This window comes from Salinimicrobium oceani (assembly GCF_012037645.1).
The window spans coordinates 230687-346029 of the sequence record NZ_JAAVJR010000004.1 but is presented as its reverse complement, the minus strand read 5'-3'; the positions used below and the strand labels follow the sequence as shown (position 1 = coordinate 346029).

Below are 115343 nucleotides of genomic sequence, written 5' to 3'. Positions count from 1 at the left end.
GCGCTCTAATTTGAGGATGCATGGAACAGGTCCAGGTGGTTTCTTCCGCAGTTTCCGTAGTGTGGTCGTGAACTTCAGCTTCTTCGCTGCCCCCAAAGAAGATCCACCCCAGTAATATTCCGAGCACCAGGGTCGCGGTGATGATCATGATATTTTTAGTCTTTGTTGTCATAGTCAATAGATTTTCCAGATAAGTAATCGATCCTGGCAAGTGCAGTAAGATAATTTGCCTCTGCCTGTGCCACTTCCAGCTGATATTTTAAGAGTTCCTGCCGCACACGTAAGACCTCTTCGAAATTTGAGGAGGCATTGCGGTAGGAGGATAATAGTAAATTGAGCACCTGTTCTGAACTTTCCACCTGTCTTTTGTACAGCTCTAGCATTGCCTGTGCCTCCCGCACCTCAAAAATTGCTTCTTCCATTTCGGCAGCAAGCTGGTTGGCAAGGCCTTCCTTTCGATGTTCATAGCTCTTTGCCATAAAAGCGGCCTGTTTCCTCGCAGCTTTATATTTGCCACGAAATACAGGCAGGCTAATTGAAAGCATGGGCATTATTGCATCACGCCCGCTGTCCTCGACCGCCATATCCATACGTTCTCCGACGACCACATAATCAATTCCTAAACCTATGTCTGGAAAACCTTCTTTTTGCACCAGTATTTCCTGAGCCTTTGCCGAGGCAGCCATCCTGTCAAGCTCTGTCAACATTGGGTTACCAGAAACAGGAGTGTCAAAAATGACATTTTCGGCACCCGTTAAAATTTCCTTCGGAAGGTGTACAATTTCAGTTGCGGTTCGATTTAAAAGTGCATTGAACTTCACTACCCCAGCTTGCTTTTTTAGCCGAAGAACATCCAGACCCGTCACGGATTCATTCCGAAGTAGATCGGCTTGTAGCACATCTGTAAGTGCTCCACTCCCCGCACTAACACGTGAGAGGGTTAGATCCTTATAACTCTGAAGGATCTCCAGGTTTTCCTGTTGGAACTGCAATTGCTGCTCTAACGCATAGAGGATAAAATACTGCCTGCTCACTTCAAGAAGGATCTCATTCCGCGTATTGAGAAAAGCCTGAAATTTTGCTTCGGCCATAAGGCCGGCCACATTTTCTCTGGCCTTAAGGGTTCCAAACCACGGGAACATCTGCATAAGAGAGAAACGTGCTTCCTGAGGCCCAAGTCTTGTTTCGACCATACTCCCAAAAGCAGTCATGGTCAGCGTAGGATCGGGCAGACTTTTCACCTGTGGTGCTTCCTGCATTGCCGCCTCAAATTCGGCATAAGCGGCTTTAACATCAGGATTATTTTCAGCAGCGATCTGCAGGTAATCCTCCAGCGTTTGCGCCTGTAAGCTTCCGAAGAAGAAAAGAAGCACACCCGTCAAAAATGATATTTTTACAATGTTTTTCATGCTTCACTTATTTTATTGGCATTCCTTTTTACCACGGTTTCCCGCCAAATCGCCTGTAATACCGGCACCACGAAAATGGTCATGATCTGTATTACCATTCCGCCCACAATGGGTATAGCCATAGGTACCATAATATCTGCCCCTTTTCCGGTAGATGTAAGGACGGGAAAAAGTGCAATAATGGTCACCGCCGTGGTCATCATTGCAGGTCTTACCCGCTTTTTACCCGCTTCTAGAACTGCAGCTCTCACTGCCGGCACTGTTTGTGGGTTCCGTTTCTCAAAGACCTGGTGAATGTATGTTCCCATGAGCACACCATCATCTGTCGCTATTCCGAAAAGGGCAATAAACCCAACCCAGACTGCCACACTTAAATTGATCGTGCCCATTTGGAAAAGATCACGCATGTTCATTCCTGAAATGCTGAAATCCATGAACCAGGGCTGCCCGTACAGCCAGATCATTATAAAACCGCCGGCAAAAGCCACAAATACGCCCGAAAAATGAATGGTCGAAGCGATCACAGTTTTAAACTGAAAATAGAGCAACAGGAAGATGATGATAAGTGAAATAGGGATTACTATTGCAAGTCTTTTCACGGCCCGCACCTGATTCTCATAATTCCCAGAAAACTCAAAACTCACTCCCGGCGGCACCTGCAGTTGCCCCGTCGATATTTTTTGCGCGATCATTGCCTGAGCATCGTTAACAACGTTGACCTCGGCGAAATCTTGTTTTTTATCAAACAGCACGTAACCTACAAGAAAAGTATCTTCACTCTTGATCATTTGAGGTCCCTGTACATAATTGACCTCCACTAGTTGACCTAATGGGATTTGTGCACCTGTTGGCGTTGGCACCAGGATCTTTTCAATATCTGCCGGAGAATTGCGCAGTTCTCGAGGATACCTTACCCGAACCGGGTATCGCTCCCTCCCTTCAACCGTGGTGGTGATCTCCATTCCTCCAATGGCAGTCTCAATGGTTTGCTGCACCTGTTCAATACTTAGTCCATAGCGAGAAATACTTTCCCGGTTGATATCCAGTTCCAGGTAAGGTTTTCCCACGATCCTGTCGGCAAAGACGGCTTCATGTTTAACCGAAGGCACTTGTTTAAGGATCTCTTCCAGCTTAAAGCCAAAAGCCTGAATGGTTTCCAGATCGGGGCCGTAGACTTTTATTCCCATTGGAGCCCGCATTCCTGTTTGGAGCATTACAAGCCTGGTTTCAATGGGCTGAAGTTTTGGAGCGGATGTGATGCCCGGCAGGTTGGTTGCATTTACGATCTCATTCCAAATATCATCTGGGCTGTTGATATGCGCTCTCCAATTCCTGAAGTACGCTCCATCCTCATCGGCCACCAGATCTTTAGCAGTAAGATTGGCCGTCAGGGCTGCTTCATGGGAGATCGTATCTCCAGACTTGAGAATAAAATTTCCCTCTTTGTCAACCTTAAAGCGCTGCAGATCGCCCTCGGCATTCAGAATGTATTCGGATTTATAGTTGATCACATTCTCGTACATGGAAATTGGAGCCGGATCTATTGCGGTCTCGGCACGCCCTAGTTTTCCAACTGCTACTTCAACTTCGGGAATATTCGTCACAGCCATGTCCAGCTTTTGCAATACTTCCCGGCTGCCCTCTATGCCCATGTGTGGCATTGCAGTAGGCATTAAAAGGAAACTTCCTTCATTAAGAGTGGGCATAAATTCCTTTCCAACGCCGGGGAAGACTTCGGAAGCATTTTTCCAGGCTGCAGATTCCCGAATTTCCCAGCCAATAGCTTCGGCGCCATTTCCAATAAATCCGAAGATCCTTGGAAATCCTTGCCATATGAGCAATCCGAAGAAAATCGTGATCAGGGGAAGCGATAAAAAGGTGCGTTTATTATTAAGACACCAGTGCAGAATGTTCTCGTAATATCTCACAATTGCTAAAAGTGCAGCCAGCGTAATGAGCAGTAAGATGATAACGAACAGGTAGTTTTCGAAGATCGAATTTCTAACTCCTAAAGGCATCCAGTGCATAGTAAGAAAGAAGATGGTTACTGCCAGAATGATAAAAAGGGAGATCTCCCGGGAATATTTACCTAGAACACCACGACTTCTGGGCTCCAGCAGTCTGAGGATCCCTATAATTGTCAAAGCCAGTGGAAGCCACATTTGAAAAACTATGGCAAGTAAGATCCCTCCCGCTATGAGGCTGTAGTTCCACATTCGATTTACTTTCTCCTTTTTCAACCTGAAGGAAAAGAAATAGTATGAAAGCATGGGCAGCACAACTACGCCCAGCAAAAATGCAGCTACCAGGGCAAAGGTTTTAGTGAAAGCCAGTGGCCGAAAGAGTTTTCCTTCGGCATGTTCCATAAAGAATACGGGCAAAAAGCTCACCACCGTCGTGGCCAGTGCCGTGGTTACTGCCGGGCCAACTTCAATGGTTGCATTTCGAATTACCCGCAACAGCTTTTCGCCTTTTGCATCTTTATTCTCATCAAACTCAAGATGGCGCAGCGTATTTTCAACAAAAACAATTCCCACATCGACCATCACGCCAATGGCAATGGCGATACCAGATAGTGCCACCACGTTTGCATCCACACCAAAATACCGCATGGCAATAAAGGTCAACAGCACTGCAATAGGGAGCAGGCTTGATATCAAGATCGAAGCTCTTAAGTTCAGAACGAGAATGATGACGACAATAATGCTGATAAGGATCTCATCAGAAAGGGCGTTTTCGAGGGTTCCCAAAGTTTCCTGAATGAGCTGCGTACGATCATAAAACGGAACTATGGTCAATTTTGAGACAGTTCCATCCTGCAAAACCTTTGAAGGCATTCCGGGTGCGATCTCCTCAATTTTTTCTTTGACATTATTGATCACTGCCAGCGGATTTGACCCATATCTTGCTACAACCACTCCCCCGGCAACCTCAGCTCCTGCTTTATCCAGAATTCCCCTTCTTTCGGCAGGTCCTAAGGTAACAACTCCAATGTCTGATATGAGGACTGGAGTGTTATCATTTACCGTAACTACGGTATTTTCAATATCTTCCAGTGACTCGATATAGCCTAACCCTCGAACGAGATATTCTGCTTTGTTGATCTCAATGGTTTTTGCACCAATATCGCGATTGGAGTTCTTCACCGCCATCATGACTTGATCAATCCCCACATTATAAGCACGTAGTGCGTCTGGATCAACGTCTACTTGATATTCGCGTACAAAACCTCCAACTGAAGCAACTTCAGATACTCCCTCCACTCCGCTCAAGCCAAGCTTCACATAATAATCCTGCACAGATCTAATTTCATGCAGGTCCCAGCCACCGGTGACATTCCCTGCAGAATCCCTTCCTTCGAGGGTATACCAGAAAACCTGGCCAAGAGCAGTAGCATCTGGCCCCAGAGTAGGCTGGGCATCTTCTGGCAGAAGATTGGCCGGTAAGGAATTGATCTTTTCCAGGATGCGGGTACGAGACCAGTAGAATTCGACATCTTCGTTAAAGATGATATTAATGCTGGAAAAGCCGAACATCGAGGTACTTCTGATTGATTCTACCCCGGGAATTCCAAGTAAAGCAGTGGTTAGTGGGTAAGTGATCTGGTCCTCAATATCCTGAGGAGAACGACCGGGCCATTCGGTAAAGACGATCTGCTGATTTTCCCCGAGATCGGGAATGGCGTCAACCGGAACAGGATCGCGAGGCAACAGATCAAAATTCCAGTCGAAAGGAGAAGTAACCACACCCCAACCTATCATAAAGATAAGCAGCAGCATAGTTACCAGCCGGTTATATAAAAAATATTGAATTATTCTTGTAAGCATTCCTTGAATTTAAATTGATTAAATGTGGATAAACACAATAACCCCGACATGCAGGGTTTAAAAATCAATTCAAAAATCAAATAAGGAAAGTCTCGTCGAGCAAATGTATGTCGTAGACGAGCAAGGGAGGTGTATAATGAAAGAAGGGAACTTCGGCCTGTGCTGCTCCTTCAAAAACTGCAGCATAAGACAGGGTGAATGAAGCGATAAAAACCTGATGCTCCAGATCAAGATCGTCAAAAGAAATCTTTAGTTCCTTCTGCCCTTCCACAAAAACCTTTTCCTCATCACAGCAGTCATCTTCAGCAGTAGTAGCCGCATCGGAATGCATTCCGCAGGTCTTCGCTTCAGAAAAAACAGCCTGATCCACCAGGACCTCTCCGCAGAAGTGTTTATCTACAGTAAAGGACATAGTGGAAAACAGCACCAAAAGCGCCATTAACAGAGATCCCGAGTTTTGAAAAAAAGTTTTCACAGAAGACAAAGGTATATATTTTTTAAATATCTGCTACTTAGCATTAAAAAACTGGTATTGAGCAGTAGCAGACTTCACTTTTACCATTATCTCACAAAGTTAAAATTTGGCAAACATTTCACATTTACAAACGCTAACTTTATGATTCATAACAAGTTATAAGCCGTAATAATGAAAGAACAGAAGATTATCGCCGTAGTGGGCGCAACCGGAGCGCAGGGCGGTGGCCTTGCAGATGCCATTCTAAATGACCCGAATAGTTCCTTTAAAGTGAGAGCCATCACAAGAAATTCGAATTCTGAAAAATCCCAACAGTTAAAACAAAAGGGAGCTGAAGTCGTTGAGGCAGATGTTGATGACAAAGCCAGCCTTGTAAAGGCATTTAAAGGAGCATACGGTGCATTTTGTGTCACGTTCTTCTGGGAACATTTCTCTCCTGAAAAAGAGAAGCAACAGGCAAAAAATCTGGCAGAGGCTGCAAAAGAAGCAGGAGTTGAACATGTGATCTGGTCTACTCTTGAGGATACCAGAAAATGGATTCCACTCGAAGATAACAGGATGCCCACCCTCATGGAGGCATATAAGGTACCTCATCTTGACGCCAAGGGGGAATCAAATAAGTATTTTGAAAATAGCGGGGTTCCTTATACGCTACTGCACACTTCATTCTTCTGGGACAATTTCATCACTTTCGGAATGGGACCTCAAAAAGGGGAAGATGGAGAACTCTATATCACCTTTCCAATGGCCGACAAAAAATTACCCGGCATTGCAGCCGAAGATATTGGAAAAAGTGCGCTGGGAATTTTTAAGGCAGGTGAAAAATACCAGAATAAAAAGGTTGGAATTGCCGGAGAACATCTCACCGGAGAACAAATGGCCGAAACTTTCTCGAATGTATACGGCAAAAAGGTGCATTACAATGCCGTAAAACCAGAAGTCTACCGAAGTTTTGATTTCCCCGGTGCCGATGACCTGGGAAATATGTTTCAGTTTAAAGCCGATTTTGAAGAAGACTATTGTAAGGCAAGGGATGTTGAGAACACCAGGCAACTTGATCCAGATCTTCTGCAATTCAAACCCTGGCTACAGAAAAACAAGGAAAGGATCCAGGTATAAGGATTAGTCCTTAATATCCCCTTTTTGAAGCCTATAGTAATAGAAGGCAGGCAGCAGGAGCAGGATCAAAACCGGATGTGCTAAAAATCTTCTCACATAGAATGCAGCCAGATAATCATTTGGTTGCACATGATGCATCAGGTAAATAAAGAGAGGGAAAAGAACAATGAAGAAGCCGGAATAAATGAGGGCTGAGAATTTGAGAATACCGGTATTTCTGAAAGCAACATATAAGATGAGTAAGGAGATCAAAGTATTGAGCAGGAATCTCAACAAAACATTGACAAACATATAGGCTGGGAAATCTATTCCTTCTCCTGCTTCATATCGCACTTCAAAAAAGTACATAAATGGATCGTAAAAGAACCTGTACTCGTAAAGCCTTACGAGCGCCAGCAGGCCAACAAGAACTCCTATCGTGATGAGCTTAATGCCTGCTTTCATATCCTATCTGTTTTGAGTAAATACTAATCCACAGCACCCACAAGAGGAAAACCGCCCCGTAGATCACCAGAGGAAAGGCTATGGTATGCAAGAAATGTGCATGCCAGGGATATTCATAGATCCCAATTGACATTAAGGCTATCCTCAAGATATTTGTGACGTAGATCACCACTGCCCCGGCAACAGTGAATATAAGCGTGGTTTTTAATCCTCCGGCAAACGCGATCATAAAAGAAACAAAGAGGATGATGATGCTCATCGCATTACAACCTTCAATTATTCGAGCCACAAATTTGCCATTTACAATAAGATGCATTGTCAATTCGGGATAACCGGAATTAAGCTGCGCTTCATACCCAAGAGAAGAAACCACGGCCTCACTTTGTAAGGCTACGAGATGGGTGAGATAATCTGGATAATAGGTGGAGGAATGAAAGTTTTGCAAATAGATATTATACAGAAATGCCAGCAGAAGATAGGTGCCTAAAAAGGTAAAAATGAATCGGATTACCGGGGAATATTTCTGAAGAAGACGGCGCAAATCTTGCTAATGGTTTCATCAAAAGTATTTATTTAAAACGATTCGGAAAGCTGAATTTTTAAATACTTTTGCTCAAAAAATAAACAATGTCATTTGAAAATTTGAGAAACGAGGTAGCATTGATCCTCGCTAATGATAAAGCTTCCGTAGAAGATCGCCTCACCAGTCTTTGTGAACTTCTAAAAGCTGAAGTTGACTATTACACCTGGGTAGGCTTCTATTTCAAGAACGGAGACAAGAATGAACTTAAACTGGGACCCTTTGCCGGAGAACCTACAGATCATACCATAATTCCCTTCGGAAAAGGTATTTGCGGACAGGTAGCTGTTTCCAACAAGAATTTTGTGGTTCCCGATGTAAGCGCTCAGGATAATTACATTGCATGCAGCATTCATGTGAAAGCTGAAATCGTAGTACCACTCTTCAAGAATGGAGAAAATATTGGGCAGATCGATATAGATTCAAATGTTCCAGATCCATTTACCGAAGAAGACGAACGTTTTCTGGAATTTGTAAATGAAAAAGTAGCTGAGATCCTTTAGATCCTAAAAAGAGTTCAAAATAAAGAGGATAAAAAAAGAAGGGTGCCAAAAATGACATTTTTGGCACCCTTCTTTTTTTACTGCTGAACACTATTTTCGGCTGAGCTGATATGTATTGCCGCCCTGCAACAAGATCATTTTGTCTTCTTCCGGAGAAAATTCCAGTTGGAGTCCGGCGCGGATGAATTGGAATTTGTCTTCGTCATATGCTTCCAGGGGAAACGCTGGCTGGCCGGTAGCCTGCCCCATAAGCGTTCCATCTTCCACGAAGATCTTCACCTTTAAAGGAAAGGTCTCACTTCCATAGGTGCCTTCATATTTCTTCAGTTCTTCTGTTGATAAATCCAACGAATCAAAGGAAGGGATCGCATAGTCCAAACCCCAGTAAATACTAAGGGCGCCAATAGCAATATCATTAGGAGAAAGATCGGTTCCGTTAGAGATATAGGTCATAGCCAGATCTTCTTCTGGGTAATAGGTGCTCATTGCACTAAACCCGTCAATACCTCCAGTATGTCCATAAAAGGACTTATCGTTGAAAGGATAGCTAAAAAGTCCCATGCCGTAGCCATTCTTGAGGGTTTTCATTTTCTCCAGATTTTCCGGCTTCACAATATTTCCCTTGAAAAGTGCTGTAAAAAACAGGTTAAGATCTGAAGGTGTGGAGATCAAAGCCCCGGCTCCAATCGGGATACTCATATCTGTCTCGCTGGCCGGTTCCCAGTCCTTTTTCTTTATATAGGAATAAGCTTCAGATCTTTCGGAATCGATCTTTCCTCCGTATCCGGTATGTTTTAGACCGAGAGGCTTCAAAATTCGCTTTTTTAGCACCTCAGCGTACGATTGTTTTTCCACATCCTCAAGAACAAAGGAAAGCAGGACGTAGTTTGTATTGGAATATTCGTTTTTCTCACCTGGGGCAAAGACAGGATCCTGTTTCTTAAAGATTTGCAGCAGTTCCTTCTTTGTTCTTGGTTGCTCCATATATTCTTTGTAAGCCTCATCATCAGTAAAATTGAAGAGACCACTTTGATGCCTTAACAGATCTTCAATACTTATATTTTGAGCATTCTGGATTTGTGGATAAAACTCCGATAATCGCGTGTCTAAACTTAGTTTCCCTTCTTCCACCAGTTGAAGGATCATAGCTGCTGTAAAGGTTTTGGAAATTGAGCCAATGCGGTATTTGGTGTGAGGATGAGCTTGAATGTTGCTGGAAATATCAGCAAAGCCGATATTATTTTGATAGACAGGCATTCCATTTCGGTGAATAGCTATTCCTCCCATGCCTTTGCTGTTGAATTCAACAACTTTAAAAAGGCTGTCCATTTTCTGCTTATCAAAGCTTTGGGCTCCTAAAGAGAAAACCAGGAATAAAGTAAGGAAGGTGGAAAATATTTTCATTTTGTTCTCGCTTTAAAAGTCAAACAATATAAACCGCCAAAAGAAAATTACATCCCCGTGCGTATTGCCTCCACAGGATCTAGTTTAGATGCGGAAATTGCAGGCACGATCCCCGAGATCAATCCAATGACCGCTGAAACGGCCGTACCAATAAACATGTTCCATGGGGATAAAATAAATTCAAAATTCCCTGTGAACTGAGACGCGATCAAGGAGACTACCCAAACAAGAAATAAGCCTATTAATCCGCCAATGACCGATAGGATTACTGCCTCAAACAGGAACTGAAAAAGTATGAACTTGTTCTTCGCTCCGAGCGACTTCTGGATCCCAATAAGACTGGTTCTCTCCTTTACACTAACGAACATAATATTAGCAATTCCGAAGCCTCCAACGAGCAGAGAAAAACCGCTAATGATCAATCCGAAGAAATTCATCTGGCTGGTCATATTATCAATAAAATCTGCAAAGCCCTGTAGTTGATTCACAAAAAAGTTATTGACATCCTGCCTTTTAAGCCCTCTGAAGTTGCGAAGTTGCTGTGAAAGGTAGGCGATGTATTCGGCATTATCAACACCTTCTTCGGGCTTGATGATCACCTGTGGAAAGGTACCTCTGTTACTACCTCCATAGATACGTCGCACAATATTAACCGGAAGAAACACATTGGTGTCATGGCTTCCTCCAAAAAGGCCGGCCCCTTTTTTCTTTAAGACCCCGATCACCGTAAATTTTCGGCCATACAGGCGTACCTGTTCTCCCATAGGATCTGCGTTTCCGAACAGGTTTTCATAGACGTCGTGGCCCAGCACAATTACCGGACTTCCGCTTACAGATTCGGCCATGTTGAAAAACCGGCCTTCTTCTATTTCCAGGGCTTCAATATCATAATATTCCGCCGAAACTGCACCAACCCCTACATTTGAAGCAGTTTTGTCATTGAATTTAATTGACTCTGGCGGAACATTAAGAGCATAAGACATAGCCTCGGTATTTGGTACCGTACGATTTAGATACTCATACTCTTCATAGGTCACATCGGGAAACTGCTGCCTTTTCCATTGCGGAATATCGGTAGGCCCGAAGGAAAACCTGGTGAGAATAATTGTACTGTTATCGAGGGCACTAAGGCTGCCTTTTATTTCCTTTTCAAGTGAATCTACCGCCGCAAGAACGGCGATGATGGAGAAAATTCCAATGGTGACTCCCAGAAGTGAGAGCATGGTTCGCAACTTATTGTTCTTTAGTGCATTGATAGCAAAAAAGAAGCTTTCTTTCAGAACCCGAAGATAAATTAACATAGACCTTTTTCTTGGATATTATAGACCCGTACTCCATAAGACGTCAGCTTTAATTTTTCGTTACAAAATAATTGTAGAAATAAAAGGTACAGGATTTATATTTTGTGCTGAAATGGTTACTTTTGGAACCTCAACAAAACCAACATAATGAGCGACTTAAAATCGGCTGGATCTGCACTTATTTCAGTTTTTAATAAAGAAGGCCTGGAGCCTGTAGTACAGAAACTTAATGAGCTGGGAATCACCATCTATTCTACAGGAGGAACCGAGAAATTTATCAAAGATCTCGGAATTGATGTGGTGCCGGTTGAAGATCTCACCTCCTATCCATCGATTTTAGGTGGAAGGGTAAAAACCCTGCATCCTAAAGTGTTTGGAGGAATATTGAACCGCAGTGAGAATAAAGATGATGTAGCCGAGCTTGAAAAATATGAGATCCCGCAAATTGACATTGTGATCGTGGATCTTTACCCGTTTGAAAAAACAGTTGCTTCAGGCGCTTCGGAAGCAGACATTATTGAGAAGATCGATATAGGAGGAATTTCACTTATTAGAGCAGCAGCCAAAAATTTCCAGGATGTGATCTGCGTTTCTTCAGTAGCAGATTATTCAGAATTTCTTGGAATAATTTCCGAAGGCAATGGGAAAACAAGTTTAAAAGATCGAAAGAGATTTGCTGCGAAAGCATTCAATATTTCTTCCCACTACGATACTGCAATTTTTAATTACCTCAATGAAGAAGAGCTTTCCTATAAAGAAAGCTACAACGGCGGACTAGAATTAAGATACGGTGAGAATCCTCATCAAAAAGGCCATTTTTACGGCGACTTTACCGCAATGTTCGATAAACTTCACGGCAAGGAGCTTTCCTATAACAATCTCCTTGATGTAGATGCCGCTGTAAACCTGATGCAGGAATTTCAGAACGAAGCCCCGACCTTTGCCATTTTAAAGCATAATAATGCCTGTGGATTAGCGCAAAGAGAAACACTTGTTGAGGCTTATAAAGCTGCACTAGCGGGTGATCCGGTTTCAGCTTTTGGTGGAATATTGATAAGCAACACCGAAATTGACGAGGCTACTGCAGGAGAGATCCATGAACTCTTTTGCGAAGTAGTCATTGCTCCTTCTTTTTCGGAAGCAGCACTTGAGATCCTGAAAGGAAAGAAAAACAGGGTGCTTTTAATTCAAAAACAAGCTGTTCTTCCCGAAAAACTGGTTCGTACCTGCCTTAATGGAGTTCTGGTTCAGGACAAGGATTCTAAAACAGATGCTACAGAAGATTTAACGTTTGCCACAAACAATAAACCTACAGACAAAGAGTTATCTGACCTGTTGTTTGCTTCTCGAATTTGCAAGCATACCAAATCAAATACCATTGTACTGGTAAAAAACAATCAGTTACTGGCAAGTGGCACAGGCCAAACGTCCCGCGTGGATGCTTTGAGACAGAGTATTGACAAGGCAAAAGCCTTTGACTTTGATCTTAAAGGAGCCGTAATGGCCAGTGACGCCTTTTTCCCTTTTCCCGATTGTGTGGAGATTGCCGGAAATGCAGGAATTACCGCTGTAATACAACCAGGAGGATCTATTAAGGATCAACTGAGTATAGACTATTGCAATGAAAATAATCTTGCTATGGTAATGACCGGCACAAGACATTTTAAACATTAATTTTATTACATTTACCAAACCTCAATTAATTGACTTAACATGGGATTTTTCGACTTTCTCACCGAAGAAATAGCTATAGATTTAGGAACTGCCAACACGCTTATTATCCACAATGACAAGGTTGTAGTGGACAGTCCGTCTATTGTGGCCCGTCATCGCACTACCGGCAAAATAATTGCTGTTGGAAAGGAAGCTGCGATGATGCAAGGGAAAACCCATGAAAACATCAAAACGATTCGCCCTCTTAAAGATGGAGTAATCGCCGATTTTGATGCATCTGAAAAGATGCTAACCATGTTTATCAAGGAAATTCCTGCACTTAAAAAGAAAATGTTCACGCCTGCCCTCAGGATGGTGATTTGTATACCTTCGGGAATTACCGAAGTAGAGATGCGTGCAGTAAAGGAAAGTGCCGAAAGGGTGAATGGAAAAGAGGTTTACCTTATTCACGAACCAATGGCAGCAGCAATTGGAATTGGTGTGGATATCATGCAGCCAAAAGGAAACATGATCGTAGATATTGGAGGTGGTACTACCGAAATTGCAGTGATTGCACTTGGAGGAATTGTGTGTGATAAATCTGTAAAGATCGCGGGAGACGTATTCACAAATGACATTGTTTACTACATGCGTACGCAACATAACCTCTATGTAGGGGAGCGTACTGCTGAAAAAATAAAAATTCAGATTGGTGCCGCTACCGAAGATCTTGAGGTACCACCAGATGAAATGAATGTTCAGGGGCGTGACCTGCTTACAGGAAAACCAAAACAGGTGAACATCTCTTACAGGGAGATCGCCAAGGCTCTGGACAAATCGATCCTCAGGATCGAAGATGCGGTGATGGAAACACTTTCTCAAACTCCTCCAGAGCTTGCAGCCGATATCTACAATACCGGAATTTATTTAGCCGGGGGAGGATCTATGCTTCGAGGCCTGGACAAAAGATTATCACAGAAGACAGATCTTCCGGTATACATTGCCGAAGATCCATTACGGGCAGTAGTGCGCGGGACGGGAATATGCCTTAAAACCCTTCATAGATACAAGGGCATCTTGATAAAGTAGGAGTAGCTTATGCAGCAAATAATAAATTTTCTTATTCGCAATAAGAACAATATTCTATTCTTATTGCTGCTAACCTTTTCCCTTTTTTTGACCATTCAATCTCACTCCTATCAAAAAAGTAACTTTATAAGTTCTGCAAATTTTCTTAGCGGAGGTATTTACAGCTGGACCAGCAATATTAACAGCTACTTTAATTTAGAGCAGTACAACCTAAGACTTCTGGAGGAAAATGAAAGGTTGCGAACACGATTAGCCTCTTATGAGGATACCCTAAAGGTTAAATCCTATACAGACACTTCTACATTTGATGCCAGTTATATCTTCAGAGCATCAGAGGTGATCAACAATAATTACGCAAAGGTCGATAATTACCTCACTTTGAAGAGTGGAGCACGAGATGGAATTGAGAGGGATATGGGAGTAGTAACAAGTAAAGGTATCGTGGGAATCGTTGAAAATGTTTCCCCCAATTATTCCACCGTAATTTCAATTCTGAACTCCAATTCGAGGATCAACGCCCAGCTGAAAAAATCCAATCATTTTGGAAGCCTTGTATGGAACGGAGAAGATCCTAATGTAGTGCAGTTGACAGATGTACCTTCTGTCGCACCAATCGCCGAAGGAGATACCATCATTACCGGAGGGCGTTCTTTGATCTTTCCAAAAGGACTTCCAATAGGGTTTGTAAAGGACTATTCCCTGGATCAAAGCGAAAGCTACTACCAGATCAATATTCAGCTTTTTAATGACATGACCAATATTGGCTATGTTTATGTTATAGAGAATACACAACAGGCCGAGATAAGGGCTCTTCAAGACCTTTCAAAAGATGAATAGCGTAGTTCTCACTAACATATTGAGGTTTATAGTCCTGTTATTACTACAGGTGCTGTTACTCAATAATATCAATTTTCTGGGTTATATCAACCCATACCTGTATGTGCTGTTCCTGGTGTTATATCCATTCAATGGCAACCAGACCTTATTTATTTTTTTAAGTTTTCTTCTTGGGCTGGGCGTCGATATTTTCGAAGACAGCGGCGGAATAAATGCTGCTGCCTGTCTCGTTGCCGCTTATATTAGGCCTGTCCTTCTAAGATTCTCCTTTGGAGTTAGCTATGATTATCAAACTATTAAATTCTCAAGTACACAGCCCGGCTCCCGAATTAGTTATGTAGTGATCCTGGTACTGGTCCATCATTTTATACTCTTTTTACTCGAATTTTTCAATTTTGCACATTTCTTGCTACTTCTTAAGAAAACATTTTTTTCTGCAATATTTACAATAATCCTGGTGTTCATAACGCTAGCATTATTTAAAAGGAAATCTTCGAGATGAGAAAAATTCTACTTTACCTTATTGTTGTTACTTCAGGATTGATCTTCCTTGCCCGCCTCTTCTATTTGCAAGTATTGGATGATTCCTTTGTTGGTCTTTCTGAAAATAACGCGATCAAAGTAGTATATGATTACCCCCAGCGGGGATTTATTTTCGATAGGAATGGAGAGCTTCTGGTCTCCAACCAACCATCATATGATGTAATGGTCATTCCGCGAAACCTGAAGCCATTCGATACCACCGAACTCTGCAACATTCTAAGTATTACTCCTCAGCAACTGGTCGAGCGCCTGGACAAGGCAAAGATCTATTCTCCAAGGTTACCGTCGGTAGTAATTCCGCAGCTAACCAAAAGCGAATACGCTTATCTGGGAGAGAAAATGCGGAAATATGAAGGTTTTTATATTCAGAAGCGGTCCTTACGGGATTATTATACAGAACACGGTGCAAACGTCTTAGGATACATTACCGAAGTAAACCAGAGAATTGTCAATGAAAATCCATATTACCTTTCCGGTGACCTGATAGGAAAACAAGGGGTAGAAGGTTATTATGAAGAACTATTAAGAGGCATAAAGGGAGTTAAATATATTCAGAAGGACAGGTTTAACCGTGATATAGGAGCATACAAGGACGGGATCTACGATACCCTTCCAAAAAAGGGAAAAGACCTTACTATTACCATTGACGCCGAGCTGCAAAAATACGGGGAGCTGTTAATGGAGAATAAACGTGGGGGGATCATTGCCATCGAGCCAGCAACTGGTGAGATCCTGGCAATGGTGACCGCTCCAAATTATGATCCTGCCCAGTTAGTAGGCAGAAAACGCTCTGCGAATTTCACGAAGCTGTACTATGATACGATAGCGAAGCCATTGTATGATCGTACATTACTTGCAGAATATCCGCCGGGATCTCCATTCAAAGTGGTCAATGCACTTATCGGCTTACAGGAAGGAGTTGTAGATACGCACGACAGGTTTTCTTGTCATGGAGGTTACTTCTACGGAAGAGGCCGAAAAATGGGTTGCCATCCACATGCCAGTCCGTTAGATATGATTCCCGGAATTGCTCAATCCTGTAACGCTTATTTCGCCAATGTATATCGCAGAATTGTCGAAAAATATCCTACCCCGCAGGAAGGCGTAGACAATTGGGCAAATCACTTGAAAAGCTTTGGCCTGGGAGATTACCTGGGCTCTGACCTTTCTACAGGTCGTCCCGGAAAGATCCCAACTTCCAAGTATTATAATGCCATCTATAATTACCCCACCTACAAATGGTTTTCAACAGCCACCCTTTCAAATGCCATAGGACAGGGTGAGGTTTTAATGACCCCAATTCAGCTTGCAAACATGACTGCTGCCATTGCAAACAGAGGCTGGTTCTATACACCGCACATTCTAAAGGAAATAGAAGGAAATCCTATAAAACAGCAAGAGTATACAGAAAAGAAGATCACGACCATTGATCCTGAACATTTTGGGCCGGTGATTGAGGGAATGCACCAGGTATACAAGGCTGGTACCGCTTCGGCCTTACAAGTTCCCGGAATCGAAATTGCCGGAAAGACCGGAACTGCAGAAAACTTCACAAAGATTAATGGGAAGCGCGTCCAGTTAACAGACCATTCTATTTTCATTGCATTTGCTCCGGTAGATAACCCTAAGATAGCCCTTGCGGTCTTTGTGGAGAATGGATATTGGGGTGGACGCTACGCAGGTCGTATCGCAGGCCTTATGATAGAGAAATACCTAAAAGGCGAAATTACTCGAAAGGACATGGAGTCCTGGATCCTTACCCATAGTTTAGAAGAAGAATATGCAAAGCCTTATAGCGGGGAACCATTTAGAATAAACCAGTAAAATTTATGTCTAAAACAATTTCCCAGTTCGACTGGCTTTCCATTTTCATTTATATTTTACTAGTGCTCATTGGATGGGTCAACATCTATTCCGCTTCACTTGATGATGCTGCTACCTCCTTTTTTGATCTTGATCAAATCTATGGAAAGCAGATGCTTTTTATTATTCTGAGTGTATTTCTGATCATCATTCTCCTTTCCCTGGAAGCGAAGTTCTATGAACGCTTTTCGAGTGTGATCTATATTATTTCGCTCATATCTATACTCGGACTCTTTTTCTTCGGAAAAACGATCAATGGTGCAACCTCATGGTATGCCATTGGGAGTTTTACGCTGCAACCGGCAGAATTTGCAAAGGTGGCAACGGCCTTGGCCTTATCCAAATTTGTAAGTGATATTCAAACCAATATCAGGAACATTGGAGATCAATTTAAAGCGCTAATTATCATTGCGCTTCCTGCATTGATCATTTTACCTCAACCTGATGCTGGTAGTGCTATGGTCTATGCTGCTTTCTTTTTCCCATTGTACCGCGAAGGCCTTTCAGGAATTTACTTGCTTGCAGGCTCCATAGGTATAGCTGTATTCGTCCTTACGCTAGTCTTTACTCCTTTGTGGGTCTCGATAGGTGCAACTATATTAGTAATCTTCCTTTACTTCTTCCGCAAGAAGAAGAGGCCCGGTGCCATTGCATACCTAAGTATACTTCTGCTGGCAGTGGCGATATCATTTTCTGTAGATTACGTTTTTGAAAATGTGTTCGAGCAGCGTCACAGGGACCGCTTTAATATTGTGCTGGGGAAGGAAGTAGATAACCGGGGCATAGGCTACAACACCAACCAGAGTGAAATCGCTATTGGAAGCGGCAGCTGGTTTGGAAAAGGCTGGACCGAGGGCACTCAGACCAAAGGTAATTTTGTTCCGGAACAGCACACAGATTATATCTTTAGTACCGTAGGAGAAGAATGGGGCTTCGTAGGCAGTACTGTGGTCATTCTCCTCTTCGTTCTTCTTATGCTGCGCATCATCCATATGGCCGAGAGACAGAAATCCCAATTTAATCGGGTATACGGCTACAGCGTCGCCGGAATTCTCTTCGTACACTTCCTGGTAAACATTGGAATGGTTATAGGCGTTTTCCCCACCGTGGGTATTCCTCTGCCCTTCTTTAGCTACGGGGGATCAGGATTGTGGGGCTTCACCATCCTCCTTTTTATCTTCATCAAACTTGATGCCGACAGGATGTCCTTTTGGTAGAGCTTCTATTTAGTATTAAGTAGTGAGTATTGAGTAGTGAGCATTCGCAGTGGGTCTCGAGATCTCGGTCCATTATTAATAAGTAGTAATTCATTATGGGTGAAAGCAGATAAGCCGCCAATCCCTAACTCTCTATTTTAAATAAAAGGACGCTCGTCTATCCGGTTTTTCTTCACTTCGGGATCAACGGAATACGATATCTAAAGGACAAAGATTTTGTCGGAAGAAAGAATCAGAGTTTTAATTCCGCTGCTTGATTGATCCATATTACTACTTTACACCCTCTCTCCAGAAAAACTATGGTTAAATTGGGCACAAAAAAAAAGGGCCTCTAAAAAGCCCTTTTTGACACCCCAATTCTCAGGGTTTAATTTTTGATATTGGCAACGCCAGATTTTTTGATGTTGTTCATCTTCATATCTTCCAGTACATGTACCGCCTCTTCCATATAAATATCACTGCTAAGGCTTTCGTGCCATCTTTCTCTTTTCTGTGCCAGCACAGTATCTACAGTAAATAGTTCTCGCTCATATGGTAAAGACTGAAAGCTAAGGTTCGACTGGTATTCAGATATCTGATCAAATTTTTTCGCCTGCTCCTCGTTTTCTTCCATTTCTCTTCGGTAATCTTCGTAATTGAGAGGGAATACCGTATTATTTCTTTGATCTCTAATCCATTCGGCATTCTCTCTTATAAGATCTATATGGCTGTTATTTTCCATTCTCTTCTGGCTATTGGCCAAAGTTCCTTCAAAATCTATGTAGCCATCCCAGACATTATAAGAAGCCGCCTGGATCTGATCCCATGGCAGTGGATTCTCCATATCCTTTTCACCAATGTCAATAAAGGAATAGCGATCTGGCACTACAACGTCACTTTTCACGCCCTCAAGCTGTGTAGAACCACCGTTCACCCTGTAGAATTTCTGAGTAGTCAGTTTTAAAGCTCCTAAATCTCCTAGGTCACTGTTCTTCACCCAACGGTTAAGATCCAGCACATTTTGAACCGTGCCTTTACCGTAGGTTTGTTTGCTTCCTATGATCACTGCTCTTTTATAATCCTGCATGGCAGCTGCAAGAATCTCTGAAGCAGATGCAGAAAGTTCGTTTACCAGGATCACAAGAGGACCATCCCAAAGGATTGAAGGATCATTGTCCTTTAAGACCTCCTGGCCATCAAGCTTGGATTTCACCTGTACGATGGGTCCTTCCTTAATAAACAGTCCGGCAATATCAACTACAGTTTTTAAAGAACCCCCTCCGTTGTTTCGAAGGTCAAGAACAAGACCGTCCATTCCTTCTTTTTTAAGTCTAATGATCTCTTTCTTTACATCGGAAGCTGCGTTCCTTTCGGAATAGTTCTCCATGTCAAAGTAGAACTTCGGAAGGTTAATCACTCCATATTTTCGGGCATCTTTCTCTACCACTGCAGCTTTTGCATAGGTCTCTTCGATTTCAACCACATCTCTGGTGATCTTTACATCTTTGATCGTCCCGTCTACCTTTTTAAGCGTAAGCGTCACTTTTGAACCCTTAGGGCCTTTAATAAGATTTACCGCATCGTCGAGTCTCATTCCTACCACACTTACCGCTTCTTTTTCATCTTCCTGCTTCACTTTAATGATCTCATCTCCTACTTCCACTTCTTCCCCTCTCCAGGCAGGTCCACCAGAGATCACTTCCACGATCTTTACATTATCATTCTTCTTTTGAAGCCTCGCGCCGATACCTTCCAGTTTCCCGCTCATAGCCATATCAAATCTATCTTTGTCTTGTGGAGCAAAGTAGAAAGTGTGTGGATCAAATTCTTCTACAATAGCATTGACATAAACAGAAAACCAATCTTTTCTTTCCAGGTCATCGCTGAAATCAAAATATTCTTCAAGAGAATTCCTTGTAAGCTCCCGGGCTTCTTTTTCCAGCTCAGTATCAGATTTCACTTCATAGTCAGGGTTGTTTTTTACTTCCCTTTCCTGTTCCATCTTTTTATCGTAATAATTGGAGATCGCAGAGAATTTAAGTTGCTTTCTCCATCTTTCTTCCATCTCTTTTTTATCCGTTACAAAGCCCCGTTTGCTGTAATCTGTGTCCAGCTCTTCTTTTTTACTGAAATCAAAAGGCTCTTCCAGGATCTTTTTGTACATTTTTTCAGCTTCAGCCATACGTTCTACAAGTCGAGAGTGAGTAAGGTCAAAGAAATTGATCTCACTGTTTTTTATCTCATCATCGATCAAAGATTCATACTTTTTGAATTCCTCGATATCACTCGCATAAAAATACCTTTTCAGTGGGTCAATGGCTTCAAGGTAATCTTTGTAAACTTCAGCAGAAAAAGAATCGTCAACCTCCCTGGCATCGTAGTGTCCATTCTTCAACACATAGGAAATGAGCTCAATTAAAGTTTTGTCTTTATTGGGATCATTGAAGGTTTTAGTGGTAAAGCTGCACGATGCCGCAGCAAAAAGCAACACCAGCACCAGTAGTTTATAATTCCTTTTCATTATGCTATGTATTTTCATCATTAGTATACCCGTACTACAGTAAAAACTATGCCAACTTCTATAGTTTTTCTTCTTTTTGTTAAATTACGAATATAAGGCTTTCCTCAAGATTTTAATTTATTTTAGCAACCATAAAAAATTCACAAAATGTCTCAGGAAAAACCGCTCATTCTAGTAACCAACGATGACGGAATAACAGCTCCGGGAATTCGGGCACTTATTGATGTAATGAAACAACTGGGAGATGTGATCGTGGTGGCGCCCGATAGTCCACAGAGCGGAATGGGACATGCGATAACCATTAGTGATACGCTCTTTTGCGACCAAATCACCGTGAAAGAGACCTATAAGCACAAGGAGTACAGTTGCTCTGGAACTCCAGCCGATTGTGTGAAGATCGCAACCCAGGAGATCCTGCACAGAAAGCCCGACCTTTGTGTAAGCGGGATCAACCACGGCTCCAATTCCTCCATAAATGTGATCTATTCGGGAACCATGAGTGCTGCTGTAGAAGCAGGAATTGAAGGTATTCCCGCAATTGGATTTTCACTGCTTGATTATTCGCTCAATGCCGATTTTGAGCCTTGCAAGAAGTTCGTGAAACGAATCACCAGGCAGGTACTCAAGAATGGATTACCAAAAGGAGTTGTGCTCAACGTCAACCTGCCGAAATTAAAGGAATCTGAAATAAAAGGAATTAAAGTCTGCCGCCAGGCCAATGCCCGTTGGGAAGAAGAGTTTGATAAAAGAACGAATCCACAAGGGCGCGATTATTACTGGCTTAGCGGGAAATTCATTAATGAAGATGAGGGAGAAGACAGTGACGAATTTGCCCTTTCCAAGGGGTATGTATCTGTTGTTCCTGTTCAATTTGATCTCACCGCGCACCAGTTCCTTGGAGATCTAAATACCTGGGATTTGAATGATTAGAAAAGAGATCTTGATAGGATTTTTGACAGGAATTGGCACCAACCTGCTTGGGATGTTGATCTATATTCTCATATTTTCTGAACTTCCAGTTCTTGCTACTTTGCAGGAATCCCTCAAAGGGGATTTTATGGGAACTCTTATCACTGCTGGGGCGATCCTTAATTTTCTACCATTTTTTGTTTTCCTCAAAAAAGAAAGAATCTACCGTGCCCGTGGGGTGCTAATGGCCTCAATACTTGCGGCTCTAGTTATAGCAATCATAAAGCTGGGTTAGTATGAAATATTACATTCTTGCAGGCGAAGCTTCCGGAGATCTTCACGCAGCCAACCTTATGAAGGCGCTAAAGCAAATTGATCCTGAAGCTCAGTTCAGGTTCTGGGGGGGAGATCTTATGGAAGCAGAAGGCGGAACTCCCGTGAAACATTATCGCGATCTCGCTTTTATGGGTTTTGCGGAAGTCATAATGAACCTGCGCACCATTCTCAGGAATATTTCCTTTTGCAAGGAGGACATAAGTTCGTGGAATCCAGATGTACTCATTTTTGTGGATTATCCTGGATTCAATCTCCGCATTGCAAAGTGGGCCAGGAAAGAAGGTTATAAGACTCATTTTTATGTTTCTCCTCAAATATGGGCGTGGAAAGAGAATCGCATTAAAGACATAAAGCGCGATGTGGATGAAATGTACGTGATCCTGCCCTTCGAAAAGGACTTCTATGAAAAAAAGCACCAGTACGACGTACATTTTGTGGGGCATCCGCTAATTGATGCAATTGCAGGACGAACTCCGGTAGACATAGCGAAATTTAAATTTGATCACGGACTGGATGAGCGGCCGGTCATTGCCTTGCTGCCCGGTAGCCGAAAACAGGAGATCTCTAAAATGCTGGAGATCATGCTGAGCATTACAGATGATTTTAAGGACCACCAGTTCATCATAGCCGGTGCGCCCAGCCAGGATAGGGAATTCTACCAAGGTTTTATAAAAAAGAAAAATGTGCACCTGGTAATGAACAAAACTTATGACGTGCTGGAGATCTCTACCGCTGCCCTGGTCACTTCGGGTACCGCCACTCTCGAAACCGCGCTTTTAAAAGTTCCGGAAGTAGTCTGCTACAAAGGTAATTTCATCTCCTATCAAATTGCAAAGCGGGTAATAAACCTTGACTATATCTCCCTGGTGAACCTCATCATGGAAAGAGAAGTAGTGAAAGAATTGATCCAGAACGACTTTAATCACAAAAGCCTCAAAAAAGAGCTTTCCAGAATACTTTCTGAAGATCACAGAAAAAAGATATTTTCAGATTATTACGAACTGGAGCAAAAGCTGGGAGGCAAAGGCGCAAGTGAAAAAACTGCAAAGCTTATTTATCAAAAGATTTCTTCATGAGAGCCTGGAGATATATACTTCCGTTGCTTGTTTTAAGCCTAAGCTCATGTGGGGCCCGTAAGAACATCACACCAGCTTCCCCGGCTGCAGAAGTTCAAAAAACCGGTTTTGCCAACATACCAGATTTTGCTGAAATCGAAAAAGAGATAGAGACAGAGGAAAACGAGACGAGCTTCCAACTTATTGATCATGCTCTTCAGTTTTTAGGCACCAAATACAAATACGGCGGCACTACTCCCGAGGGAATGGATTGTTCTGGCCTTGTCTACACAACCTTTTTACAAAGAAATATTGAATTACCCCGCTCCTCCCGCGATATGGCCCTATTGGGGCAGGAACTGGGCCTGGACCAGATTAGAACAGGAGATCTCCTGTTCTTTATTACCGATAGGCGCAAGAAAAACATTAACCATGTGGGGCTTGTGGTGGAGCTTGACCAGGAGCACATCTTCTTCATACACTCCAGCACCTCTCGCGGCGTGATCATATCGCGACTAGACGAGAATTACTGGCGAGATCACTTTGTCATGGCCCGCCGCATTTTATAAATTACTACCTTGGTGTAAATCCTTGACAAGTAATTAATTGAACACGGCCATTATACGTATTACCCTGGTATTATTTCTGGGAATAACCTGTGGTTATTTTTTAGAATTACCTCTGAAAATGGCATTTTTGACACTACTGTCAGGGCTTGTGATCTTTCTCCTCGCATTCTTTCGTGCTAAAAGGCTCATGCTGCCAGATGCCTTCTTTGGAATTAGCACTTTCCTCCTGTTCCTGATCATAGGTATAACCACCACCAGCCTACACTTACCTCAAAATCAGCCAGGACATTATATCCATCATATTTCTTCGGAAGAAGTGCCCATAATAAAGCTGCAGATAGAAACCCCTCTGAAGCCGGACCTCTATAACCACAAGTTCGTTGCCGAAGTTCTTTCTGTAAACGGTCTTCCTTCCCACGGAAAGCTTCTCCTTCTTCAACCAAAAGACAGCTTAAAAACACCTTTTTTGGAAGGAGAGGAATTACTTGTTTCCACAACTCCTAAGGTCATTCCTCCGCCTCTTAATCCGCACCAGTTTGACTATTCCAGGTTTATGGCTCAAAAAGGAAATTACCGGCAGCTCGATTTGAATTCAGGAATTGTCAAAGAACTTCCTGCAACGGCTGAAGGATTAAGGATCAAAGCAGCTAAATTTCGAAAGAGGATCGTTTCAGCATTGAGCGCGAGTAACTTTGGAAGCGAAGAACTGGCTGTTGTTCAGGCACTACTGCTGGGCCAGAAGCAGGATATTTCGGCAGAAACCTACAATAATTTTTCTGCAGCCGGCGCTATACATATTCTCGCTGTATCGGGGCTGCATGTTGGGATCATCCTGCTACTGCTTAACTGGATCTTCGCCCCGCTAAGGAGGTCCAAAAATGGAAAAATCATTAAGACCTTTTTGGTGGTGATGAGTTTGTGGGGCTTCGCCATTCTTGCCGGCCTTTCCCCTTCTGTGGTGCGCGCGGTAACTATGTTCAGTTTTATAGCAATTGGTCTGGAGATCAATCGCCGCACCAGTACATTAAACTCCGTTTTTCTATCTCTGCTCCTCTTACTGCTCATTCAGCCGCGATGGATATTTGAGATTGGCTTCCAGCTGAGTTACCTTGCTGTAATTTCCATCATTCTTTTTCAGCCATTATTTTCGAGACTGCTGGAACCAAAAACGAAAATAGGAAAATACTTCTGGAGCCTGTTGACGGTCACTATGGCTGCCCAGATAGGCGTTGTACCACTCAGTCTATTTTATTTTCATCAATTCCCGGGTTTATTTTTCCTCACAAATCTACTGATACTTCCCTTTTTGGGGCTGATCCTTATCTTTGGCGTTGCCGTTATCATTTTAGCTCTGCTGGGTTTCCTACCCCATTTTATTTTGAAAACCTACGAGGGAATTATTGAACTTTTAAATGAGATCGTGGCTTTAATTGCAAGACAGGAACAATTTCTCCTGAAGGACATCCCTTTTAGCACTTCTGAAGTTTTTGCGTGGTACTTCTTAATCTTTATGGTCTTCCTCCTGTGGAGAAAGTATAATTACCAGAAATTGCTGCTCACTTTTTGTGCGGTCGTCATCATTCAGAGCCTCTATTTAGCCGAAAAAGTGTTTCCCGATGAACACCTCGTTATTTTCCATAAAAGCAGGGCAACGCTTATCGCCAGAACAGAAGGCAAAAAACTTCAGCTGTACCAGCAGGATTTAAAAGATCCGGTTGCAGACCTTAAGCTGATCAAAAATTACAGAACTGGAGCAGGGCTGGATGAGATTGCAGCTGCACCATTGAAAAACATATACGCCCAAAAAGGGCATTTTCTGATCCTTGTTGACAGCTCTGCCATACTTCCGAAGCAGATCCCTTCAGGATTCAATCTCCTGCTTTCAGGTTCGCCAAAGATCAATCTCGAGCGTATCCTGGAACAAGCCAAACCTGCCGCAATAGTCGCTGATGGAAATAACTACAAGTCATTCGTAAACCGCTGGCGCGAAACAGCACGAGAGAAAGACATTCCCTTTCACTTTACGGGGGAACAGGGAGCGTATTTATTAGAATAGATGCGTCTTAATACTGCAGCTGAGGCTTAAATTTGCTGCTCTTAAATAACTTCTTCAGTTAGAAACGGTAAATTCATTTTTAAAGGTTTCAGAATAAGCCTGAAAAGCTTCTGGCGAGGTAATCTTTTTATATTCTTCCTTTACGAATAGTTTCAGAAATAATTCCAGTTGATGGGGCGTGCGATAGCCGGGAATAGGCCCAATTAGTTCTCCTTTTTCATCAAAAAAAACGAGGCTGGGATAGCCTGTGATCTTCATTGCCCTGGCGAATTGATGCGTGCTGTTGCGGCCCTTGCGGTTTGGATCGAAATCTGGGTTTGTAAAAGTAAAATCCCGGTATTTGATCTCTTCTGTGCCTTCAGCGTTAAACTTCACGGGGTAATAATTCTTGTTGATATACTTGATTACATCCTCATTGGTAAAGGTGTTGCGATCTAGCATTTTACAAGGTCCACACCAGGTTGTATAGGCGTCTAAAAAGATCTTTTTGGGTTGCTTTTTTTGAGCAGCTAGTGCTTCATTCATGGTCATCCATTTGATCTCCTGTGCATTTCCTGTTGTCACGATAGCAGCAAGGACCAGTAAAATAAGTATGTATTGCTTCATGCTTTTATTTTCTCCTACTCAATAGTCGTACCTAAGATATAAAAATTACGCCCTCACAGAAGAGGGCGCAAAAATATCATTTTTGGGAAGAATTATTTTACGCCGTGCATAAGCTTTTTGAGAAGTGGATTGAGTAAAGCTACCAGGATTCCAGCTGCAATAGGCACGATGGTAAAAATTAGAAAGAACGTTGATAAGCTGTATTGCTCTGTTATTTCGTCGATCATTCCTCCAAAAGAACCAGCTAATTTATTCCCTATAGCAATGGCCAGATACCACATACCAAACATAAATGCGATCATTCTAGCCGGCACAAGCTTACTCACGTAAGATAAGCCCAGAGGTGAAAGGCACAATTCCCCCAGGGTATGAAACAGGTAAGCGAGGATAAGCCAGATCATACTCACCTTAGCTCCTTCGGCAATCCCGCTTGAACCAAATGCCAATAAGCCAAACCCAATGCCCAGAAGGATCAAGCCAAAGCTGTATTTCCATGCTGCTGAAGGATTGTATTTGCTCTCCCACCATTTAGAGAAGAAAGAGGCAAAGACAATAATGAAAAAGGAATTCAGGATACTGAACCAGGATACAGTGATCTCTGTTGTTTCTCCGGAAAATTCCCGTGCAAGCATCCAGATCACGATCGCCCAGATCACTCCAAAACAAATCACCAATACGATGTTGGATCCCAAAACCTGTTTATAGGTCTTTTTCCACAACAGGTAAAGTACCCAGGTAATGATCATTAGTGGTACAACCGTGAGGAGGGTGTTAATAATATTGAATACGGTTGCCCCTGTACCCTCGAGCACCCTATCTACAGAATCACGGGCAAAGATGATAAGAGAAGTGGCTCCCTGCTCAAATGACATCCAGAAGAACACTGTGAAAAATGCGAAGATGATCACTGCAATTAATCTGTCTCTAACGATCCTGGCATATCTCGCGATCCTGGAGATAACCAGCACAAGGAACAAAAATAGTCCGATGAGCGCTAGTGCCAATGGACCAGAAAAAGGTTCCCCCTGAAAATCGAACGGCATAACTGCTGGAAGAAGATTCAGATCGGCGATTCGTGAAACCGGATCATTGATGAGGTATAAAAACCCTATGACCGAAGTGGCGATCACAAGGATCTTATCAAAAAGTGTGAAAGGATTATGGGTGTGATCTTTAACTCCGGACTCTTCTTCCTTTCTTAGTTCCTCTTCTTTCTTCGCTCTGTCGGGAACTCCTCCAATTTTACCAAAAAGCGGCTTTGCCAGCCAGAACTGAAGCGTTCCCAGGAACATGAAGATACCGGCGAGACCAAACCCCCAGCTCCAGCCAATTCTTTCGGCAAGATATCCACACAACATCATTCCAAAGAAGGCCCCGGCATTCACTCCCATATAGAAAATAGTATAGGCGCCATCCTTTTTATCGGGTTTGCCGTCATACATTTCAGAAATGATGGAGGTAATGTTGGGTTTGAAGAAACCGGTTCCAATAACCAATAACGCCAAACCAAAATAGAGTGAGAATTCGGTTTCCAAGGCCATGGAAGCATGGCCCAGGGTCATTATTGCGGCTCCTATTACAACTGCCCATCGGTATCCAACAAATTTATCGGCAATGATCCCTCCTGCAATGGGAGTGAGATATAGCAGTCCGGCATAGGTACCAAAAAGAGCTCCAGCATTTTCTGCACTCCAGCCCCAGCCAGGATTGTCAACTCCAACAATTGCCATTGTAAGGAAATTGATAAGAAGCACCCTCATTCCGTAGAATGAGAAGCGTTCCCACATCTCGGTAAAGAAGAGTACAAATAGCCCGGCAGGATGGCCTAAAACTTTTGATTTAAAAAAATCGTTTTCTGCCGCTGGAACAGTTGCTGCCATTATCTTCTTCTTTTAGTATCTTCTTTTTCTACAAGATCCTCATCTCCAAGTTCGAAGTTTTCCTGCTGCGGCAGCTCTCTTTCTTCATCTTCAATTCCGTGAGTAAGGCGCTTAAGAGGTTTCAACATTAAGAGCACGATGATTGCAAAACTCACCGTAAAGATCGTAATACCAAGGAAAATGGACTGATCTCCAGCTTCAGAAGAAAATTCCCCGACAATTCCTGCTACTTTGTTACCAAGACCTGTAGCTGCAAAGTAGACACCCATCATTAGGGATGCATATTTTACGGGAGCAAGTTTCGTTATAAAAGACAGGGCTACTGGAGAGGAACTTAATTCTCCAATGGTATGGAAAAGGTAAGCTAACACGAGCCAGTACATTGCTGATGCGCCATCGCTTTGGAATTCCATGGAAGCAAAGACCATAAAAACAAATCCCAGTCCCATAATGATCACTCCAATTGCCATTTTAAAAATGGAAGAGGCCTCTTTGCTCTTGAGTTTTCTTTTGGCCCAGAAATTCGCAACGATCACCCCAAAAATAATGATAAAGAGCGCGTTCAACGACTGGAACCATGAAGCCGGGACTTCATTACCTATAAGAGGCAGACTGAATGGTAAAGACCTGTTTGTTTTTTCAAGGGCATAAATATTCATTAGGCCTCCAGCTTGCTCAAACGCACCCCAGAAAACAATTACAAGAATAAATGAAAGCAACATTACCACATACCGGTCTTTCATGACCTGCGAGGTAAGATCCTTATAGACCATAAGCATCATTGCAGTAACTAACGTAAGGAAAATAAACAGGAAGCCATAAGCTAAATCTTCGGCGATCAAATAGTAGATGGAAGCGATCATTAAAATTCCTGTGATTGCTAATTGCAGTGGAGATTTGAACAGATCTTTGAACATCCCTCCAAAGGAAGCTCCTGTATCTCTCTCTGCCTTTGAAAGCAGATTCCCAACTTCAACAAGATACTTTTGGCCCCATAGGTAAACTAATAATCCAAAAGCCATGGCAATACCGGCAAGCCCGAAGCCCCAGTGCCATCCAATATTCTCTCCTACATATCCCACGATCAAACTCGATAGGAACGCACCAAGATTGATCCCAATGTAGAAAATTGTAAATCCTTTATCTCTGCGTATATCGCCTTCCTTGTAAAGCCCACCTACCATGGTTGAAATGTTTGGCTTGAGCATACCTACCCCGGCGATGATCAATCCAAGGCCGGTGTAAAATGCCCACATTTCTTCAACGGCAAGAATTCCATGTCCGGCAACGAGAATGATCCCGCCCCACAGTACTGCCTTTTTCTGCCCCAGAAGTTTATCGGCAATGATCCCTCCCGGAATAGAAGCTACGTAGACTAACATGGTATACCAGCCATATAAAGCAAGAGCTTCAGCGTTGGTCCAGCCAAGTCCGGCGTTTCCTCCCTGTGTAGCGCTAACAAGATAAAGCACCAAAATGGCACGCATTCCATAATAGGAAAAGCGCTCCCACATTTCAGTAAAAAATAATACATATAAACCTACCGGGTGACCAAATAATTCTCGGTTCTGCGGTGCTGTTGCTGCGTTTGCCATTATAGGGATGATTTAATATTAGGATTAACTTCTAGATTTTCTTCAATAAAATTGGTCATGAGGGTATAAAGATGAAGACGGGTATTGCCGCCATAGATCCCATGGTTCTTGTCGGGGTAAAGCGCCCAGTCGAACTGCTTGTTGGCCTGTACCAAAGCTTCTATCATTCTCATCGTGTTTTGTACATGAACGTTGTCATCTCCGGTACCATGCACAAGTAAATAAGCTCCTTTCAGCTTTTCCACGTGATTTATCGGAGAATTTTCGTCATAGCCCGAAGGATTCTCCTGCGGAGTGGTCATATAACGTTCGGTATAAACACTGTCATAGAACCTCCAGCTGGTCACCGGGGCAACGGCAATGGCCATTTTATAAACATCATTTCCTTTGAAAAGGGCATTGGAAGACATGAATCCTCCGTAGCTCCATCCCCAGATCCCCATATTTTCCGCATCGATGTATTCTCTTTTCCCAAGGATCCGTGCTGCTTCTATTATGTCTTCTACCTCATATTTCCCAAGCTCCTTTTGAGTCACCTTCTTAAAAGTAGCTCCTTTATAGCCGGTACCCCGAGGATCGATACCTACTACAATATATCCCTTTCCAGCAAGCATCTGGTACCAGTAGTCATTGGTGCCATGAAAGCGATTTCCAACCTCCTGGGATCCAGGACCGGAATATTGTGCTACAAAAAGAGGATATTGTTTGGCAGGATCAAAATTCGATGGTTTGATCATCCACATATTTAAGTCATTCCCATTCACCGCCAGCGTAGAAAATTCTTTAGGACTGAAATCGAACTGATCGATCTGAGCGAGCAGCTCTTTATTGTTTAAAATTTCTCTTACCAGCTTCCCATCTTTTGCACGATGCAGGGAAAATTCATATGGTGTAGTAGCTGAATTAAAACTGTTGATAAAGTAGGTGTAGTCGGCACTAAAATCGGCACTGTTCTGTCCTACCCTATTTGTCAACTGCCTCTTATTTTTTCCGGTTGCCTTAATAGAAAACACATCCCTATTGATGCTTCCATTTTCGGTACTTTGAAAAAAGATGGTTTTGGATTTGGGATCAAACCCATAATAATTGGTCACCTCCCAATTACCATCTGTAACCTGGTTTTTCAATTTTCCGGTTTTGTCATAATGGTAAATGTGATTCCAGCCGTCTTTTTCACTGGTCCAGATAAAACTGTTGTCATTTAAAAAGGTAAGATTATCGGTAACATCAACATAAGCTTCGTCCTTTTCTGTAAGTATAACTTCAGCATTGTTAGTTTCAGCATTAATAAAGAACAGATCAAGGACATTTTGATGGCGATTTAGTACCTGGGCACTCAACACATCTGCATCATTAGTCCATTTTATTCTGGGAATGTAGAAATCTTGGTAGTCACCAAGATCTACATTCACAATATTATTCTTCTGAAGGTCGTATACATGAAGGGATACTTCTGAATTCTTTTCCCCCGCTTTTGGATACTTAAACGTCGATTTGGAAGGATACAGGTCCTGCCCAAAAACATCCATTGAAAATTCAGGCACTTCTGTTTCGTCGAATCTTAAAAATGCGATTTTATTGGAGTCTTTATTCCATTGAAAAGCACGAACAAAAGAGAATTCCTCTTCATATACCCAGTCTGTCACTCCATTGATGATCTTGTTCCATTCCCCATCTGTCGTAACCTGTTCAACCTCTCCCGAAGAAAGATCCTTTACGTAAATGTTGTTCTCCAAGACATAAGCCACTTTTTTACCATTTGGCGACAAGGTAGGTTCCTTGATCTTTTCTTCAGAAATTTTCTGAAGTTGTTTGGAGTTCAGATCATAAACATAGAAAATGCCGCGAGTAGAATGCCTGTAAATAGGCTCTATCTCTGTTCCAAGCACCAGTTTTTCCTCATTCTCACTGAATTCAAAACTTGAAAAATTCTTAATTTCCTGAAGCTGGGCACTGTTAAGAAGACTGCGGGTCTTTTTCCCTGTTTCATAAGAGTAAACATCTATAGAAGAAGTTCCTGCAGCACGGTCATAGTTGTGCACTACGTATTCCTTTCCGTTATTAAGAGATCGCAGAGATTCCATCCTTTCCTGACGGAAGGTGCCTCCCCAAATATCTTCTAATGTAATTTCCTTTTTTTGTGCAGTGAGTATCGTAGTGGCCGAAAGAAATAAGGCCAGAAGCCCGTAGGTCAACTTCATTATTTGCGATTTAAAAATTTGCTTGCCAAGTTTAATAAAAATTCGGCTAAAAAACAGGCTTTTGCTTGTTAAATCATAAGAAGATGTTAAAGAACTTCTTGCGTTCTCGAAGTGAAGTGTTCAACGAAGATTAAAGCTGGCAGAAAAATGTGGTTTTTACTTCTATTCTTTTTGTAGTTGTATCTTTGCCTCTTCAATATTTATGTGATGATCGAACCAATCCCCGGATTTTCAAAACTTACAAAACAGGAGAAAATTCAGTGGCTTAGCAAGACGTATCTTGCCGGAAATACTGAGGCCGAAAATATCCTGAAGCAGTACTGGAACCCCAACGCACAACTGCAGCAACTTCACGAAGAATTCACAGAAAACACTCTTTCCAATTATTACCTCCCTTTTGGGCTGGCTCCAAACTTCCTCATTAATGGCAACAGATTGGCAATTCCCATGGCCATAGAAGAAAGCTCTGTTATAGCTGCGGCTAGTAAGGCTGCTAAGTTCTGGGGGAAACACGGAGGTTTTAAGGCAGAGATCCTTGGAACTCAAAAAATTGGACAGGTGCACTTCATGTACAACGGAGACAAGGAGAAACTAGAAAATTTCTTTCACGCTACAAAAGCTAAGCTCATAAAAGCAGTCGCACCACTCACCAGAAATATGGAGAAAAGAGGAGGCGGTGTAATAAACATTGAACTGCGCGATAAAACATCCCTGCTTGGTAGTTATCACCAGCTTCATTGCACTTTTGAAACAAAAGATTCCATGGGTGCAAACTTTATCAATTCCTGTTTGGAGCGCTTTGCTGAGACCTTTAAGGCTGAAGCAACAACATATGAGGCTTTTTCAAGTTCAGAAAAGGATATTGAGATAGTAATGAGCATTCTTTCCAATTACGTACCAGACTGCCTGGTGAGAGCTGAAGTATCCTGCCCAGTTGAAGATCTAGCCGATCACGGTATGACCGGTGAGGATTTCGCCGCAAAGTTCGTTAGAGCACTCAGAATAGCCGAAGCAGAACCTTTCAGGGCAGTGACCCACAATAAAGGCATTATGAATGGAATTGACGCGGTTGTACTCGCCACAGGAAACGATTTTAGAGCAGTCGAAGCCGGCATACATGCATATGCTTCAAAGGATGGCAGATATACAAGCCTTTCTCATGCCGACGTGCGAAATGGACACTTCAGATTCTGGTTAGAAATCCCTCTTGCTCTTGGTACAGTGGGAGGCTTAACGGGATTGCACCCTCTTTCAAAGATCGCTTTAGAAATTCTTCAGAAACCATCGGCAGAGGAGCTCATGAAAATAGTTGCCGTTGCCGGACTCGCACAAAACTTTGCTGCCGTTCGTTCCCTCATCACCACTGGTATCCAGCAAGGGCACATGAAAATGCATCTCATGAACATTCTAAACCAGTTAAAAGCCTCCCCAGAAGAAAAGGAGCAGCTGGTAAGTCATTTTAAATCCCACAACGTTTCGCACAGTGCAGTTGAAGAACAACTCGAAAAACTTCGAAACTAAATGAAAAAATTTCACAGTCACGGTAAATTATTGCTCACCGGCGAATATGTGGTACTCGACGGCGCGACTGCACTTGCCCTGCCAACAAAGCTGGGACAGGAGATGATCGTATCAGAAACAGACGAAGCTGTTATAGATTGGAAAAGTACCGACCACACTGGAGAAACCTGGTTTGAGGCCGTCTATAATATTGCCGATCTTAGCTCTCCAAAAGCAAAGGTCCCGGAAGAAGAGGTGTCAAAAATGCTATTTTTGACACTGTTTGCTGCAGCGAAACAAAGTCCAGAATTGCTAACAAGCGGAAAAGGCTTCAGGATCATTTCCAATACAGAGTTTCCCCGAGATTGGGGATTGGGCACTTCATCCACGCTTATTGCCAATATTGCCAGGTGGCTTAAGATAGACGCTTTCCGGCTGCTGGAAGAGACCTTTGGCGGCAGTGGCTATGATGTTGCAGTTGCCCTGGAAGCCACTCCCATCACCTTCGAAAAACAAGGTGTCGAAAATAGCATTTTAAGGACCTCTTATTATCCGCCATTTTCAGATCGGCTCTTCTTTATACATCTTAATCAGAAACAGAACAGCAGGGAATCCATCAGGCATTACAGAGAGCAGGATAATTCAGCGGTAAGATCTGCTACCGAAAAAATTTCTGCACTTACTCACAGCATCATTACCTGCACAGACCTTCTTGAATTTGAGCTACTGATAGAGGTGCACGAGAATATCATTTCCCAGCTAGTTGGACTTCCAAAAGTAAAGACCCGACTTTTCAGCGACTATAAAGGTGCAGTAAAAAGCCTTGGAGGCTGGGGCGGAGATTTTGTGCTTGCAACTGGAACGGAAGAGGACATGCAGTATTTTAAAAATAAAGGCTACCACAGCATTTTTCCTTTTTCAGAAATAATTTTATAAGGTTCCATTTTAACGACTTTCGAGAATTGGAACTTTACGAAAAAACGAAAGCTCTTCCTTGCGGAAGAGCTTTTCATTTGTTTATCACTTAATCTAAAGTTCTAGTAGAACCTTGCTCGGTTGTCTTCGATCTCTGCTGCCTCTCTTAAAGCTGAAAATACTTCAGTATTTACAGTAGTTCTTTTCGCAGCAGCTTCTCTGGCTGCATAAGGTCTGTAAGAATCAAGCTGCGGTGCATCATTCTTTTGAAGTGTCTTTACAACGAACACTCCTTTTTCACCTGCCACAGGCTTACTAACACCACCTTGTTCAAGTGCAAAGGCAGTACCAACTACTTTTGGTTCACTTCCAACACCAGGTAAGATGGGGCTATTTCGGTTCACGGCGCTCGCAGTATTCACTGCCACATTTAGATTACTTGCAATTTCTTCAAGTGTAGTGCCAGAAATTTTATTCTTAATGATCTCTGCCTTCTTTTGCTTCTGCAAAATAGGGATCACGGTAGCAGAAGCCGATTCTACAGATTTAAGTCCTTTCTCATTCTTCGCTGTTACCTGGGCAACAACGTATCCTGTGGGAACTTCAAATCTACGAATATCACCCACTTCAGCTTCTTCCTCAAATGCCCACTGCACGATTCTGCGTTGTGAACCTATTCCCGGGATATTCTCTTCTAGCTGCTGAATATCCTTAACCGGTCTTACTTCAAGATTTTTTTCTTTTGCCAATTCAGTAAAATCTCCTTCGCGAGCTGCAAGTTCAAATTTGGTTACTTCTGCAAAAAGATTATTTAGCGACTTTTCTGAAGGCTGAATAGCACGTGCAACTGTGGCGATCTTTACCGCAGGCTCTCTTTGCGTTTGCTCTTCTATGTCGATAACATGATACCCGAATTGAGTTTCGATCACACCAATTGTTCCGGCATTGTTGGTAAACACAAATTCATTGAAAGAAGGAACCATAGCTCCAGGAGTGAACCACCCCAATTCTCCAGCTTCTTCTTTGTTTGATGCATCGGCAGAGAATTGCGAAGCCAGTTCAGCAAATTTATCTCTGTTATTTCTGGCTACACTTGCAAGACTGTCGGCTAATTTTTGAGCCTCCTGTTTTGTTCGAGTCACCTGTCCTCCTACCGGAGAACCCTGCCATGCCACAAGAATATGTCTAGCCTTGGCAGAATCTGGAATTTGAGATCTCTCAACTACTCGTGAAACTCTCCATGCACCGTTAAATTTGTATGGCCCGTAAGTTTCTCCTTCACCAAGGTTAAAAATAGCATCTGCATGTTCTGATGGCAGCTGATCTTTAAAAACAAAAGTATTAGAGACCTTTTGATCTGAATTTTCATTTACGAAATTCTCCCAGTTGGAAGTGCTGTTAAATCCAGCTACAGTATCATTTGCTTTTGTAACCGCATTAAATTCCACACGGGTATTCAGCATTCCTTCAAGTTCTTTTCTTACCTCCTGCTCATCTGCCTGAGACGCAGATTCCTCGAAGTACACATACTGGATGTCTCTGGTTGCTTCTGTTTCGAATTTTCCAGGATTAGCCTCAATGTATTCTTTAATTTCACTTTTTGACACCTCAACTTCTGCATCGTCTACAGAAGTGTAGGGAATTTGAACAAATTCCAGGTCCACATTGTCACTTGCAAAGCGGTAGGCCTGTTCTCCTTCTAAAAGGGTTGCACCCACACCAGCTCGTACCAGGTTAAGATAAATTTGCTCCCGTGCTGTTTCAGCAAGATTTGTCTCGTAATCCAACCACTGCTGGTATGCTTGTGGAGAAGTGGATTTAAGAGTCGCTACATATTCTCGCAGCTTATTTTCATCAAATACTCCTGCCTCATTAGTGAAGTTGGGATTGTTACCCATTTCTCTTCTCAAAGTCTCTTTGACCTGAGCTTCTTCAACACGAATCCCCAGTTCTTCAAACTGCTCTTGCATCAAGGCTCTGCGCACATTCAGATCCCACACCATATTCACTGCCTGTGCAGTTGTGGCATCTGGACCCAGGTTACGCTGATAGGCTTCTACCTGTCTCGCGAACTGCTCTCTTTCAATATCTTCTCCATTAATTGTCGCAATGGTATTCTGAGATTTCTGAGAAACCATACCACCATTCCTGATCACATCTGCCAGGACGAATGAGAAAAGCGCCAAAGCGATAATAACGATAAGGAAGACCGATCGTTGCCTTATTTGATTTAATACTGCCATTAGTTATATTGTTAATTCTAAAATATAGGGGGCGAAAATAACGTTTTTAGCTTTATTAAAAAAACTATAAATCTCCAAAATTTATGGAAGCAGAAAAAATTAATCCTGTGGCTTGACGATCACCTCAACCAGCTCTATCTTGGTATTCGATACTTCGCGAATATAAAATGTAAAATCGTCTATTTCAACGACTCCATCCCGGGGCGGGATTTCTTCGGTATGATCGAGAATATAACCTCCTAAGGTCTCGTAATTCTCACCTATGGGAATATTAAGTTTGTAAGCTTCATTGAGATAGTCAACCTCCAGCCTCGCTGCGAAAAGGTATTTGTTGTCTTCAAGTTTTTCCTCAATAAGCACTACAGGATCGTGTTCATCTTCTATTTCTCCGAATAACTCCTCTACAATATCCTCTACGGTCATCATACCGCTGGTACCTCCATATTCATCGATGACTACCGCAATACTTTTTCTTTTTTTGATAAGAATATTCAGTACATCCTTCACAAGCATGGTTTCGGGCACAAAAACCACGGGAAGAAGAATAGACTTAACGGTTGCCGGCTTTTTAAAAAGTTCGAAGGAATGAATGTAACCAATAATATCGTCAATGTTTTCTCTGTACACGAGGATCTTGGATAGTCCGGTAGCAGTGAAGGTATCCACCAGCTCCTTTGGGTCTGTAGTGATCTCTACCGCCACAATTTCTGTACGGGGTATCATCACCTCCCGAGACTTGACCTCTGAAAACTCCAGGGCATTCTGAAAGATCTGGATCTCTGAGTCCACTTCCTGGTCATGTTCCACCTTTTCCATCTGTTCATTGATGTAATTTCCCAGTTCCACTTTTGTAAATGCCAGTTGCACCTCATCGCCTTCGGTTTTAAAAAAACGTTTCAGTACCAGGTCGGAGATCCAGATGATAAAAGAGGAAATGAAACTAAAAAGCAGATAGAACAAATAAGCAGGAACCGCAAAAAACTTCAGAAGGAAATTCGCATAAATTTGAAAAAATACTTTGGGTAAAAATTCCGCAGTAAGCAGAATAATAAGTGTGGAAATTACTGTTTGGGTAATAAGGCGCAGATCCTCGAGCAGGTAGATCACGATATCGTTGCTAAACCTAGCGGGATCCAGGAGCACCATCAACAGGTCTCCCATGAAAAAACCATAAACTACCAGGGCAATGTTATTCCCTACCAGCATGGTGGCTATAAATTTTGAAGGTTTACGAGTAAGCCGCGTGAGCACTTTTGCTAAAAAGTCGTTCTGCTTCTTTTCAATTTCTACGTGGATCTTATTTGCAGAAACGTAGGCGATCTCCATTCCCGAAAAAAAGGCCGAAAGAATAAGGGAGCACAGAATTATAATGATTTCGGTAGCCATCTATTTCTCGCGGTTACCGTATTTATGCCTGAAATGTCGCCGAAAAAAGAACATAAAGATGCCTATTGCTACAAAGCAAAGAAAGAGATAAGCCTGATTTCTCTGCTCATTCCATATCATCACAGCTTCGTACAGAAAAAAGGCCGCTGCAGCCAGGTAGGCGAATTCGAAAAATTTGGAAAATTTCATCATTTGTTCTCGTCTTCTAAGATCTGGACCCCTACATTGGACCTTGATCGGAAATTAGTGAATTCCTGGTTACTATCAAAACCCATCCCTTCGTTAACCGCACCGTTCTTAAAACGAATGGTATTGGGATGATCTGTAAAGACCCAGTTATTTGCCTGGTCCCAGTAAAGCTGATCGGCTGTTAATCTCGTACTGTCACTGGTGACAACCTCCACATCCCCCTGTAGATCAATGAGACCTGTATTGTTATAGATGACACCATAATTTGCAGTCACCGTGTTTTTTTTGCGCTCCTCATCAAAGAATTCCACTATCAGGCCATCGGGAAACTCCCGATATGGAAAATTTTTATTAGAGTAATCGAGCATCTTTTCACTTCTAAGGGTTGCAACTACCCTTCCCGAATCTGTGTATTTTAGATTTATTCCGGCACCGATTGCCTGAGGAGCATCTTCGGGAATTTCCATTTGCTGGACCCCTTTCAAATTCCCTTCACATGAAAAAAGCATTGTCACGAAAAGAATCGTGACAATGCTTGAAAAAATATTCCTGTATGTAAATTTCATATTACAAATTAGGGACACGTACGCTTTCGCCTATCCAGCATCCAATGGTAATGGTCTTACCCTGCATGTCGTTCTGGAAGATATCGCTACGCTGTGGTGCTCTACCTCGGTAAGCAGCTGCAGTTTCGTTTGCAGTACTGCTAATGGAAGGGTCAACTCTACCTGCTCTATCTGCATATTCAGCAGCTTTCCAGTAAACAGCTCTTTTTTCGAAAGCTGTATCTCCACAGTTGTTCGCGCTCTGTCCAATCATTCCGGCGATCTGAAGGTATGCTCTACCATAAGAGGGCTTCGCTTCAAGAGCTTTGCGATAGAAGTTTCTGGCTTGGCCAAACTGGCCTTTCTCTTTGTACTGGTTACCAATTCTATAGTAAATGTTAGCTCTTACTGAAGGATCTTTTTGAAGCTGCGCTGCCTGATTGTAATATTCAAGAGCTTTCGCCTGGTTACCATTAGCTTCGGCCAACTGTCCTAATGAATAAGCAGAGCTTGCAGAAGGTTCGAGTTTATGAAGCGCCTCAGAAACTTTTACGAATAATGGATCTTCTGTACAATCTTTACCAGACAATCTATTGTTTACTCGCTTAAGCCATTCTACGTTGCTTTTGTTCTGATCGAAATCCTTACTGTAAAGAGGGATCAGGTTATCACAATCTGCACGTTGTCCTAATTTTGCATTGATACTTCCTTTAACAGCGCTATACGCTTTTAGGTTGATCTCATATGCATTAAGTCTTTTTTGCTCTTTATCTGTAAGTTCCTCTCCAGCTTCCTGCTTTTCAATAAGTTTAGCAAGACCTTCGGCAGTTTCGTTTTCCTGCTCTTCAAGTTTGGCTGTTACGACATCATACATGTCAAATACCTCCTGAAGGTCTTTTTTACCAGCATCCTGAAGTTCTACAAGTAGATAGAAATAGGTATAAAGAGATTTTGCATTAAGACTATTTGGATCTGCTTTAAAGGCTTTATCAAAAGCCTGAAACTGCTCCTCTGTAGTTCCTATTTGCGCATCATACATGATCTGAGCAATATCTGCATTCACCTTACCTGCATCGGTCTTAGCAGGGAAATGCTGAAGACGTTCCTTGTAAAGAGCGATTAGCTCCTGAGCTACCGCTTTTTTCTCACCTTCTGGCGCTTTATCAAGTTTATCTTTCAAAATACGCTCCCCGTATTGATAAGTTGCAATGTGATATGAAGGACAATCTTTTCTAAGGGTCTGAATTCTAGTCCATGCAGCATCATAGTTGTTTGCCTTTGCATCACTGTAAGCAAGGGCAGCAGTAGTAGCACATTCTTGATTCGCCTGCGCCTGTAAAGCTCCTGTACCTAGCAGAACCCCCGAAAGAAAAAGTATTAGCTTGGTTTTCATAGTTTTAGTTTTATTCCTGTTAGTGTTTGTAATTATTCGAATTTTCGTTTAACAAACCATCTGTCATTTAAAGAGAGGCTTATCATTGCAGTAAAAAAGTTTTCCTGAATCAAACCTGAGTTCGTGGTACCGCGCTGTCCATACTCAATTCCTAGATTAATATTTTCCATGAACCTTCCTGCTGGTAGTCCTAATCCAAAAGCTATGCCAAACTCATTAACCGCTTCTCCATTGAGCCCAAGACCGGTCTCCTCATAGCGCAATCCTCCCCGGTAAACTATACGATTAAAATAACTGGTAAGGGAGTTATAGTTAGGAATATAAAATCCTCCAATGCGGTATTTTGAGGCAGCTTCATAAGAGGCACCTTCCAGTTCAAAGGATCTGTTGCTAAAATCCCCAGCTTCGGTCGAAGTATATTCTGCTCCCAAGAACCATTTTCTTGGCTTCCCAATTCCTGCGCCAAGGCTAAAGCTGGCTGGCATGGTAAGCTCAGTATCCTCTAAAGCAATATCTCTGGCATCTACGCTTATTTCCTGCCCCTCGGGACCAAAAAGCAGAGTAGATAACTCTCTTTTATTTTCTGAAGAGATCTTAGTTTCGGGCGTGTAATGTGCACCCATCTTAAGCTGCAGGCTCTCGCTTAACATTCTTTCATAATCAAGACCAATTTTATAGCTTAATCCGCTAAGATCGGACCTGTTGATCTCCCGGGTTCCAAACTGAAGTCCTTCCCTGATAAGGATATTCTTATTCTGAATATTTCCGAAGTTATAGTTCACATCTATGCCCAGACTAATATTTTCTGTGACCGCATAACCTGCAGAAAGAAATACGCGATTGAGCCCTCCTTTTCCAGAATAGCGATTTGCACGGAGTTCAGATTCATTGATGTCTATAATATTGTAACCCACAGCCGAATAAGGAATAAGTCCAAATCCAAAGCCTAATTTCCCGGCTGGAATTCCAATAGCGAGGTAATCTAAAGAGGAAGTGTTTGAACTACCAGAATCTGAATCTGACTTAATATTTACGTTGACATTACTTACACCAATAGTGTAAGTCGTCAATTTAAGCCTCCCGTAAGCTGCGGGATTCTGAAGGTTCACATGAATACTGTCTGAAAATATGCTTAGACCACCCATTGTTTTATTTTCTACTGTTCCCCCAAAGGTGTTAAGGCCTAACCCGTAGAAAGAATAGGGAGACGAGGTGCGCTCCTGAGCAGTCGTAATCACTGAAAATAAAATGAATACGATTATAAAAAATCGTTTTGTCATTGATCGATATTAAATTCGAGAATATAATTTAAGCCTTCCAACAAGAAATTGGAATTGGCAAATATGCCATTTTTTAAGTTTATAGACAAAAAAGTTGCGTCCCCGCCGGTAATTATTGTGACCATATCTCCATATTGTGCAGCATAGCGCTCCATGATGCCGTCTATTTCCAGCAGCACGCCATTCACCACCCCAGATTGTATGGAAGAAACCGTAGTATTTCCAATTAAAGCAGGAGCCTCTGCTGCTTCTGTTAACGGCAGGTTGGCAGTAAAAGTATTAAGCGCCAAAAACCTCATTTTTAATCCCGGTGAAATTCCTCCTCCTAAATATTCCTCCTCCTTGTTTTTGAAATCATAGGTGATACAGGTTCCGGCATCAATAACAAGCACGTGCTTGGCTGGATAAAATTTAGTTGCCGCCGCTATTAGCGCCTTGCGGTCGTTACCTAATGTAGCAGGCGTGGCATAGAGATTTTTAAAAGGTAAAGGCGTGCTGCCGGAAAGGACTACTATTTTTGCCTTTTTTGAGACCTTATCTGACAGGTCAATTTTGGTGGCAGACACATTCGAGACACCAATCTTTTCAATTTCTGAAAACTCCTCAAAGAGTTCCGAAATTTTTTGAGAAACAAAATCATTCTGCACCGCAACCTTTAAAAGGAGTTCATCCTGTTGGAAAACAGCGAGTTTGGCTACGGTGTTGCCAATATCAATGATAAGATTCATGTGCGGGTACTTGAAAAAGCTAAAGTACAAAAGCATTTTTTTTCATTTTCCTTTGGGAGATATTAAATTTGAATCTATATTTGCACCCGCTTACTACAAGGTAAGCCGCTTTAAGCACTGGTGCCTTAGCTCAGTTGGTAGAGCAAAGGACTGAAAATCCTTGTGTCCCTGGTTCGATTCCTGGAGGCACCACTTGAAAACCCGAGACGAAAGTCTTGGGTTTTTTCGTTTATAGTATTCTCCTTCCGAGATCATGACTATTGTTTATCATCGTTAATGCGGACTAAGCTCAATGGCATTTAATCTCTGGCTTCTGAAGCTTTATTCCAGTGTTAAAAATTCTGCCGAGACATTTGGTACTTCTGTTTAGAAAGTATTTAAGATTGATCTGTAATAGATCATCTGCCAAGAACACTATGGAAATTTTCTTCCGAAGCTTTGCCCCTCTTTTCAAAGCAGGTAATTTATTCTGATTTTAAAACCCTTATCCCAAGCTCCTTAGGTTGCTCATTGCAATAAATAATCAAGTTTAACTCTTTCCTTTTTCTCCGTATGAGGATATTTTATAATTTTGGAAATAATCCTAATAAATGGATTTATTCCTAATTATGAATAACCGATCGATTATACATCTGGACCTGGACACCTTTTTTGTTTCTGTAGAGCGACTCCTCAATTCAGAGCTACAAAACAAGCCCTTGATCGTGGGCGGAATGGGAGATCGGGGAGTAGTAGCTGCTGCCAGTTATGAGACCCGAAAATTTGGGGTTCACTCAGGAATGGCAATGAAAGTAGCACGGCAGCTTTGCCCTCACGCCACGGTCATAAAAGGAGATTCCAGTGTTTACACCAAACATTCTCATATCGTCACCGAAATTATTAGAAATAGTGTGCCTTCATTTGAGAAAGCAAGCATAGATGAATTCTATGCCGACCTTTCGGGCATGGATAAATTCTTTGGGATCAGGAAATTTGCTCACGAACTAAGACAAACGATTATAAGAGAAAGCGGACTCCCCATTTCCTTTGGACTATCCCAGAATAAGGTGGTTTCTAAGATTGCAACCGGAGAAGCAAAACCCAATAACGAGCTATATATCAATAACGGAGAAGAAAAATCATTTTTATCTCCTCTGTCGGTACGAAGAATACCTATGATAGGAAGCAAAACCTTCCAAAAGCTGCTCAATCTTGGAATCAGAAATATAGGAACGATCCAGGAAATGCCCGTAGAAATGCTGGAAAGTGTTTTGGGAAAAAATGGAAGAACACTTTGGAAACGTGCCAACGGTATAGATGATTCTCCTATTATCCCTTTTCACGAACGCAAATCCATCTCTGCCGAGAGAACCTTCAACCGGGACACTACCGACATGCTGAAACTCAAGGCCACTTTAGCCGGAATGGCAGAAAATTTAGCGTATCAATTAAGACGAGGAAATAAACTTACTTCCTGTGTAAGTGTGAAGATTCGATATTCAGATTTTCAGACTTATACCAAACAGGCTAAGATCCCATATACCAGTGCCGATCATATTCTTATTCCCAAAATAGAGGAACTCTTTAAACAACTATATACCCGCAGGTTATTGATAAGGCTTATTGGTATTAAATATACCGATCTCACAGGAGGTCATTACCAAATTGACCTTTTTGACGACTCTGAAAAAATGCTCAACCTGTATAGCAGTATGGACAGGATTCGCAAGAGATTTGGAGATCACACTGTAGTAAGAGTGTCAACAATAGGCGGTACCGGCGTAGGAAGAATGGAAAATCCTTTTAATGGAGAACCACCTATCCTCCACGCTCACAGACATCAATAATATTAAAAATAATGATGTTCTTAAACTGTCATACCTACTATTCCTTACGCTACGGAACTTTTTCTGTGGAAGAATTATGTGAACTTGCTAAACTTCAAGATGCCACAACCCTTGCGGTTACAGACATTAACAATACTTCTGCCTGCATAAAATTCATTCAGGTTGCACCCGAATATGGGATAAAACCTCTCATAGGGATCGATTTCAGGAATGGGGTGTCGCAGCAGTATGTGGGCATAGCAAAGAACAATAAAGGATTTAGACAGTTAAACCAGCATCTATCCCAGTATCTGCACGCAGAAAAAACCTTTCCCGATACCGCTCCTTTTCTTTCTGATTGTTATATCATATACCCTTTTAATAAGGTGGTTTTAGATAAGAGAACCCATTTTGAGGAGAATGAATTCATAGGAATATCTATTGAAAACCTCCGAAAACTCAGATTCTCGGAATATTTGCAGTTTACAGAGAAACTGGTATTCATGCAGACGGTAACCTTCCGAAGTAAAAAAGATCATAATGCTCACCGATTATTACGAGCCATAGATAATAACACCTTACTCAGCAAATTACCCACATCTGAAGAAGGCTGCTTTTCTCAACAGATGCTTTCTTCGCAAATGATCAAAAGAGAGTTTAAGGATTTTCCATACATTCTCAGGAACACCGAAATCTTAATAAAAAACTGCCACGTAAAATTTGATTTTGGGGAAGCCAGAAAGAATCAAAATCTTCAGGTCTTTGGCAAGAATAAAAAGGAAGACGAAGAGGAGCTAAAAAAACTCTGCTATAACAATTTGCCAAAGCGTTATCCCCAGGCTTCAGAAGAAGTTTATGAAAGGGTCAACAAAGAATTAAAAGCCATAATTGATCTTGGTTATGTCTCCTTTTTTCTTATCAATTATGACATAATCCAGTATGCTAGATCTAAAGGTTATCCTTATATAGGCCGGGGCAGTGGTGCAAATTCAATTGTTGCTTATATCATCGAGATCACCAACGTTGATCCCATTGAACTCGATCTTTATTTTGAGCGATTCATTAATGCTCACCGCAACTCTCCTCCAGATTTTGACATAGATTTCTCCTGGAAACACCGGCAGGATGTAACTACTTATATTTTTGAGCGCTATTCTAATACCGCTTTAATGGGAACCTATGTAACCTTTAAGCGTCGTGCAGTGGTACGAGAGCTGGGAAAAGTACTGGGTTTACCAAAAGAAAATATTGACAAGCTTTCGGCCGGCTATTTTAATCAGTATCAACTAGATCACCTGGAAAAACTGGTGCTTAGCTACAGTAAATTAATAGCAGGATTCCCTAATTACATAAGTGTGCATTCGGGAGGAATATTAATTTTAAACAGCTCCATCTACAATTTTGCGGGCACTTTTATGCCTCCTAAAGGGTTTAGAACAGTTCAAATAGACATGAACATTAGCGAAGAGGTGGGCATTCATAAATTCGATATCCTGGCTCAAAGAGGGCTATCTAAAATAACCGATGCTATAGAGATCATCCACCATAATCAACCTCATGCCAAAGTAGAAGATATAGAAGATATCGCAATCTTTAAAAATGATCCTCAAATCAATCATTTGCTTAGAACCGGAGACTGCATGGGAGTATTCTATGTTGAATCTCCCGCCATGCGTGGATTAATGATCAAACTCCAAACCAGCAGCTATCTTGAACTTGTTGCGGCAAGTTCTATTATAAGACCCGGAGTTTCCAATGGCGGCATGAAAGAAGAATATATACGGCGCCACCGCAATCCTGAAAAAAGAAAAGTCGCACATCCTGTTCTTTTTGAGATTTTGGCAGAGACTTATGGCGTGATGGTCTACCAGGAAGATGTTCTCAAAGTAGCACACTTCTTTGCAGGGCTTTCTTATGAAGAGGCAGATGTATTAAGGCGGGGCATGAGTGGCAAAAAAACATCTAAAGGACAAATTGAGAAAATAGAATTTAAATTCAGGGATAATTGCAGGAAGAAAGGCTATTCTGAACAACTGATCAATGAGGTGTGGGAACAAATCTTTTCTTTTGCCGGCTATGCTTTTCCAAAAGGACATTCGGCTTCTTACGCAGTAGAAAGCTATCAAAGCCTTTATTTAAAGAAATACTTCCCCCTCGAGTTCATGGTGGCTGCTCTCAATAACGGAGGCGGATTTTATGATGTGGAAACCTATATTCAGGAAATACGCAGATGTGGCGGAAGAGTACATGCTCCCTGTATCAATAAAAGTGACCACCCCAATGTGATCTATGGAAAAGATATTTATTTGGGATTAGGTTACATTAAAGAATTGGAAAGCCGGGTTATTCAGCGCATCCTCGAAAACCGACAGTTTTTTGGTCCCTTTCGATCCTTAGATGATTTTATAGACCGTGTGGATATAGGGATAGAACAGTTAAGCATTCTTTTAAAAATTGGAGCTTTTAGATTTACGAAGCTCGACAAACATCATTTACTCTGGAAAGCTCATTTTAAATTAAGCAAGTCCAGGTCTAAAACAAATCAAGGAGTCCTGTTCAGACCTCAGCATCGAGACTTTGACCTGCCCGAATTTTCATTTTCTAAAATAGTAGAAGCTTATGACCAAATGGAACTTTTAGGATTTCCACTCTGTAGTCACTTTGAGCTATTGAAAAATCCGCTGCAATCTTCGTTGAGAGCGAAAGAATTAAAGAATTTCATTGGAAAGGATATTTATATCTATGGCAACCTCATTACAGCCAAACCCACTCCCACTGCGAATGGGAAATTTATGTGTTTCTGCACTTTTTATGACATGGATGGAGATATTTTTGATATTGTTCAATTTCCTTCCATAGCCGAAAAATTTCCTATCCGAAGCAAGGGGATATTTTTATGTTATGGCAGAGTTGTGAATGAACTGGATTATCTCTCTATCAATCTTAAATGGATTTCCCGCCAGGACACTATTGGCGATCCCCGCCTGGATGATTCTCGAAAACTTCAGGTCACAGAGAGCCAAACCCTTTCGACCGGTGCTTTTAAAAATTCCTGAACTAATCTTCAGTAAAAGGTAGCTAAAAATTACTATTTTCAATTCCTCAATAAATTATCTTATGCATTCAAGAATATTCCGATCCCTCTTTATCATCAGCCTCACAATTTCCCTTTTTTCATGCTCCCAAAACAGCGCAGTGGTGGAACCTGAAGAACCAGAAATTCCAGAACAGATCGAAGATGAGTTCCATTACATCGCATTGCGCAATGACGGCACCTTATTTTCAATTGGAGATCAAACCGGAAAAGTGAGCGTCACTGGAAAAATTCCCGGAATAGAGTTCAACACGCTGTTCAATTCTGTCACTACCTCCAGCTCGAAAACTTTTATTTACGAACATTACTTTGACCCGCCCAGAGGTATAATTTATGTTTTTGAACCCTCTACAGAAACAACTACTTCTGTCACACTCGAATTTCCGGAAGAATTTGTGCAAAACACCGCTCTGGTCTCATTAGACTGGGATGAAGATCGCCAAAATCTGCTAGGATTTGCAAGACAAAACTTTGAAGAAGCTAACAATCAACAAGCCTTTAAACTCGTTAGGATCGATCCGGAAAATTTTAAAATAACTACATTGGAAATCGATTTATATGCTCAAGGCTACGAAAATGTCTTTTCCACCACTTTAATTAATCAAAAGCTTTATGCAGTAGCCTCTAAAAATGACAAATGGACAAGTGCAGACCTTCTGGAAATTGATCTTGAACAGAAGACCATCAATGCTCTTCCTAAAAACGGGATCACCACAAGTTTGATCAATATTGGTAGTGGCAATGATCTCACTAAGATCTTCGGATTTACTCCGGTTGCAAATTCCAATCTCATGGCCGAGGTAAGACCTGTTATTTACAACCTTAATGATAAAACCTCAAGCGAACTCACAGCTGTACCGCGCATCTCGACCTTAAATCCCGCTCATAAAACATTTTTCCATCAGGAAAAGGGAGAATTTGTAGAACTTGTTGGCGCAGATAATACCAAGAGTATTTTCACCTATCAACCCTCAACAGGAGATTATTCTCTGCTCAAAACCAAGTCTCCAAATGATCTGTCCTCTTTGGTCTCTATAATTGGAGCCGTCAAAATTTAAAGATCAAATATTGATAAGAAACCCGGCCTAGGCCGGGTTTCTGGTGAAGTTGCAGAAGATTGAACTCAATTACATATTGTATCTGTAGACCTTCAAAATATATTTTTTCTGCTTTTTTAGTGCCGGAAGTGCAACAATTCCGACTTTTGGCGGTCTTTATAAGAAACACTACCCAAAATGAGAATATTTGCCGCCACTTTCCTGTTGTTGATGTCTTTTGCAGTTAGCGCACAGACAAATGATACCATTCCCCGGAAGAAGATCACCATCAACAGGATTGCTGAAGCGCCAAAAATAGACGGTGTTCTTGATGAAGCCATTTGGCAGGATGCTGCTACTGCCACTAATTTCGTGGAGAGGATGCCTGTAAATGGTAGAGCGATCCCCGATAGCCTTGCTACCGATGTAAAGATCGTTTATGATGACCTCGGAATATATTTTGGCGCGGTCCTAAACGATCCTTCTCCCAATAAGATCATGAAGGAATTAACCGAAAGAGATGATATTGGAGCTTCAGATTTCTTTTTCATCCTCCTTAATGGCTATAATGATCGCCAGCAAAGCATGCAGTTCATAGTAACTTCTGCCGGGGTACAGTACGATGCTAAAATGACTAATGGAATGGAAGATTCCTCCTGGAATGCCGTCTGGTACAGTGATGTAAATATTACAGAGAACGGTTGGGTAGCCGAGATTTTTATTCCGTATTCAGAATTGCGATTTCCCGAGAAAAAGATCCAGGAATGGGGCCTGCAAATGGAAAGAGACTTTAGACGGGCAGGCACACGATATAGCTGGAGCCATGTCGACAACAAAAAAGGTTCATTCTCCATCTACGATGGTGAAATTCATGGCATTAAAAACATTGAAACACAGGTAAGGCTTTCCTTTCAGCCCTATGTTTCCTCCTACCTCACTAATTACGCAGGTAATACCGAGGTCAATTTTAATGGAGGCCTCGATCTCAAATACGGGATCAATGATGCTTTTACTCTTGACATGATACTGATCCCCGATTTTGGCCAGACCAAATTTGATGAGGAAGTGCTCAATCTCTCTGCATTTGAGGTGCAATATGAGGAGAACCGTGCCTTTTTTACAGAAGGAACAGAACTCTTTACAAAAGGAGATCTTTTCTACAGCCGGAGAGTAGGTGGTGCACCCTCAGGAAGAATTTTCCTAAATGAAAATGAGGTGATCGAAGAATATCCATCTACAGTCGATCTTCTTAATGCAGTAAAGGTCTCCGGAAGAACAGATGCTGGCCTTGGGATTGGTTTTTTTAATGCCATTACCGAAAAAACCTACGCTAAGATCAAAAGTGAGACAACCGGGGAAGTACGAAAGGAATTAATAGAACCTGTTTCAAATTACAACATCCTGGTGCTGGATCAACGCTTTGGAGGCAACTCCTCTGTTTCTCTTGTAAATACAAATACTACCCGAGAAGGACATTTTAGAGACGCCAATGCTACAGGCCTCTACATGGATCTTACCAACAAGGCCAATACTATGAACTATTTCGCGGGTGCCGAAGGAAGCTGGATAATGCAGGATGAAACCACCTTTGGCACCGAATTACAGGCCCGTATTTCCAAGATCAATGGCAAAAACAGATTCCAGACAGGATTAGATCTGCGTACAGAAAATTATAATATCAATGACCTTGGGTACTCCAGTTTTACAAATTACGTGATGTACTATGCCGGCTACAATCATAGATTATTGCAGCCAAAGGGTTTTCTCAACAATATGTTCCTCAACTTCAACCTGCAGCACAGAAGAAGACTGGAACCCGATCTTTTTAATAATTTCGTGTTTAATTTTAATTCCAGCTTTACCAGTAAAAATTTCTGGAATTTTGGAGGAGGCTTTGAAACTACCCCTTTTGGCACTAAAGATATTTATGAGCCAAGGGTAGCGGAACGCCATGTGGAGGTGCCTGCTTATTACGACGTGTGGTTATGGTTTTCTACAGATAACAGAAAGAAATTTGCATTTGGATCTGTAGTGGACTGGTACAAGTTCGATGAAAGAGGCCGAGGAAATCTTATCATTGATCTCGACCCACGCTATAGGTTCTCAGATAAATTCAAACTGTTCTGGTCCACTAATATTGTACTTTCAGATAAGGAAGAAGGATTTGTAGACCTGGTAGAAGACGAGATCCTTTTTGGGCAGCGGGATCGCAACACCATAGTGAATTCCATGAGTTCCGATTACATTTTCAATAACAAAATGGCTCTAAACCTCACTTTCAGACATTATTATTCTGAAGTGTACTATTCAGAATTCTATACCCTGCAACGCGACGGGGAGCTTAATTATTTTGCTCCGGGTAATGAGGAGTACGACACCACTTATAACAGCTGGAATCTCGACCTCCGATTTTCATGGTGGTTCGCACCTGGAAGTCAGATGACGCTTCTATACCGTAATGCCATTACCAGTTTTGCGAATGAATCTCACTTGAACATAGGGAGAAACTTCGACCAGCTCTTCGATCAGGAACAATTGAACAGTCTTTCATTAAGACTCAGTTACTATCTCGATTATAATCGCATGAAAAACTGGTTTGGTGGTAGAAAAAATACTCCTGCCAGCAATACTTCCCAAGATGGGCTTTCCTACAGAAAATTTAAGGAGCAGTCTTTCATGCTACCCTAAAAAACTACAGGAAGAAGACATCCAAAAATGACATTTTTGAGACCCGTTTAAAACATAAGATCCCGACGCTGCCGGGATCTTATGTTCTATTCTTTTAAGAATGCTAGTCATCCTCCCTGTCACGGGTGAGGTAAAGGAAAACTCCTGCTGCCGCTGCCAGCGTTACTGTCGATTTCAGGATGAAGTTCTTCCTGTTATATTTCCATTCAGACTTGATGCCCTTTTCTGCAAAAATATTGGGGACGTGACCATTTTTTAAGTCATCTATAATACCTTCAATCTCATTTATTCTGTCGGCCATCACAAGTGGAAGCCACCTTCCGTAGCTGGATTCACTGTATTTGAAGGCCAACCTTCTTAGCTCCCCGCTTAAGCCAGAAGGAGGTAAAGTATTTCCAAAAACGGCAGGAATATTTGGCCGTTCCACAGATTTCAAAACCTCAATGTTCACCGGTTGCTGCTCTGGTCTTTCCCAGCTGTAGCCTTTGATCTCCTCATCTGTTCTGTGTTTCAACGGGTAAGTGGGGTCATTTTTAGGATCCCTGTCTATTCCCCATCCTTTGATATGGCTGTGGTCGCCACCCCTTTCATTTCTGAAATCTTCGGGTTTAGTTTCATCTGCGATCATAGATCTCTGTTTTTCAATTTTATTAATTATGCTGAAGGCGGAATAAGCACTGTTTTAATACAGCCGTCAAGTTTTTTACTGAAGATGTTGTAACCTTCGGCCACCTCTTCCAACGGAATTCTATGGGTGATCATGTCTTTAGGTGTGATCACGCCATTTTTGACATGTTCTATCATTTTTGGCAACAGCCTTTTCACTGAGGCCTGGCTGGCTCGAATCGTAATGCCTTTATTCACCACGTTCCCAATTGGCACCAGGGCGTCAATAGGTCCATACACCCCAACGATCGATACAATTCCTCCTTTCTTAACTGAATTTATTGCCCAGTGCAGGGCGGTTGTTGATCCTCCCTGCATAAGTAATTTCCTCCCCAGCAGAGTATTCATTGTGTCTCCTGCTGCCTCGGCACCAACTGCGTCTATACAGACATCGGCACCTAAAGAATCGGTAATCTTTTTTATAAATACCACAGGATCTTCAAGGTGTTGAAAATTGTATACTTCGCATTGGGCAAATTCCTTCACGAATTCCAGCCTGTAATCAAGTTTATCTATAACAATTACACGTCCCGCACCAAAAAGCCATGCACTTTTCGCAGCCATAATTCCAATAGGCCCTGCTCCAAAGACTACCACCGTATCTCCTTCCTGGATTCCTCCCATTTCGGCCGCCTGGTAACCTGTTGGTACAACATCTGTAAGAAGAACGGCATCATCGGGATCCATCCAATCTGGAATGACCGTAGGCCCAACATTGGCGTAAGGCACCCTTACATATTCTGCCTGGCCGCCATGATAGCCGCCAGTGGTGTGGGAATATCCAAAAATTCCTCCTGCTGCAGTAGATTGAGGATTGGCCTCATGACACATTCCATACATTTCCTGTTTACAGAATGCACATTTTCCACATGCAATGTTGAAAGGAACCATGACCCTATCCCCTACTTTCACCTTTTCTACAGATGACCCTACTTCTACCACTTCTCCTATAAATTCATGGCCAAAAGTTGAACCTACCCTGGTATCTGGCACAAGACCATGATACAGGTGAAGGTCAGACCCGCAAATACAGGTTCTAATTACTTTGACTATAGCATCTTCGGGATGTTCGATTTCCGGAAAGGGGCGATCGCGGTCGGCACGAACCCTGAAAGGGCCGCGAAAATTCATTGCTAACATATCTTCTAAAGTTTTTCTTTTACAAAGCGAAGTCAGGAGGCATATCACTGATTTCCCGACAATTAAAATTAATTATTGCAGCTTCGGAACAAAAGTATTTAACGATACTTTATGCGAAGAGAGAAACTTTTTGGGATGCTGCTAACAAACCAGCAAGAAATTTCGGGCATAAAAAAAGCGGCATGTTCGCCGCTTAATTATTTTCTCAGGAAAAATTACTTATCCCTGAAGCATTTGCTGAATTCTTTGTTGCAGAACAGTATCAGACTGCAACTGCATTGCGATTTGCTCATATTTTTCGAGCGAAAGACCCTGGTCGGTAATTAGTTTCTCCATTTGCTGCTGAATTCCAGCCTGCATCGATTCTAGTTGCCCCACGATTTTCTTATGAGTTGTTTTTTCTTCAGAAGTAGCTTCTACCTCAACTTCAGGATTGATGGAAGCCTGGTGTATCTCGTTAAAACGCTGCAGCTCCATTCCTTCAGTCTGCACTATCTGGATCATTTCCTGTTGTGCTTTTTGGGTCACCATCTGGATTCCCTGTAAAGCCTTTACAAATTTTGCAAGTTCGGCATCAGTAACCTCATTTTGCACCTGCTGGGCTTGAGGAAGGGGTTGCGTTTGTGCAAAGCTGGCAGTGCTCCCTATCATGAGAAAAAACATTATCATTCCTGCCATTTTGTTCAATCTAATCATATTTCAAGTTTTATTGTTGCCCCGTAAGGACCAAGTACCGTGCCAGCCTCCTATATTTTCTTCGGAATGCTTTTAGGCCGTACTTCAATACCATTTTCTTGATTTTAATTATCTTCTTCCAAAAATTGATATTGACATGAATATTCTTCAGGTTAGCGCCCCTAAATCTGGCAGTTTCTGGTTAAACACTATTCTTCGGAAGAGTTTAAGATCTTCTGGAATTAAAATCACTCATTATATTAAGACCCTGCCAGAATACGAAATGCTGAAGAAGCAGCAGTTAAGCTTTAAGGGGCAGGCAGGTGTGGACATGATGGACATTGAAGAGGAGGAAGTTTATTTCAGGGTAAGTTCCATTTTCAAAAAACCGATTCCAGAGCTCACTGAATATGCTCAACGGGCCAGTCTTGCCTGGACGCATTCCACCTGGTGCAATCGAACAGCTTCCGTTTTCTCCTTTTTTGACAAAAAAATATGTATAGTGAGAGATCCAAGAGACACTGCGCTTTCTGCTGCCAGGTTTGCCTTTACGCCATATATGAAAGCACATTATCCTTCATCATACAATTCTGTAGAAGAATATTTTTCGGCCGAATATGAGCGCCTTATGGAACAATGGGTCTGGTTTTATGGAAATTATCTATTGCGAAAGGAGGAGCTCGATCTACACTTTATATTTTACGAAAATCTGCTGCATAATTTTCAGCAGGAATTTGATGCTCTTCTCCAGTATCTTGAACTGGACTTGCCTATTGAGGTTAAAAGCAGAATTCAACACGAAGTAAGTTTCTCGACCATGAAGGAAGAAAGTCCCGGTCATTTGCATAAAGGCAGGAGTAAAAAATGGATGCAACATCTTTCTTCCGAACAGATCAAAATCGCCTCGAACATAGCAGGGAGTTTAATGGACATTTTTGGATATGCAGCAGGCACAGAAGAGGCTGATACTTTGCCTCGTGTTCCCGCAGAAATTCCGAAGAAAAGGCTTCAGACAATACTTGAAACCATTGACTGGAAAAACCTTTATTAGCACTAATAATTTAAATTTTTCTTAATTGTACAATGACATAGTTTCAGAAGCTGCAGTATCTAAGGTCATTTTTGTAACTTAAAGTTCTAAAGCGAAAATCATGGAAACTAACGATCGTACTGAAAATAAGAAATCCACGCCCGTAGAAAATAAAAAGACTGACAAAAAGTATCATGTCAATCAGTCAACCGAACAAAAACAAGGGGGCAATATGGGCATGATCGCCATCATCGTGATCATTGCCATTGTAGTATTAGGCTTACTGTTTTTTTCTGATGTCTTTGCATAAGAGGTCTCAAAAATGCCTTTTTTGACACCTCTGTTTTTTCAGGCATAACCCTTACTTTCCCGCAGCACTTGTTATCTTAGGGGCCAAAACTCAAAACATGTCAAAAACATATTATGACCCCGCCGATCTTAAGAAATTTGGAAACATCTCTGAATGGGATGAAGAGTTGGGCAGCAAATTCTTCGACTATTACAACAGTGTGTTCGAAGAAGGGGCCTTAACAGCCAGGGAAAAATCCTTGATCGCCCTTGCAGTGTCTCACGTTGTACAGTGCCCGTATTGTATAGATGCCTATACCAAAGATGGGCTGCAGCGAGGCATTGAAAAGGAAGAAATGATGGAGGCCGTACATGTAGGGGCGGCAATAAAAGGGGGTGCTACTCTTGTTCACGGAGTGCAAATGATGAACAAGTACGATAAACTGTCGATGTAGCTAGCTCTAAAAGCCGGAAAATGCTGAAATTTTTAATCAGTTTGTAGAACTATTACTGCCGGCTTTCATGTACAATAGCCTTCGGAAACACTCCGTTGCAAAAACAACAAATCCTTCAGAATTAATTTATGATCAAAAAATCCCTCTCTGCCCGAAAAAACAACCTTTCAGATCCCCGTGCACAGCTGAAGTTTCTGAGCAATGGAATATTTGGGGAGGGAAAACTACCCGGGTTTAAAGAGAAGATCAATTCCATAGGAGCCTTCCCACTAAGACCCAATAAGCTGGAGATCTTACAGCTCAACCTCGGCTATATGTGCAACCAGGTCTGCTCTCATTGCCATGTTGATGCCGGTCCCGACAGAAAGGAGATCATGACCCGAGAAACTATGGAGCTTTGCCTTGATGTCATTAGAAAATCTGGCGCTCATACGCTGGATCTTACCGGCGGCGCTCCCGAGATGAATCCGAATTTCAGGTGGTTTGTGGAAGAGGCATCTAAAGCCGGGATCAGAGATTTTATTGTGCGCTCTAATCTTACTATTCTGGTGGCAAACAAGAAGTATCATGACCTGCCGGAGTTTTTCAGAAAGCATCAAATTCACGTGATCTCATCCCTTCCCTTCTATAAAAAGGAAAAAACAGACCGCCAGCGCGGGAATGGTGTCTTTGAAAAATCCATAGAAGCCTTGAAAATGCTCAATGCAGAAGGTTATGGAATGGCAAATAGTGATCTTAAGCTCGACCTCGTTTATAATCCGGCTGGAGCCTTTTTACCGGCAAACCAGCAGGCCCTGGAAAACGACTTTAAAAGAGCGCTGAAAAAAGATTTTGACATTCATTTTAACCAGCTTTTTTGCATCACAAATCTTCCTATAAGCAGGTTCCTGGAATACCTGATCGCCTCCGAAAACTATGAAGATTATATGACCGCTTTAGTGGAAGCATTCAATCCGGCAGCTGTACAAAATGTGATGTGCACCAACACGCTTTCGGTGAGCTGGGATGGCTGGTTGTATGATTGCGACTTTAACCAGATGCTGGGTTTAAAAATAGCTTCTGAAGTGAAACATTTAAAGGATTTTGATACGCAGGGGATTCAGGACCGCGACATTTGTATATCCCAGCATTGCTACGGCTGCACAGCCGGTGCTGGTAGCAGTTGCCAGGGGAGTGTAACTTAAGTTTCTATGGATTCCACTTTGACAAAGGATTTGCTCCTCATATTTACACGAAATCCGGAAGCCGGGAAAGTAAAAAAGCGCCTGGCTGCCACCATTGGCAATGAAGCTGCTCTAAATATCTATCTGCATCTCCTGGCTCATACGGCAAAGATCACGAGGGAGCTTCACGCAGAGAAATGGGTATTCTATTCAGAAGAAATTCCGCAGGAAGATATCTGGGACAAGGATATATTCAGCAAAAAACTGCAGCAAGGGAGTGATTTGGGTGAGCGCATGGAAAATGCCTTTCGCAGCGGATTTGAAGCAGGCTTCAGAAATATTATCATCATTGGAAGTGATCTTTACGATCTTTCAAAAGAGGACCTGGAAATGGCATTTTTGGAACTGCAGCAGGCTGAAGCCGTTATTGGGCCTGCTAAAGATGGGGGATATTACTTGTTAGGATTGAAATCATTATCTTCAAAGATCTTTAAAAAGAAAAACTGGGGCGGGAGTTCGGTTTTCACCTCCACCCTGACCGATCTTAAAAATCATAAACTAACTCAACTGGAGCCGCGGAATGATATTGACAGATTTGAAGACCTGCAACAGCATCCCGACCTCCTGAAGCTAATTTCCACAAAAGATGAAGAGCAACTTTTCTAACCCTCCACAGAAAAAATTAAAAAGCAATTTTAAAAACCCACTCCTCTTCCTGTTTCTCTGCCTTTTCACCTCTACTTTTACTGCACAGGAAGCAGAAAGATCTGGATCGCTGTTTATTATTGGCGGTGGCTCCAGGCCTGCATCGATGGTAGAGAGGATCATTAGGGAATCTGGACTGGATGAAGGAGGATACGCCGTGATCCTGCCAATGGCAAGTTCAGAACCCGACACTTCTTATTACTACGCAAAGAGGCAGTTCACGGAACTGGGCATCACAAATATTTTCAAACAGGTTTATGACAGCGCCTCAACTTCTAATGTTCAAAAGCTGGATTCATTAAAAAATGCACGTTTGGTGTATATTCCCGGAGGTGACCAGGATCGGTTTATGAAAGCTATTGCAGGCACCCCCGCAGCAGAAGCGTTAAAAGCAAATTACCGCAACGGCGGAATGATAGCGGGCACCAGCGCCGGGGCTGCAGTAATGAGTGAGGACATGATCACAGGAAATGAACTTAAACATCCGGAATATCATTCTACCTTCAGAAATCTCGAAACACAGAACCTTGAATTAAAACACGGATTGGGAATGTTACAGGATGTGATCATCGATCAGCATTTTGTAAAGAGAAGCAGGTACAACCGGTTGCTAACAGCGATCCTTGAAAATCCGGAGGTAAAGGGGATTGGGATCGACGAGTCTACAGCAATCCTGGTTAGAAATGGAACAGCCGAAGTTGTTGGAGAGTCTCAGGTCATTGTCTTTACAAATCCTGAGGCTTCAAAAAGGGCTTCTGCTGGCAAGCTTGCCGGAGAAGGATTGAAGCTCGATATCTATCTTCACGGCGACAAATTCGAACTGGAAGAAAAATAGGAAATAAAAAAAGGAGCTGTAATTACAGCTCCTTTCTTATTATTTTATATAAAGAATCTAGTATCCAGGATTCTGTTCTAACTCATCGTTAGCATCCATTTCCCTTAAAGGTATTGGAAGTACAAGATTGTTTGCATCATAAGATATATCTCCCACATCACGAGCAAGCCTTTTAGCGTCAAAAAGAGCAAAGCCTTCAAAAGCCAGCTCCCGCCTTCTTTCCATCAAGATCTCATCCAGATCTACTGCCTCAAAAGGAGTGGCATTCGCGCGCAATCTCAAGGTGTTGATATCTTCAAGAGGAGTTGCACCAATTTCTGTATCCAGTCTTTCATTAGCTTCAGCACGAATTAGGTACATTTCGGCCAGGCGAATGAACGGAATATTTGCAAACTGGCTTTGCCATTTCATCGTTGCAACACCCCTGTCTGTTTCGTAGAAAAATTCTGCTCTATCATCCTCAGGATCATCGTAAATGGAGAAATGAGGATCAAGAATGGAAAGATCTGGATCCCCGGAACGGCCTCCAAAATCATAACCTCCCCAGAATTCATTAAAGGAATTTCCACTGGCATCCTGGCTGGTCACCTGGAAAGCCAGAATATCTTCATCAGAATTCTCGTCGTTGTTAAAGGCTGCACTAAAATCGGAAGTGAGTTCGAAACCACTATTTTTTATGACATCATCTGCTGCATCTCTTGCCAGCTCATAATCACCTCTTTGAAGGTAAACTCTTGCCAAAAGACCCTGTGCACTGTATTTACTGGCATAGAAGCCATTGTCTTCAGGCAGGAGGTTATAAGCATCTGTAAGGTCGTTGATCACCAGGGAATATCCTTCTTCAATGGTGTTTCTTGCGGGATAGGTGATCGCAGAGGCATCAAGTACGGGTTCTAAAACTATAGGAACTCCAAGTTGACCTCCGTTTGCTCCCATTTCATAAGGTTTGGAAAATAATCTAACCAGATCAAAATAGGCTAACCCACGTAGAAATTTAGCTTCTCCTTCAGCTTGTGCACGAGCATCTTCATCATCAAAGACATCCAGGTTAGCAAGTACGATATTTGCCTGATTAATGATTTCATAGGCATTCATCCAGATGTCTCTCACGTAGCTATTGTCTGCCAGGATCGCTTTTTCATCAAATTCGGCAGGCTGGGTGTAAGTTCCATTCCAGGATAATTCGCCATCGTTGGCCAATAATTCCGAAGCAAGTGCAATATGTCCGCCATAGCTGTCATTGTCCCTCGCTTCAGCATACATTCCCACAAGAATGGTTTGAATGTTTGCCGGGGTTGAAGTTGCGACTTCGGGGGACAGACTTTGTTCTGGCTCGACATCCAGATTGTCATCACATGCAGTAAATCCTAGTGCAAATAATGACAACAAAAGTGTATAATATTTAATTTTTTTCATAGTGATAATGTTTTATATGTCGATGTTTAAACCAATTGTATATGTCTTTGCAGGAGGCGCAGAATAGAACGTTTCTCCTACATTAATATTGAAGTTCCCATTGTTATCATAGGTAGATTCAGGATCATAACCACTATAATCTGTAAAGGTCAGTAAATTAATACCAGTGAAATAAACTCTTAACCTGTCTACAGAGAATTTCTGAGTCCATTCAAAAGGAAAAGTATATCCTAAGGCGAGATTACGCAATCTTATAAAATCTGATTCCTCAAGATATCTGGAAGAATCCTGTTGCCCATTAGTTCTATACATCCTGGCTTGTGGCACATCTGTAATATCTCCCGGCTGCTGCCATCTGTTAAGCTGGTCTACTGTCTGGTTATCTTCATATCGTGCGTTTCCAGACTGGAATTTCCCTCCTGAATTATACAGGGATGAACCCCATTCTCCCTGAAAGGTGAACGAGAAGTCAAAATTGTGGAAGTACATTGTGTTGGTCAATCCTACCATAAGATCTGGATAAGGGCTTCCCAGAACCACTCTTTGTGCTTCGTTATAATTAGCCGTAGTTGACCTGTCACGGCTTCCATCGGCTAGTAAAGTGTTAGTATAGAATAAGGCGTCTCCATTTGCGGGATCAACCCCGGCATATTCTACCAGGTAAAAGGAAGAAATCGTTTCTCCTTCTCGTACGATGTTCACTCCAGAAACAATGTCGCCTCCTGGAAGCTCTGTCACCTCATTATCGAGCGTGGAAAGGTTGAAAGAAGTATCCCACTTAAAGTTTTCTGAAGTAAAGTTCTTGGTGTTAAGAACGAATTCAAAACCTCTGTTGGCCATAGAACCTACGTTTCTGGTAATACTTGGGAAACCTGAAGTTCCTGGTACCGGCTGGTTCAGTAAGAGATCGTTGGTCTTTTTCACATAGTAATCCATTTCACCAGAGAGCCTGTTATTGAACAAACCAAAATCAACTCCAATATCCAACTGGTCGGTTCTCTCCCACTTGAGATCGGGATTTCCTAACTGACTTGGATATAAGGTAGCGATCTTGTTGTATGCTCCCCCGCTAAAGAGGCCGAGGCTAGCAAAATTTCCAATTCCGGCGTTCCCGGTAATACCCCAGCTACCTCTTAATTTCAGCAAAGAGAAAGTTCTGGAATCTGCAAGAAAATCTTCTTCAGAAATGATCCAGCCTGCCGAAGCAGCCGGGAACCAACCATACCTGTTTTCGGCTCCAAAACGAGAAGATCCGTCATATCTCAAACTGGCTTTAAGAAGATATTTGTCGAACAACGAGAATGTTGCCCGGCTGAAATAAGAAAGGAAGTTGTATTTCGTCCTGGTTGAGAAGCCGTCAATAATTTCTGAAGCACTGTCAACGGTTTGTAAATCATCTGAAGCAAATCCCGTACCTGCAACAAATTGTCTTTTCCTGGCACTTTCTTCAAAGCTCATCCCCAGTACCACTTCGAGGTCGTAATCCTCATCAAAAGTAGTACTGTAAGTGAAGTAATTACTAAGATTGTACCTGTCAGATTGCACCGCGTTGGCATCTGCATAACCGTTTGTGGAGGCAGATTCAGTTAAGCTCCCTGCAAAATATTCTTCTGTCTGATTGTTATTATCATAACCGAATTCACTTCTAAAGCTCAATTCATCTAAAAGATAATATTCAGCATAAGCATTAAATAATACCCTGAAAATATCAGAATCCCAGTCACCATTATATTCCTGCATGAGGAAGTTATAATAGATGGTGCTTTCATTATTAGGAATTCCATTCTCAAGATAAGCGGGAGAAAGTGGAGACTGTGCTACCGCCTGTAATGGCGTAGAGAATGAGTTGTCTGTTCCAATCCTGGAGATTTGGGTCTTACTTATTCCCACATTGACACCAACATTTAACCGCTCACTGGCCTTGTGATCTACATTTGTTCTTACCGAATACCGCTCAAGATCATTTCCTCTCACAATAGCTTCGGTTCTGTTATAACCTCCGGAAGCGAAAAAGGTTGTTTTCTCATTACCACCGGAAACAGAGATGGTATGATCCTTTACCGAACCATCAACAAGTGCCAGAGATTGCCAGTCTGTATCTACTGCGCCATTCCTCCAGTCGAGGCCATTTGCCATCCAGTCGAAATATCCGCCTTCTTCTGTAAGCCATGTATCTGCCGCCCCGTAAGTGTTTGCTGAAGCCTCAGTAAATAATTCAACATATTGCTCGGCGTTCAGCCAGTCAAGGGTATTTGTAGGTTCGCTCCATCCCATTGAAGTATTGAGGGAGATTTTTGTCTTACCAGATTTACCAGATTTTGTAGTGATCAAAACTACCCCGTTGGTTCCTCTTGCCCCGTAAATCGCCGCAGAAGATGCATCCTTTAAAATCTCTATGGATGCAATATCGTTGGGATTAAGTGAGATCAATGGGTTTATTGGTGCCTGTGAAACAGATTCGTCATCATTGATCAAAGGCATGCCGTCAATCACGTACAGCGGTTCCTGCGAAGAAGAAATACTGGAAATACCTCTAATTCTCATTTTCACACCTCCCTCGACTTTTCCATTGATCTGCGTGATCTGAACCCCCGCAGCTTTTCCTGTCAAAGCTCCCTGTAAACTGGGAATAGGAATGTTATTGATCTCTTCTTCAGAAATGGAAGCAATATTATCGGTAACTTTCCTTTTGGACTGTGTACCGTAACCTACTACAACCACCTCTTCAAGGCTATTGTCTGAAGCCATTTGAACGTTGATCACATCTTCTGTGCCTACCGTTCTTTTCTCAGTTCCAAATCCCACAAAAGAGAAAACAAGTACATCTCCGGGATTGGCTGTAATGCTGTAGTTCCCATCAAAATCTGTCTGGGTTCCCCGAGAGGTGCCCTCAATAATGATGTTCACCCCAATAAGTGGCAGGCCATTTTCTCCTACCACGGCTCCGGAAACTTCTTTTTCCTGAGCCAAAACAATTGTTGAGATTAGAAAAAATCCCAATAAAAGGTAATTTTTAATTTTCATAAGTTAATCTGTTTGAATTAGCCAATGCGTAAATTAAGAATAAAAAGTTAATTTTTTGCAAAAATACCTGAGATTGCTGCTGAAGCAACAGAATTTTACCTGAATTTTCTGCTTTTGACAAACCCACTGATCATTTTAAATGCATTTGTTAGAAGTTTCAGCCACGGCTGAATTTCCCCAAATGATTTCAGTCTAAGGTGTCAAAAAGGGCAAAAATCTCTTTCCTCTTTCCCCTGCTTAAATTGTAAGTTTGTAAAAGGCGAAATGTGCCCGACTAACTGTTACGCGAAATATATTATATTGAAATTATATGATCAAAGATTTACAAGACACCACAGAATTTCTTGAAGCCCGAGGCTTTGATAAGCCAGAAATTGGGATCATCCTTGGCACCGGCCTGGGGAAATTAATTGATGAAATAGAAGTAATTGCAGAAGTTAGCTACAATCATATCCCCGGGTTTCCTACAGCAACGGTAGAATTTCATAAGGGAAAGCTCATTTTTGGAAAGCTTGAGAATAAAAAGGTAGTGGTCATGCAGGGTCGCTTTCATATTTACGAGGGCTATTCCCTTTGGGATGTGACTTTTCCAGTGCGAATAATGAAGAGACTGGGTATAAAAAAGCTTCTAATCTCTAATGCTGCCGGTTCCCTGAATCCTAAATTTAAGAAAGGAGACATCATGCTCATCGATGATCATATCAATCTACAGGGAGGTTCTCCTCTGGCCTTTAGAGGTGTCGAACAACTCGGTACAAGATTTACCGACATGAGCGCTCCTTATGACCAGCAAAGCGGCCGCATAATGCAGGAAATTGCTAAAGAAAATGGATTTCCCCTACACAAGGGAGTTTATGTTGCGGTAGTTGGACCTCAACTGGAAACCAGGGCCGAATATGGCTTTTTACGCACCATAGGAGCAGATGCTGTTGGAATGAGTACGGTGCCTGAAGTTATAGTTGCCAATCATTTGAAAATTCCAATTGCAGCAGTTTCTGTTTTGACAGATGAAGGTAATCCCGATGATCTTAAACCGGTCGATATTCAGGATATCATTGAAACAGCAGGGAAAGCAGAACCACAAATGATCACGCTCTTTAGAGAATTGATCAAGCGCATTGAACTAAAACCTGCGGAATAAATGTCGTCCCCCGAACATGTGGTAATAATTGGTAACGGCGTGGCCGGGATCACAGCCGCGCGCCATATTCGCCGCATTTCTGATAAGAAGATCACAGTTATTTCTGCGGAAAGCGATTACTTCTTTTCCCGCACTGCCCTAATGTACGTGTACATGGGGCATATGAAGTGGGAGCACCTGAAGCCTTATGAAGACTGGTTTTGGAAAGAGAACCACATTGAACTGAAAAAAGCTTTTGTTGAAAAAATAGAACCTGCCTCAAAAAAGCTCTTTTTGAAAGGTGAGGAAACGATGAGTTTTGACAAGCTTATTCTTGCCACAGGTTCTGTTCCCCGCTTTTTAGGGTGGGAAGGAGAAGATCTTAACGGAGTTCAGGGGTTGGTTTCTAAGCAGGACCTGGAATTGCTGGAAGAGAATACCCGCAACTGCAAAAGTGCAGTTATTGTTGGCGGCGGACTCATTGGAGTCGAGCTCGCCGAAATGCTCCACACAAGAAATATTCCGGTGACGATGCTCATTCGGGAGAAAGCTTTCTGGCAGAATGTTCTGCCGCTTCAGGATGCAAAATTTATCTCCCGACATATCGAAAGCCATGGGATTGTTCTCAAACATGAAACCGAGCTGAAAAAGATCAATGGTAAAAAGGGCAGAGTTTCTTCAATAGAAACCTCATCTGGAGAAAAAATAGATTGTGATGTGCTGGGCATCTCTGTAGGAGTACGACCAAATATTGCTTTTTTGGAAGGTTCAGGAATAGAAACAGATGCCGGGATTTTAGTAAACCCTTACCTTCAAACCAATGTGCAGGATATTTATGCCATAGGAGATTGTGCGCAGCACCGGGAACCGGTAAGAGGCCGCAAGACAATTGAAGCCGTGTGGTACACCGCCCGAATGATGGGAGAAACAGTGGCACAAACCATCTGCGGGAAACCATTTAGATACAAGCCCGGCCACTGGTTCAACAGCGCAAAATTCTTTGACGTTGAATATCAAACCTACGGAAAGGTATCTGCCAACCCTGAAGAGGATGAGCAGCATTTCCACTGGGAAAACAGAAAAGGAGAGCGAGCCTTGACTATTGCTTTTGATCCAGAGTCATCCAGGTTTCTTGGAATCAACACCTTCGGGATAAGGATGCGCCACGAAGTTTTTAACCGGTGGCTAAAGGAAGAACGGGATCTGGAATTCGTTCTCAAAAATTTACGCCGGGCTAACTTTGACCCCGAATTTTACGACCGGCACGAGAAGGAGATTTTTAGTAGTTTTAAGCAATCGGTATAAGTTGAAACCCTAGACCTCAGAGGTTTTAAAAACCTCTGAGGTCTGCAAAATGGTAGAACATGCAGCAATATCAACCCTTACTTCCAGATCAGTATTTTCACATTTATAACAGGGGAAATAATGGGGAAAATATTTTTATCGAGGAAAGGAATTATCAACACTTCCTTTCCCTAATTAGTAAACACCTTCTTCCTGTCTGTAATGTACTGGCCTATTGCCTGCTGAAAAATCATTTTCATCTTGTGGTTAAAACAAAAGAAGAACAAACTGAAAAAAATATATCCAAAGCTTTTTCCAACTTGTTTAACGCTTATGCTGAGGCAATTAATAAAACATATCATAAGACTGGTAGTCTATTTCAGACTCGCTTTAAGAGAATAATTATAACTAACGAAGACTATTTAAGGAACCTACTTATTTATATTCACTTAAATCCTGAAAATCATAATATGATAGCTGATTTCAGGGACTATAAATATTCTTCTTATCCTATATATCAAACAGGAAAATCAAATTTAATTGATGAAGCAGTTGTTCTGTCACTTTTTGGATCAGCAAAAAATTTCAATGCAGTTCATAAAGCAAAGAGAAAAACAGGATTAGATTTAAATATTAACTTCGACTAAAAATAAAAGACCTCACAGGTCTCAGAGACCTGTGAGGTCGGCCCAACAAATTTATGTCCACACCACAGAACAACATGTCTCTCACAGGAGAACCACCCGCAAAGCTTTCCACTACTCAAAAGGTAGCCACGGGGATTGGCTGGACAGGAATTTTTATTTTTATCCTTGCACTGTTCAACCTTCAACTTCCCTCATTCTTTCTATGGAGCGCGATTGCTCTTATTGCGATAGGAGTGATCATCTTTGCCAATGATCTTTATATTGGAAGGTCTGCCGGAGTGAAAAATGACGGTATCTGGTTCAGATCTATGACTGCACGCGGCATTCTCGCCTGGGGCACCGGAATCCTCCTTACGTTATTCTACATTGTTCTCTACTGGTTCCCACAGTACCTGGGATATAATCCTGACGGTCCTAACGGTGGACTTGTAGCACTGTTCGATCCGCTTAGTAAATTAATTAGCGGACAGCCAGCGAGTCAGTGGTTTGTTTATGGAACCTTATACACCCTTGCCATCCTTGCCTTTGGATATAAGTTCCTGCTCAAGTACCGCCATAACAAATATGAAGTCCTCCGCACCTATTCAGTGATGTTTTTTCAGCTGGGGTTTGCGTTTCTAATTCCGGAGATCCTTATGCGGCTCAATCAGCCGTATTTTAATCCGGTGAATATCTGGCCGCTGAATTACGATCTTTTTGCCGGCTACAAATTGTCGGAGTTCTTTTCTGCCGGCAACATCGGGCTGCTTATGCTCTTCTTTGGAATCGCCTCTATTTTTGTCATTACTCCTATCCTCACCTATTTCTACGGAAAGAGATGGTACTGCTCCTGGGTGTGCGGCTGCGGCGGACTCGCAGAAACTGCCGGCGATCCTTACCGGCATCTTTCAGATAAAAGCCGTGCTGCCTGGAAATTTGAAAGATATATCATTCACACCGTACTGGTACTGGTAGTGGTAATGACCATTGCTGTGGTTTATTCATTTCTGAATGAAAATCCCGATCAGTTCTGGCTGGATAAAAATATATTCCTCCTTGGAACGGCAGTTTTCCTAATCATACTGTTCGGACTTATCTGGATCTTTAAAAGACACAGACTTGCGCGGGATGCTAAAAAAGGGGCTATTATTTCTCTGACTATTGTTTTGGCAATCATCGGTGTTTTCTATTTCAGTGGAATCACTTATGGCTATTTGTTAAGGCAGTGGTACGGTTTCCTCATCGGTGCAGCTTTTTCGGGAGTAATAGGGGTCGGTTTTTATCCCATTTTCGGAAACCGGGTTTGGTGTCGCTTTGGTTGCCCCATGGCTGCAGTGCTGGGAATGCAGCAGCGGCTGTTTTCGAAATTCAGGATCACCACCAACGGCGGACAATGTATCTCCTGTGGTAACTGCTCCACTTACTGTGAAATGGGAATTGACGTGCGGGCATACGCTCAAAAAGGGGAAAATATTGTGCGTTCCAGTTGTGTTGGCTGCGGAATTTGTAGTGCAGTTTGTCCGCGCGGAGTTCTGAAACTGGAAAATGGTTCTCTTGACGGAAGGATCAACAGCGAGGCTGTGTTACTCGGAAATGATGTGGATCTTCTGGACCTCATCAGGGAACAGAAAAAGGCAACAAGAAAAAATTAAAGAAGCACTAATTTCCAGGCTCCAAATACAGTTCAAAAATTTATAGAAATCTTGAATGTTGAATTTTGGACTCAAAATCTTCGGAGATTGATTTCCTTTGCAGCATGCCCTTAATAAAAGTCATTATTCCCGCTTATAACGAAGCCGATTCGATAGGACATGTGGTAAAAGATATTCCGGATCTTGTGGACGAGGTGATCGTGGTAAGCAATAATTCTACAGACAACACGGAGAAAGTTGCAGCACAAGCCGGAGCTACAGTTCTAAAGGAGAATCGGAAAGGTTATGGCTATGCCTGTCTGAAAGGAATGGACTATGTGGCACAGCTTCCGGAAAAACCTGAAATAATCATATTTTTAGATGGCGACTACAGCGATTATCCCGAGGAATTGGAGAAGATCGTGGAGCCAATCCTGAAGCGGGATGTAGATCTTGTGATTGGCGCCAGAGTAAAACGCTGGCGGGAAAAAGGAGCTATGACCTTTCCGCAGATCTTTGGAAATTGGCTCGCCACAGGTCTTATGAAGCTATTTTTTAATGCGAGATTTACAGATCTTGGTCCTTTCAGGGCGATAAAGTATGATAAACTACTCGCTCTGAATATGGAAGACAAAACCTATGGCTGGACGGTGGAAATGCAGCTAAAGGCACTAAAAAAGAACTACTATTACGAAGAAGTACCGGTGCATTACCGCAACAGGATTGGAATATCCAAAGTTTCAGGCACAGTCAAAGGAGCTTTTATGGCAGGAGTAAAAATCCTTACCTGGATCTTTAAATACAGTTTCAAGTAATGGAGATAGCAGTGTTGATCATATTTTCGTTGTTGATGTTGGCGGTATTCCTTTACAGCCTGTCTCTGCTACATCTGCTGATCAACTTCCGCAAAAGCCGGAGACAAAAAAATACCTCTCAAAAATGGCATTTTTCAGACCCTTCTCAAATTCCCTTTGTTACTATTCAATTGCCGCTTTACAACGACAAACCCGTAGTGGAGCGCCTGCTTCGGAATATAGCCCGCATAGATTACCCTCTCGACAAACTGGAAGTGCAGGTGCTGGATGATTCCACAGATGATTCCAAAGCCTTAACTGCCGGAATTATTTCAGAATTAAAAGCTGATGGTTTTCCAATTGAACATATTACCCGGAAAAACCGGATAGGTTTTAAAGCCGGTGCCCTCAAAGCTGGATTAGAAATAGCAAAAGGTGAATTTATCGCCATTTTTGATTCCGATTTTTTACCTCAACCAGATTGGTTAAAAAAGACGATTCCACACTTTAAAAATGAAAAACTCGGTGTTGTCCAGACTCGGTGGGGACATTTGAACGAAAATTATTCCCTGCTCACAAGATTACAGGCTTTTCTGCTCGATTACCATTTTGTCCTTGAACAAACCGGTCGCAGTTTTGGGAAGCATTTTATCAATTTCAACGGTACTGCCGGAGTGTGGCGAAAAAGCTGCATTCTGGAAGCCGGAAACTGGGAAGGCGATACGCTCACGGAGGATCTTGATCTTAGCTACCGCGCCCAGCTTAAAGGTTGGGAGTTCAAGTACCTCGAAGAAGTTGTAACTCCTGCCGAACTGCCAATTACCATTGCTGCAGCGCGATCCCAGCAATTCCGATGGAATAAAGGGGCAGCAGAGAACTTTCAGAAAAATTTCGGAAAAGTACTAAGGGATAAAAACCTCACTTTTGCCACCCGTGTTCAGGGCTTATTCCACCTCCTGAACAGCAGCTTTTTCTTCGTTGTGCTCTTAATGGGGATAGTGAGCATTCCGGTACTTTTCCTTATAAACGATCCAGCCTACAGCAGCGTTTTTGAGGTTATGACCATTTTTGTACTAAGTCCCCTGATCTTCTTTATTACGTATTATTCGGCATATAAGGAACTCCATAAAAGCGACCGCTTTAGCATCTTAAAATTCATGGGTTTATTTTTAACCTTCTTTTCGATTGCGATGGGGCTTTCCCTGCATAATTCGGTTGCAATCTTAGAAGGACATTTCGGAAAAAAGAGCGAGTTTATAAGAACTCCAAAATTTAATTTGAGTAACAATCAAAAATCCTTTAAGAAAACTGGCGTAAAATGGAATCTTCAACTGATCCTGGAAATGCTGTTGATGCTGCTCTTTGCCTTCGGAATTTTTTCTGCTTTTAAAATTGGAGCATACAGCCTCCTGCCTTTTCACCTTATGATGTTTTTTGGGTTTTCATATGTGGTATTGACATCGTTAAATGTGGAGATCTTCTCCGGTAAAAAATCAGACCTCACAGGTTTTGAAAACCTGTGAGGTCTTGTGTAGTATGAAGAAATTTCTCAACCTCCACAAGATTCCGCTCCTCATCTTTCTTAGCTGCTGCGCTTTTTACCTGGCCTTCGCCTACGACCTGGAAAGAACAGATTTCTTCAAGCTTTCATCCCTCTACGGCGGACTTTTCTTTCTGAGCTGGAAGTTCTTTCAAATGCAGCGCTACAACCTGAAAATTCTGTTAGCTGCTGCCGTTGTTTTTCGCGTACTCTTCTTGTTCGCTACACCTAATCTCTCGCAAGATTTCTTCAGGTTTATCTGGGATGGCAGATTACTGCTGCAAGGAATTAATCCGTATCTGACCACTCCAAATGAGATCTTTTCTTCAGGAAGTTTACCCTTTTCGGGCGCCAGGGAGCTCTATGATGGAATGGGCAGCTTAAGTGCAGGAAATCCTACCAGTTATCCGCCGCTTAATCAGGTTTTCTTTGCTTTTGCTGCCTTGCTCGGCGGAAAAAGTATAATGACAAGTGTGATCTGGCTCCGAATAACTATCATCGCCGCCGATATAGGGATCTTCTACCTCGGAAAAAAACTTCTGAAGCACCTGAAGCTACCTGAAAGCAACATTTTCCTTTATCTTCTGAATCCGCTGATCATCATTGAGCTTACCGGAAACTTACATTTTGAAGGGCTAATGCTGTTCTTTCTTGTCGCAGCATTGTATTTACTACAGCGTCAAAAATGGCTTTTTAGCGCCCTTTTATTTTCCTGTTCTGTTGCGTTAAAGTTAATTCCGCTAATGTTCCTGCCATTGCTTTTCAGAAGGCTGGGGTGGAAAAAAGCTATAACATATTATGCAGTTACCGGAGTTTTGCTGTTGCTCTTCTTTCTCCCGTTCCTTTCAGGCGAATTTGCAGAGAATTTCTTCAGCAGTATAAATCTGTGGTTTCAAAAATTCGAATTCAATGCCAGCTTTTACTACCTCATCAGGTGGATAGGATTTCAGGTTGAAGGTTATAACATCATTGCAATTGCAGGACCTGCCATGGCGGCTGTGGTTTTTGTTTCAGTTATCTCCTTATCAATATTTAGAAAGAATTCCGAAGGAAGAGGTTTGGTCACCAGCATGATGTTTGCCTCTGCAATATACCTGTTCCTGGCTACGACCGTACATCCATGGTATCTGGCAACACCGTTGCTACTTTCAGTGTTCACCAGATACAAGTTCGTGCAGGTTTGGAGCCTTATGGTGGTGCTCAGTTATTTTGCATATTCGCAACCGGATTATGCAGAGAATTTGTGGCTCATCGCCGTGGAGTATGTTATTGTGTTCGGAGTAATGTTCTTCGAAATTTTCTCGCAAAGACCGCAAAGTTTTTCCGCAGAGGACGCAAAGGTGGACCTGAAAATTCCACACGAAGCGAAATAAGGCAAAAGAAGAGCACTAAGAAAAAGTGGATAGAAGGAAGTGGTTTTAACTAATCACTAATTTATCCGTGCATCAGTGGCTGATAATTAAACTATTCCTTTGCTACTATCTCCATGTTATCAAGTCTCAAGATCAATCCCGCCATCCTCTATTAATTTCCGCGTAATCACCGCGAATACAGCTTTACTCAAAGAAGCCGTACATCTTGGTAGTCCTGTGAAGCTTCCTGCTGTCGTGATTGCTTTCCTAGTCAAAAACTTTTGAATATACCGGCTGATTTTCATTATAAAATTGCCAGTCCGGGAACATTGGCCTCTTCCATTAGATACTTCACATGTTGTGTGAGAGAGTCAGCAGATATTGAACCATCCAGCTGCTCAATTTCCTGTGCAAAACCGGATCCCGAAAAGCAAAAGAAGAAAATAATTGTTGCAGCCGCCATTTTTCCCGAAGTTCTGCTCTTCTTTTTCTTCCTGATAAAAGGGATCGAGAGTGGGTAATAACTTTTAAAATTATTCAAGGCTGTAAAAATGTTTACGAGCATTACTACTACAGCGTAAGGAATTATTAATAGCATGAGGGTAAATAAAGAACCCCAGTTGATAAATATCCGACCAATAAATATCCCAATTAAAGCCAACAGCAGAAATAGACTGACCATCGTAAGCTGAAAGTTTACCACTTTCCTGCCGTGTTCATCATAGATCTTGCTGTCCTCCCGTTTATGGATCCACAAGAACAGCGGAATAAAAATATTAGCCAATGGCACCACAAAACCTATAAAGGGCGTGGCGTGCATTAGCAGTAGCCATTTTTTTTGAATGCTCTCCTCTTTCGGATCTTCCAGGACAATTAGCTCATCTACTTCCACTTCTAAAGCAGTAGCTAATAATTTAATAGTTTGAGGGTGCGGATCTGTCTCTCCTTTTTCTATTCTTTGAATAGTGCGTACCGTTACATTGGTTCTATCTGAAAGATCTTTTTGAGTCAGCCCTTTTAATTTTCTCTGGTAAACGAGATTTTCAGCAAGTTTGTTTTTATCGTCCATATCATTTGTTGTTTAAAACAAAACTACCTCAAAAAGCCTGTTTTTTGGGTGACATATACGTGTCACCTGGATGTCATTTGCCCATGAATAGTGGCTTCCTGAGCCTGATGGCCTATTCTTGTCACAATTTAAGAATAAATAACAAGTCGATTAGCTGGAGGCCTGAGCTATCCTAAAAAGCAAAAATCCCGAAAGTTTTACCTCCGGGATTTTTAATTTTTCTTTTCAGAAATATCTTTACATATCCAAAATGTGAGCAAAGATCAATGGCGCCACAATTGTCGCATCACTCTCTATTACAAATTTTGGTGTGTCTTTGTCAAGTTTACCCCAGGTGATCTTTTCATTGGGTACTGCTCCGGAATAAGAACCGTAGCTGGTAGTAGAATCAGAGATCTGGCAGAAATAGCTCCAGAATGGAATATCATGCATCTCCATATCCTGGTACAACATAGGCACCACACAAATAGGAAAATCTCCGGCTATACCTCCTCCAATCTGAAAGAAACCAACTCCATTATCTGTGTTCTTCATATACCAGTCGGCTATAAAGCCCATATATTCAATACCCGATTTCATAGTACTCGCCTTCAGCTCTCCTTTCATCACGTAAGAAGCAAAGATGTTCCCCATGGTACTGTCTTCCCAGCCCGGAACTACCATTGGCAGGTTCTTTTCGGCTGCGGCATACATCCATGAATCCTTCAGGTCGATCTCGTAATATTCTTCCATCACTCCGCTCAGCAAAAGCTTGTACATATATTCATGCGGAAAATATCTTTCCCCTGCAGCTTCAGCATCTTTCCAGATCTTCACAATATGCTTCTGAATTCTTCTGAAAGCCTCTTCTTCAGGAATACAGGTATCAGTCACCCGATTGAGTCCACGCTCCAGCAGGTCCCACTCGTCCTGAGGTGTTAGATCCCGGTAGTGTGGCACGCGTTCGTAATGAGTATGAGCAACAAGGTTCATGATATCTTCTTCGAGATTGGCACCGGTACAGGAGATGAACTGCACTTTATCCTGACGGATCATCTCTGCGAAAATCTTCCCGATCTCTGCTGTACTCATAGCCCCGGCCATGGTAACCATCATCTTGTTACCCTTATCCAGCTGCTCCCGGTATCCTTTTGCAGCATCCACAAGCGCTGCAGCATTAAAATGTTTAAAATGTCTTTCGAGGAATTCTGTAATTGCTCCTTTACTCATCGTCTTCGTCTTCGGTTTTATTTAAATATTTGAATTTGTAGCTCAGCATTTTATAATAAAGCTTTGCCGCTAAAAAGTCTGATGACCTTTCATTCTCATTTGGATTGAGCTCTACAATATCAAATCCTACTACGTTTTTCTTTTTGAACATCAGCTTTAGGAATTCCAGAGTTTCATACCAGAACATCCCTCCCGGTTCGGGAGTACCAGTAGATGGCAGAATAGAAGGATCAAACGCATCAAGGTCGATCGTGATGAAAACGTTTGGAGTCATTTGCCCTATAGCATCGTCCATCCAGTCCTCATAAAGATCATGAGCCCAGTAAACCTGGTTCTCATCCATATGATCGAGTTCTGAAACATCCATAGAACGAATTCCTACCTGGATAAGGTTTGCTTTTTTACTGGCTTCATGCACTGCACAGGCGTGGTTACAGGTAGTGCCATCATATTCGGGACGAAGATCAGCATGGGCATCGATCTGCACCACGGTAAGATCTTCAAAACTCTCATTGAAAGCCCTGATCGTTCCAATAGAAATAGAATGTTCGCCTCCAAAAATTGTTACGAATTTCTCCTGCTTAATGTAATTTTTGACAGTTTTATGAACCGCCTCTACCATTTTCTCTGGAGAAGAATTCTCTGTCACCGGCGGAGCAAGATAAACTCCTTTTTTATAGACTTCTGTACGGGTTTCGATATCGAAGAGCTCCATATTCTCTGAAGCTTCCAGAAAAGCATCGGGGCCTTTATCGGCACCCTTTCCCCAGGTACTCGTTCCATCATATGGGACCGGGATCAAAACTACTTTTGCGTCATCTAAACGTGCATACTTGTCCGGAATGCCGGCGTAATTCTTTTTATTCATTTTGTTAGCGATTGTTGTGTTCTAATTGCTTCAATTATATATAATTAAAAATAAAAAAATTCGTGACTATTTCTCGTACCCGAGAATTTTCAGAAAATCCTGAGGCTCCTGCTGCTCGCTAAATAACCTGGTCTCCAGATTTCCGTCTTTATCTTTATTGATAAGGATCTGTTTTGGCTGCGGAATAAGGCAGTGCTGTAATCCACCAAAACCACCTATAGTGTCCTGGTAAGCTCCTGTATTAAAGAAGCCGATATATAGTGGCTTTTCCCTTTTGTACTTGGGCAAATAAATTGCGTTGGTATTCTGCTCGGAATTGTAGTAATCATCGCTATCACAGGTCAATCCCCCCAGCAGTACTCTTTCATATTCGTCGTTCCAGCGATTGACTGCAAGCATCACAAACTTCTTACTTATAGCCCAGGTATCTGGCAGGGTGGTGATGAAAGATGAATTGATCATATTCCATTTTTCCCTGTCATTCTGCTGCTTCTGATAAAGAATCTCATAGATCGCACCACCACTTTCACCTACTGTAAATGAGCCAAATTCAGTAAAGATGTGAGGCACCTCAACTTCAGCTTCATCACAGGCTATCTTGATCTGGTTTACGATCTCCTCGACCATGTACTTATAATCATACTCAAAATGAAGAGAGTTCTTTACAGGGAAACCGCCTCCAATATTAAGGCTATCCAGAGAAGGACAGATCCTTTTCAGATTGATGTACACCCGTAAACACTTTAGCAATTCGTTCCAGTAATAGGCAGTATCACGAATTCCTGTGTTGATAAAGAAATGGAGCATTTTAAGCTCTACCTGCTCATTATCCTTGATCTGCTTGTTGAAAAAAGGAACAATGTTCTTATATCCTATTCCTAGTCGCGAGGTGTAGAATTCAAACTTAGGCTCTTCTTCCGAAGCGATCCTTATCCCTATCTTGTATTTTCCATCAATAGCTTCAGATAGAAGGTCTATTTCTTCGTAATTATCAATGATGGGAATACAATTCTCATGGCCACCATTAATAAGATTGGCAATGTTGCTTATGTAACCATTGCGTTTGAACCCATTACAAATTACATAGGTCTCATTGGTGATCTTCCCCTTTTTCTTCAGGTTCTCAACAATATTTATGTCTACAGAAGCCGAAGTTTCGATATGGATATCGTTTTTAAGAGCTTCGTTGAGTACATGTTCAAAATGCGAGCTCTTAGTACAATAGCAATAGTTGTATGATCCTTTATAATCATGCTTTTCTAAAGCATCGGCAAACCATTTTTTTGCTTTGTTGATGTTCTCGGAAATCTTTGGGAGGTACGTGAACTTCAAAGGAGCACCATATTCCTTAACCAGTTCCATGAGGTCAATTCCATGAAATTGCAGTTCGCTACCTTCAACCGTAAATTCTTCCTGGGGAAAATAGTATGTCTGGTCGATTAAATCGCTATACTTCGTATTCAATTTTTACGTGATAAGGTTTAAAGTTAAAAAGTAGAAATTATAAGCCAATGCTGAAAAAATAAGGTGATAAAAGTTTGTTAAGGCTATGGAAGCCGGGGCAGGAATATTCTAATAACCAAACCGATACTACCGGCGGTGTTTCTTTCATCGTATTAGCTTAGCAAAAGCAAATGTATTAAAAAGCCAGAAAGTTGCAGGTTTTTTTTCATTTCTGCATTACAACTTTCTGGCGTCATTTTTTGATTCGTTGTAGCTGTCTAAATGTTGGACAAGTTGATCACTTCCTGCTTGCTCAATGTTCTCCAGTGACCGCGGGTAAGGTCTTTTTTCGTGAGTCCGCCATACACTACTCTGTCAAGTTTCACAACCTCATACCCCAGGCTCTTAAAAATTCTTTGTACAATATGAGCTTTGGTACTTCTTATCTCGAGACCTACCTCTCTCTTAGGTTTATTTTCAACATAACTTACCTCGGTAACTTTTGCTGTACCATCTTCAAGGTTCACTCCTTCTTTTATCTTCTGAAGATCGTCATAAGCCAGGTCCTTATCTAATTCAATATGATAGATCTGTCGAATTCCATTCTTAGGATTTGAAAGATTCTTGGCCATTGCTCCATCATTTGTGAACAGCAGCAAGCCTGTAGCCTGGGTATCCAATTTTCCCACAGGATCAAGTTTAGACTTAGAGGCATTAGCGATAAGATCCATCACCGTTCTGTTCTTTTTTTCCAAACTCCCGGTAACATAAAATCCTTTGGGCTTGTTAAGGAGAACGTATTCTGGTTTTTCGGGATAGATGCGACGCCCATCAAACTTCACCTCATCCTTTAGCTGCACGCGATGTCCCATTTCGGTAACCACCTGGCCATTTACCGTTACGCTACCTGCGGCAATATATATATCTGCATCTCTTCTGGAACAAACGCCAGAATTGGCTACATATTTATTTAATCTAATTCCCTCGGCTTTAGCTGCCGCCGGCTTATTCTTTACCGGCGCATTGCCGCGTGACATATTTTTAGGATCCTTCTCATTCCTGTTCACCGGCGCATTTCCACGGGAATGGGATTTGGAGCGCTCACCGCCGCCTTGCCTTCCGCCGTAAGTCTTTCCGGAAGAACGGTCTCCCCTGCTTCCAGATGACCTGTCATTTCTACTCATAATCAATTAATTTTGCACAAAGATAGTGGTTTGTTTAATAAAAGATTTGAAGATACCAGGATTTGAAAATTTGAAGATGAATAGGGTTAATTGGAGAATGGTTAATTAGGGATTAATCTGCGGAATCTGCGGGAATGTTTTTCAATTAACTGTGATCAATTACCAATGAACAGGTTTTCTTTGCGCTCTTTGCGCTCTACCTTCGCAGTCTCTGCGTAGTACATTTATGATTTAAAGATTAAAGTGTTTACCCACCGAAGCTGGAGCTCCAAATTTCCAGCCTTTACCCGCCGCAACTCGAGATCATGCTAGCAAAATCCCATTATACAATATCCAATATACATTATACCTTTAGAAAACTCTACTCAACAACGCATCGACATCGATTAACAGGATACTAAAAACCCCCGCCACGATGATGAACTTTAAAAGGTTATGCAGCAACAAATATTGCCATTTTGCGCGGCTAAAGTAGAGAATCAGGACGAAGAGCAGCAATAAACCTACGGCTGCATAAAAGAAGTAGTACATTTTCCCAATCTCGAAATGAAAGATCAGAAAATAAACAGGGATCGTGGAAAGTAACGCCAAAAATGTTAGCAAGATCTTGCTCAGGCTTTCTCCATACACAATAGGGATAGTTCTATAACCCTGGGCCAGGTCTCCTTTCATGTTCTCCAGATCTTTCACCGGTTCTCTCATAAGAATGATAAGATATAGAAAAGTGGCGTGAACCAGAATTACAGTATCAAAATTCTTGTAGTATAAAAAGACAGCAAAAAAAGGGGTGATCGTAATAATTGATGCCAGTAAATTATTGAGGAAAAGCACCTTTTTGAGACGGTGGGAATAGAACCAGATCACAAAAATATAGATCGAAAAGAACACAACTGCTCTGAAGGAAATATAACTGGCAAAGAAAATTCCGGCAAGATTGAGAATGAAATATACAGAGAGTTTTGTCCGCTGACTAACAAATCTGTCCAGCATGGTCTTCTGCGGACGGTTAATCAAATCCTTTTCGCTATCGTAAAAGTTGTTAATGATATATCCTGAAGCTACAATAGATGCAGTAGCCAGCACCATAAAAAATAGATTCGCATCAAAAAGCACCTGTCCCATAGGATGATCGGGTGCAAGAATAAAAATTGAAGTAAGATATTGTGCAATGACCAGCACCAGGATGTTATAGCCCCTAATGACCGAAATAAAGCTGAGAACCTTTAACAGAAACCGCTTTTTTGAGAGCTGCGCCATAAAACCCTAGAAGTTGTAGACTACTTCCAGGCGATAATCCTTTAATGCTTTTCGGGCCTTTTCAATATCTTCTGTGAAACCTAAAATGTATCCCCCACCACCAGAGCCGCAAAGCTTCAGGTAGTAGTCGTTGGTCTCAATACCATGCTTCCAAAGCTTATGGAATTGTGCAGGGATCATAGGTTTAAAGTTGTCCAGCACTACGTGAGATAATTTTTTGATGTTCCCAAAAAGGGATTTTACATCTCCATTCAGGAAGTCATCCACACAGGCATCGGTATGTTTTACGAACTGATCTTTCAGCATTTTCCTGAAAGGCTCCTGCTTCATATTCTCCATAAAGATATTTACCATGGGAGCAGTTTCCCCAACAGATCCACTATCCAGAAGGAAAACGGCACCTTTTCCATTCACTGTCTGTGACGGAATGCCCGCAGGCTCGATATTATCTTTGGAATTGATAAGGATTGGAATGCTCAAATAGGAGTTCAATGGATCAAGACCCGAAGATTTTCCGTGGAAGAAAGATTCCATTTCTCCAAAGATCTTTTTCAGCTTTAGAAGCTTTTCACGCGTCAGGTTTTCAAGAACAGTGATCTTGTCAACAGCATATTCATCGTAAATAGCAGCTACTAAGGCTCCACTGCTCCCTACCCCATATCCCTGCGGAATACTGGAATCAAAATACATGCCTTTTTCAATATCCTCTTTTAGCTCCTTCAGGTTGAACTGAACAAGTTCAGGCTTCTCCTGCTGAAGGTTCTCAAGATAATCGGCAAATCTCTGAAGACTCAGATTTGATTTTTGAGCAGCTTCCGAAGGATTTTCGTCCACCTTTAGCGCCCCGTTGTAAAAATTATAGGGAATAGATAAACCTTTGGAATCTTTGATGATCCCATACTCTCCAAAAAGGAGGATTTTTGAATAAAATAAAGGTCCTTTCATAGTGACTGCGTATTTGTTTTCTGGTCAAGAGTTAACATACCATAGGCAGAAAGATCTTCATCCACCTTGGTCCAATGCACCCCATAACCTCCGGGGGAAATTGTGTAATCCAATAATTCTTCCTCAGTAGCATTATAAAGTTTGGGATACCATCTTAAGGGAGCACCAATTTCACGACCATCCTCTAAAGAAAAGAAAACTTTCTCATCTCTGAAGAGAACCTCTTTAATTTTTATGTCAGTCTTAACTGTTTTCATTCCCGTGAAATTCATCCCATTTCCGAAGAAAATAAAAGCGATTTTGTTCTACTATTTCTAGTATCGCATTCAAATCCTGTTTCTTAACATTATAACTGTACATCAAAGTTAGTGATTCCAAATCAACTTTTAATTCACCTCCTTTACCTGCAACATGAATATGCTTCGGCAAATGTTCGTTTGAATAAAAAAAGAACCTGAAGCCTTTTTCAAGATGTACAGTTGGCATTTAACTTCTTTAGCCCTGCAAAGATATACATTTAACTGAGAAGTAATCTCTTACAGTGTATGATAGAGGTCAATTTTCAGGCCAATTTCCTCGCTCCGCTTCCCACTCTGTCGTTGATATATTGACCATTCTGGCAATATTGCTTCAGCTCGACTTCTATGAATTCCAGGGTTAGTTCTTCCTCCTTTTCCGGATACAGCAAATGCACATTTGCGCCTGCATCAAGGGTAAAACAGAGATGTAGCCCGGTCTCTTCTCTGAACTCAAAAATCTTATTGATGATCGCAAGCGTATTCGGCTTCATGAGCAGGAAATAAGGCTCGCTGGTCATCATCATAGCGTGAAGGGTAAGAGCTTCACTTTCCACTACTTTTATAAATTCTGAAAGATCTCCGCTGCGGAAGATCTCTTTGAGTCGGTCGAGATTGTCGTGGGCCTGCCTAAAGCGTCTTTCGGCATAAGCATGACCATTCATCAATTCGTGGCCAACCGTACTGCTCACCTGCTTTTCTCCTTTATCGACCAGCAAGATCGTGTCCCTGTAATTCCTGAAATTTTCATGTACCTCATCTCTAAATCTCACCCCGTAAAGATCACTGCTTTGGTAGATATTATTCTGAAGCCCCCAAACCACAAGTTCTCCTTCGATACTGCGACAGGCACTACCCGATCCCAGCCTTGCCAAAAATGAGCTTTTTCGGGTGAAATATTCCTCACTCATTTCGGGATTTAATTGCTTTTCCAGGCTCATAAGGCAAAGTGCAAGTGCGCTCATTCCGCTGGCTGAAGATGCGATCCCGCTACTATGGGGAAAGGAATTGGAAGTTTCAATGCTAAATTCGTAGTCCTTCAAAAATGGCAAATACTGCTCTACTCTTTCCAGGAACTTCTGAATTTTTGGCCGGAAAGAATCCTTCTTCTCCCCCTCAAATTCTAGTTCAAAATCAAAATCATCTGAGATCTGCTCCTTCTTCCTGAACTTTAAAGTTGTGGTCGTTCTACAGGAATCCAGCGTAAAACTAATGGAAGGATTTGCAGGAATCTGATGCTCCAGTTTTCCCCAATACTTCACCAGGGCAATGTTGCTGGGGCTTTGCCAGGTCACTTCCCCTTGCTCCACTGTTGCGGAATATGGATTCGGAATAAAATCTTTTTCGGTCATAACGCAAAGATAGATTTTCCTGTTAAAGCCAAAGCCATCCAAAAATGCTATTTTAGGGAGGAAATAAAATCAGACCTATGCGCAAGACCATTCTCATCACCGGCGCCTCCAGCGGAATTGGCAGGGCAACAGCTAAACTTTTTGCAGAAAAAGGCTGGAACGTTGCCGCCACCATGCGCGCTCCTAAAGAAGAAACAGAGCTAAAAGAACTTCCTAATCTTAAACTTTATGAGTTGGACGTAACACGAAAGGAACACCTGCAAAAGATCATTCCTGAAGTGGAAGCCGATTTTCCGAAGATCGATGTCCTATTCAACAATGCCGGTTATGGCGCAGTGGGCGCATTTGAAAAATCTTCGGAAGAGGACGTGCTGCAGCAGTTTCAGGTCAATGTTTTTGGAGTGATGGATCTTTGTCGGGAGTTTATTCCGTACTTCCGAATGAAAGGGGAAGGAATGATCATCAACACCTCATCTGTGGTTGGCCGGTTCACGATTCCGCTTTACAGCCTGTACTGCTCCAGCAAATGGGCGCTCGAAGGATTTACTGAAGCCCTGCAGTTCGAACTCCGCAAGTTCAATATCAAGGTGAAACTGCTAGAACCCGCAGCCATAAAAACCGATTTCCACGGCCGCTCCCTGAAGATTTTTGACAATGAATCGGTCAAAGGTTATGAAAAAATGGAAAAAGCAATTTTTAGCGGAATGCGTAGCAGAAATGAAAAAGCACCCGGTCCCGAAGTGGTTGCAAAAACTGTTTTCAAGGCAGTAACAGACGGCAGCCAAAAACTTCGCTACCCTACCGGAAAAGGTGCAAGCGCAGTATTGCTGGCAAGAAAGATCCTGCCCACGTCCTGGTTCAATAAAATTTTACTTAAACAGCAGAATCGGAGGTCATAGCCTGTGCCGCAAGGAATCCGCCGGTCCATGCATTCTGAAAATTGAAGCCGCCGGTGATGGCGTCAATATTCAGCACTTCTCCCGCCAGGAAAAGGTCTTTATAGACCTTGCTTTCGAAAGTTTTGAAGTTCACCTCTTTGAGTTCAACTCCTCCTGCTGTGACGAATTCTTCCTTAAAAGTGCTTTTTCCATGCACCTGAAATGTGCCACAGGTGAGTTCCTCCGTAAGAGATTCCAGCTGCTGCCTGTTAAGATCGGCCCAGCGAACTCCAGGTTCAATACCCGATGCCTGCAGCAGACTTTGCCATAAGCGCTTCGGAAGTTCAAAAAGGGCTCGCTTGTGCACAAATTGCTTAGCTTTTTCCCCTTTTTGAAGCCTTAGTTCTTCTTCCACATCTTCAGAAGAAACTTCAGGAAGCCAATTCACTTCGATCTCAAAATTCTTTTTATCGCATAGCTCCCTTGCACCCCAGGCCGAAAGTTTCAGAATAGCGGGTCCGCTCATGCCCCAGTGGGTGATCAATAAGGGTCCTGAAGTTTCCAGTTTATCTTTCTTAAGCTTCACTATCGCATTTGTAGCTACTCCGGGAAGATCTTTGATGCGTTTATCACTTATGTTGAAAGTGAACAGAGAAGGCACCCCCGGCACAATTGAATGGCCAAGATCCTGAAGCAGATTCCACATTTTTGGATTGCTTCCGGTGGCTACCAGTACTTTTTTGGCAGTAAAATTTTCCTGTGAAGTTGAGATCTCCCAAAGATCATTTTTCTGCTGCAGTTGCTGCACTGCCCTTTTGGTAAGGAGCTCGATTTTTAACCTTTTTGACTCCTCAAGAAACAGATCAATGATAGTTTCAGAAGAGTTGGATTCAGGGAACATTCGGCCGTCCTCCTCGATCTTCAGCGGCACACCTCTCTTTTCGAACCATTCAATTGTATCACCCGTCATGAAGTTATGGAAAGGCCCACGAAGCTCCTTTTCTCCTCTCGGGTAATTCCGCGTAAGTTCCTTCGGAAGGAATTCGGCGTGAGTGACATTGCACCTTCCGCCGCCCGAGATGCGCACCTTGTTCAGCACATCTTTTCCCCTCTCGAGAATGCAGATCCTGGCTCCCGGAGCCATTTCAGCAGCATTGATCGCGGTGAAAAATCCGGCAGCCCCGCCACCAATTATTATAATGTCAAAAGAAAGAGGTTCCAAAAATGTCATTTTTCAGCCGCAAAGGTATCCATTTTTGTAAGACGTTATTCTTTGTTAAAGCCTGCGCTAAATCTTTCTTAAACCTTCGGCAACCAGCCCGCCGGTTCTATAACTTTAAATCTCAAAATGTTAGAGAAATGAGCAAACCTAAAGACCTTCCGAAGCAAAAGCAGGACAAGCAGCCCGGAGAACAGCAAAAGATGCATCCCGAGCCGGAAGTAATTCGCAAAGACTACAAAGGCAGTGAGAAACTGAAGGGAAAGGTCGCTCTGATCACAGGCGGCGACAGCGGAATTGGGCAAAGTGTGGCAGTGCATTTTGCTAAAGAAGGCGCAAAAGTTGCTATTGTCTATCTTTCTGAAGATAAAGACGCCGAAGAAACTATAAAGATGATCGAGAAAGCAGGTTCTGAGGGCCTGGCTTTAAAAGGAGATCTCACGGAAGAAAAATTTTGCAGGGAAGTTGTTCAAAAGACGGTAGAAAAATTCGGCGGACTCAATATCCTGGTGAATAATGCAGCTATGCAATTTCCTGAGGAAAAACCAGAGGACGTCGATTCGGCACAGGTAAGAAAGACCTTTGAGACCAATATATATCCTTATTTCTTCACCGTAAATGAAGCGCTCAAACACCTTAAGGACGGTGATAGCATCATCAATACTACTTCTGTAACTGCCTATCGCGGTAGCGAACACCTGCTGGATTATTCGAGCACCAAAGGAGCGATCACCGCCTACACCCGATCCCTCTCAAAAATGCTGGCCGAAAGAAATATCCGGGTGAATGGAGTAGCGCCAGGCCCTATCTGGACACCGCTCATTCCCGCCTCTTTTGATGCCGAACATGTAGCTGAATTTGGGAAAAAAGTACCGCTGGGAAGAGCAGGACAACCCAGCGAAGTGGGTCCGGCTTATATCTTTTTAGCCAGTAAGGATGCAAGTTACATTACCGGGCAGGTGATCCATGTCAATGGTGGCGAAGTAGTAGGTGCTTAATCAAAGCGTTCTTCTTAACTTGTTTCTCAATCCATAATTCAAAACTCATGAAAGAGTGGTTTAACCTAAGCTGGGAGTCTGTTATTGTTTTATCTGTGAATGCCATTGGTATCTACCTGGCCATTATAATTTTTACCAGGCTCACGGGAAAACGTAGTTTTTCGAAGATGTCAAGCTTTGACTTTGCCATGACCGTTGCCATAGGTTCCATGATCGCATCTACAGTCCTGTCTGGATCTGTTGGCCTTGCAACCGGAATTTTAGGACTGGCATTTATCTATGGACTCCAGATTGCTGTTGCGACCCTCAGGAAATACAAAACTGTGAGCCAAATCGTGGATAATTCTCCACTTATGCTCATGGACGGAGAAAATATTCTCAAGGAAAATTTGATAAAAGCCAAAGTGACCGAAGGGGATCTGCGATCTAAATTAAGAGAAGCCAATGTGCTGAATTTATCACAGGTACGGGCGGTCGTTTTCGAAACTACGGGTGATATTTCGGTACTTCACAGCAATAATGAGCAGGAGGTTCTTGAAGACTGGCTCCTTAAAGATGTATCACGCTAATGCTGGGCTGGACAGAAATTCTTGGCCTTGCAGCTGGTGCCTTTACAACTGCTGCAGTTGTGCCCCAAATTTGGAAAGCCTGGAAAACTAAAGAGGTTGAAGATGTCTCCCCCGGGATGTTCTTTGTTCTCATTACAGGACTGGGTTTGTGGATCGTTTATGGCGTAATTCAAAAGGATATTCCCATCATGGCAACCAATGGGCTCGCTTTTTTACTGAACAGCTTTATGATCTTTCTTATTTTCAGGTATCGCGAAAAATAGAAGCATTTGGCTGGCTGTTAATCTTACTTAAAACTCCATTAAGAGAATCTTAAACCTCTTGAGGATAATGGCTTCAGCTATTATTTTTATCCAAACTCAATTTATGTCGCGTATTTCAATGACCCAGGTGGATACTTCCTCCTCCAAAGCCGAATTCGAAGATTTTATTATCGCAAAAGATCATCCATGTCTTATGGCACAAACCGTTTTCAGCATGGATAAAGTCGATTTTCATGAATATAATGACTTCGGAAGCAGGCAAACTGCCAGAGCTATTTTGGCTGATTTGAAGAAATATATTGCGGCTTATGACTTTGAATCTAATGAGTTTCTCACTTTCCTGGCTGCCTTTAAAGGACAACAGCAATATACTGAAGAGGAATTTGAAAAGACACTTTGGGAACAATTACAACATTTGCATGAAGTAGATGACACTCCCTGGGACGAAGCTGTTAATGCAGATCCCGAACACAAAAACTTTAGTTTTAGCCTGGGCGGTAAAGCCTTCTATATAGTTGGCCTACATCCAAATAGTTCCAGAAAAGCAAGGCAGGCGCCTTATCCTGCTATTGCATTCAACCTGCACTGGCAGTTTGAGAAATTAAGAGAGATGAACACCTACCATACAGTGCGAGATAAAATTCGCGATAGGGATATTGCTCTACAAGGGGATATTAATCCAATGCTCCAGGATTTTGGAGAGCGCAGCGAAGCCAGGCAATATAGTGGTAGAAAAGTTGGAGAAGAATGGAAATGTCCTTTTCTTAACCACAAAAAATAAACATGTTTCGGCAGAAAAAATATCTCAAGCAGGATCCCCAGTACATTTTTGATTTTATAGATAATCATCCCTTCGCAACCTTCGTGCTGCAGGGAGAGGAGCTACTGGCTACCCACATCCCAGTTCTCATTGAAGGTACACCAGAAAAATTTCAGCTTTACGGACATATAGCCGAAGCAAACGAACAGTACAAGTTCCTCAAGGACGGACTCGAAGCGCTGTTAATTTTTCATGGCGCACATGGTTACGTCTCCTCTTCCTGGTACAAAGACATCAATATTAGCACCTGGGATTATTCGGCAGTACATGTAAATGTAAAGCTGAAGCTCCAGACGAGAGCCGAACTGGAGGAAAGCCTCCAAAAGTTGATCGGGAGATTTGAAAAGGATCAGAAATGTCCAGTACATTATCAAGACCTTCCGAAGGATATGGTAGAAGATCATCTTCCGCTTATTACAGGCTTTTGGTGTGAACCGGTGAAGGTGCAGGCCATAGCTAAGCTTCACCAGGGTTTTGAGCACGATGACCTACATTCGGTCACTTCACATTTGGAGCAAAGAGAAGATCCTTTATCTTCAGAACTCAGCAAAAACATTAAAAGAGAACATGGTACAGATCATTGAGAGACAAACAGGAGCCGCCTTTAAGCTTCAAAAAGGGCAAAAATTGAAGGTTACAGATCCGCAGGGAGAACAGGTAAGCGATATGGTTCTCTTTAATGCCGAAGACCCGCGGGAAAAGATCTCATCAGGGAAAACCCTTGATTTTGAGGAAAGCATCCTCATTACCAAAGGCGACTGGCTGTGGAGCAACCGTAGCAATAAGATGATGAAGATCCTGGAAGACACCAATGGCAGGAATGATTTTCTGCTCGCCCCCTGCAGCCCCGAAACCTTTAAGATCATGTATAATAATCCGGAATATCATCCCAGCTGCTTTGAGAATCTCTACACCAATTTAGCTCCCTTTGGAATTGAACCCGACGATGTTCCAACTGCCTTCAACATCTTTATGAATGTGCAGTTCGATCAAAACGGAAAATTAAGTGTAGATCCGCCGCTGAGCAAAGCCGGGGATTATGTGCTTTTTGAAGCCGAAATGGATCTAATTGTTGCCCTCACCGCCTGCTCTGCAGAAGACAGCAATAATGGTAGTTTTAAGCCTATACACTACGAAATCCTGCGGGATTAAGAAATGAAAACCTTTTTGGAAATAATAATTGGAGCCTTTTCAGAAGGAATTTTTATGCAGAAAAGAGAATTAGACCATTGAAAATAGATAATTAAAGTACATCACTGCAATCAAGCAGAATAAGAGAATAGCCATAAGAACAGCCTTATTGATTCGAAATTTCATTGCATTCTAATTCGGGCAATAAATGTAAAAAATACATTTTACATATTGTGCGCCTTAACAAATCTTTAAAATTCTCTTTTTTAGGTCCTTTGGCGCCCTTTTTTACTTAGCATCTACCTTTCTCTGTTTACTCCTGAACCTGATATTCAGCATTTCTATACATAGAGAGAAGAAAACAGCGAAGTAGATATATCCTTTAGGAACGTGATATTGCAAGGCTTCCATCATCAACATAAAGCCGATAAGAATAAGGAATGACAACGCAAGAATTTGGATAGTAGGATATTTATTCACAAATTCTCCAATAGCTTTTGCAAAGATCATCATTACCACTATTGAAACTACAACAGCTATGATCATTAAAATGATCTCGTCTGTCAATCCCACAGCTGTAAGTATAGAATCAAAGGAGAAAATGATATCGAGCATCACTATTTGAAAAATAGCATACCCAAAGGACGAGATCTGTTTCAGCTCATGCTGGTGTTCATCACCTTCAACTTTTGAATGGATCTCCATAATAGATTTTAAAAGCAGAAAGATACCTCCTGCTGCAAGAATGATATCTCTCCAGCTGAAGTCAAAACCAAACATGGCAAATACAGGATCTGTTAAACTTATTAGCCAGGTAACGCTAAAGAGCAGACCAATCCTCATGATAAGTGCTAAGCCTAATCCTCCCAGGCGGGCTTTGCTTTGTTGTTCTTCTGGCAACTTCCCTGCAACGATCGAAATAAAAATAATATTATCAATTCCCAGAACGATCTCCATAAAAGTTAGCGTGAGCAGGGCGATCCAGGTATCAATTTCAAGAAAAATCTCCATTTGTAGCGAAAATATTTTGAACAGCTGAAGGTACAGCATCCTGCGTTTTAAGCAAACTGCTGTTAGAAAAAATTAAGAAACCTGACCTATTTAGAAAGCAGCAGAATTATTGTCAGAAATAATATTTTATGAAAATACCTTTTTTCAGGGGAGATTTCCAGGGAACGTCAGACAACAGAAATTCCTATTTTTATTGTAATATTGCAATTAATATTTTGAATCCATGGGACTTACGAAATCTGAAATATTTACCAAAGAGCAGAATGCTATTGCGGCAATGGCCAAAGTGCTGGGGCATCCTGCCAGAATTTCTATTCTACAACACCTTTTTGAGAGTGATACCTGCATTTGCGGAGACCTGGTAAATAAGATAGGACTTTCTCAACCCACCATTTCACAGCACCTCAAGGAGCTTAAGAGTGCAGGTTTGATCAAAGGAAATATTGAAGGCACCAGCGTATGCTACTGCATTCACCGCGAAAACTGGAACCAAATGAAAAAACTACTTACAGATTTTCTCGACCAGGATCTTCGTACCCAAACTGAATGCTGCTAATTATTTCATTCTAATGAGCATTGGGCTGCATTTCAGAAAATTCAGTAGCCAGTTACCAAGTTTGGTTGACAAATTGCTGCAGAACATGAAATTTTTCTAGCTTTAACCATGACACAGAACCACTTCAGGGAAATTCAGCGTTTTAACCAATGGTGGCTATGGATCAGCTTCCTGGTTCTTGGCGTTTTCCTGATCTACCTGAATGCAGTCAACTTAGGTGCACTTGTTCTGGTTGTGGTGAGCCTCATTTTTCTATCTCTAAGGCTCATTACCAATGTTGATAAAGCAGGAGTAAAATTTCGGTTCTTCCCTTTTGTAAAAAAGAATTATAGCTGGGAGGAGATCGAGTCTGCTCGCATTGTGAACTACGGCTTTGTGGGAGGCTGGGGCATAAGGCTTTTCACTTCCTATGGTACCGTATATAATGTGAAAGGCGATAAGGGCCTGGCTGTAAAACTTAAGAATGGAAAGAAGTTCTGCCTTGGAACACAAAGGCCACAGGAGCTTCAGGAAACTCTTGATCTCCTTGGTCCTCCTCGTAACTCAGCACTCTAAAATGTCATTTTTGAAAAGTTTTTTTCTACTCTTTCTTTTAGTCCTTTCTGCAGGATGTGAGAATTCCAAAGAAGATGGCCTCCTTAAAAATGCCCTTGCTGCAGATCGGGATTGGAAAAAAGTCTCAACCGAAAACTTCATTCTCTATGCGCCCCTCGAAAGCCCGGCCGCCAAAAAACTTTCGGCATTTGGGATCGACGCTGAAGCAGCTCGGCTGCAGGTGATGGAGCAATTACAGGTAGTGAAGCAGGAGGAATCGGCGGTACTTATTTTCACCACATCGCCCGAAGAAATGTTACAATTTTCTGGAGTTAGAACGAGTGGAAGAGCCGTGATAGACGAAAATGGCATTTTCTTTCTTGCAGAAACCTTTTCGGCGCCGGCTTTTAAAAAAGAATTGGGGCGGCTGTATTCCTGGAGAAGCTGGGGAAAACCTTCAAATTTCTGGTTCGATGAAGGAATGGCAGTTTATGCAGCAGGAGATTGCGCAGGCGAAGATCTACACGCCTGGGTTTCAAAACTGGCCTCGGAGAATAAACTTACAGACTTTTCTGAGCTGGAGGCTGAAAAAGAAGGCTACCCTTCCTACACAAGCATACAGGCAGGAAGTTTTGTGAAATATCTTATGGAGAAATACGGAATCCTCTCCTTTAGAATGTTCTGAGAGCAAGGATTTACTGCTTCCTCTGAAGCAACGGGCCTGGAACTGGATGCACTTCTAAACAACTGGACCAGTCATATCATGCAAAACGAATTTACAAGTGCAGCACAGTTTCTTGACCTGGAAGAAAAGATAAGCTGCGAATAAACAGAGTTTTGTCAGCTTACATTGAGTTGAACCTACTTCTATATTGAGATTTTTAGCTTAGCCTTTGAACTTTTCGGTTTTAAGAATATCTCAATTCGCAAAAAAAAAGCTGCAGAATGTCTGCAGCTTTTTCTTTCTGTCATGCTGATCTAATCATCACTGCTGTCGTCATCATCATCGTCATCGTCATCACCATTATGGTCATCAGCCTCCAGGAAATTGCCCTGGGCGTCAAAATGTAACTCCAGACCATTGTTCAATGTTACCTCATAGGTTCCATCGTCTTCTTTTTCGGCTTCAATAATGCTGTAGTCGGGGTAATTGGCAGTGATATAATCCCTCACCGCCTGTGGTAGATCATCAATGGCAATATCTTCATCATCCCTGTCATCATTATCATCATCTTCGGCGCGTCCCAGGAAATTACCATCGGCATCAAAGATCAGTTCAACGTCATTGGAGAGTTCAACTTCATAGTTTCCATTGTTTTCCCTTTCAGCTTCTTCAACAGTGGCATTAGGGAAATAAGTGCTTATAAAATCTCTTACAGCGGCAGGAAGATCTCCGGCTGCAACATCTTCATCCCCAAAATCGTCATCGTCATCATCATCGATCCCAAGGAAGTTACCCTGTTGGTCGAAAATTAATTCGGTTTCATCATTCAATTCCACCTCGTAATTATTGTTGTCTTCGATTTCGGCTTTCCAGATAGTATTATTTGGGTAATTTGTCGTTATATAATCCAGGATAGCCTGGGGCAAGGCGGCGGTATTAACATGATTATCAGATCGAGCTGCGGTAAGGTTCAGATCTACTTCTCCACCTGTTTCTCCGCCATCGTCATCATTTGAACAGGAAGAAAATACAAGCAGGGATACAAGTATTAAACTAAAGAACTTTAGATTTTTCATAATTGCAAACTTTTAAAGGATTGAGTTCTTCAGAAACGCTAAAAAGCTGATCAAATTTTAGGAGGACGTTGTTTTTAGCAGAAATTTAGCATAGCTCCAGGAACCACTTTTCAGAAAATCTCCTATTCAACGGCTGCAACAATTTCCCTAAGGAAAATATTGAGATCAAACTCCGGATGCTCTATAAGTCCGAAGCGAACAACCACCAGGTCTTTTGAAGGAATGACAAATACATGCTGGCCCTGGAAACCGTTTGCTGAAAAAAGATCTCGCGGCACATCTGGATAGCTTCCGCCGGCATTGAGCCAAAAATGTGCACCATAGTGCCCCGAAGAACCTTCCACTGGCTCAATAGTATGTGCTATCCACGCTTCTGACAAAATTTGCTCTCCGTTCCAGTTTCCTTTTCTTAGGTAGAGTAATCCGAATTTAGCCCAATCTCGCGCCGTCGCCCAGGAATAAGAGGAGCCAACGTAGTTACCCGAAAGGTCGGCTTCGAGCGTCATTGAGTGCATTCCAATCCTGTCAATTAGTCCGCTGTACCAAAAATCAAGGTATTCCTGCTGTGAAGAAAACCGATCTCTTATGTATCCTGAAAGTAAATTGGTAGTGCCCGAAGAATAATTCCACAAGGTTCCCGGCTGAGCTACCAATGGGTTTTCCAGTTGTACCCTAGCCATATCCTGAGCCAGAAATAGCATTTGTGTCACATCGGAGATCTTGGTGTAGTCCTCTTCCCATTCCAGGCCACTGTTCATGTGCAACAAATTCTCGAGTGTGATCTCAGATCTTTGGTCCTTTTCCCATTCCAGAAAAAGATCTCTTTCATCAAGAGCAATTCGTCCTTGCTTCTCAAGAACACCCAAAACTGCACTGGTGATACTTTTTGTCATCGACCAACCGAGAAATTTTGTTCTTTCTGAAAAGCCTTCTGCATATTTTTCAGCTAAAAGATGGTCCTTATATAGCACTACTATTGCTCTGGTACCTTGCTCCTCAAAAAAGGCATTCTGGAGTGCCTTTTCTAGCTGCGGCATCTTGACCTCAGCAAAGGAAGTGTCATGCGGTTTTTCATGGCCATAGGGATAAGGCTTTGCAATGTGACTTTGGATTCGATTTGGCCTGGTCTCCAAAAATGCAGTTTTATCCAGATCTTCTGGCAGTAATACACAACCGAGGCCAGGATAGTAAGCTGCCTTTCGTTCCTTTAATCCGAAGACTGTTGCTGTGGCCCAGGCTTCTTTGTCATTTACTTCATATTCGGCATAATTCACGGGATCAAAATTATTATCCTGCAATACCACCGATTTTACACTGCGATCTGCCTCAAAGACGCACGAGCACATATTCTTTGCCGCAAATCCTGTGATGAGATTCAACCTCGGATAATAAATATAGACCACGACTCCAATACCAAGAGCGACGAGAACGAGAATTAGACTTAGGATCTTCTTCATAATGGAACAGAGAAGATTAAATATAGAAGTAATTTTTATCACCTGCCAAAAATGTCATTTTTGAAAGGTCTTTCCAGCCTCAGGTTTTTGCTGCTGATCTTATCTTAGATTCGGAGGAATTAAACTGAAATACCTGTTCTCTGCCGCGAACTTTTCATTTCGAACCTAATAATTAAAGATAACAGAAAGGCCGTTACCAGAAGTCCGGCGAAGGAATAGAGCATGGCAGTGTACCCGTTGAAAGCGGTGCGCATCCAGGCAGCAAATAAAGGCCCCACCATTCCCGCGGCTGCCCAGGAGGTGAGCATGTATCCCAGGATTACTCCCAGCGCCCTGGTACCAAAGAGATCTTTGAGAAAGGAGGGCATTGTAGCAAATCCGCCACCATAGCAGGAAATAATAATAAAGATCAATATTTGAAAAAGCAGCTCATTTTCTACGGAAGGCAGGACTAGAAAAACAGGTATTTGCAGTAAGAAGAAACCACTGAACATATTGGGTCTCCCAATACGATCGGACAGGGAAGCCCAGCCAATGCGACCAAAACCATTAAAAAGTCCCATAATGCCAACCATAGTTGCTGCGGCTACCATAGTTAATCCCGCAAACTCCTGCGCCATGGGAGCAGCTGCAGATATTATGGCTATTCCGCAGGAAATATTGATAAAGAACATCAACCATAATAACCAGAAACTTCTGGTTTTCACAGCCGCTTCAGCCGTAAGTTGTACGTCCCTAACTGAATGATCTTTCCCGGCGGCAGGATCTGGATCTTTCGGTCTTTTCGGCTCCCAACCTTCCGAAGGAAGGGAAAGATAGGACGAGGAAGCCAGGATTGCCAGAAAATATATACTGCCCATGATGTAAAATGTAGGAGCCAGCCCAAAAGTATTAATAGAATATACAATAAGGGGACTGCTAATAAGGGCGGCGAACCCAAATCCCATCACAGCCATTCCTGTAGCAAGACCCGGTTTATCGGGAAACCACTTAATGAGGGTGGCGATAGGAGTAATATATCCCAACCCGAGACCTATCCCACCTAACAATCCGTAAAAAAGATAAAGCAGATATACAGATTCCAGCTGCACCGCGAGTCCAGATCCCGCAATGCCTATTCCAAAGAAAAGAGCGGAGAGCATGCCAGACAGTCTGGGTCCCTTTTTCTCCAGGAAATGACCCAAAAAGGCCGCTGCGATGCCGAGAACAAAAATGGCAAGACTAAAACTAAACTGCGTTTCCTTCAATGACCAGCCCATTTCCTGCACCAGCGGCGTTGTGAATACGCTCCAGGCATAAACCGATCCTATTGAAATATGTATTCCTACTGCGGAAGCTGCAATAAGCCACCTGTTCTTATTTTGTTCCATGAATGGAGGAAGTTCCTGAAAAAGCTTTAGACTGCAAAGTAATGATAGAAATTCAGGAGATGCTATGACAGGCATCATCTCTCAAAAGGAATGGCGCAAACTGCTGCTGGCAATTAGCAGCTATTTCCATTGAAAACCTGTAAATTTACCAGCCCAAAAATAGATAAAATGATCACACCAGAAGACCACCCGGAAACTCAACCCCGGCTCTATTCTAAAACTCTTATCCTTGTCTTTGCAATTCTGTTTTCTACGATCTTTGCTGCAGCACTTCTGGTTGTCAATTTGAGGCACCTTAAGAAACAGAAGGAAGCCTTATGGGTACTGCTCTTTGCCTTTGCCTACATTATTCTTACCGCAGTAGTGATGCAGAGTTTTGGCCTCGCACCTACAATGACGATCATTACAAATGTTATTGGTGCGGCGATCCTGAACGAATACTTTTGGAATAAATTTATTGGAAGTGAAACTGCTTATCAAAAGAAAAGCTGGGTAAAACCGACGCTTATTTCCATTGGAATTGCCTTGCTGTTTCTACTTCTTCTTATGGGAACCATCAGCCAATAACCTCTCAAAAAGGGCATTTTCCAGGTCTCTTTAACAGGAAAATTTTTAGCTATTTCAAAAGGCAAAAAAATGTTCAATAACATTAAAATCACCTGCCTTTTATGCGATCTTATTATTTCCTCGGAAGTTTTCCCGGGAAATCTTCTGCCCCTGCGGAAAAATCTTAGCTGTTTCCATAAATCTTCCTGCTATTGATCTCTTCTGTCTGAAGAAGGATTTGCACCTGAAATCAATCCGAATAATTCTTGCTGAAATTTGTCATTTTTGAGACCTCAGCCGAAAAACTTCTGAAGCTTAGGCGTTAAAATCCAGAATAACTTCTAAATTTATGGGAATATCACTGCGTTTAATGAAAAAATTAGGCTTTCTTCTTTTTTTGCTTTTCCTTGGCTCCTGCTCTGTGATTGAGCAAAATCACGAGACGCCTTTTTTTTCTCCAGATTTTGAAAAAAAGGCCCTTGAAGAAGAATTTCAACTCATAGATGCAGATCGCCTTGAAAGCTTCAGCGAATTGAGAAATCAGATAGGACAGCTGGCCTGTGAGGGTAAAGTTTCTGGTTTAAAATTCACATATCTGCATAAAAGATATTATGTCACGGCAGTCGCAGCCTGCCCTCAACCCACTTCTACTGCCTGTCATTTTCAACGCATTCAGATTTACGTAAAAAATGATTCTGTTATAGAACCGCACTCCGTCGATGAGGGCAAACCTTTAGCGCAGTTAGCAGCAGTTTTGAGTGAGTATATTTCCAAACCATATTTTCTTCAGACAAAAGAAAACATCATGGAGCCGGCTTTGATCCACCTGTATGTTGAGGAAGAAAATGACATGGAGGTGACGAAGAAGGCACTTGCTACAATAGCTGAAGATTTTGCCCAACTCAACTCTGGAAAGGCAAAGGATTTTTTCGCACACAGCATTCTTCTGGCACGTCATGATCCCACAAATTTCCCACCACCACCACCACCTGCAAAGAACTGATATGACTTTTTATAAAAGAATGATCTTTAAAGCAACCGAATCCTTAACCCTGACAAGCCCCGGAACTTTTGGAATTAAAAAGCTCTTTTTGATGGCCTTTTTGATTGTGTTTTCGAAGGCTTCTTATGCCCAGGCAGATACGCCACATGCATTTTATTCTTCAGCTGAATTTGATTTGGGCAATTACATTGGGCTGGACCTGAATCTGAATTACGTTTACCACGAGCAGCTCAGTTTTAAGATGGGGTACAGCGGCCATGTGCGGAAAGCCAGGTCAAAACCGGCAGATTATTCTTCGGGGCTGGTGGATGGACTTTTCTTTGGTCTGTTAAGTCCTTACGATACCTTTGAAAATTTCCAGGCGGGAATGGGAAAGATCTTTAAACTTAATGAGTCGGGCACCATTCGGCTGAATTTTAGTCTTGGCTTAGGTTATACAACCATTGAAGAACCCGGAAATTGGGAAACTTCTGGAGGTGGGATCTTTGTAGAAAATTATACCTGGAGCTATCATAAATACAATACCATTAGCTTTATTGTGAATCCAAAAATTGAAATCCCTTTCAGCAGGTTTTTTGGCTTCACAATTTCCCCGGTAGTACAGATTAGCAAAGACAGGATCTACTACGGAATAGGATTTGGCGAAATGATGGGCCTGCTGCGGAAAAGAAAAACCAGTGCATCTCAATAATTTCAATCGCTCAACTGCTTCCAAGTAATAATGTGTTACTACGCTGTACATCCTCCTGTCTCTCAAAATTTATCTTTAAAATGTTATTTTCGAGGAGGGAGGCGATGTGCTCTTTATGGGCATTGTTGATACCAGCATTAAAAAGAACTTTTCCATGCTTTTCAAGTAATTTCTCCACCTGTTGCCAGAATTCAAGTGAGAAAAACTGAGGAGGAACGCTGAGGTCCAGAAAAAGATCTACAATGATAAGGCCAAATTTTCCCTTTGCTGAAGCGACATAAGCTTCGGCATCTGTACAAACGAGCTCTAAGGGCTGGTACTGCTCTACCTGAAATTCAGATTTTGCGATCTCCAGTATATCTGGATCCAATTCCACTGCAGTGATCTTAGAGTAATAACGGTATTTCTTCCGAAGCAAAGGAATTACACTTCCGCCTCCCAGTCCGAGAAGAAGGATTGGCGAGGCCCTGTTTGCATTCACTTTGGAAAGCCCAAAATCCAGCACTTCCTGAAGTGGGCCGTACGAATAATTTGCATTACTGCTGTCCAGAACTTTTCGGCCGTTGCTCCAGGTAACTTCCAGCTGACCATTGAAACGGGAATTATATTTCCTGGTAAGTGGCCACAGGTAACTCAGTTGTTTTTTCATAGCCTTACAAAGATACCATTTTACAAAAAGGCTCTTGCAAGACTAGAGAAGGACATCGATTAAAAGAAACTTCTGATTTAAAGCGTTTTTAGAAAAATTTCCTTGAAAGGATACCTCTCAAAAAGGCCATTTTTAAGGCTGCTTCAAATTAGATTTCCTACTCGTATTTTAATTCGGAATAAGCAGCACTTCCATGTTCATGAAGATCTAAACCTTCAATTTCTTCCTGCTCACTTACCCTTAGCTCATTTGATTTTTTTAGCGCAGAAAAAATTGCAAAGGATGTAAGGGCGGCGAAGATCCCAACTGCGCTAATTCCTATCATTTGAGAAAGGAGTTGCTGCCAGCCGGCAAGGTTTCCAAAAATTCCCACAGCCAGGGTTCCCCATATTCCGCAGGTGAGATGCACCGAAACGGCACCAACGGGATCATCTAATCGCAGTTTCTCAAGCCATGCTACGGAAAAAACAATAAGGATCCCCGAGCCCGTTCCTATTAAAAAAGCCTCACCTACACCTACAAGATCGGCTGAAGCTGTGATCCCTACAAGACCTCCTAAGATCCCGTTGAGTACCATGGAAAGGTCGTTGGACCGATATCTTATTCTGGTAAAAACGAAGGAGCTTAAACCTCCGGCGGCTGCAGCTATACATGTGGTAACCAGCACAAGAGAAGTCGCAGCAGGATTTGCAGAAAGCACAGAACCCCCATTAAACCCGAACCATCCAAACCACAATAGAAAAGCCCCTACGGTGGAGAGCGGAATACTGTGGCCGGGAATGACCTTTGTTTCTCCTTCACCAAATTTCCCTATGCGCGGGCCCAGGAGGTATATTCCAACAAGGGCAGCCCAACCTCCAACAGAATGTACCAAGGTAGAGCCGGCAAAATCATAAAATCCCAATTCGTCAAGAAAACCCCCACCCCATTTCCAGAAGCCGGCAATGGGATATACAAGTCCCACATAAATAATGGAAAAGGCTATGAACCCAGATAATTTGATCCTTTCGGCTACAGCGCCCGAGACTATAGTTGCAGCGGTAGCGGCAAACATGGCCTGGAAAAGGAAATCTGTATAAAAGGTATAATTCCCACTGGCGTATTCCGCAGTTAAGCCATTTCCTGGTAAGGGAATTCCAAAACCTGCAAAACCAATAAGATCACCCGCAAAGATCTCTCCCGGGTACATAAGGCTAAAGCCGAGCAGAGTATAAGTAAGCAGACCAATGATAAGGACCATTACGTTCTTAAAGAGAATATTAATTGTATTTTTTGCCCGGGTAAGGCCTATTTCCAGGAGCGAAAATCCCAGGTGCATAATAAATACCAGGACGATACAAAGCATCATCCACACATTGTTGATAACAAAGTTCAGATCTTCCATAACTAACTGAGAGATTGGGTTCCAGATTCCTTAGTTCTAATTCGATAAGCCTCCTCTATGGTGGAAACGAAAATTTTTCCGTCTCCAATTTTACCAGTAAATGTAGTATCAAGGATCACCTGCACAGTCTCCTCCTTTTTTTCGTCGGAAACAATGATAGACAGCATTCGCCTGGGAATATCTGATGTACTGTAGGCTACTCCCCGGTAAACATGGCCGTGGGTTTCATTGCCAACACCAGTCACATCCCAGTACGTAAAAAAGACGACTCCTATTTCCTGCAGGGCCAGCTTCACTTCCTGAAATTTTTCGCTTCGGATTATTGCTTCAATTTTCTTCATTTCATCCTGAATTAGCATATTACGAACATAAACTTAGTAAATTTTTACCCACACCCCCTAAATAAATGGGGCAAAATGATGAAATTTATATATTTAATAAGCAATACCCCCTCTTTTTACGTAGCTCATAATTATTATTCAATTTCTATTGATAGAATTTTAGGAGCTCGTATTTCCGATTCCTATGGTCAAAGAGGCACCCGGAACTGCTCCATTCCATTATTTTTCTGGATCTGCACCTCCAGTTCATTCGCATGCATTAATTTTATGAGTGCATTTCTTGTACAGCAGCAAAAATGGAATCAAGTCTGCAGCAAGGGCCACATGAAATAGATCTTATGGGACATCAGCATAACCATCAGCATGATTCAGGTAAAAACCTCCGGCTGGCTTTTTTTCTTAACCTTGGTTTTACGATCCTGGAGTTTATTGGCGGCATGTATGTAAATAGCGTGGCGATCATTTCCGACGCTGTGCACGATCTGGGTGACAGCCTGTCCTTGGGCACCTCCTGGTATCTCGACAAAAAGAGTAAGGAGAAGTCGAATGCCGCATTTTCTTTTGGATATAGAAGATTCTCCCTCCTGGGAGCCTTGATCAACAGCCTGGTTCTCATTGGCGGCTCGATCTATGTGATCTACGAAGCTGTTGGAAGATTGTTCGAACCAGAACATTCTGATGCAGACGGGATGATCATTTTTGCCATTATAGGCGTTGCAGTTAATGGTTATGCAGCTTACAAACTAAGCAGTGGCAAAAGCATGAACGAAAAAGTAGTTTCCTGGCACCTGCTTGAGGATGTTCTGGGCTGGGTTGCTGTACTCGTTGTTGCTATCGTGCTTAAATTTCAGGATATACATTACCTGGACCCTGCACTTTCCCTATTGATCACCATCTATATACTCTGGAATGTGGTAAAGCGGCTTAAGGAAACCCTGTTTATCTTTTTACAGGGAGTCCCAAAAGATATTGATCTCCAAGAGATTAAGAATAAAATACTTGAAATTAATAAGGTCGCATCTATGCATCATACCCACATCTGGTCTCTTGAAGGTGAACACCATGTATTCACGGCACACATCAAACTACAGTATATTGAGAAATTTGGTGAAGTACTGGAAGTAAAGAAACAGGTAAAAAATATCCTGAAAACATATTCCTTCGAGCACTACACAATTGAAACCGAACTGGATGAAGAAACCTGTGAATTGACGGAATAACCCCATCGGCCTTGAAATCTTTAATTGGCTGGCAACCTAGTTAAATGATGAACAGGAGGAGGAAAACCTGATTTTTAATTCCTACATTCGTGGGGTAAAACATATTATGGAGCTCAACGTCCTCATTGCAAGTTTTCAGAATAAAGATGGAAAAGCTTTCGAAGCTTTGTATTCCATGTACAGTGAAAGCATGCACGGGGTTATCTTCAATATAGTTCGAGATCATGATATTGCGCAGGAAGTGCTGCAGGATGTTTTCCTGAAGGCCTGGCATAATGCAGATACCTATTCCTCTAAAAAAGGCCGTTTTTTTACATGGTTGTTGAACATCGCACGAAATGCTGCGATCGACAAGATAAGGTCCAAGGATTTTAAAAATGCCAGGAAAAACCTTGACAGCAATTTTTTCGTAGATATATTAGAAAATGATGACAACTACAACAGGGCGACAGATAGTATTGGAGTAAAATCATTTGTTAGCAAACTTGCTACAAAATGCACAGAAATCATTGATCTCCTGTATTTTAAAGGTTTTACGCAGAAGGAAGCTTCTGAAAGTCTTAACCTTCCTGTGGGAACAGTCAAAACAAGGAATAGAAATTGTATAAATGAGTTGCGCCACATGCTGCGTGTTCAATAAATGGAAGTTAAAGATTACATAGAATCTGGAATACTGGAACTTTACGTTGCCGGCAGCCTCTCTGAGAAAGAGAATGAGGAGGTGGCCGAGATGATGAAAAAGCATCCTGAAGTTTACCAGGAGGTAATCAAAATTGAAGCTTCAATAATGTCACTAACAGCTGCGGCTTCACCTTCCAATTCAGCAAACTTCCTGGCCGATCTAAAGTCCAGATTAGGCAGTAAAGACATACAGTCAAAAACGAGAAGCTTATATCCCAGGTCTTCCTGGGTCACCTATTCAGGTTGGGCTGCTGCAGTTGTTGTAGGCTTTGGCTTGTGGTGGACAGTGAGCGAGATCGACAATCTGCGGGAAGAGATACGCGTGGTGGAAACTAGAAATGAGCTCATGGAAGAGCAAATTGAACGAGCAAATACCGATCTTTCTGAAGCTGAAAATCTTATTGGTATCCTTCGTGACAGAGATATTATCACTGTACCGCTTCAAGGACAGGAAGCTTCTCCCGAAGCATATGCGAAGGTCTACTGGAATAAAAAAGGAGAGCAAATTTTCTTAGACGCACAGGGACTTCCGGAGCCGCCTCGCGGAAAAGTTTATCAGGTATGGTCATTAAGACTTTCTCCATTGACTCCTACAAGCCTCGGAACCATAGAGGACTTTTCTACAGATGAAAACAAGATCTTCAGCATTCCCAATCCTAATGAATCTGAAGCCTTTGGAATTACTCTTGAGCCTGCCGGCGGAAGTTTGACTCCAACTTTAGAGCAGCTTTATACGATAGGCGTAGTGGAAAGCACCTCTTAAAAAGGGGAATATTTTCAATATTTTAGCTGAATTTTTCCGAAGCACCTTCTTGCTGACTTACAAAAAAAGCGCTTATCGTAAAATACGACAAGCGCTTGCAAATCCCCAACCTTTAACCAACTCTGCAAAAATTTATTTAGAAACTGTAGCTTATAGCCGTATTGACCCTGAAGTCGGACGCGTGTTCAAAGATCACCCGGTCTCCCGTCCACAGGTCTCTTTCCAGGTTTCCTTCAATGGCAAATTCAGGGCTGTTCATATTCAGCAGATTTTCTACTGACCAGGATATGCTAACAGGGCCGATCCTATAGTTCCACTCGAGATCAAAGAAACTTACCTGCGATAAGATCCTATAGTTTTCTTCGCTGCTCAATTCATCTTCCATTCTTAGCTTAAGCTTTACGTCAAAGATATTATGATTCCAGGAGACCAGGTTGAGCTGAAATTCATCTTCTGCAAAATAAATTGTCTGCCATAGAGACTTTGTTTCTGCAGGAGTTTTTATTTCTATGGGTCTGTTAACAGAAGATTCCTGCCCAAAGATATTGCCCTGCCACATACAAAAGATCATTAAAAAAACATACTGAAATTTCATAACTCTCTGTTTAGATTTTCTGAATATGCCCTTCCATTCCGGGACCAAGTTCATATAAGCTCTCCAGCAACTCTTTTTTCAGATTCTTCGCCTTGGCCTCTTTTCCGTTGGCTTTATAGATCTTCGCAAGGTGGTAAAGCACAGCAGGCTCGAAGGTTCTGTTCTCAACATGCTGCTCTGCAATAGCTAGTGCCTGCTTATATTCCCCTTTGTTGTAATAGGTCCAGGCAAGCAGATCATAAGACTGAGGTGTTGGCCTGTTGGTGATTTCCTGGTGTGCAAGGACGAGCGCCTTATCCATTTCTTTACCATCTTCAGCGAGAAGTAGGGAATTGGGAGAATTGTACATTGCCCCATAATTCTTATTGGAAACCTCTGAAAAATATTGTTCTAAATATTGCTTTTTTGAGAGGTCATCATTTTGGAATTCCGCTATTTCGGCTCTTAAAAGAAAATAATCAGGAGCTTGGTGGTGCTCATTGGCAGCATTTAGAATGCGAAGAGCTTCCTGGGGATTACGTTCATGTGAATAAACGATCCAGGCTATTCCTTTTTTTGCGTAGGCATCTGTAGGATCTAATTCAAGGGCCTTCAGATAGTGTTCATAGGACTTTTCAATTTCTCCATTATGACCATAGAAGTCGGCAAGATTCGTGTAAGACCATTGCTTTAGGGATTTGAGGTTCGCTGTTTCAGCCCTTTCTGTCGCTTTCTCCATATAAGTGATAGCAGTACCAAGGTCTCCATTATGGTCACTCCATTTCGCATATCGAATTAAAAAATCGAAATCAGTACGGTCTTCAATTCTCGTTAAATAGACTTCAGCTTCCTCATAGTTACCTAATTCCATATGTACGTCAAAAAGCATTTTTTGCGTACCTGCTAATTTCTCCCCTGTTATCTCTGCAGATTTCAGAATTTCTAAGGCGTCCTTAAAGCGGTGTTGAGAAATATAGTTTCTCGCCAAAGCTTTTAAATACCCAGCTTTAGCATATTTGGTCTTCTTATTGGCTCCTTCCAGATTTTTCCCGGCCAGGATCAAATAATCAATTTTACCGGTCATTTCAAATAATTGAGATTGTGAACCAGCGAGTTGTACCAGGTACGGGAACTGCTGAGGATCCTTCTCCAGCTTCGCCTGCCAGAATACAAGGTCTTGTTTCAGGACTTCTAAAGCGGGATCTGCATCTGCCTCAAGATAAATTTCATAATCATCTTTGTGTGTCACCTGTTCAGGAGTTTGCTGACAGCTAAAAAGGGTGAAAGAGATAAGTGCTGTAAATAAAAACGATTTATTGAACATGATCGAGTGGTTTTAGTGGTTAACGTGGGTTTGAAGTTAAAAATAGGAGCACGCCGGGGAACGTGCTCCTTTTGTGGAGGGCCTAGTGTGGTGAAGCTAGGTATGGAAAGGAAGTAAGAAATTCCTTGTCATTGGAATCTACATGATCGTCAGAGAAATCGGGATTTTCTGAGAAATCGGGACCTCCAAAGATCAGAAGTAATTCTACCGTAATAACATCATCTGCCAGTCTTCGACCGGTTAGGACATTTGTACCATCGTAAAAAGTGGTAGGTCCATCTAGAGAAACATTCAGCACATCTGTCGCTAGCGCACCTGTAAAAGTAGGAGCATCCATTCCCAAAGCGTTGGTAGTGTAACCAGGATTAAGAGCTAGTAAGGTGGACTCAAACATAGGCTGAAAGCTATTCTGGTTTGAGGGAGCGGTAACATTGAAAGCATCTTTGCTTCCAGAGGCAACGAACACCGTGTTTATTGCAGGTCGTCCCATTTGATCCTCCTGCATGTAAGTTCCTGCGAGGTTAGGATTTTTATTAATGCCCATGTCGTCTCCAGGCATGCTTTCAGTTTCACAGCTCATCAATAACCCACTTATTAATGCGATCCCTAATATTCTATTTGAAATTTTCATAATCTTTATAATTTAAATGTTGATACTTATTGTTTTCTTTTAGATTCTACCCATGTGTTGATCGTTCCCGAACCCCCAATCATAGATTTTGGAACTTCTACTACAACAGAGAGCACATTAGTTCCTGCAAAAGTGTCGCTTCCGGGATTATTGAATCCTGAGGCCTCTCCTGCAATGATGGCACTGTACTGGGCGAAGTCGAAAAAGAAAGGATCATCACGAGGCCCGGCGAAAGCTGAAATTCCTCTTTTAGTAGTCGTTACTGCTTCCTCTCCATAAGAAGTGATCTTAACCGAAGTGACATCCTTTGAACTTTCTGCAGTAAGGGTACTGGAAAGTCCGGTCTCCCGAGGAGCAACCGGTCCAAGAATGTACATTTTGCCATTTCGTGGTACTGCCTGAATAACAAGATCCTCCACGAAATCGCCATCATTATCGATATTGAATTCGATCATAACGCTTTCATCAAACGAAGCACCGGCGGTTGCTGAAGGACTTAAGAGCCCCTGAACATTAGCTACAAAGACCATGTTGTTCGAATTTTCGCCCTGAAAGGCATAGAAGTCTGTGATGTCACTTGTGCCACCTTGTACTGCAGGAGCATCAATGTGATCTGCAGAGATTAGAAATAAGCCAGCTGCAAACAAGAAGCTGATCCCGAGAATGTGTTTACCTTTTTTCATGATTAAAAATTTTAATTAATTAAGTTTTGATTCACCTATACCTACGAAGTAAGCAGGAGGATGGTTTTCCTAAACTTTTGTTAAAGAAATAAGGAGGGAAATAATAGGTGTGGAATCGAATCAATCAAAGCAGAAAAGCTTCAGGAATTTACCGCGGTTGAGGTTGTCGAATTTATGCACTGCTTCCGAAGAAGTCGGACAAGATTCTTTAGGAAAGAATAGAGGCAGACATAGCCGAAACCTATTGCCCCGGTTGAGCAGAACTCAGCAAGATTTTCGAATAGATTTCAGAAGTAATAATATCTGTTGAAAAAGGAGATCCTAAAAAGAGGAAATCAGAACAGGTTTGTTGTTCGCTGCTGCCGGAGGTTATTTATTAAAAGAAATGTCCTCAAGGTTTTGGAGTACTTGAGGACATTAACTTCGGCAAGGAATTTTCGTGTTTAAAACAGCTTAATCCAGAGATAAACTCATTTTTGCAAAAAGAAACCTTCCGCTAAGTCCATACTGTAGAGCTTGCCTCGACCAGTCATACCTCCCACCACTGCGGTTTCCAAACTCTTCTCCGGCACGATCAGGATAAATATCAAAAAGGTTGTTAGCTCCTACGGTCAAAGTGAGAGCTTCAGTAGCCTTATATCCTATAGAAAGGTCTGTAACCACCTTAGAACTAAAAACCTGTCTACCTGTAGGATCTGAAGATGCTTCAGTAGTTTCTCCGAAAAAGACATTTCTCAGGAATACATTAAACCTGTTTGTAGAAAAGTTATTGGTAAGGTTAACCTTAGTATGAGGCACAGACTCTTCGAGTAACAACCGGCTATTTTCTGAAAAATATGTGTCAGTTAATCCTGCCCTTTCTAATTGAGGAGAGGCTTTTGTTTCTCCCACCTTTACGGTTTTTGAAAATGTTCCCGAAAGGGTAGAATTCAGCTGGGCGTTTTCTCCAAGGTATGCATTATGAGCTACAACAATATCTAAACCCCTAGATTCTGTATCTATGGCATTGACAAAGAAAGAAGCTGCCTCGGCATTGGCTAACGATAATAGGTTATCAAGCTCCGAACCTGTTCCCGGTCCTCTAAATTGTCCTGTATAAACTATCCGATCATCTATAGCAACAAAATAGCCATCTACTGTTAGAGACAAATTGGCATCTGGAATTTTGGCAGTGAATCCCAGACTTGCACTTCGTGAAGTCTCTTCTTTTAATTGCGGAATACCAAGAAGTTGTGCCGCTCGACTATCATTAGTAAATGTTCCTACTTCTTGTGGGATTCCGTTGGCACCAAAAACCGTAGACGTAGAGTTAAAGTACAGCTGATGCAGAGATGGTGCCCTAAAACCTGTATTTGCTGCAGCCCTTATATTGATATTTTCGGTCAACTTATATCTGGTGGAAACTTTAAAATTAAGGGTAGAACCAAAATCAGAATAGTTTTCAAAGCGGCTGGCAAGCGTGACAAGGAATTTATCTGTAAAATCCGCTTCCATATCAAAGTATCCTCCTATACTGCTCCTTTGTCTTGAAAGTTCATTAGCCGGACTAAATCCAGGAAACACCTGAGAACCTCCTGCCCTGGAGTTTCCGAAGAAATCCTGAGCGGGTTGTTGATCGGCTCGGGTGATTACATCTCCTTCTTCTGTATACTGCTCATAAGAAGCACGCTCCCCTGCGACAATTTCATACTGTTCAATACGGTATTCTGCTCCAAAAGCCAGGTTGAAGCCTTCAAACCAATTTTCGTAAAATTGAGAAACATCAAGATTGGTAGTGTTTTGAGCAAAGGAAAAACCTCCCGCGTCAAAAGTAGTGGGACTGGCATTTTCTAAAGAAGCATTGGAAGTATTCGAGATCAGGTACATGAATTGATTTCTGCCATAAGTGTTACTAAAGTCCACATTCCACTTTCCTACCATACCCCGAATTCCGGCAGCAAATGAAATATCATTGATCTTGGAATTTATCTCCGGAAGGAAACCGTTGATATAAAATGGAGTATAAGTTCGGCTTTGGTTTGGCAACCTGTAGAATCCTGCGGAATTACCTTTTCTTGAACTCAGGCCTGCAAACGAATAAATTTCGGTACCTTCTTCATCCAATGGCAGAGAAAAATTCGCAAACAACCTTCCTCCTCTTAAAGCTGATTGACCGATCCTCATGTTATAATCACTTCTGTCCTGATTTCTCGCTGCCAGCTCTGCTTCAGTAACATCCATTCTTAAAAGGTCCTGTAGCGTTGATCTTTCTTCGGCAGCTTGGATGGATTCCTGAAAACTCTGGTCAAAATAAGAAACTTGTTGGGCAAACTCTTGGATTTGCTCATTACTTAAAAAGCTGATATCTGCTCCCGAATTAAAAGCAACTCTTTCAATGGCATTATACGCATTGAATACTGAACCTTCCCATTCTTTCATTCGGTTGTATGGCTCCCGGTAATCAAAGTCTCCGGCAAAGGTAAGATAACCTCCTTCTTCTCCAAGGGAAACACCATAACTTGCAGCCACATTCACCGTTTCACCATCAACTCCTCCGGTTTGCTCATTTGCATTTTTTGAAAAGTTTGCACCGGCAGTGATGTCAACATTAAGTCGATCTGTGTTTTTCTTTAAAACTATGTTGATAACTCCAGCAATAGCATCAGATCCATACTGGGCTGCAGCACCATCCCTGAGCACCTCTATCCGCTCAATGGCTGCGGCAGGAATTGCATTCAGGTCAGTTCCTACACTACCCCGTCCAAAAGTTCCGTTAACATTTATAAGAGAAGTGGTATGACGTCTTTTACCATTTACCAGTACCAAAACCTGGTCTGGACCTAAACCCCTTAAAGATGCGGGATCGATATGATCTGTACCGTCTGCAATGGTTTGGGTGTTGGAAGAAAATGAAGGTGCCACATAATTAAGCATTTGGTTGAGATTTACCTGAGGTACTGCCGTTGACAATTCTTCAATATCCAGCACATCTATAGGAACTGTAGACTCAACTACAGTACGGGCAGGTCTTCGTGATCCAACAAGCACCACTTCGTCAAGAGCCATTCCTGCAACCATTGTTACATTATGTACCTGCTGGCTTATTCTCACTTCCCTAGTATCAAAACCTACATAAGTAAACACAAGTGTCTCTCCAAAAGAAGCCTCAAGAGTGTACTTCCCGTCAAAATCAGTAACCGCTCCGCGATCCGAGCCTTTAACAACTACAGAAACTCCCGGAAGTGGCTGGCCGGTATCATCTTTCACCATACCAGAAATAATTTGGTCTTGAGCCTGCACCATCAATCCACTGAACAGGAAGAACAGGATTAAGTAATAATTTTTCATGATTTTCTATTTAAAATTAGACATATAAAAATTGGGGCCAATCTCCTCATATAGTGGTCGAAGGATCCCAAATCAACTAAAAACCTGCCGCAGAATCGTCTCCTCTGCGGTCGGCACCACCTTCCAATTTTCCGTCGGGTAGTACTAGAATGGCATCGACTTTTCCAAGGATCCTCGATTCTCCTTCATTGATATTATAACCTTTTAATTCCAGATCATTCAGGACTTGTTGGTCAAAAGAATTCGGTTCAAAGAGAATCTCATCTGGCAGCCATTGATGATGAAAACGAGGGGCATTAACTGCCGCCTGCATACTCATATCGTATTCGGCAACATTTAAAATGGTTTGCATTACGGATGTAATGATTGTAGAACCTCCGGGAGATCCTAATACCATCCAAAGATCCCCATCTTTTTCAACTATTGTGGGAGTCATGGAACTAAGCATTCTTTTACCGGGCTCTATGGCATTTGCTTCTGCTCCCACTAGGCCGAACATATTCGGCACTCCCGGTTTGGCGCTAAAATCATCCATTTCATTGTTCAGGAAGAAGCCCAATTCTTCAACATAAAGTTTAGAACCATAAGCGCCATTAAGCGTAGTAGTTACTGAAACCGCATTTCCCTCCTTGTCGACAATGGAATAATGAGTCGTCTCGTCACTTTCATAACCGATAACTTTCCCTCTATCCATTGAAGAAGACGGAGTAGCCCGTTCAAGGCTGAAACTTTCCATTCGGGCTTCCAAATAATCTTTAGATAAAAGAGCTTTAACAGGAATATCAACATAATCGGGATCTCCCAGGTAAAAGCTGCGATCAGCGTAAGCTCTCCTTTCGGCTTCGGTGATCACCTGAATGGCCTTTCCTGAGTTATGACCATATTCATCAAGAGGATAGGGTTCGATCATACGCATAATCTGCCCCATCACTATTCCTCCGCTAGAAGGTGGAGACATGGAGATCACTTTGAGATCGTCATACTTAAAACTGATAGGATCTCTCCATTTAGCTTCATATGCTTTAAGGTCTCCCATAGAGATCAAACCGCCTTTTTCCCGAAGATAAGCTACTATTTTTTTAGCCGTTTCACCTTCGTAAAATTCTTTCCTTCCATCCCTAACCAGGCGTTCCAAAGTGGCGGCAAGCGCTACATTCTTGATGGTATCGCCTTCTTTAAAATCAAGGGCAAAAAGAATTGTATCATTATTTGCCTTTACAAATTCGTCCCGATGTCCTTCCAGCGCATTCTGCTGATTTCGAGTAACCACAAAACCTTTACTAGCCAATGTAATCACAGGATCAAGAATTTCTTCGAGGGGCAGAGAACCAAATTTTTCATGAACAGCAAAAATTCCAGCAACTGTTCCTGGAACTCCCACCGCAAGCGCCCCAAATCTACTTTTTTCGGGATCTACATTCCCGAGGCTGTCCTGATACATGGTCCTAGAAGCAAGTTTTGGAGCTTCTTCACGGTAATCGAGAGCCCCTGTTGTGCCATCCTGGAGACGGTACACCATGAATCCGCCGCCGCCAAGGTTTCCGGCGTATGGATAAACCACAGCCAAGGCCATTTCGGTAGCTATCATTGCGTCAAAAGCATTGCCTCCGTTTTGCAAAATTTCCAGACCTATTTTTGATGCCTCTTCCCTAGCCGAAACAACCATGGCGTTTGAAACTATAAGGCCTCTTTCCTCCGATGGGGAAGGACCTATGAGTGGTTGTTCTTCAGTCTTACAAGAAAAAAACGTGACCAGGAGAAACAGTAATAAAAATATTCTCATAACCGATTATGAAAGATTATTTAAAAAGATGAGGCTTAAGTTACTGCTTTACATAGCTGTAACTAATTAGGGTATTAAGGTCGAAGTTAAATAAAAATTTTCCGATGAAAAAAATCAGCTGCTATAATTTGCTTTATAAAGTAGAACTCTGTGAATAAAAAAACTTTTATAAGTCGATTTAAATTCTTGCTACAAAGCAAAATTAGTGAGAGGCAAGTTGTAAATATTCCAGACGTTTTCTGAGGAAGATATGCCGAAGACAGCAGGAATCAAATGCCCACTTAGAGGAAAAAAAGAATGATAATTCCTTTTATTTCCATCCCAAGAATTATTGCTTCATCTCCAACGATGCAGTCCTATTCCCAGAAGTGTTACCCCAAATAAAAAAACCTCCCAGTTTCCTGAGAGGCTTTCTGTGCGGGCGAAAGGACTCGAACCTTCACACCTTGCGGCACTAGATCCTAAGTCTAGCGTGTCTACCAATTCCACCACGCCCGCGTTGGTACTTTCAATATGTTTGCTTGTTGTAAGCGGATGCAAATATAAGTATAAGTTTGAATCTGCAAATAGGAAAAGAAAAAATTTTGCTGTCCCCAGCAAAATTTTTTCTTTTCAGATATGAGATATTAGATATTAGACTTGAGATTGTCTCGGGTTTATCTCAAGTCTCACTTCTAAAATCTCATATCTAAAATCTATTTTTTACCTTTACTTTCTTATCAAAAACCAAAGCATGCAAGACATAAAAAATTACGTTGATAACCACAAAGACAGGTTTGTTGATGAACTGATACAACTATTGAAAATTCCTTCAATCAGTGCGGATTCCAGATATAAAAAAGATCTTTTGAATACCGCAGAAGCCGTAAAACAGAGCCTTTTAGATGCTGGATGCGAGCTGGCCGAAATTCATGAAACGCCCGGGCATCCTGTAGTATATGGCGAGAAGATCATCGACAAAGATTTACCTACAGTTCTTGTTTATGGCCACTATGATGTGCAGCCACCAGATCCTCTCGACCTGTGGGAGAGTCCGCCGTTTGATCCGGTGATCAAGGAGACAGCAAGTCATCCAGAGGGCGCCATATTTGCCAGAGGTGCCTGTGATGACAAGGGCCAGATGTACATGCATGTGAAGGCCCTGGAATATATGACCAAAAATGATCAGCTACCCTGCAACGTCAAATTTATGATAGAAGGGGAAGAAGAGGTAGGTAGCGAACATTTGGGCTGGTTCATCGAAAAAAACAAAGAGAAGCTGCAAAATGATGTGATCCTTATTAGCGATACCGGAATGATCGCTAAGGAAACTCCTTCCATCACCACCGGTTTGCGGGGATTAAGTTATATGGAAGTCGAGGTTACCGGTCCTAACCGTGACCTTCACAGCGGTCTTTATGGCGGGGCGGTAGCGAATCCAATCAATGTGCTTTCGAAGATGATCGCTTCCCTGCAGGATGAAAACAATCACATCACCATTCCCGGATTTTATGATGATGTAAAGGAATACAGCGAAGCTGAAAGAGAAAAAATGGCCGAAGCTCCCTTTGACCTGGAAGATTATAAAAAGAAACTGAATATAGAAGAAGTGCAGGGCGAAAAGGGCTACTCCACTTTAGAAAGAGCGTCTATAAGGCCCACTCTTGATGTGAACGGCATTTGGGGAGGTTACACAGGTGAAGGCGCGAAAACAGTCTTGCCTTCAAAGGCTTTTGCAAAGATCTCGATGCGGCTTGTTTCAGACCAGGATTGGAAGAAGATAAGTGAACTCTTCACTAAACATTTTGAAAGCCTGGCACCAAAATCTGTAAAGGTGAAAGTTACGACCCATCATGGAGGACAAGCCTACGTCACTCCTATTGACACTCTGGAATATAAGGCAGCCAATGATGCATACGCCGAAGCTTTTGGGAAAGATCCCATTCCGCAGCATAGTGGAGGAAGCATCCCAATTGTTGCCCTTTTTGAGAAGGAACTTAAAAGCAAGACCATACTTATGGGCTTTGGTCTAGACACAGACGCGATCCATTCGCCCAACGAACACTTCGGAATTTGGAATTACCTGAAAGGTATTGAAACTATTCCGCTCTTTTACAAGCACTTTACAAAACTGAAGCAAGCGGAGAAAAAGTGATCTGGGATCATTGATCGGTGATCAGATTTTTCCGGAAATATCAGGCCTCACAGGTTTTTGAAACCTGTAAGGCCTTCTTTTTTTTCCAGATTTACTGACTTCTATGTTTGTAGAATAAATATTTTATTCTACTTTTGTAGATATAAATCTAAAGTTGTAGAACAAATGCAATTATCTAAAGCCGAAGAACAACTTATGCAGATCCTCTGGAAAAAGGAAAAGGCATTTATGAAAGATCTGATTGACGCTTATCCCAATCCAAGACCTGCGCAAACAACAGTTGCCACTTTGCTTAAGCGGATGCAGGATAAGAATTTCGTCGATTACAGGCAGTTTGGAAGATCAAGAGAATATTTTCCGCTCGTAAAAAAGAAGGACTACTTCTCGCGTCAGGTAAACGGGATGATCAAGAACTTTTTCAATGATTCTGCCTCGCAATTTGCCTCTTTCTTTACAAAAGAAACTAATCTTAGCAAGGAAGAACTGGAAGAACTCCGCAGTCTCATAGACCAGGAAATTCAAAACAAATAGCTATGGAAATGTACATTATAAAATCGGGCGCCTGTCTGGCAATTCTTTTCCTATTTTACAAACTCCTGCTGGAGAAGGAAAGTTTCCACTTTTTAAAGCGATGTTATCTTCTGGCTGCCATCATTGCATCGGCCTTTATTCCTCTAGTTACTTTTAAAACATATGTAGCATCGGCTCCAGTACTTGATCCTGGAGGTACCTGGATGGAAATTGCCCAGGTATCTGCTTCGGGCAATGATCTTTGGTATAATCTTCTGGCAGGGCTTTACATAGCAGGAGTGTTGATCTATGGCAGCAGATTTCTTTGGAACCTTCACAAAATAGTATGGCGAATTAAGGCGCACCAAAAAGTGGTAGAAGACGATGTTTCTGCAGTACTTCTGGCAGAAGATCTACCGCCACATACCTTCTGGAATTATATATTCCTGAATAAACAGAAGTTCCAAAAAGGGCAAATTCCGAAGGAAGTTTATGAACATGAGAAGGCTCACGCCATACAAAGACACACCCTCGACATACTGTTGCTGGAAGTGCTTCAAATCTTTTTATGGTTCAACCCTCTTATTTACATGCTAAAGCACGCGATCAAATTAAATCACGAATTCCTGGCAGATCGTGCAGTGCTGGAGCGAGGCGCTAACCCGGCTACTTACCAGGAATTACTACTTGGCTTTAGTTCAGGAAAGCTTAACAGCAGTCTTACAAATTCCATCAATTATTCCCTAATTAAAAAAAGATTTACAATTATGAAGACAAAAACGAACAGAACAACAACGCTTTTCAAAGCATTGCTACTGCTGCCGCTAAGTGCATTTCTACTTTACAGCTTCAGCACAAAAGAAGTGATCCACACTACATCACATACAGAAAATCCAGAACAGCTGCAGGAAAAAGCAACTCCGAAAATGGTCGCGGCATATAATAAATGGGCGAAGCATGTTTCGGAAAACCCAGATGAGGCTGTAGAAAAGCGTATTCTCGAGCGCATGAAATATATTTACAGTATCATGACCTCTGAACAAAGAAAAGCAGCCGAGGAATTTCCAGAAGTCACCAAAGTTGTAGTGATCGAAATAGATGAAATGAGGGACAGCCTTGCCACCAGGAAAGAAAGAAGAGAGGAAAGAGCTGCGATAAGAAGGGAAAGGGAAATCATAAAAGAGGATAGAAAAGTCCTTAGAGAGGATAGAGAAGCAATAAGGGATGAAAGACGTGAGATCATTATTGAAAGAAGGAGTAGCCACGGGGAAGTACCGCCACCGCCACCGCCACCACCGGCCCCAGAAGTAGAACGGATAGGGCAGGTACCACCTCCCCCACCACCACCTCCTTCTCCCGTTGAGGCTGTAAAGAAATGGATGGAAGAAGGAGCCGAATTCTTCTATAACGGAAAGAAAATTGAGGGACAGGAGGCATTGAATATCGTACAGGAACACAAGGGAAAAAACCTGAGGGTTGAAGTTAAAGAAACCAATACCTCTAAAACAGTCAGACTTTCAGACAAAAAAAGATAATATGAACAGGTTCGCCTGTAAATAGTAAAAGCCTTCCGGAATTTCAGGAAGGCTTTTTTATTGAAGCCGCTTCTTTCCTGGGGAATTTTTTGTTAAAGTCCATTCCGGTGCCAGGTCAAAACCAGATAATCCTGTTAATTCCCTTGATTAAACACATAATTCTTGTAATATTTGCAAAGCTTGTGCGGCTTACCATTTTTAGCACCAGTACCCCTACACATGTGGAAAACAAGAACTTATAGCGCCACCGAAGAAATTTCCATTGACCAGAAGAACTTTTTGGGTTTGACCGTTATGCTGCTTTTGGCGCTTAATTTCACCCTTAGCTATCTAGCATTTACTTACTATCCAAATGGATTGCTTGATGCGCAAAGTCCTGGATTTTGGATCACCGCTGCAAATTATTCTCTTATCACGGGAATTGTAGTTTTGAACAAAAAAATTATTGGCTGGCAATGGAGCGATCTCGGCCTTGGTCGAATAAAATCCTGGTGGAAAACTGTCGTGGTTGGCATGGCCGTATTCACCTTGCTGTTACTTTTTTCTCAATACATACAACCGCACATTTTTGACGCCTTTGGGCAGCAGCATAATGTCTCCCACCTCAGCGCTCTTGAAGGTGATCTCCCCCGGCTCATTGGCACTCTGATTTTTGTCTGGATAACCGCCGGACTCCTTGAAGAGTTGGTTTTCAGGGCTTTCCTCATTAATACTCTGGATGTACTTTTAGGCAGTACGATCTGGTCTACCATGGCAGCAGTGATTATTAGCTCCCTGATCTTCGGAATGGTCCATTCTTATCAAGGCGTTACCGGAATTCTTGTCACTACCTGCATCGGACTCATTTTTGGAGTGGCTTATGTGCTCGGGGGCAGAAAAATATGGCCTTTGATCTTTATTCACGGCCATATCGACACCATCACCCTGATCAGTTTCTACAGAGGCACTTTTTAATTCTCCTGCTGCTTAGCTTCAAGAAATTATTTACATAGACAGAAACTTATACTCTCCATCCCGCTTCAAAGCATTTTTTCTCGTAAAAATATTAACCGAAAAGCCCTTTTTCAAGACCTCTCTAAAATGGCATTTTTGGAGCACCTTTGCTCTAAAAAATTAACAACTGCATTTCAGTTAATGCCGGAACGGTCTGTCTCTTTTTTGTCTATATTCAATATACTGAAAGAAGATTCTCCTGATCTGCTTTCCTTATTTTAAAACACTCCTCATGAAGAAGTCGGCGTTAATTTTAGGTTTACTTTTTTTGTTGCAATCCTGTAGTGTATACCATTCGGGAGCACGCTCTGTAGAAGAGGCAGTAGCAGCGGATGCAAAGGTTAAAGTAATTTCTGCCGGGCAGTTGCAGTACAAGTTCAGAAAGCTGGAACTTCAGGATGATCATCTGGTTGGAATTACAAAACACAATTCCTCGACTGCAAAAAAACTTAAGCATTTGCCATCATCTCCAGCAGGAAAATTTCGGGCTATTGATTTATCGGAGATGGTAATAGAAGAGATCAAACTTCGAAACAACACACTTTCGACTATTATAAACATTGCGATCCCTATAGCTGCACTATATGTTGCCCTGCTGGCGACCTACGTGGCAGTTGCTCCACCTTCATATTAAAGATGGAATTGTAAATAATACCTTTTCATTTACAACAAAAAGCCTTTCCACATTAAGAAGAAAGGCTTTTCGCAATCTGGTGGTTAGCCGTATGTTTATTGCATGGTTTGTTGCTGCTGTTGTTGAGCCATGGTATCCTGGTGTGACATGCTGTCGGCAATATTCATGACCTTCACTTTCCAGTTTCCATCTTCACCATCTTCTCGCTCCCAGATGAAGGTATATGACCCCTGATAATTAGTATTGATACTATCTCCTTCAAAAGAATGAGTAAAAGTACCGCTATCATAGGCGACATTGCTTCGGGAACCCTTGTACAGGCTATTCATATTCAAATCTCTCATCCCCGCTGCACTTGCCTCCATCCAGGCTCCAATACTGTCGCGGGAAACTTCCTGCCCATTGAGCAATAGCACAGCATCATTTGCGGTCATGTTCCTTATGCTGTCTAGATTGTTGCTGTTCCATGCCTCACTCCATTGATTGATGACCTCATCCTGCTCCATATCATCCCGGTTCTCCACTTCGGTAGTGGTGTTGCGATTCTCCTCACATGCTCCAAAAATGAAAACCATTAGGACCAGAAGAGAAAGAAATTTTGAATTTTTCATAATTCATTTTTATTGGTTGTACATTAAAATTACCTAAAAATCAGACAATTACCTGCAATTCAGGCTTAGTTTTAGACCAAAGGCCATTTTGACAGGATGAGCAACTTCAAAATGAAAGGTTCTCATGCTCAACTTCTTTGCTTCCGCAGCTATAAGGGTTAAAGAACTGTTATTTGATAAGGCTTTAACGCAGGCACTTGAAATTCTTCACGATATTGAAGTTGAATCTAAAAACCAGAAAAATGGACTTAAAGAGAAATGCAAAAGATGCAGGTGAAAAAGTAGCAAAATTATGGGCAGCTAAAAAAGGTGTACAGTGGACCGGCAGCCTTTTAAAATGGGGAGCTATTGCCGGTGCGGGTTATTATGCCTATACACTGATTAGAGATAACAAAGACGAAATTCGAGCAAAACTGTCTTAATATTTGCGACTGTTGATAGTTGGTGGGCTGCACGTTAGTGTTTTTCCCGTATGGCTGTAGCCTGCTGGAAAAGTTCTTTCGGCAGCCCATTTTCTTTATCATCAACTATTTTCAGAAAATTCCGCTCAACTCTTCAATACTTAAATATTCGATATGGCTATAAGTGAATAGGTTGAATATTTAGATCGAGAAAAACTTAAGATCAGTTTTTGCACCT

The 115343-nt window shown here is 42.1% G+C and carries 105 protein-coding genes and 2 tRNA genes (1 of these 107 cut by a window edge); 56 read left to right on the top strand and 51 right to left on the bottom strand.

Annotation, left to right across the window (positions count from 1 at the left end; translation table 11 throughout):
• From HC175_RS09525 to HC175_RS09510, 4 genes are all read right to left on the bottom strand, one after another.
• On the bottom strand, positions 1 to 172 hold the beginning of the coding sequence (locus tag HC175_RS09525) for an efflux RND transporter periplasmic adaptor subunit (RefSeq protein WP_168138252.1). The gene continues 1586 nt to the left of window position 1, outside the view; only the first 172 of its 1758 coding nucleotides appear in the window; the start codon lies at positions 170 to 172; the stop codon falls past the left edge of the window.
• Positions 156 to 1409, bottom strand: coding sequence for a TolC family protein (locus HC175_RS09520; RefSeq protein ID WP_168138251.1), 1254 nt, complete (start codon positions 1407 to 1409; stop codon positions 156 to 158). Before HC175_RS09520 ends, HC175_RS09525 begins: the two co-directional genes overlap by 17 nt.
• Entirely contained in the window at positions 1406 to 5236 is a 3831-nt protein-coding gene (locus HC175_RS09515; RefSeq protein WP_168138250.1) for an efflux RND transporter permease subunit, read from the bottom strand. Before HC175_RS09515 ends, HC175_RS09520 begins: the two co-directional genes overlap by 4 nt.
• Positions 5237 to 5312: 76 nt before the next feature.
• Entirely contained in the window at positions 5313 to 5711 is a 399-nt protein-coding gene (locus HC175_RS09510) for an HYC_CC_PP family protein (RefSeq protein WP_438865925.1), read from the bottom strand.
• Positions 5712 to 5882: 171 nt separating this feature from the next.
• On the opposite strand from HC175_RS09510, the gene HC175_RS09505 reads away from it, so the two are divergent.
• Positions 5883 to 6830, top strand: a complete 948-nt coding sequence (locus tag HC175_RS09505) for an NmrA/HSCARG family protein (protein ID WP_168138248.1) — start codon at positions 5883 to 5885, stop codon at positions 6828 to 6830.
• A gap of 3 nt (positions 6831 to 6833) precedes the next feature.
• Here the strand turns inward: HC175_RS09505 and HC175_RS09500 are convergent, their stop codons facing one another.
• Together HC175_RS09500 and xrtF are read right to left on the bottom strand one after the other, a co-directional pair.
• Positions 6834 to 7274 (bottom strand): exosortase F system-associated membrane protein, encoded by a 441-nt coding sequence (locus HC175_RS09500; RefSeq protein WP_168138247.1) that lies wholly within the window; start codon positions 7272 to 7274, stop codon positions 6834 to 6836.
• Positions 7258 to 7815 (bottom strand): exosortase family protein XrtF, encoded by a 558-nt coding sequence (xrtF, locus tag HC175_RS09495; protein ID WP_168138246.1) that lies wholly within the window; start codon positions 7813 to 7815, stop codon positions 7258 to 7260. Before xrtF ends, HC175_RS09500 begins: the two co-directional genes overlap by 17 nt.
• Positions 7816 to 7901: 86 nt before the next feature.
• On the opposite strand from xrtF, the gene HC175_RS09490 reads away from it, so the two are divergent.
• Positions 7902 to 8357, top strand: a complete 456-nt coding sequence (locus HC175_RS09490) for a GAF domain-containing protein (RefSeq protein ID WP_168138245.1) — start codon at positions 7902 to 7904, stop codon at positions 8355 to 8357.
• 90 nt (positions 8358 to 8447) lie between these two features.
• Here the strand turns inward: HC175_RS09490 and HC175_RS09485 are convergent, their stop codons facing one another.
• Positions 8448 to 9761 carry a serine hydrolase domain-containing protein gene (locus HC175_RS09485; RefSeq protein ID WP_168138244.1) on the bottom strand — a complete coding sequence of 438 codons (1314 nt, stop codon included), beginning with the start codon at positions 9759 to 9761 and terminating at the stop codon, positions 8448 to 8450.
• Positions 9762 to 9808: 47 nt separating this feature from the next.
• Complete coding sequence (locus HC175_RS09480; RefSeq protein WP_168138243.1) at positions 9809 to 11062, bottom strand: ABC transporter permease; 1254 nt, start codon at positions 11060 to 11062, stop codon at positions 9809 to 9811.
• Between the two features lie 147 nt (positions 11063 to 11209).
• Here HC175_RS09480 and purH point away from each other — a divergent pair, with 147 nt between their 5' ends.
• Genes purH through rodA form a run of 6 tightly spaced genes read left to right on the top strand, consistent with a single transcriptional unit; the run spans position 11210 to position 18264 of the window.
• Complete coding sequence (gene purH, locus HC175_RS09475) at positions 11210 to 12736, top strand: bifunctional phosphoribosylaminoimidazolecarboxamide formyltransferase/IMP cyclohydrolase (RefSeq protein ID WP_168138242.1); 1527 nt, start codon at positions 11210 to 11212, stop codon at positions 12734 to 12736.
• Between the two features lie 39 nt (positions 12737 to 12775).
• Positions 12776 to 13804, top strand: coding sequence for a rod shape-determining protein (locus HC175_RS09470; protein WP_097055686.1), 1029 nt, complete (start codon positions 12776 to 12778; stop codon positions 13802 to 13804).
• Between the two features lie 9 nt (positions 13805 to 13813).
• Entirely contained in the window at positions 13814 to 14641 is an 828-nt protein-coding gene (gene mreC / locus HC175_RS09465) for a rod shape-determining protein MreC (protein ID WP_168138241.1), read from the top strand.
• Positions 14634 to 15143 (top strand): rod shape-determining protein MreD, encoded by a 510-nt coding sequence (locus HC175_RS09460; RefSeq protein WP_168138240.1) that lies wholly within the window; start codon positions 14634 to 14636, stop codon positions 15141 to 15143. The genes mreC and HC175_RS09460 overlap by 8 nt, the downstream gene beginning before the upstream one ends.
• Positions 15140 to 17008 carry a penicillin-binding protein 2 gene (gene mrdA / locus HC175_RS09455; protein WP_168138239.1) on the top strand — a complete coding sequence of 623 codons (1869 nt, stop codon included), beginning with the start codon at positions 15140 to 15142 and terminating at the stop codon, positions 17006 to 17008. Before HC175_RS09460 ends, mrdA begins: the two co-directional genes overlap by 4 nt.
• A gap of 5 nt (positions 17009 to 17013) precedes the next feature.
• Complete coding sequence (gene rodA / locus HC175_RS09450; RefSeq protein ID WP_168138238.1) at positions 17014 to 18264, top strand: rod shape-determining protein RodA; 1251 nt, start codon at positions 17014 to 17016, stop codon at positions 18262 to 18264.
• Positions 18265 to 18631: 367 nt separating this feature from the next.
• Here the strand turns inward: rodA and HC175_RS09445 are convergent, their stop codons facing one another.
• Entirely contained in the window at positions 18632 to 20764 is a 2133-nt protein-coding gene (locus HC175_RS09445) for a carboxy terminal-processing peptidase (protein ID WP_168138237.1), read from the bottom strand.
• Between the two features lie 147 nt (positions 20765 to 20911).
• On the opposite strand from HC175_RS09445, the gene surE reads away from it, so the two are divergent.
• The 5 genes from surE (at position 20912) to HC175_RS09420 (ending at position 25689) form a co-directional block, all read left to right on the top strand.
• Positions 20912 to 21694 carry a 5'/3'-nucleotidase SurE gene (gene surE, locus HC175_RS09440; protein WP_168138236.1) on the top strand — a complete coding sequence of 261 codons (783 nt, stop codon included), beginning with the start codon at positions 20912 to 20914 and terminating at the stop codon, positions 21692 to 21694.
• On the top strand, positions 21687 to 21968 hold the full coding sequence (locus HC175_RS09435; protein WP_168138235.1) for a hypothetical protein: 282 nt from the start codon (positions 21687 to 21689) through the stop codon (positions 21966 to 21968). The genes surE and HC175_RS09435 overlap by 8 nt, the downstream gene beginning before the upstream one ends.
• A gap of 1 nt (position 21969) precedes the next feature.
• Positions 21970 to 23085 (top strand): lipid-A-disaccharide synthase, encoded by a 1116-nt coding sequence (gene lpxB / locus HC175_RS09430; RefSeq protein ID WP_168138234.1) that lies wholly within the window; start codon positions 21970 to 21972, stop codon positions 23083 to 23085.
• The gene (locus HC175_RS09425; RefSeq protein ID WP_168138233.1) at positions 23082 to 23633 is read left to right on the top strand and encodes a C40 family peptidase; all 552 of its coding nucleotides are present in this window, start codon (positions 23082 to 23084) and stop codon (positions 23631 to 23633) included. The genes lpxB and HC175_RS09425 overlap by 4 nt, the downstream gene beginning before the upstream one ends.
• 118 nt (positions 23634 to 23751) lie before the next feature.
• Positions 23752 to 25689, top strand: coding sequence for a ComEC/Rec2 family competence protein (locus HC175_RS09420; protein ID WP_262887225.1), 1938 nt, complete (start codon positions 23752 to 23754; stop codon positions 25687 to 25689).
• Positions 25690 to 25743: 54 nt separating this feature from the next.
• Here HC175_RS09420 and HC175_RS09415 read toward each other — a convergent pair whose 3' ends face one another.
• The 4 genes from HC175_RS09415 to HC175_RS09400 form a co-directional block, all read right to left on the bottom strand.
• A complete protein-coding gene (locus tag HC175_RS09415) occupies positions 25744 to 26295 on the bottom strand; it encodes a thioredoxin family protein (RefSeq protein WP_168138231.1) in 552 nt (183 codons plus the stop codon).
• Positions 26296 to 26387: 92 nt separating this feature from the next.
• Positions 26388 to 28175 carry a peptide MFS transporter gene (locus tag HC175_RS09410; RefSeq protein WP_168138230.1) on the bottom strand — a complete coding sequence of 596 codons (1788 nt, stop codon included), beginning with the start codon at positions 28173 to 28175 and terminating at the stop codon, positions 26388 to 26390.
• Entirely contained in the window at positions 28175 to 29770 is a 1596-nt protein-coding gene (locus HC175_RS09405; RefSeq protein WP_168138229.1) for a peptide MFS transporter, read from the bottom strand. Before HC175_RS09405 ends, HC175_RS09410 begins: the two co-directional genes overlap by 1 nt.
• Positions 29770 to 31971: a S9 family peptidase gene (locus tag HC175_RS09400; protein WP_168138228.1), complete on the bottom strand. Its 2202-nt coding sequence runs from the start codon at positions 31969 to 31971 to the stop codon at positions 29770 to 29772. Before HC175_RS09400 ends, HC175_RS09405 begins: the two co-directional genes overlap by 1 nt.
• Before the next feature lie 207 nt (positions 31972 to 32178).
• Between HC175_RS09400 and HC175_RS09395 the strand changes: the two genes are divergently transcribed.
• Both HC175_RS09395 and HC175_RS09390 read left to right on the top strand, forming a co-directional pair.
• A complete protein-coding gene (locus HC175_RS09395; protein ID WP_168138227.1) occupies positions 32179 to 33492 on the top strand; it encodes a hydroxymethylglutaryl-CoA reductase, degradative in 1314 nt (437 codons plus the stop codon).
• Entirely contained in the window at positions 33493 to 34407 is a 915-nt protein-coding gene (locus tag HC175_RS09390) for a GYDIA family GHMP kinase (protein ID WP_168138226.1), read from the top strand.
• Between the two features lie 101 nt (positions 34408 to 34508).
• Here HC175_RS09390 and HC175_RS09385 read toward each other — a convergent pair whose 3' ends face one another.
• The 7 genes from HC175_RS09385 to HC175_RS09355 form a co-directional block, all read right to left on the bottom strand.
• Positions 34509 to 36629, bottom strand: a complete 2121-nt coding sequence (locus HC175_RS09385) for a peptidylprolyl isomerase (protein ID WP_168138225.1) — start codon at positions 36627 to 36629, stop codon at positions 34509 to 34511.
• 99 nt (positions 36630 to 36728) lie between these two features.
• Positions 36729 to 38015 (bottom strand): hemolysin family protein, encoded by a 1287-nt coding sequence (locus tag HC175_RS09380; protein ID WP_168138224.1) that lies wholly within the window; start codon positions 38013 to 38015, stop codon positions 36729 to 36731.
• Positions 38016 to 38207, bottom strand: coding sequence for a hypothetical protein (locus tag HC175_RS09375; protein WP_168138223.1), 192 nt, complete (start codon positions 38205 to 38207; stop codon positions 38016 to 38018).
• Positions 38204 to 38770, bottom strand: a complete 567-nt coding sequence (gene lptC, locus HC175_RS09370) for an LPS export ABC transporter periplasmic protein LptC (protein ID WP_168138222.1) — start codon at positions 38768 to 38770, stop codon at positions 38204 to 38206. The genes HC175_RS09375 and lptC overlap by 4 nt, the downstream gene beginning before the upstream one ends.
• 1 nt (position 38771) lies before the next feature.
• On the bottom strand, positions 38772 to 40142 hold the full coding sequence (locus HC175_RS09365; RefSeq protein ID WP_168138221.1) for a tetratricopeptide repeat protein: 1371 nt from the start codon (positions 40140 to 40142) through the stop codon (positions 38772 to 38774).
• 32 nt (positions 40143 to 40174) lie between these two features.
• Complete coding sequence (bamG, locus tag HC175_RS09360; protein WP_168138220.1) at positions 40175 to 41422, bottom strand: BamG family beta-barrel-assembly machinery protein; 1248 nt, start codon at positions 41420 to 41422, stop codon at positions 40175 to 40177.
• Positions 41419 to 42150, bottom strand: coding sequence for a type III pantothenate kinase (locus HC175_RS09355; RefSeq protein ID WP_168138219.1), 732 nt, complete (start codon positions 42148 to 42150; stop codon positions 41419 to 41421). Before HC175_RS09355 ends, bamG begins: the two co-directional genes overlap by 4 nt.
• A 119-nt stretch (positions 42151 to 42269) precedes the next feature.
• On the opposite strand from HC175_RS09355, the gene HC175_RS09350 reads away from it, so the two are divergent.
• The 5 genes from HC175_RS09350 to HC175_RS09330 all read left to right on the top strand — a co-directional run bounded on the left by HC175_RS09350 (position 42270) and on the right by HC175_RS09330 (position 50774).
• Positions 42270 to 42342 (top strand) — tRNA-Phe (locus HC175_RS09350).
• 416 nt (positions 42343 to 42758) lie between these two features.
• Positions 42759 to 43976: a DNA polymerase IV gene (gene dinB, locus HC175_RS09345; RefSeq protein ID WP_168138218.1), complete on the top strand. Its 1218-nt coding sequence runs from the start codon at positions 42759 to 42761 to the stop codon at positions 43974 to 43976.
• A 14-nt stretch (positions 43977 to 43990) separates the two neighbouring features.
• On the top strand, positions 43991 to 47011 hold the full coding sequence (locus tag HC175_RS09340; RefSeq protein WP_168138283.1) for a DNA polymerase III subunit alpha: 3021 nt from the start codon (positions 43991 to 43993) through the stop codon (positions 47009 to 47011).
• 139 nt (positions 47012 to 47150) lie between these two features.
• Positions 47151 to 48107, top strand: coding sequence for a hypothetical protein (locus HC175_RS09335; protein ID WP_168138217.1), 957 nt, complete (start codon positions 47151 to 47153; stop codon positions 48105 to 48107).
• A 177-nt stretch (positions 48108 to 48284) separates the two neighbouring features.
• Positions 48285 to 50774, top strand: coding sequence for a DUF5916 domain-containing protein (locus HC175_RS09330; protein WP_168138216.1), 2490 nt, complete (start codon positions 48285 to 48287; stop codon positions 50772 to 50774).
• A 103-nt stretch (positions 50775 to 50877) separates the two neighbouring features.
• On the opposite strand, the gene HC175_RS09325 is transcribed toward HC175_RS09330, so the two are convergent.
• The 3 genes from HC175_RS09325 to HC175_RS09315 form a co-directional block, all read right to left on the bottom strand.
• A complete protein-coding gene (locus HC175_RS09325; RefSeq protein ID WP_168138215.1) occupies positions 50878 to 51402 on the bottom strand; it encodes a hypothetical protein in 525 nt (174 codons plus the stop codon).
• 26 nt (positions 51403 to 51428) lie between these two features.
• The gene (locus tag HC175_RS09320) at positions 51429 to 52571 is read right to left on the bottom strand and encodes a zinc-dependent alcohol dehydrogenase (RefSeq protein ID WP_235942569.1); all 1143 of its coding nucleotides are present in this window, start codon (positions 52569 to 52571) and stop codon (positions 51429 to 51431) included.
• A 228-nt stretch (positions 52572 to 52799) separates the two neighbouring features.
• Positions 52800 to 53249 (bottom strand): DUF4168 domain-containing protein, encoded by a 450-nt coding sequence (locus tag HC175_RS09315; protein ID WP_168138213.1) that lies wholly within the window; start codon positions 53247 to 53249, stop codon positions 52800 to 52802.
• A gap of 163 nt (positions 53250 to 53412) precedes the next feature.
• Between HC175_RS09315 and HC175_RS09310 the strand changes: the two genes are divergently transcribed.
• From HC175_RS09310 to HC175_RS09285, 6 genes are all read left to right on the top strand, one after another.
• Positions 53413 to 54306: a sulfotransferase domain-containing protein gene (locus tag HC175_RS09310; RefSeq protein ID WP_168138212.1), complete on the top strand. Its 894-nt coding sequence runs from the start codon at positions 53413 to 53415 to the stop codon at positions 54304 to 54306.
• 100 nt (positions 54307 to 54406) lie between these two features.
• A complete protein-coding gene (locus HC175_RS09305) occupies positions 54407 to 54595 on the top strand; it encodes a hypothetical protein (protein ID WP_168138211.1) in 189 nt (62 codons plus the stop codon).
• A gap of 97 nt (positions 54596 to 54692) precedes the next feature.
• Positions 54693 to 55028, top strand: a complete 336-nt coding sequence (locus HC175_RS09300) for an arsenosugar biosynthesis-associated peroxidase-like protein (RefSeq protein WP_168138210.1) — start codon at positions 54693 to 54695, stop codon at positions 55026 to 55028.
• Positions 55029 to 55156: 128 nt separating this feature from the next.
• On the top strand, positions 55157 to 56212 hold the full coding sequence (gene arsS / locus HC175_RS09295; protein WP_168138209.1) for an arsenosugar biosynthesis radical SAM (seleno)protein ArsS: 1056 nt from the start codon (positions 55157 to 55159) through the stop codon (positions 56210 to 56212).
• Positions 56213 to 56218: 6 nt separating this feature from the next.
• Positions 56219 to 56857: a TIGR04282 family arsenosugar biosynthesis glycosyltransferase gene (locus tag HC175_RS09290; protein WP_168138208.1), complete on the top strand. Its 639-nt coding sequence runs from the start codon at positions 56219 to 56221 to the stop codon at positions 56855 to 56857.
• Complete coding sequence (locus HC175_RS09285) at positions 56838 to 57731, top strand: cyanophycinase (protein ID WP_168138207.1); 894 nt, start codon at positions 56838 to 56840, stop codon at positions 57729 to 57731. Before HC175_RS09290 ends, HC175_RS09285 begins: the two co-directional genes overlap by 20 nt.
• Before the next feature lie 57 nt (positions 57732 to 57788).
• Here HC175_RS09285 and HC175_RS09280 read toward each other — a convergent pair whose 3' ends face one another.
• The gene (locus HC175_RS09280) at positions 57789 to 59147 is read right to left on the bottom strand and encodes a RagB/SusD family nutrient uptake outer membrane protein (protein WP_168138206.1); all 1359 of its coding nucleotides are present in this window, start codon (positions 59145 to 59147) and stop codon (positions 57789 to 57791) included.
• Between the two features lie 12 nt (positions 59148 to 59159).
• A complete protein-coding gene (locus HC175_RS09275) occupies positions 59160 to 62171 on the bottom strand; it encodes a SusC/RagA family TonB-linked outer membrane protein (protein ID WP_168138205.1) in 3012 nt (1003 codons plus the stop codon).
• A 310-nt stretch (positions 62172 to 62481) separates the two neighbouring features.
• Between HC175_RS09275 and HC175_RS09270 the strand changes: the two genes are divergently transcribed.
• The 7 genes from HC175_RS09270 to mptB all read left to right on the top strand — a co-directional run bounded on the left by HC175_RS09270 (position 62482) and on the right by mptB (position 70539).
• Entirely contained in the window at positions 62482 to 63312 is an 831-nt protein-coding gene (locus HC175_RS09270) for a purine-nucleoside phosphorylase (RefSeq protein ID WP_168138204.1), read from the top strand.
• A complete protein-coding gene (locus tag HC175_RS09265; RefSeq protein WP_168138203.1) occupies positions 63313 to 64596 on the top strand; it encodes an NAD(P)/FAD-dependent oxidoreductase in 1284 nt (427 codons plus the stop codon).
• A 59-nt stretch (positions 64597 to 64655) separates the two neighbouring features.
• Positions 64656 to 65222, top strand: a complete 567-nt coding sequence (locus HC175_RS09260) for a transposase (protein WP_235942568.1) — start codon at positions 64656 to 64658, stop codon at positions 65220 to 65222.
• A 53-nt stretch (positions 65223 to 65275) separates the two neighbouring features.
• Positions 65276 to 66853 (top strand): 4Fe-4S binding protein, encoded by a 1578-nt coding sequence (locus tag HC175_RS09255; RefSeq protein ID WP_168138202.1) that lies wholly within the window; start codon positions 65276 to 65278, stop codon positions 66851 to 66853.
• 104 nt (positions 66854 to 66957) lie between these two features.
• Positions 66958 to 67647 (top strand): glycosyltransferase family 2 protein, encoded by a 690-nt coding sequence (locus tag HC175_RS09250; protein ID WP_168138201.1) that lies wholly within the window; start codon positions 66958 to 66960, stop codon positions 67645 to 67647.
• The gene (locus tag HC175_RS09245; RefSeq protein WP_168138200.1) at positions 67647 to 69149 is read left to right on the top strand and encodes a cellulose synthase family protein; all 1503 of its coding nucleotides are present in this window, start codon (positions 67647 to 67649) and stop codon (positions 69147 to 69149) included. Before HC175_RS09250 ends, HC175_RS09245 begins: the two co-directional genes overlap by 1 nt.
• A 13-nt stretch (positions 69150 to 69162) precedes the next feature.
• Complete coding sequence (gene mptB, locus HC175_RS09240; RefSeq protein ID WP_168138199.1) at positions 69163 to 70539, top strand: polyprenol phosphomannose-dependent alpha 1,6 mannosyltransferase MptB; 1377 nt, start codon at positions 69163 to 69165, stop codon at positions 70537 to 70539.
• 283 nt (positions 70540 to 70822) lie between these two features.
• Here the strand turns inward: mptB and HC175_RS09235 are convergent, their stop codons facing one another.
• The 10 genes from HC175_RS09235 to HC175_RS09190 all read right to left on the bottom strand — a co-directional run bounded on the left by HC175_RS09235 (position 70823) and on the right by HC175_RS09190 (position 80141).
• A complete protein-coding gene (locus HC175_RS09235; RefSeq protein ID WP_168138198.1) occupies positions 70823 to 71587 on the bottom strand; it encodes a helix-turn-helix domain-containing protein in 765 nt (254 codons plus the stop codon).
• A gap of 237 nt (positions 71588 to 71824) precedes the next feature.
• Positions 71825 to 72796: a deoxyhypusine synthase family protein gene (locus HC175_RS09230; protein WP_168138197.1), complete on the bottom strand. Its 972-nt coding sequence runs from the start codon at positions 72794 to 72796 to the stop codon at positions 71825 to 71827.
• Complete coding sequence (speB, locus tag HC175_RS09225) at positions 72789 to 73664, bottom strand: agmatinase (RefSeq protein WP_168138196.1); 876 nt, start codon at positions 73662 to 73664, stop codon at positions 72789 to 72791. Before speB ends, HC175_RS09230 begins: the two co-directional genes overlap by 8 nt.
• 66 nt (positions 73665 to 73730) lie before the next feature.
• Positions 73731 to 75128 carry a type III PLP-dependent enzyme domain-containing protein gene (locus tag HC175_RS09220; protein WP_168138195.1) on the bottom strand — a complete coding sequence of 466 codons (1398 nt, stop codon included), beginning with the start codon at positions 75126 to 75128 and terminating at the stop codon, positions 73731 to 73733.
• A 257-nt stretch (positions 75129 to 75385) separates the two neighbouring features.
• Positions 75386 to 76291: a pseudouridine synthase gene (locus tag HC175_RS09215; protein ID WP_168138194.1), complete on the bottom strand. Its 906-nt coding sequence runs from the start codon at positions 76289 to 76291 to the stop codon at positions 75386 to 75388.
• Between the two features lie 351 nt (positions 76292 to 76642).
• Positions 76643 to 77548: a geranylgeranylglycerol-phosphate geranylgeranyltransferase gene (locus tag HC175_RS09210; RefSeq protein WP_168138193.1), complete on the bottom strand. Its 906-nt coding sequence runs from the start codon at positions 77546 to 77548 to the stop codon at positions 76643 to 76645.
• Between the two features lie 6 nt (positions 77549 to 77554).
• Positions 77555 to 78493 (bottom strand): mevalonate kinase family protein, encoded by a 939-nt coding sequence (locus HC175_RS09205; RefSeq protein WP_168138192.1) that lies wholly within the window; start codon positions 78491 to 78493, stop codon positions 77555 to 77557.
• The gene (locus HC175_RS09200) at positions 78490 to 78750 is read right to left on the bottom strand and encodes a DUF2442 domain-containing protein (RefSeq protein ID WP_168138191.1); all 261 of its coding nucleotides are present in this window, start codon (positions 78748 to 78750) and stop codon (positions 78490 to 78492) included. Before HC175_RS09200 ends, HC175_RS09205 begins: the two co-directional genes overlap by 4 nt.
• Positions 78737 to 78979 (bottom strand): DUF4160 domain-containing protein, encoded by a 243-nt coding sequence (locus HC175_RS09195; protein ID WP_168138190.1) that lies wholly within the window; start codon positions 78977 to 78979, stop codon positions 78737 to 78739. Before HC175_RS09195 ends, HC175_RS09200 begins: the two co-directional genes overlap by 14 nt.
• 76 nt (positions 78980 to 79055) lie before the next feature.
• Complete coding sequence (locus HC175_RS09190; protein ID WP_168138189.1) at positions 79056 to 80141, bottom strand: diphosphomevalonate decarboxylase; 1086 nt, start codon at positions 80139 to 80141, stop codon at positions 79056 to 79058.
• Positions 80142 to 80218: 77 nt separating this feature from the next.
• Here HC175_RS09190 and HC175_RS09185 point away from each other — a divergent pair, with 77 nt between their 5' ends.
• Positions 80219 to 81040: an SDR family oxidoreductase gene (locus HC175_RS09185; protein ID WP_168138188.1), complete on the top strand. Its 822-nt coding sequence runs from the start codon at positions 80219 to 80221 to the stop codon at positions 81038 to 81040.
• On the opposite strand, the gene HC175_RS09180 is transcribed toward HC175_RS09185, so the two are convergent.
• Positions 81015 to 82250 carry a BaiN/RdsA family NAD(P)/FAD-dependent oxidoreductase gene (locus HC175_RS09180; protein ID WP_168138187.1) on the bottom strand — a complete coding sequence of 412 codons (1236 nt, stop codon included), beginning with the start codon at positions 82248 to 82250 and terminating at the stop codon, positions 81015 to 81017. The two genes, HC175_RS09185 and HC175_RS09180, sit on opposite strands and share 26 nt — an antisense overlap.
• Before the next feature lie 128 nt (positions 82251 to 82378).
• Between HC175_RS09180 and HC175_RS09175 the strand changes: the two genes are divergently transcribed.
• The 6 genes from HC175_RS09175 to HC175_RS09150 all read left to right on the top strand — a co-directional run bounded on the left by HC175_RS09175 (position 82379) and on the right by HC175_RS09150 (position 86040).
• Positions 82379 to 83236, top strand: a complete 858-nt coding sequence (locus HC175_RS09175; protein ID WP_168138186.1) for an SDR family oxidoreductase — start codon at positions 82379 to 82381, stop codon at positions 83234 to 83236.
• A gap of 47 nt (positions 83237 to 83283) precedes the next feature.
• Positions 83284 to 83805 carry a DUF421 domain-containing protein gene (locus tag HC175_RS09170; RefSeq protein WP_168138185.1) on the top strand — a complete coding sequence of 174 codons (522 nt, stop codon included), beginning with the start codon at positions 83284 to 83286 and terminating at the stop codon, positions 83803 to 83805.
• Positions 83805 to 84068: a SemiSWEET family sugar transporter gene (locus HC175_RS09165; protein ID WP_235942567.1), complete on the top strand. Its 264-nt coding sequence runs from the start codon at positions 83805 to 83807 to the stop codon at positions 84066 to 84068. Before HC175_RS09170 ends, HC175_RS09165 begins: the two co-directional genes overlap by 1 nt.
• A 103-nt stretch (positions 84069 to 84171) precedes the next feature.
• Complete coding sequence (gene gntA, locus HC175_RS09160) at positions 84172 to 84849, top strand: guanitoxin biosynthesis heme-dependent pre-guanitoxin N-hydroxylase GntA (protein WP_168138184.1); 678 nt, start codon at positions 84172 to 84174, stop codon at positions 84847 to 84849.
• A 2-nt stretch (positions 84850 to 84851) separates the two neighbouring features.
• Entirely contained in the window at positions 84852 to 85472 is a 621-nt protein-coding gene (locus HC175_RS09155; protein WP_168138183.1) for an FMN-binding negative transcriptional regulator, read from the top strand.
• Positions 85456 to 86040 carry a DUF1989 domain-containing protein gene (locus HC175_RS09150; protein ID WP_168138182.1) on the top strand — a complete coding sequence of 195 codons (585 nt, stop codon included), beginning with the start codon at positions 85456 to 85458 and terminating at the stop codon, positions 86038 to 86040. Before HC175_RS09155 ends, HC175_RS09150 begins: the two co-directional genes overlap by 17 nt.
• Positions 86041 to 86307: 267 nt before the next feature.
• Here HC175_RS09150 and HC175_RS09145 read toward each other — a convergent pair whose 3' ends face one another.
• A complete protein-coding gene (locus HC175_RS09145; RefSeq protein WP_168138181.1) occupies positions 86308 to 87030 on the bottom strand; it encodes a TerC family protein in 723 nt (240 codons plus the stop codon).
• Positions 87031 to 87253: 223 nt separating this feature from the next.
• On the opposite strand from HC175_RS09145, the gene HC175_RS09140 reads away from it, so the two are divergent.
• The 3 genes from HC175_RS09140 to HC175_RS09130 all read left to right on the top strand — a co-directional run bounded on the left by HC175_RS09140 (position 87254) and on the right by HC175_RS09130 (position 88805).
• On the top strand, positions 87254 to 87586 hold the full coding sequence (locus HC175_RS09140; protein WP_168138180.1) for an ArsR/SmtB family transcription factor: 333 nt from the start codon (positions 87254 to 87256) through the stop codon (positions 87584 to 87586).
• Between the two features lie 108 nt (positions 87587 to 87694).
• On the top strand, positions 87695 to 88141 hold the full coding sequence (locus HC175_RS09135; RefSeq protein WP_168138179.1) for a hypothetical protein: 447 nt from the start codon (positions 87695 to 87697) through the stop codon (positions 88139 to 88141).
• A gap of 10 nt (positions 88142 to 88151) precedes the next feature.
• On the top strand, positions 88152 to 88805 hold the full coding sequence (locus tag HC175_RS09130; RefSeq protein ID WP_168138178.1) for a hypothetical protein: 654 nt from the start codon (positions 88152 to 88154) through the stop codon (positions 88803 to 88805).
• Positions 88806 to 89098: 293 nt separating this feature from the next.
• On the opposite strand, the gene HC175_RS09125 is transcribed toward HC175_RS09130, so the two are convergent.
• From HC175_RS09125 to HC175_RS09115, 3 genes are all read right to left on the bottom strand, one after another.
• On the bottom strand, positions 89099 to 89860 hold the full coding sequence (locus HC175_RS09125) for a PepSY-like domain-containing protein (protein WP_168138177.1): 762 nt from the start codon (positions 89858 to 89860) through the stop codon (positions 89099 to 89101).
• 122 nt (positions 89861 to 89982) lie between these two features.
• A complete protein-coding gene (locus HC175_RS09120; RefSeq protein ID WP_168138176.1) occupies positions 89983 to 91317 on the bottom strand; it encodes a serine hydrolase domain-containing protein in 1335 nt (444 codons plus the stop codon).
• Positions 91318 to 91436: 119 nt separating this feature from the next.
• Positions 91437 to 92687, bottom strand: coding sequence for an L-lactate MFS transporter (locus tag HC175_RS09115; RefSeq protein ID WP_168138175.1), 1251 nt, complete (start codon positions 92685 to 92687; stop codon positions 91437 to 91439).
• A gap of 168 nt (positions 92688 to 92855) precedes the next feature.
• Here HC175_RS09115 and HC175_RS09110 point away from each other — a divergent pair, with 168 nt between their 5' ends.
• The 3 genes from HC175_RS09110 (at position 92856) to HC175_RS09100 (ending at position 94927) form a co-directional block, all read left to right on the top strand.
• Positions 92856 to 93254 carry a hypothetical protein gene (locus HC175_RS09110; RefSeq protein WP_168138174.1) on the top strand — a complete coding sequence of 133 codons (399 nt, stop codon included), beginning with the start codon at positions 92856 to 92858 and terminating at the stop codon, positions 93252 to 93254.
• A gap of 349 nt (positions 93255 to 93603) precedes the next feature.
• Complete coding sequence (locus HC175_RS09105; protein WP_168138173.1) at positions 93604 to 94236, top strand: hypothetical protein; 633 nt, start codon at positions 93604 to 93606, stop codon at positions 94234 to 94236.
• A 91-nt stretch (positions 94237 to 94327) separates the two neighbouring features.
• Entirely contained in the window at positions 94328 to 94927 is a 600-nt protein-coding gene (locus tag HC175_RS09100; protein WP_168138172.1) for a hypothetical protein, read from the top strand.
• A gap of 10 nt (positions 94928 to 94937) precedes the next feature.
• Here the strand turns inward: HC175_RS09100 and HC175_RS09095 are convergent, their stop codons facing one another.
• The 3 genes from HC175_RS09095 to HC175_RS09085 form a co-directional block, all read right to left on the bottom strand.
• Positions 94938 to 95576 (bottom strand): spermidine synthase, encoded by a 639-nt coding sequence (locus tag HC175_RS09095; protein WP_168138171.1) that lies wholly within the window; start codon positions 95574 to 95576, stop codon positions 94938 to 94940.
• Between the two features lie 157 nt (positions 95577 to 95733).
• Positions 95734 to 96960 (bottom strand): ammonium transporter, encoded by a 1227-nt coding sequence (locus HC175_RS09090; protein ID WP_168138170.1) that lies wholly within the window; start codon positions 96958 to 96960, stop codon positions 95734 to 95736.
• Between the two features lie 2 nt (positions 96961 to 96962).
• The gene (locus HC175_RS09085; protein ID WP_168138169.1) at positions 96963 to 97301 is read right to left on the bottom strand and encodes a P-II family nitrogen regulator; all 339 of its coding nucleotides are present in this window, start codon (positions 97299 to 97301) and stop codon (positions 96963 to 96965) included.
• A 296-nt stretch (positions 97302 to 97597) separates the two neighbouring features.
• Here HC175_RS09085 and HC175_RS09080 point away from each other — a divergent pair, with 296 nt between their 5' ends.
• From HC175_RS09080 to HC175_RS09070, 3 genes are all read left to right on the top strand, one after another.
• A complete protein-coding gene (locus HC175_RS09080; RefSeq protein WP_235942566.1) occupies positions 97598 to 98521 on the top strand; it encodes a cation diffusion facilitator family transporter in 924 nt (307 codons plus the stop codon).
• Between the two features lie 106 nt (positions 98522 to 98627).
• Entirely contained in the window at positions 98628 to 99161 is a 534-nt protein-coding gene (locus HC175_RS09075; RefSeq protein ID WP_168138168.1) for an RNA polymerase sigma factor, read from the top strand.
• On the top strand, positions 99162 to 99965 hold the full coding sequence (locus HC175_RS09070; RefSeq protein WP_168138167.1) for an anti-sigma factor: 804 nt from the start codon (positions 99162 to 99164) through the stop codon (positions 99963 to 99965).
• 136 nt (positions 99966 to 100101) lie between these two features.
• On the opposite strand, the gene HC175_RS09065 is transcribed toward HC175_RS09070, so the two are convergent.
• The 7 genes from HC175_RS09065 to HC175_RS09035 all read right to left on the bottom strand — a co-directional run bounded on the left by HC175_RS09065 (position 100102) and on the right by HC175_RS09035 (position 108785).
• Complete coding sequence (locus tag HC175_RS09065) at positions 100102 to 100560, bottom strand: hypothetical protein (RefSeq protein WP_168138166.1); 459 nt, start codon at positions 100558 to 100560, stop codon at positions 100102 to 100104.
• A gap of 10 nt (positions 100561 to 100570) precedes the next feature.
• A complete protein-coding gene (locus HC175_RS09060; RefSeq protein WP_168138165.1) occupies positions 100571 to 101863 on the bottom strand; it encodes a tetratricopeptide repeat protein in 1293 nt (430 codons plus the stop codon).
• 82 nt (positions 101864 to 101945) lie between these two features.
• On the bottom strand, positions 101946 to 102494 hold the full coding sequence (locus HC175_RS24620) for a DUF4331 family protein (RefSeq protein ID WP_168138164.1): 549 nt from the start codon (positions 102492 to 102494) through the stop codon (positions 101946 to 101948).
• A 26-nt stretch (positions 102495 to 102520) separates the two neighbouring features.
• Positions 102521 to 103177, bottom strand: coding sequence for a DUF4331 family protein (locus tag HC175_RS24615; RefSeq protein ID WP_168138163.1), 657 nt, complete (start codon positions 103175 to 103177; stop codon positions 102521 to 102523).
• Between the two features lie 453 nt (positions 103178 to 103630).
• Positions 103631 to 106504, bottom strand: coding sequence for a TonB-dependent receptor (locus HC175_RS09045; RefSeq protein ID WP_168138162.1), 2874 nt, complete (start codon positions 106502 to 106504; stop codon positions 103631 to 103633).
• A 76-nt stretch (positions 106505 to 106580) separates the two neighbouring features.
• Entirely contained in the window at positions 106581 to 108287 is a 1707-nt protein-coding gene (ggt, locus tag HC175_RS09040) for a gamma-glutamyltransferase (RefSeq protein WP_168138161.1), read from the bottom strand.
• Between the two features lie 416 nt (positions 108288 to 108703).
• Positions 108704 to 108785: transfer RNA gene (locus tag HC175_RS09035), tRNA-Leu, on the bottom strand.
• A 235-nt stretch (positions 108786 to 109020) separates the two neighbouring features.
• Between HC175_RS09035 and HC175_RS09030 the strand changes: the two genes are divergently transcribed.
• The 5 genes from HC175_RS09030 to HC175_RS09010 all read left to right on the top strand — a co-directional run bounded on the left by HC175_RS09030 (position 109021) and on the right by HC175_RS09010 (position 114093).
• Positions 109021 to 110421, top strand: a complete 1401-nt coding sequence (locus HC175_RS09030; RefSeq protein WP_168138160.1) for a dipeptidase — start codon at positions 109021 to 109023, stop codon at positions 110419 to 110421.
• A 165-nt stretch (positions 110422 to 110586) separates the two neighbouring features.
• Positions 110587 to 110952 carry a BlaI/MecI/CopY family transcriptional regulator gene (locus HC175_RS09025; RefSeq protein WP_168138159.1) on the top strand — a complete coding sequence of 122 codons (366 nt, stop codon included), beginning with the start codon at positions 110587 to 110589 and terminating at the stop codon, positions 110950 to 110952.
• A gap of 2 nt (positions 110953 to 110954) precedes the next feature.
• On the top strand, positions 110955 to 112466 hold the full coding sequence (locus HC175_RS09020; RefSeq protein ID WP_168138158.1) for a M56 family metallopeptidase: 1512 nt from the start codon (positions 110955 to 110957) through the stop codon (positions 112464 to 112466).
• Positions 112467 to 112685: 219 nt separating this feature from the next.
• Positions 112686 to 113420, top strand: coding sequence for a CPBP family intramembrane glutamic endopeptidase (locus HC175_RS09015; RefSeq protein WP_168138157.1), 735 nt, complete (start codon positions 112686 to 112688; stop codon positions 113418 to 113420).
• A 271-nt stretch (positions 113421 to 113691) separates the two neighbouring features.
• Positions 113692 to 114093: a hypothetical protein gene (locus HC175_RS09010; protein ID WP_168138156.1), complete on the top strand. Its 402-nt coding sequence runs from the start codon at positions 113692 to 113694 to the stop codon at positions 114091 to 114093.
• Between the two features lie 95 nt (positions 114094 to 114188).
• Here the strand turns inward: HC175_RS09010 and HC175_RS09005 are convergent, their stop codons facing one another.
• The gene (locus HC175_RS09005; protein ID WP_168138155.1) at positions 114189 to 114704 is read right to left on the bottom strand and encodes a YybH family protein; all 516 of its coding nucleotides are present in this window, start codon (positions 114702 to 114704) and stop codon (positions 114189 to 114191) included.
• Positions 114705 to 114828: 124 nt separating this feature from the next.
• Between HC175_RS09005 and HC175_RS23860 the strand changes: the two genes are divergently transcribed.
• Positions 114829 to 114981 carry a hypothetical protein gene (locus HC175_RS23860; protein WP_209309959.1) on the top strand — a complete coding sequence of 51 codons (153 nt, stop codon included), beginning with the start codon at positions 114829 to 114831 and terminating at the stop codon, positions 114979 to 114981.
• Positions 114947 to 115126, top strand: coding sequence for a hypothetical protein (locus tag HC175_RS09000; protein ID WP_168138154.1), 180 nt, complete (start codon positions 114947 to 114949; stop codon positions 115124 to 115126). Before HC175_RS23860 ends, HC175_RS09000 begins: the two co-directional genes overlap by 35 nt.
• The last annotated feature ends 217 nt before the right edge of the window (positions 115127 to 115343 follow it).

Coding starts and splice junctions, on each gene's coding strand:
- HC175_RS09315 (WP_168138213.1), bottom strand. CDS start 53,249: ATGATAATGTTTTTTCTCATGATAGGGAGCACTGCCAGCTTTGCACAA.
- HC175_RS09100 (WP_168138172.1), top strand. CDS start 94,328: ATGGCCTTTTTGATTGTGTTTTCGAAGGCTTCTTATGCCCAGGCAGAT.
- HC175_RS09400 (WP_168138228.1), bottom strand. CDS start 31,971: ATGAAGTTGACCTACGGGCTTCTGGCCTTATTTCTTTCGGCCACTACG.
- HC175_RS24620 (WP_168138164.1), bottom strand. CDS start 102,494: ATGAAAATTTCAAATAGAATATTAGGGATCGCATTAATAAGTGGGTTA.
- HC175_RS09520 (WP_168138251.1), bottom strand. CDS start 1,409: ATGAAAAACATTGTAAAAATATCATTTTTGACGGGTGTGCTTCTTTTC.
- HC175_RS09265 (WP_168138203.1), top strand. CDS start 63,313: ATGTCGTCCCCCGAACATGTGGTAATAATTGGTAACGGCGTGGCCGGG.
- HC175_RS09355 (WP_168138219.1), bottom strand. CDS start 42,150: ATGAATCTTATCATTGATATTGGCAACACCGTAGCCAAACTCGCTGTT.
- HC175_RS09300 (WP_168138210.1), top strand. CDS start 54,693: ATGTCAAAAACATATTATGACCCCGCCGATCTTAAGAAATTTGGAAAC.
- HC175_RS09485 (WP_168138244.1), bottom strand. CDS start 9,761: ATGAAAATATTTTCCACCTTCCTTACTTTATTCCTGGTTTTCTCTTTA.
- HC175_RS09005 (WP_168138155.1), bottom strand. CDS start 114,704: ATGAAAAATTCAAAATTTCTTTCTCTTCTGGTCCTAATGGTTTTCATT.
- mreC (WP_168138241.1), top strand. CDS start 13,814: ATGCAGCAAATAATAAATTTTCTTATTCGCAATAAGAACAATATTCTA.
- dinB (WP_168138218.1), top strand. CDS start 42,759: ATGAATAACCGATCGATTATACATCTGGACCTGGACACCTTTTTTGTT.
- HC175_RS09330 (WP_168138216.1), top strand. CDS start 48,285: ATGAGAATATTTGCCGCCACTTTCCTGTTGTTGATGTCTTTTGCAGTT.
- HC175_RS09250 (WP_168138201.1), top strand. CDS start 66,958: ATGCCCTTAATAAAAGTCATTATTCCCGCTTATAACGAAGCCGATTCG.
- HC175_RS09290 (WP_168138208.1), top strand. CDS start 56,219: ATGGATTCCACTTTGACAAAGGATTTGCTCCTCATATTTACACGAAAT.
- HC175_RS09115 (WP_168138175.1), bottom strand. CDS start 92,687: ATGGAACAAAATAAGAACAGGTGGCTTATTGCAGCTTCCGCAGTAGGA.
- HC175_RS09245 (WP_168138200.1), top strand. CDS start 67,647: ATGGAGATAGCAGTGTTGATCATATTTTCGTTGTTGATGTTGGCGGTA.
- HC175_RS09435 (WP_168138235.1), top strand. CDS start 21,687: ATGATTAGAAAAGAGATCTTGATAGGATTTTTGACAGGAATTGGCACC.
- mrdA (WP_168138239.1), top strand. CDS start 15,140: ATGAGAAAAATTCTACTTTACCTTATTGTTGTTACTTCAGGATTGATC.
- HC175_RS09080 (WP_235942566.1), top strand. CDS start 97,598: ATGGAATCAAGTCTGCAGCAAGGGCCACATGAAATAGATCTTATGGGA.
- HC175_RS09390 (WP_168138226.1), top strand. CDS start 33,493: ATGAAAAAATTTCACAGTCACGGTAAATTATTGCTCACCGGCGAATAT.
- HC175_RS09140 (WP_168138180.1), top strand. CDS start 87,254: ATGGGACTTACGAAATCTGAAATATTTACCAAAGAGCAGAATGCTATT.
- HC175_RS09105 (WP_168138173.1), top strand. CDS start 93,604: ATGAAAAAATTAGGCTTTCTTCTTTTTTTGCTTTTCCTTGGCTCCTGC.
- HC175_RS09480 (WP_168138243.1), bottom strand. CDS start 11,062: ATGTTAATTTATCTTCGGGTTCTGAAAGAAAGCTTCTTTTTTGCTATC.
- HC175_RS09015 (WP_168138157.1), top strand. CDS start 112,686: ATGTGGAAAACAAGAACTTATAGCGCCACCGAAGAAATTTCCATTGAC.
- HC175_RS09110 (WP_168138174.1), top strand. CDS start 92,856: ATGATCACACCAGAAGACCACCCGGAAACTCAACCCCGGCTCTATTCT.
- speB (WP_168138196.1), bottom strand. CDS start 73,664: ATGAATAAAAAGAATTACGCCGGCATTCCGGACAAGTATGCACGTTTA.
- HC175_RS09410 (WP_168138230.1), bottom strand. CDS start 28,175: ATGGCAGCAACTGTTCCAGCGGCAGAAAACGATTTTTTTAAATCAAAA.
- HC175_RS09425 (WP_168138233.1), top strand. CDS start 23,082: ATGAGAGCCTGGAGATATATACTTCCGTTGCTTGTTTTAAGCCTAAGC.
- gntA (WP_168138184.1), top strand. CDS start 84,172: ATGTCGCGTATTTCAATGACCCAGGTGGATACTTCCTCCTCCAAAGCC.
- HC175_RS09365 (WP_168138221.1), bottom strand. CDS start 40,142: ATGAAAACCAAGCTAATACTTTTTCTTTCGGGGGTTCTGCTAGGTACA.
- HC175_RS09270 (WP_168138204.1), top strand. CDS start 62,482: ATGATCAAAGATTTACAAGACACCACAGAATTTCTTGAAGCCCGAGGC.
- HC175_RS09340 (WP_168138283.1), top strand. CDS start 43,991: ATGTTCTTAAACTGTCATACCTACTATTCCTTACGCTACGGAACTTTT.
- HC175_RS09070 (WP_168138167.1), top strand. CDS start 99,162: ATGGAAGTTAAAGATTACATAGAATCTGGAATACTGGAACTTTACGTT.
- HC175_RS09230 (WP_168138197.1), bottom strand. CDS start 72,796: ATGAGTAAAGGAGCAATTACAGAATTCCTCGAAAGACATTTTAAACAT.
- HC175_RS09380 (WP_168138224.1), bottom strand. CDS start 38,015: ATGGCTACCGAAATCATTATAATTCTGTGCTCCCTTATTCTTTCGGCC.
- HC175_RS09280 (WP_168138206.1), bottom strand. CDS start 59,147: ATGAAAAAAATTAAATATTATACACTTTTGTTGTCATTATTTGCACTA.
- HC175_RS09255 (WP_168138202.1), top strand. CDS start 65,276: ATGTCCACACCACAGAACAACATGTCTCTCACAGGAGAACCACCCGCA.
- HC175_RS09095 (WP_168138171.1), bottom strand. CDS start 95,576: ATGAAAAAACAACTGAGTTACCTGTGGCCACTTACCAGGAAATATAAT.
- ggt (WP_168138161.1), bottom strand. CDS start 108,287: ATGAGAATATTTTTATTACTGTTTCTCCTGGTCACGTTTTTTTCTTGT.
- HC175_RS09195 (WP_168138190.1), bottom strand. CDS start 78,979: ATGCCAACTGTACATCTTGAAAAAGGCTTCAGGTTCTTTTTTTATTCA.
- HC175_RS09190 (WP_168138189.1), bottom strand. CDS start 80,141: ATGACCGAAAAAGATTTTATTCCGAATCCATATTCCGCAACAGTGGAG.
- HC175_RS09470 (WP_097055686.1), top strand. CDS start 12,776: ATGGGATTTTTCGACTTTCTCACCGAAGAAATAGCTATAGATTTAGGA.
- HC175_RS09420 (WP_262887225.1), top strand. CDS start 23,752: ATGGCATTTTTGACACTACTGTCAGGGCTTGTGATCTTTCTCCTCGCA.
- HC175_RS09155 (WP_168138183.1), top strand. CDS start 84,852: ATGTTTCGGCAGAAAAAATATCTCAAGCAGGATCCCCAGTACATTTTT.
- HC175_RS09395 (WP_168138227.1), top strand. CDS start 32,179: ATGATCGAACCAATCCCCGGATTTTCAAAACTTACAAAACAGGAGAAA.
- mptB (WP_168138199.1), top strand. CDS start 69,163: ATGAAGAAATTTCTCAACCTCCACAAGATTCCGCTCCTCATCTTTCTT.
- HC175_RS09010 (WP_168138156.1), top strand. CDS start 113,692: ATGAAGAAGTCGGCGTTAATTTTAGGTTTACTTTTTTTGTTGCAATCC.
- HC175_RS09085 (WP_168138169.1), bottom strand. CDS start 97,301: ATGAAGAAAATTGAAGCAATAATCCGAAGCGAAAAATTTCAGGAAGTG.
- HC175_RS09045 (WP_168138162.1), bottom strand. CDS start 106,504: ATGAAAAATTATTACTTAATCCTGTTCTTCCTGTTCAGTGGATTGATG.
- HC175_RS09090 (WP_168138170.1), bottom strand. CDS start 96,960: ATGGAAGATCTGAACTTTGTTATCAACAATGTGTGGATGATGCTTTGT.
- HC175_RS24615 (WP_168138163.1), bottom strand. CDS start 103,177: ATGAAAAAAGGTAAACACATTCTCGGGATCAGCTTCTTGTTTGCAGCT.
- HC175_RS09500 (WP_168138247.1), bottom strand. CDS start 7,274: ATGAAAGCAGGCATTAAGCTCATCACGATAGGAGTTCTTGTTGGCCTG.
- HC175_RS09320 (WP_235942569.1), bottom strand. CDS start 52,571: ATGAATTTTCGCGGCCCTTTCAGGGTTCGTGCCGACCGCGATCGCCCC.
- HC175_RS09165 (WP_235942567.1), top strand. CDS start 83,805: ATGCTGGGCTGGACAGAAATTCTTGGCCTTGCAGCTGGTGCCTTTACA.
- lpxB (WP_168138234.1), top strand. CDS start 21,970: ATGAAATATTACATTCTTGCAGGCGAAGCTTCCGGAGATCTTCACGCA.
- HC175_RS09060 (WP_168138165.1), bottom strand. CDS start 101,863: ATGTTCAATAAATCGTTTTTATTTACAGCACTTATCTCTTTCACCCTT.
- rodA (WP_168138238.1), top strand. CDS start 17,014: ATGTCTAAAACAATTTCCCAGTTCGACTGGCTTTCCATTTTCATTTAT.
- HC175_RS09205 (WP_168138192.1), bottom strand. CDS start 78,493: ATGAAAGGACCTTTATTTTATTCAAAAATCCTCCTTTTTGGAGAGTAT.
- HC175_RS09185 (WP_168138188.1), top strand. CDS start 80,219: ATGCGCAAGACCATTCTCATCACCGGCGCCTCCAGCGGAATTGGCAGG.
- HC175_RS09405 (WP_168138229.1), bottom strand. CDS start 29,770: ATGGCAAACGCAGCAACAGCACCGCAGAACCGAGAATTATTTGGTCAC.
- HC175_RS09385 (WP_168138225.1), bottom strand. CDS start 36,629: ATGGCAGTATTAAATCAAATAAGGCAACGATCGGTCTTCCTTATCGTT.
- HC175_RS09135 (WP_168138179.1), top strand. CDS start 87,695: ATGACACAGAACCACTTCAGGGAAATTCAGCGTTTTAACCAATGGTGG.
- HC175_RS09210 (WP_168138193.1), bottom strand. CDS start 77,548: ATGGCGCAGCTCTCAAAAAAGCGGTTTCTGTTAAAGGTTCTCAGCTTT.
- arsS (WP_168138209.1), top strand. CDS start 55,157: ATGATCAAAAAATCCCTCTCTGCCCGAAAAAACAACCTTTCAGATCCC.
- HC175_RS09065 (WP_168138166.1), bottom strand. CDS start 100,560: ATGAAATTTCAGTATGTTTTTTTAATGATCTTTTGTATGTGGCAGGGC.
- HC175_RS09305 (WP_168138211.1), top strand. CDS start 54,407: ATGGAAACTAACGATCGTACTGAAAATAAGAAATCCACGCCCGTAGAA.
- HC175_RS09020 (WP_168138158.1), top strand. CDS start 110,955: ATGGAAATGTACATTATAAAATCGGGCGCCTGTCTGGCAATTCTTTTC.
- HC175_RS09505 (WP_168138248.1), top strand. CDS start 5,883: ATGAAAGAACAGAAGATTATCGCCGTAGTGGGCGCAACCGGAGCGCAG.
- HC175_RS09030 (WP_168138160.1), top strand. CDS start 109,021: ATGCAAGACATAAAAAATTACGTTGATAACCACAAAGACAGGTTTGTT.
- HC175_RS09075 (WP_168138168.1), top strand. CDS start 98,628: ATGGAGCTCAACGTCCTCATTGCAAGTTTTCAGAATAAAGATGGAAAA.
- HC175_RS09235 (WP_168138198.1), bottom strand. CDS start 71,587: ATGGACGATAAAAACAAACTTGCTGAAAATCTCGTTTACCAGAGAAAA.
- HC175_RS09215 (WP_168138194.1), bottom strand. CDS start 76,291: ATGAGTAGAAATGACAGGTCATCTGGAAGCAGGGGAGACCGTTCTTCC.
- purH (WP_168138242.1), top strand. CDS start 11,210: ATGAGCGACTTAAAATCGGCTGGATCTGCACTTATTTCAGTTTTTAAT.
- HC175_RS09375 (WP_168138223.1), bottom strand. CDS start 38,207: ATGATGAAATTTTCCAAATTTTTCGAATTCGCCTACCTGGCTGCAGCG.
- HC175_RS09200 (WP_168138191.1), bottom strand. CDS start 78,750: ATGAAAACAGTTAAGACTGACATAAAAATTAAAGAGGTTCTCTTCAGA.
- HC175_RS09445 (WP_168138237.1), bottom strand. CDS start 20,764: ATGAAAAGGAATTATAAACTACTGGTGCTGGTGTTGCTTTTTGCTGCG.
- HC175_RS09260 (WP_235942568.1), top strand. CDS start 64,656: ATGCAGCAATATCAACCCTTACTTCCAGATCAGTATTTTCACATTTAT.
- HC175_RS23860 (WP_209309959.1), top strand. CDS start 114,829: ATGCTCAACTTCTTTGCTTCCGCAGCTATAAGGGTTAAAGAACTGTTA.
- HC175_RS09145 (WP_168138181.1), bottom strand. CDS start 87,030: ATGGAGATTTTTCTTGAAATTGATACCTGGATCGCCCTGCTCACGCTA.
- HC175_RS09515 (WP_168138250.1), bottom strand. CDS start 5,236: ATGCTTACAAGAATAATTCAATATTTTTTATATAACCGGCTGGTAACT.
- HC175_RS09180 (WP_168138187.1), bottom strand. CDS start 82,250: ATGACATTTTTGGAACCTCTTTCTTTTGACATTATAATAATTGGTGGC.
- HC175_RS09275 (WP_168138205.1), bottom strand. CDS start 62,171: ATGAAAATTAAAAATTACCTTTTATTGGGATTTTTTCTAATCTCAACA.
- HC175_RS09125 (WP_168138177.1), bottom strand. CDS start 89,860: ATGAAAAATCTAAAGTTCTTTAGTTTAATACTTGTATCCCTGCTTGTA.
- HC175_RS09460 (WP_168138240.1), top strand. CDS start 14,634: ATGAATAGCGTAGTTCTCACTAACATATTGAGGTTTATAGTCCTGTTA.
- HC175_RS09120 (WP_168138176.1), bottom strand. CDS start 91,317: ATGAAGAAGATCCTAAGTCTAATTCTCGTTCTCGTCGCTCTTGGTATT.
- HC175_RS09415 (WP_168138231.1), bottom strand. CDS start 26,295: ATGAAGCAATACATACTTATTTTACTGGTCCTTGCTGCTATCGTGACA.
- surE (WP_168138236.1), top strand. CDS start 20,912: ATGTCTCAGGAAAAACCGCTCATTCTAGTAACCAACGATGACGGAATA.
- HC175_RS09175 (WP_168138186.1), top strand. CDS start 82,379: ATGAGCAAACCTAAAGACCTTCCGAAGCAAAAGCAGGACAAGCAGCCC.
- HC175_RS09000 (WP_168138154.1), top strand. CDS start 114,947: ATGGACTTAAAGAGAAATGCAAAAGATGCAGGTGAAAAAGTAGCAAAA.
- HC175_RS09310 (WP_168138212.1), top strand. CDS start 53,413: ATGAATATTCTTCAGGTTAGCGCCCCTAAATCTGGCAGTTTCTGGTTA.
- HC175_RS09285 (WP_168138207.1), top strand. CDS start 56,838: ATGAAGAGCAACTTTTCTAACCCTCCACAGAAAAAATTAAAAAGCAAT.
- HC175_RS09490 (WP_168138245.1), top strand. CDS start 7,902: ATGTCATTTGAAAATTTGAGAAACGAGGTAGCATTGATCCTCGCTAAT.
- bamG (WP_168138220.1), bottom strand. CDS start 41,422: ATGACAAAACGATTTTTTATAATCGTATTCATTTTATTTTCAGTGATT.
- HC175_RS09170 (WP_168138185.1), top strand. CDS start 83,284: ATGAAAGAGTGGTTTAACCTAAGCTGGGAGTCTGTTATTGTTTTATCT.
- lptC (WP_168138222.1), bottom strand. CDS start 38,770: ATGAAATTTACATACAGGAATATTTTTTCAAGCATTGTCACGATTCTT.
- HC175_RS09325 (WP_168138215.1), bottom strand. CDS start 51,402: ATGATCGCAGATGAAACTAAACCCGAAGATTTCAGAAATGAAAGGGGT.
- HC175_RS09025 (WP_168138159.1), top strand. CDS start 110,587: ATGCAATTATCTAAAGCCGAAGAACAACTTATGCAGATCCTCTGGAAA.
- HC175_RS09150 (WP_168138182.1), top strand. CDS start 85,456: ATGGTACAGATCATTGAGAGACAAACAGGAGCCGCCTTTAAGCTTCAA.